The sequence below is a fragment of the Pseudomonas sp. EA_5y_Pfl2_R50 genome (assembly GCF_963970475.1).
Classification (GTDB): domain Bacteria; phylum Pseudomonadota; class Gammaproteobacteria; order Pseudomonadales; family Pseudomonadaceae; genus Aquipseudomonas.
Window position 1 is genome coordinate 287052 of the sequence record NZ_CAXAPT010000004.1, and the last position, 115343, is coordinate 402394.

Genomic DNA, 115343 nt, shown 5'->3' on the forward strand with positions numbered 1-115343 from the left:
CGGCCTCGGTTTGCTGATCTTCTTCAGTACCGGTTCGGTGCCGGACAACCTGACGATCTACAACCCCTACACCTTCATCAACGACTACATCGCCATGGTCATGGGCATGCTGGTCTGCGCGGCGGCGGGGGCAATCATTTTGCCGCCGAACAGTCGCTGGTTGTGGAAGCGTCTGGAGCAGGATCTGCGTGCGCAAGTGGTCTACGCCATCAGCGGCAAACTCAAAGGCCTGGCCTCTGGTTTCGAAAGCCGCACCCGCGATTTGCTGCACCAGGCTTATGGCCTCGCTGCCGGCCAGCCACAGGTGCAAAAGAACCTGCTGCGCTGGATGTTCGTGGTGTTGGAAGTCGGCCACGCGATCATCGAATTGCGCAAGGAACAGGCGATTTTGCCGGTGCACCCGGCCTATGCCGAATCGCAGCCGTGGCGCCAGTCGATCCGCGTGATGGGCCGCGCGCTGATGCGCCTGTTCTTGCAGCCGAACACCAGCAATCTTGAACGCGCACTGGTCGCGGTCGATCACGCGATCAGTCGCGTTGCCGCCACCGACGAGCCGTTCGCGCCGCACTTCGATACTTCAGCGTTGCGCCGGGTGAAAAGCTACCTGCACTTCATCCGCACCTCGTTGCTCGACCCGCAATCACCGCTCGCCGTCTACGCCATTGCCAAGCCCGAAGGACTTGCCCATGCCTCGTGAAATCGCCTTCCACGGCGTGTACATGCCGACCATGACCCTGATGTTTTTCATCGCTGCGGCGCTGGCCTGGGCGGTGGACCGGTTCTTGTCGGGTTTCGATCTGTATCGCTTTTTCTGGCACCCGGCACTGCTGCGTCTGAGCCTGTTTACCTGTCTGTTCGGCGCCATGGCGCTGACTGTCTACCGTTGAGAACGTCCCGATGAAAAAGTTTTTCAGCCTGCTCGCGACCCTGCTGGTGCTGGCCCTGGCGCTGTGGATCGGCCGCACCTTGTGGGAGCACTACATGAACACGCCGTGGACCCGCGATGGCCGGGTTCGCGCCGACATCATCAATGTCGCCGCTGACGTCACCGGCGAAGTGATCGACGTGCCAGTGCGTGACAACCAATTGGTGAGGAAGGGCGATCTGCTGATGCAGATCGATCCTGAGCACTACCGCATCGCGGTCAAGCAGGCGCAGTCGCTGGTCGCTTCGCGCAAGTCGACCTGGGAGATGCGCAAGGTCAACGCCCATCGCCGCGCCGACCTCGACAACCTGGTGATCTCCAAGGAAAACCGCGACGACGCCAGCAACATCGCCGACGCTGCCCTGGCCGATTACCAGCACGCGCAGGCGCAACTGGAAGCTGCCGAACTCAACCTCAAACGCACCGAAGTGCGCGCGGCGGTCGATGGTTACGTGACCAACCTGAACGTGCATCGCGGTGACTATGCGCGCATCGGCGAGGCAAAAATGGCCGTGGTCGACATGAACTCGTTCTGGGTCTACGGCTTCTTCGAAGAGACCAAGCTGCCCCACGTGAAAGTCGGCGACAAGGCCGACATGCAACTGATGAGCGGCGAAGTCTTGAAGGGCCATGTGGAAAGCATCTCGCGCGGCATTTACGACCGCGACAACCCGCAAAGCCGCGAGCTGATTGCCGATGTGAACCCGACCTTCAACTGGGTACGGCTGGCGCAACGGGTGCCGGTGCGCATTCATATTGATGAAGTGCCGGAAGGTGTTCTGCTGGCGGCGGGGATTACCTGCACGGTGGTGGTGAATCAGGGCGCTGTGGATAACTGATCGTCGGTAGACCCAGGCTCGCCTGCGATGAGGTCGACTCGGTGTCAGAGTTGCCCGCGCAACCCGAACCGCTTCATCAATGCCGACTCCAGCAAACCTTTGGGCAGCAGTGCCGCCAATAACGGTAATGCACGGCTGCCATTACCAATACGAACCAACCGTGGCGGTTTGCTCTGCTGCACAGCCTTCAACAGCTCAGCGGCAAATTCAATGGCTGGCGTCGGTTTGTCCTGCGAAGCCTTGGCCCGAGCGCGAATACCTTCACGCAGCGCAAACCACGGCGATTGTTCATTGATCAACTGCTCGGCTTCGTGCCCGGCGTTCCTGGCGAAGCTCGACTGGATGGCACCGGGCTGCACTTCCATTACGCGGATGCCGAACGGTGCCAGTTCCATGCGCAGCGCGTCGCTGAGCGCATGCACCGCCGCTTTTGATGCGCAATAAGCGCCGGCAAATGGTGTCACCAGCACGCCGGACACACTGCCGATATTCACCACCAGACCTTTACCCCGGCGCAGCACCGGGAACAGTGCGCGAGTGACGCCGACAATCGAGAACACATTGGTCTCGAACTGGCGCTGCATGCCCGCCACGCCGCCGTCGAGCAGCGGGCCCATGGCGCCATAACCGGCGTTGTTGATCAATACATCGAGCCCGCCGTGCTGTTGGTTGATGCGCTCGGCAAGTTGTTCCAGGGCGGCGCCGTCATTGACGTCCAGTTGCACCGCAGTAAATCCGGCACTCGCCAGCGCCGCAACATCTTCAGCCTTGCGCGCACTGGCCCAGACCTGGTACCCGGCAGCCTTGAAGGCATCGGCGAGGGCGCGGCCAATGCCGCTGGAGCAACCGGTAATCAACGCAACGGGCATGACGCATTCCTTGTGCAAAAAATGGAGGGGGAGAGGATCAGTCGGAGAAACTGCCCTGCAAGCGCTCGGCGCGAAACTCGAGGGTTTGCGGGCGATAACCGGGACGCAGTGGCGGCATTGGCAAACAGTCTTCCCAGTTGCCGCCGGCCTGCAATTCGCCGGGACCGCGATAGCGTGGCGCGCTGTATTGATTGTCGGCCAGATTGACCGTATCGCCCGGCGCATACGCGGCAATGCGCCAACGCAGCTCGGTCAATGGCACGTTATTGCCGTTGTTCATTTTCAGTTGCAACGGGCGATCTGCCGGGCATTGCTCCGGCGCGTAGGTGATGCGCAATTCCAGGCGCGCCAATTGCTTGACCTCGCGGTTGTCCAGCCACACCACCCACATCGCCACCAGACCCAGACCTACAGCGGCGGCGAGAGACACCGGCAGGGCCTTGGCCGGATAGCGCAACAACAGGATCAGCCAGGTGAGAACCAGCAAGACGCCGATGAACATGTTTGAACGCTCCATGAATGCCTGCTGACCATCCTACCCAAGGCTTGCGGGAATGGACATTCGCCTGGCAAAGCATTGCACCGTTGGTCGGAACTGTAGTTTCCGACAGTAGGCGTGTTCGCCCCCTCGCTGCTGTGATGCCAGAGACAAAGGATGTCGGTGCGGTGCGAGGCAATGTCATGGGAATGTACAGCAAGACGCCAAGACTGTCGGTGGTCGACCCGCGCGGTCTGGTCTGTCGTGCGGTGGGGTAGAAACCACCAGCCGGCTCATGGGGCCGATGTCAGTGGCGTTCAACAGCCCTGTCGAGGACCCGAAAGTGCTTGCCGCCAGGCCTGTAGCGGCGGATGGCAGGCACCGGCGCACGGTGAGCTGGAAGCCACGGAGGATGAGTTCGGGCGGCCGCGCCGGGGGGCGAGATTCGGCTAGACGAAAAAAAGCCCCCGCCCAACCCGCTGCGGATAGGGGACGCAACGGGCTGGACGGGGGGCTTGTTACTGCAGATCGATCACTGCGCGATGGTTTTCACCGACACGCCGCGTTCGATCGGGGTGGAGCGGCCGTAGATATCTTCGAAGCGTTCGATATCGTCTTCACCCAGGTACGAGCCCGACTGCACTTCGATGATTTCCAGCGGAATCTTGCCCGGGTTGCGCAGGCGATGCACCGAGGCAATCGGAATGTAGGTCGACTGGTTTTCGCAGAGCAGGAACACGTTGTCATCGCAGGTCACTTCGGCGGTGCCGCTGACCACGATCCAGTGTTCGGCGCGGTGGTGGTGCATCTGGAGCGACAGGCACGCGCCCGGTTTCACCGAGATGTGCTTGACCTGGAAACGCCCGCCCATGTCCACCGAGTCATACGAACCCCACGGACGGTAGACTTCGCAGTGGTTCTGGGTTTCGCTGCGGCCCTGCTCGTTGAGCGTGTTGACCATCTGCTTGACGCCCTGGACCGAGTCCTTGTGCGCAATCATCATGGCGTCTTTGGTTTCGACCACCACGATATTTTCCAGACCGATCACCGACACCAGTTTGCCGTTGCCGTGGATCATGCAGTTCTTGCTGTCCTGGATGACCACATCGCCTTTGCTGACGTTGCCGTTGGCGTCTTTCTCGTTGACTTCCCACAGCGACGACCAGCAGCCGACATCGCTCCAGCCAGCGGTCAGTGGCACGACGCAGGCGCGCTGGGTTTTTTCCATCACGGAGTAGTCGATGGAGTTGTCCGGGCAGCAGGCGAAGGTGGCTTCGTCGAAGGTCACGGTGTCGTTGTCCTGCTCGCTGCGTTCAAGGGTCAGCAGGCAAGTGTCGTAGATGTCCGGGTCGTGTTTTTTCAGCTCTTCGAGGAAGCGGCTGGCGCGGAACAGGAACATGCCGCTGTTCCAGTAGTAACCGCCGGACTCAACGTACTCGGTGGCACGTTTGACGTCCGGTTTTTCAACGAAGTGCGAGACGCGGCTGACGCCTTCGGGCAGCAGCGAATCGCCAGTGGATTTGATGTAGCCGTAACCGGTTTCCGGTTTGGTCGCCGGTACGCCGAACAACACCATTTCGCCGTTTTCAGCCGCGACGGTGGCGAGGGCGAGGGCGCGTTGCAGGGCTTTCTGGTCTTCGAGAACGTGGTCGGCTGGCAGCACCAGCATCAGTTCGTCACGACCTTCATTGACCAGCATCATCGCGGTCAGCGCCACCGCCGGCGCGGTGTTGCGGCCGAACGGTTCCATGAGGATGCGCTGGCATTCCAGATTGCGATTGGCCAACTGCTCATTGACGATGAAACGGTGATCCTTGTTGCAGACCACGATCGGGGTGTCCATGCCTTCGAACACCAAGCGTTCGAGGGTTTGCTGGAACAGGGTGTGTTCGCCGGTCAGGGCGAGGAATTGCTTAGGGAACTGCTTGCGCGAAAGCGGCCAAAGACGTGAACCGCTACCACCTGACAAGATCACCGGAATCATATTGTTTACTCCATAAAATGCAGTTGAGAGCTGCAAGCGGCAAGTGGCGAGTTAGAAACACGTCACTTGCAGCTTGAGGCTTGTAGCTGATAGCTCGAGCGATTAGCGAGTCGATACCGGGCGTTTTACCCAGACTGGCGACAGGCTGCTGCCGCTGCCGGTGACGTACAGCACCGCAGCTTCACCGCGCTCCAGGGCGACCGGCTTCACGTCGCCGACTTTCTTGTCACCTTCGAACAGCGCCAGGCTGACTTTCACCGGGTTGATTTCACGTTCGCCACGGCCCTTGGCGGCCACGGTTTTGACCACTTCAGTCTTGCCGTCGGCAGTCTTCAGGGCCAGCGGCTTGTCGCTGAGGTTCTGCACGCGCACCAGGGATTTCTGCTTGTTCTTGAACGGCGGTTCTTCGATCAGTTGCGGCGCACCTGAGGCGTTGTTGACCAGGGTGTAGTAGTGGTCACCGGCAAGTTTGACCGGCAGAGTCTGGCTGCCGACCTTGGCGCTGTAATCACCGCCGGGCATGAAGCTGAAGTCGCTGCTGGCCAGTGGCGCAACGTCGCTCAGGTTGGTGCTGCCGACAGTTGCGCTGACTTCAGCGTTGCTGGCGTTGTAGACACGCACGAAGGTCGAGCCTTTCGGTGCGGTCGGGCCGTACAGCGCGGCGTCGCCACCGGCGAAGGCAGGGACGGAAAGCACGCTGAGGCCAGCAACCAGTGCGAAGCTTTTAGCGAGACGACGAGGAGTAGTAGTGAAAGTCATGGTGTACCTCTCTTTCAGTTTTGCGCCCGATCGGGCGTCTCGGATTGAGTGTTGATGGCTACGTTTTGTTGGCGAGCACCGGCTTGTTTGAGCTCTGCGACCCACTGCGGGTCGGCGTCGCCGATTTCGTTGTTCACAGGCAGATAACGTTCAGGAAACTCCCAGATCAGCACCTGTGGCGGGCTGTTCTTGAAGTCATCGCTTTTCAGGTAGCTGAGCATCGGCAGGATCGGGCCATGACCGTCTTCGGCGTAGCTCACCACGTCGCTGTGCAGCGCTTGTTTCAGCGCACCGACGAAGTTCCAGTTGGGGTTGGCGCTGTAGCTGGTGCCGACCAGTGCCACCGGCACTTCATGGCTGGCGAACAGCGCGTCGTCACCGGCAGGCTGCTCGCCGGCCGCGACGGTGTTGCGCTTTTGCAGCGGCTCTTGCGCCGGCATCAGGTTTTCGAACAGTGGATCGAGCGGCAGGAACAGGCGTAGATCGCCCTTGTGCGTGACCTTCTCGGCTGGGGTGGTGATGAAGCGTTGCGGCTCGCCGCTGAGCGGGAACTTGTCGGCGATGGTTTTCGCCAGCGTATTCGCCGCAATCTCGGCGCCTTCCGGCGTCCAGTGGGTGTCGGTGCGCAGGAACACTTGCTGACCGCTCTGCTTGGCCTGTTGCAGTGGCTTGAGCAGGTCAGGGGCGAGGATCTTGTCGGCCGCCACGCGATGATGGAAATCCTGATAAAGGTTTTCGTGAATGCTCGCCGGTTTCACTTCACCCAGATGCTCCGGGTACAGACGAACCTTGGCCGGCACGATGGCCATCACCAGTTTCACGCCTTTGTCTTTCAGGGTCTGGCGCACGCCTTCGACCAGTGCGTAGTTGCCTTGCAGGTTCAGCTCTTCGTTGACGATCGGGTTGAATTCCTCATCGCTGTACAGCCACTGATCGCGACCGAGCACCACACCCGGACGACCTTCGTTGAACAGTTTGAAATCCAGCGCGGCCCAGAGGTTGGTGCCCAGGCGCTTGATCGGAAATTCATCGTCGTAGTGAGTTTCCACCGCTTTGGTCCAGCGGCCATTGAGCACCGTCGCATCGGCATTGGTGCTGAAGCCGAAGAAGCTGCGAACCGACCACAGACCGAGGACCAACAACGTCAGCAGAAACAGGGCGATGTAGAAGATGCGTAATGAGCGGGTCATGTCAGATCCCTCAGAACTGGAAGTAAAGGAACGGCGAGAAGCTTTGCGCCGAGAGTTTGAGAATCGAGGCGATGAACAGCAGCAGGATCAGGCCGCGCATCACGTAGCGGGACCAGTCCGCGCTCCAGTAGGCCGGTTGCACCTGGGCGTCGACGCCAACGGTGTAGCCAGGCTCGTGGATGCTCGCCGGGTTTTCGCCGGGGGCGGCTTTGATCATGCCCGGGGTCGCCGTCGCAGGGCCGTTGGCCTCGACGTTGACTTCAGGTTTGCTCTTGGCCGGCGGCTGGTTGGTGTACAGATCACGCAGGCCGAAGAACGCCAGCGTCACGTAGGCAACAACGAGTGTCGCGACTTGCAGACCAGTGAGGCTGGCCTGGTTGAGTTCCGAAAGCGACCAGTCGCCGAAGCTGAACATTGCGCCGTACATGCGTCCGGCAACGTGCAGGTTCTCAGCGCGGAAGATCACCCAGCCCATGACCACCAGCAGGAAGGTCAGCGCCCAGCGGATCGGGTTGAGGCTGCGCGGCGAGGTGTTCAGGCCCAGCGCTTTTTCAATCGCCAGCCACATGCCGTGCCAGGCACCCCAGACGATGTACGTGATGTTCGCGCCGTGCCACAGCCCCCCCAGGAGCATGGTCAGGAACAGGTTGCGATAGGTCATCAGCGTGCCTTTACGGTTACCGCCGAGAGTGATGTACAGATAGTCACGCAGCCAGGTCGACAGGCTGATGTGCCAGCGGCGCCAGAACTCGGTGATCGACTGGCTGATGTACGGCTGCTTGAAGTTTTCCATGAAACGGAAGCCCATCATCAAGCCCAGACCGATGGCCATGTCGCTGTAACCGGAGAAGTCGAAATACAGCTGCGCGGTGTAGGCGAGCGCGCCGAGCCAGGCGTCACCCGTGGTCGGGTTTTGCAGGGCGAAGCAATGGTCGGCCACCACGGCGAGGGTGTCGGCGATGAAGACCTTCTTGATGAAACCCTGCATGAACCGCGTGCAGCCCTCGGAGAATTTATCGAGGGTGTGCGTGCGATTGTTGAACTGATCGGCGAGGTCGCGGAAACGCAAAACCGGGCCGGCAATCAGGTGCGGGAAGATCGCCACGAACGCGGCGAAGTCGATCAGGTTGCGCGTGGCCGGGGTGTCGCCGCGATACACGTCGATGATGTAGCTGATCGACTCGAAGATGTAGAACGAGATACCAATCGGCAGCAGCACGTGGGTGAGGATGAACGGCTCAAGTCCGACCGAGGTCATCATCGCGTTGATGCTGTCGACGCCGAAGTTGGCGTACTTGAAGTAGCCGAGGATGCACAGGTCGACTGCGACACCGAGCAACAGCCAGCGCTGCGCCGGTTTGGTTCGCACACCGGCGGCACCGACTTTGAGGCCGATCCAGTAGTTCCACAGTGTGACGGCGGCGAACAGCGCGAGGAAGTCCACACGCCACCAGGCGTAGAACACGTAGCTGGCGATCAGCAGCAGTAGGTTGCGATAGCGTTGCCCGCTCAAGTAGTACAAGCCGAGAAAGATCGGCAAGAACAGAAACAGGAACACGTTGGATGAAAATACCATCCCGATCTCTCCATGTTTGAACCAACAGTCAAGGGCCAAAGCCCCCCCAAACCCCCCCGTGTAGTGGAGGGGTGAAACGGTGTTTCTGTCAGGGTTGTGCAGGACCTTGAAATCTTCCCTCACCCCCCGCCCTCTCCCGGAGGGAGAGGGAGCCTGATCTCCATGGTTTTCAGAAATGGAGATCGACCCGGTATTTCATTTCGGCGTAACTCGCACAGCCCCCTCGGTCAGTTCCCTCTCCCTCGGGGAGAGGGTCAGGGTGAGGGGCTTTTAGCCCTTTTCATGGGACGGGTCGTAGACCTTGGTCAGGTCGCCACCCAGGCGAAAGGTCTTGAACGGCTGCATGCCGTGCTTCTTCTCGATGACATCCGGCGCACAGGTGTAGAGCGTGCAGAACGGTTCGAGCCAGGCGAATTTCATGTCCTTTTTGAGGTCGGTCATGTCCTGCTCTTTGCCGTTCTTCTTCTCGAATTCATCCGGGTCTTTCACGCCCGACAGCACCCGCTCACCCAGACGCTTCAGCGCGCTGTTGTTTTCCTGACGCAGATCGACACCGTTGACCTGGGCGAAACTGGCGATCATCGCCAGCGGCGGCAGGGCGTAGTTGTGATAGGCGAGGGCGCGTTGCTGACGCTTGAGTTCGTTCGGCAGGAAGCCGTCGGCATCGACCTGGTTGACGCCAACCTTGTATTCCTTCACTGCCCAGTCAAACAGGTCGCGACGGTTGGTTGCGACCGACGTCGCCATCACCGACCAGGCGGCCCAGTAGGAGTGGTTGTTGGTTTTCTCCAGCGGCAGGTTGTCCCAGTCGCTGACGACCTGATCCGCCATTTTGCTGAACCAGGCTTCGATCAACTGCGCTTGCTGCTGATGCTGGGCCAGCGGATGCGAGTCGGAGAATTTCAGGCGAATGTACGAAGAGGCCATGCTGCCCAGCGCCCATTTGCGCATCGACTTGCCGGTGTGGTTGAAGTCTTTCGACATCAACGCATCGGCCTTGGCCCAGGCGGTCAGCCAGTTCAACGTGCAGTCGAGCTGTTCCGGGCGACCGTCGCGCATGAACTGCATCACCCGTTTGGCGGTGCCGCGCTCCAGCGTGGTGATGTCCTTGGTGGTGTCGCGAAAGGCTTTTTCCGACTTGACGTTCAGCGTCGCGCGGGCTTTGTCCGAACCTTCGTATTTGCTGCGAAATTGCAGCGGCCCGGTATACGGCGTCGGCGTTGCATCGCAGCCTTCGCTTTTGTCACCGGTCTTGAATTTTTCCACAGGCGCAAAATAGCCTTGGGGCGGACGCAGTGGTGCGGCGGCCTGCGCGGTGCCGGCGAAGATCGCCAGCCCGAGCAGCGTCGGAGCCAATAAAGATTTCAATTTCGGATTTCGCATAGCAGACCTCATTGCCCGACCTGAGCGGTTTGTTGCCCAGTGCCCGGGAATACGTTGCGTTTGCAGATTTTCGCTTCGACTTTCTGTGGCGCGGTGCCCGCTTCCGGGCCCTGGACCTCGACCGCCAGCAGGTTTTGCGAGGCCCAGTCTTCGTCCGTGCGCAACTCAAAGGCGAAACGACCGTCGGTTTCGGAGGTTTCCGGTTTCTCGATCTTGATGTCCTCGTGGCGCCCGTTCATGTACCAGAGGGTGGCTTGCAGGGTTTTCACCGAGGTGTCGGCGAAGCGGATGTCGACCTGATGGTTGCGGTTCTGCAGGTTCAGGTTCTTGCTGTTGACCAGCAGTTCTTGCTTGCTGCCCGGCTTGAGCGTGGTGCTCGCGGACATTTGCGCGTCTTTGCCTTCGCAGCCGTTGTCGAGCAGGGCCATCATCTGGCGATAGATGGTTTCCTGATCGAGGCGGTAGAGCGGCGAGAATTCCCAGATGAGAATCTTCGGCGGAGTTTTCTGAAACTCGTCGCTACCGAGGTACTGCAACATCGAACCTTCCAGACCACCGCCGGGGAACGCGACGTTGAGGATGTCGGCGCCGATGGCTTCTTCGAGGAAGCCGGCGAAGTTGTAGTTCTTGCCGCTATGCGAAGTACCGACGAGGGTGATTTGCGGATTGCCGGAATCGCCGAACAGATCGCCATCGCCCGCTTCGCCTTTCGGTTCGGTGGTGAACTGATCCATGTACTGAATCGCATAACTGGTGCCGCACAGTTGCCCGGCCATGTTGTGCAGGGTGCCGGTCTTGCCCATGCGCCCGGAGCGCTTGGTCTCGAATTCACGCTTGGGAATGTCGGCGAAGGCCGGGATCTGCTTGACCTTCTCGGCTACGATCTTCGCCGTGCGCTGTGCGCCGTATGGCGTCCAGTGCTGGTCGCCACGGAAGTAGAAATCGTGGGCGGGCAGGGTGTCCGGCAACGATTCGTTGGTCAGCGGCGACAGATCCGGCACCACGTAACCCATCTTGGCGAAACGGCCGAGCATGGTCTTGTAGTTGCCCAGCGCTTTCTCGTAGTCGAACGCGGCTTTTTCCTGCGGGTTGAGCTTGTTGCGGTTCACCAGGCCACGGGTCGGCTGGTAGACGATCACCAGTTCGACGCCTTTGGCCTTGAACGCATCGTGCAGCTGTTGCAGGCGTTTGTAGCCGGCCGGGGTGGTGTTGAACTCGGTGCGCAAATCTTCCTGAGTCCGGAACAACCAGTCGCCCTGCGCCTGCACCAGGGTGGTGAAGTTCTGTTGATAGCGCGTGGTGTAGTTCTTCGCGTCATGGGCCGCCGGGCACAGGTTGCAGCACGGCTCGGCGCTGAACTTCGGTGGCGTTACAGCGGCGCCTTCGTCGGCGCGGGCGCCGTTGCTGGCCGCGAGAATGCCCACGGTCAGGGCCGACAGGCTGAGTAATCTGATCAAGTGTGGGTGCATAAAATTATCCTCAGTCCTGCATTTCGGTCTGGCGTTCGACAGGGTCGATCAGCACGGCTTTCTGCTGGCGCACCAGCAGGTCGAGAATTTCATCCTGGCGCTCGCCAAGGATGCCGTTGAAGCTGATGCCGCTGGATTTGGTCGGCGCCAGCATCGACACGCGATACAGCTCGACGCTCAAAGGCGAGTCGATGGACAGCGGGCCGCTGCCGTTGGCCGCCAGTTCACCGCCGACGACAATCAGCGACACCTGTGCATCGAACGGGTCGAGCTTGATGTCACGGTCGGTGTCGGTGAGGTCCTTGATGTGGCCGTACACGCCGGTCAAACCGTTGGCCATGGCGACGTTTTCGTAGAGGCGGATGTTCACGCTGTTACGAATGCGGATGCCGTGGCGCTTGTTGCTGATGACCCTGTTGCCCCACAGCAGGTTGTCGGCGGACTCGTAGAGGGTGATGCCGTCGGTGTGGTTCTTGTAGATCTCGTTGTAGGCAATGATGTTGTTGACGCTGTTGCGGTCGATCACCAGGCCCGAGAGTTTGTTGTCGTAGCTTTTGTTGTTGAAGATGAAGCTGTCGTTGACCTCACGGGAAATAATGATCCCGTGCTTCTTCTTCGTGCCGTGGACGGTGTTCTCGGCAATGATCAGGCCGTGGGAACGGTCGTGCGGGTCGATGCCGTAGACGATGTTGTCTTTGTAGGTGTTGCCCTTGACCACGAAGTCGCGGGTCTCGTAGCAGTAGAAGCCGTACCACATGTCGGAGAACTCGGAGCCGACGATCCAGCCGGTCGGTTCAGGACGTTTGAGCACCTTGGCCATGTTCGGCGTGTACTGGGAAATACTCACGCCGTAGGACTTGCTGTTGGCGTAGCCGAAACTGGCCATTTTGCTGTTGACGATGTAGGTCTCGGTGCCACCCCAGGCGAGCAGGAATGGACGGAATTCCTTCGGCGAACGGAAGGTTGCCGGGCCGTTTTCCTTCTCGCGCCAGCCAGTGATTCTGGTGTCACGCACGAACAGCTGACCGTCGTTGACGAGGAACGAGCCGGCCTCTTGCGACAGGCGCAATTCCTGGGTCTGGCCGTCGATTTCGAGGATGCCTTTACGGCCAACCACAATCGGCAGCTTCGCCAGGTAAACGCCCGGCGAGGTCTCGCTGAAGTACTGCTTGGGCAGTTTCTTCGCCAGATCCTTGAGGTTCATGTAGCCGTCGTCGACGAAGATCGCCTGCGGGATGCCGTGCTGACGCACCACCCATTCGGCCATCTTGTTGTCGCCGCCGATGAAGTCCTTCAGCGCGTCTTCCTGCATCATCCGGCGCACGCTGATCTTGCCCGGTTTGCTGCGGACGATCTTCGCCGCAGCGGCCTCGGCGGTGAAGCCGGACAGGTCAGGCAATTTCGGCTTGGCCAGTTCCAGCGCCTCGGTCGGCGCGCTGCTGACGGTGTAGGTCTTGGCCTGTTGCAGCTCTTTGGCGGTGGCCACCGGTTTGCCCTGTTGAGGCACAGCCGGTTCCACGGTGGCGAAGGCGCCAGCGGAGGCCAGCAGCATGGCGCCGGCCAACAGGCTGAGCGAGCCTTTCCTTGCATGGTGCATGTCGGGCACTCCCTTGGCGGTTTGCATCAGAAGCGCCAGATCACGTCGATGAACGCGCGGTGCATGTACGAATCAACCTGCTTGCCATAGGCATCGCCCGGTTTGAACACACCGCCACGCAAGCGCACGAGGGCTGAAGGCTCGTCGATCGACTGGCTCAGCGCCGCCGGCAACAGGCCCTGCTTGAAGTACTTGGTGACGACCAGGTCCATCTCCTGACCCAGGTCCTTGTTGCCGTCTTCAAGCGGCAGCGAGGTGCTGGAGATCGCGCCGGTGACGTCGTCGGTGTTGTTTTCCACGGCATTGATACCGTTGCTGCCAACGGGCTTGTTGCCGTCGACGCGCCAGAACTTGTGATAGATCAGGCTGGCGTCGTACTCGTCGTTGACCATCCAGGAACCGAACAGGGTCGCGGTCTGCATGTTGTTCATTTCGCCACGGAAGGCTTCGCCGAAACGGTGAACCCGCGAGCGCGTACCGGTGTAGTTGGAGCGGTTGCTCTCCAGACCGTTCTGCTCGTAATCGGCGCTGGCGCGGGCATAGGCAGCGCCGACTTGCCATTGCGGATCGAGGCGCAGACGCACACCGATGTCGGTGGCCCAGCCGTTGACGTCATCGCTGCGCTTGGCTTGCGCCGGGCGCGAACCATCGGCGTTCAAAGCGTTGACCGTGTCGCGGTCGCCGCTCATGCCGGTGATGCTGCCCCAGTAGTTGACGGTGTTGGTGTTGCGCCAGTTGTAGGCGTCGCTGTCGGCGGTGAGGCCGAGCCAGCTGATGTCGCCGTTCTCGGTTTTATCCAGCGAATCGCGCGCTACACCCGGTTCGGCGTAATCAAGCTTGCCGTCATCGTGGGTGTGGTGACCGCGAATGCCGACCCACTGCCCCGGCGTCCACTGATATGCGGCGTCGGCGTAGGCGTGCAGGCGATCCTTGTCTTTCGGTGCCAGCTCTTTCAAGTCGGTGCGGTATTCGCTGAAGCGTTCGGCGACACCGGCATTGGCGCGCAGCAGGGTGGTGTCGAAGGTCCAGTTCAGCGCTTCGATGTTGGTGTCGCGCCATTGGCCGTCGTCATTGCGCAGACGCTGGCGACCGAACTTGAGCATCTCGCCCGGGTATGGCGTGAGGCCGCTGTAGCCGACCCAGAATTCGCGCATCGCCAGGTAGTTTTTCTTGGTTTTGCGATCACCGTTGTCGGTGGCTTGTTCACCGTCGGATTGTTGCAGGGTGTCGGTTTCGATGATGTCGGTCGACGTCACGGCCTGACCCATGGCGTAGGCGCTCCACGCACCGCTTTCGCCGTAGATCCACGGACGCAGGTCGAGGCCGACGCCGTTGACGTCGCCGCCGCTGGCAGTGCCGAGGTCGCGGTCGTCTTCGGACTGGCCGGTGACTTTCACTTCCAGGCCAAAGTTCTTGGTTTCAGTCATCGCGGCCAGTGTCGGGCAAGACCAGATCAGCGCGAAGGTGAGGCCAATACCGGCCTTCACGAATGGATTCAACTTCATAATTTTTCCTCGCCGTCTTCTTCTTGCAGGGCGTGCAGTTGCAGCGTGTTCGGGTTCAGAGCGCCACGGCTGGCTTGCTCTTGTTGCAGCAGACGTTGGGCTTGGGCCAGACGCTCGGGCGGCAATTGCGCGGCGAGGGTGGTCGCCAGCTCATCGGCTTGCGGAGTGTTTTGCGCCTTGGCCAATTGGCTGAACACGTAGGCGTTGACCGGGTCGGGCTTGGTGCCCTTGCCTTGGGAGAACAGCTGGGCGATGGCGAAGTCGGCGCTGTTCTGGCCGTTACGCGCAGCGGTCAGCAAGTGGTCGAGAGCCTTCTGCGGGTAGACCTTGCCGAGGTAGCCACGGCGATAGATCTGCCCGAGGTAGTAGTCGGCGGCGACTTCACGGCCAACGGCTTTCTGGAAATGTTCTTCGGCGACTTTGGCGTCAGCCGGAACCATTTTGCCTTCGTAGTAGAGCTTGCCCAGCAACAGCTCGGCGCGCGGCTGGTCGGCGGCACGGCCATTGTCGAGGTACTTCATCATCTGATCGACGTCGCCCAGTTCCGGGTAGTCGTACAGCAATTGTGCGAGGGTCACCCACGACGCCGGATAGCCCGGAGCGATCGGTTCAAGCAGCGATTGCGCGGTTTTTTCGTCGGTCTTGCCCAGGGTCGAATCGGCGAGCACACGGGCCACGGAATCGACGCGCTGCGCGGTGACGGTGCCACGGCTGTAACCGGCCTGCATCTGCTTGATCAGCTCGGCTTGTTGCTCAGGCTGCGCGCGTTTCTGGTAAACCGTGGCCAGTTCGACGTAGCAAATGTCCGTGGTATTGATCGCGGCTTTGCAGATTTTTTCCACGTCATCCAGGTGCTGGTCGTAGGTGCCTTGGGTGCGATACAGCAGCACCTGCGCCAGACCTGCTTCCGGGTAGCCGGATTTGCGCCACTGATCGATCTGCTGCTGGGCGTTGATGTTGGGGAAGCTGTGCGGGTATTGCAGGTACAGCATCGCCAGCGGGATCAACGTGTTGCCTTCGCCATTGGCGGCGGCTTTTTTCAGCAGGGTTTCGGCTTCGTGGTGCTCGGCTTCGGTGGAGCCCGGCTTGGCCACCAGCAAGCGTCCGAGACGTGCCTGCGCGCGCGACGAAACACTGGCCGCCGCACGGTAAGTCGCCTCAGCCTGTTTCATTTGCGCCGGGTCGCGACTGTCGACCTGGATATCGGCCAGGCCGACTTGTGCCTCGCTGTAACCCAGATCGGCGAGCTGCTGATAGTTCTGCGCCGCAGTGGCGGTGTCGCCGCGCTTGAGCGCTTCGTTGGCCAGACGCTGATCGGGCAGGCCGGCGCAACCGGCGAGACTGACTGCCAAAGCCAGCGAGCACACCATCAAACCCATGTGGGAGCGAGCCTGCTCGCGAAGCAGTCGACTCGGTACACCAGACAAACCGTGCTGACCCTTTCGCGAGCAGGCTCGCTCCCACAGGGTCGGCGGAGTGTTGAAGATAGGAGTAGTCACAGGCGTGTCCTCGACTTAAAGACCGGCAGCCATGGCTTTGTCGATCAGCCAGTTCAGGTTCGGGCCACGGTCGCTGTTCACTTCCACCGGGCGGCCGGCGAGGTTGCTGTCGAGTGGCTCGTCAGGCTGGATCTGCACGCGGATGTCGGAGGACAGGTCGGCGCTTTTCAGGCTGGTGCTGCTGACGATCTTGCCGGTGCGGGTCTTGTCTTCGCCGGCGATCTGGAAGCTCACCGGTGTGCCCGGACGCACGTCGCCGAACTGGCGATAGGAGAAGCGCGCATCAACGGTGGCCTGGGTGTTGCGCGGCACCAGTTGGAAGATCACGTCGCCCTTGCTCGCGTATTGACCGTCAGCGACCAGTTGCTGGGCCACGGTGCAATCGCACGGCGAGGTCAGGGTGCCGGTCATTTGCTTGCCGAACAGTTCTTCAACCTTGGCCGGCGACAATTGATCCTCTTCCAGATGACCCTTGAGCACGTCGAGCATGCTGGTGCTGAAGGTTGCCAGCGGTGCGCCTTTGGCCGCGACACCATCGGACTTGATCAGACTCTGCACGGTGCCGTCACGCGGCATGGTGATGTTCATCCCTGGCACGCTGACCAGACCGGCCTGGGCGTGGCTGACGAAGTACATGCCGTACACCGATTTGAAAATGAAACCCGCTGCCACCAGGCCAACCGCGAAAATGCCGGCGCTGAACGTGATGGCTTTCAGACGCCCGAACGGGGTCATGCCGGAGCCGCCATCCTTGACCTTGCGCGCCTTGGTGAAGTTGTCGCGCTGCAGGGTCGCCAGTACTTCGCCGATGCTGACGATGTCGCCAGCCAGGTGCGAAGTGATCAGGTGGCGCAGGGTGGAAATGTCTTGCGGTTCGAGGTTCTGGAACTGGCAGCCGGCGCGACCGGTCTGGCGGTCGAAGGAACGCACCTGCAATTCAACGTCCATCGCCAGACCGAGGTTGTCGATGACGAATTGCAGACGTGCCTTGTACACCTGGCCAATGGTCAGTGGCATTTGCCCGGCGTTGAACGCCAGACCACCGGCCGACAGGTCCAGGACCCGCGCTTCGAGCGGCGTCCGGTCAGGGCCGAAGAAACGCAGTTTGGCCGGGATTTTCACGCGGGCGTGTTGGCGCTGGGCTTCGGATTCATGCACTACGTTGGCGTTGACGGCGGTATTCATGGGGGCGATTTCCTTGTTAATTCAATAGGGGCAGGTCAGACCATCATCAGCAGCACGGCGACAAAAATGCTGCCGGCGGAGAAGGTCATGGTCCGAGACGACCAGGTGTTGAACCAACGTTGAAAGCTGGCGAGATCACGGGTCAGGGAAGTGGGCTGGCGCGTCCAGGATTGCTGGTCGAGGCGGAAGAACACGTAGATCTTCACCAGCGCGCCGACGATCTGGTTGTAATAAAGAATCGCTGGATAAGCCGGGCCGATCCGGTGACCGGAGCACGACAGCAGCAGGGTCAGAATCAGGCGGGTGATGCCGATCCACAGCAGGTAGACCAGGATGAACGCGGTGCCGTATTTGAAGCTGGCGATGATCGCCACGGTCAGGCCGAGCAGCGAAGTCCACATCGATACACGCTGGTCGAACAGCACCACCGAGGTGAAGGCACCGAGGCGTTTCACACCCAGGCCCAGCGCTCGCGAGTTCTGACGCAGGTTGTTGCCATACCAGCGGAACATCAGCTTGCGGCTGGCCTTGATGAAGCTCTTTTCCGGCGGGTGTTCAACGGTGTTGATCGCTGCGTCAGGCACGTAAAAGGTGTCGTAACCCAGGCGCATCAGGCTGAACCAGCTCGACTTGTCGTCGCCGGTCAAAAACTTGAAGCGGCCCAGACGCCAGTGTTGCAGCGAGTCGCTTTCAACGTCGGCGATGAATTCCGGGTTGGTGACCACGGTGGCGCGGAACACCGACATGCGCCCGGTCATGGTCAGCACGCGCTTGGACAGGGCCATCGAGCACATGTTGATGTGGCGCTGGGCGAAACGCAGCTTGTGCCATTCGCTCATGATGTAGCCGCCGCGCACTTCGCAGAATTCGTTGGTGGTCAGGCCGCCGACGTTGCCGAACAACTGGAACCACGGCACGGTCTTGCGCACGGTGCCTTCGCCGAGCACGGTGTCACCATCGATCACGGCGACTACGGCGCGGTCGTCCGGCAGGTGGCGGGAGATTGCGCGGAAACCATAGGCCAGGCCATCGCGCTTGCCGGTGCCGGGAATGCGCACGAAGTCGAGCTTGACCCGGTCTGGCGGATTCATCCGCGCCCACAGCGCTTTCACCAGCAGCTCATCGGACATTTCCACGATGGAGCAGACCACGGTGGTCGGCAGTTCGCAGTCGATGGCTTCGCGGATCACCGAGCTGTAGACCTGCGCTGTGGTCAGCGCGTCGATACGGAAACTGGTGACCATCAGAAACACATGCGACGGGTCCGCCGCTTTTCCCAGCTTGCGCACTTTGCGGCGCAGGTGAGGGTAAACGATGTAGAGAAAAATCATGCCGCGCACAAAGTGCGTTGCACCCATCGAGTAGCGCCAGATACCCACGGCGCCAATCAGGAAAATGAAGTCCTTCGACTCGGAGTCGAATGTGGACGTGGGCAGCATCAAGGCCAGGCCCATCAGCAGACTGAGATAAAAAAGCCAGCCGGCTGATTGCAGAAAAAAATGTTTGAGCTTGGTCATCGACGTCATCCAAGGTAAGAGAGGCTTCGAGCTGCAAGCCTCAAGCTGCAAGTGAAACGCTTTTGCTTGCAGCTCGAGGCTTGTCGCTTGGCGCTGCTTTACCAGCAGATACCTTCGGTGCGAGTACCGGCGTCGGTGGCTTTGGCCATGAAGCCGACCAGGTCGATGACCTGCTTGCCGTGCGGCGCTTGCTGGGCCAGCGAGCGGAACTTCTCGTCGCGGTTGCCGAGGATGATCACGTCGGAGTTGTCGATGACCGAATCGAAGTCCGCGTTGAGCAGAGACGACACGTGGGGGATCTTCGACTCGATGTAGTCCTTGTTCGCGCCGTGAACACGGGCGTACTCGACGTTGCTGTCGTAGATGCTCAGGTCGTAACCCTTGCCGATCAGCATTTCCGCCAGTTCCACCAGCGGGCTTTCGCGCAGGTCGTCGGTGCCGGCCTTGAAGCTCAGGCCGAGCAGGGCGACTTTGCGTTTGTCGTGGCTTTCAACGATGTCGAAGGCGTTTTGCACTTGCGATTCGTTGCTGCGCATCAGCGAGTTGAGCAGCGGCGCTTCGACGTCCAGGGAACCGGCGCGGTAGGTCAGGGCGCGCACGTCCTTCGGCAGGCACGAACCGCCGAAGGCGAAGCCCGGGCGCATGTAGTACTGGGACAGGTTGAGGGTCTTGTCCTGGCAGACCACTTCCATCACTTCACGGCCATCGACGCCGACCGCTTTGGCGATGTTGCCGATTTCGTTGGCGAAGGTCACTTTGGTCGCGTGCCAGACGTTGCAGGTGTACTTGATCATCTCGGCAACGGCGATGTCCTTGCGGATGATCGGTGCGTCGAGTTCTTCGTACAGCGATTGCAGAACGTCGCCCGAAGCCTTGTCGAACTCGCCGATGACGGTCATCGGTGGCAGGTCGTAGTCGGCGATGGCGGTGGATTCGCGCAGGAACTCAGGGTTGACCGCAACGCCGAAGTCGACACCGGCCTTCTTGCCCGAGCAGTCTTCGAGGATCGGGATCACCACGTTGGCGACGGTGCCCGGCAGCACGGTGCTGCGCACGACGATGGTGTGACGGGTGGTTTTTTCACGCAGAACAAAGCCGATCTCGCGGCACACCGCTTCGATGTAATTCAGTTCGAGGTCGCCGTTCTTCTTGCTCGGCGTGCCAACGCAGATCATCGACAGGTCGGTGTCGCGAATCGCCTCGGCGAAGTTGGTCGTGCCACGCAGGCGACCGGTCTGGATACCCTGTTGCAGAAGTTCACCCAGGCCCGGTTCAACAATCGGCGACTTGCCGGCGTTGATCATGTCGATCTTGTCTTTGGCAACATCGACGCCAACTACGTCATGGCCCCGTGCAGACAGGCAACCGGCACATACTGCGCCAACGTAACCCAAACCAAATATGCTGATGCGCATCGCAATTACCTCTGTATATATCAGGCCTTAGAGGCCGGAGTTAATGGTGTTCAGCGTTCATTAGTGCACTCGAAAGTGCGGCATACAGGCGCCACAATGCCGTGTGCAGGCATAATAAGTTTCGAGTGTCTAAATAAGTGCACTCAAGATGTGCGCAACCAGGCCTTGTAGTTATGACGTGCCCTGTTATGCAGCCGAACCTCTTGATAGAAGACTCTTGTGCAATCGTATTACGCGCCCGATGTCAGGAGGAAAGTCCTGAAAATCAAGCGGTTGGGTGCTCAGGCGAGCACGTTTATAAGGGCGCGGCCATGGCCTTTGTAGGGGATATAAATGGTGCGTATCTCCTGTCCTTCATCTGTTTTGAGACTAGTTAGTCATCTAGGCAAGTTGCTGTGACAACTTGGTTACATGGCTATCTGCTCTGCGTAAGTTATCTCGTACAAAGTCGGCGAGAATCGTTACCGGTGGTATGAGCTATGCATTTGGACGAAGTTCCTGTCCGCTCATCGCGAAATCTGAAATTTCTTGAAATATTGTCCTAGATGGCACTAGTCTCAATTTGATAGCACTTTCGTTTTCGACCTTTATTAACAGGCGAAAAATCACGTTAGATAGTTTTGTGCCACTACGCTGAAAAAAATCAGGTGCCACTACTGAAAAAAATGATCAGTGTCGAGTGAAACTAATCTTAGAAAAGACAGGGCGTATTTTTTGGCGCCATAAAAATGGCGAAAGCGGGCGGGGGATTTTTGACATCGTGCGAGCTGCACGACTCTTTATAGAAAGAGTCGTGCATTAGGCATGCTTTATTCCGGGGCGTGGTCGCGCAAGAACACCAGATTGTCGGGTTTCGACTGTTCCACACTGTAGCGATAACCCTGCACATCGAACTGCTTGAGCAGGGCCGGATCGTTGATCTTTTCCTGGATCACGAAACGGCTCATCAGGCCTCGGGCCTTTTTCGCGTAGAAGCTGATGATCTTGTACTGGCCGTTCTTCTGGTCCTTGAACTCGGTGTTGATGATTCGTGCGTTCAATGCCGTGCGTTTGACCGCCGAGAAGTACTCGTTGGAGGCCAGGTTGAGCAGCACGTCGTCGCCCTGATCGGCCAGGGCCTCGTTGAGCCATTCGCTGATGCGCGTGCCCCAGAAGGCGTATAGATCCTTGCCACGGGCATTGGCCAGTTTGGTGCCCATTTCCAGGCGGTACGGCTGCATCAGGTCCAGCGGACGCAGCAAGCCATACAGGCCGGAGAGCATGCGCAGGTGTTTTTGCGCGTAGTCGAAATCGGCTTCGCTGAAGGATTGCGCGTCGAGACCGGTGTAGACGTCACCTTTAAAGGCGAGCAGCGCCTGCTTGGCGTTCTCCGGGGTGAACGCGGGCGTCCAGCTGCCGAAGCGCGCGGCGTTGAGGCCGCCGATCTTGTCGGAAACGTGCATCAGCTCGCTGATCTGCGCCGGACTCAGCTCGCGCAGTTGCTGGATCAGTTCCTGGGAATGGTCAAGGTACTGCGGCTGGGTGAAGCACTGGGTCGCCGGCGGTGTTTCGTAATCGAGGGTCTTGGCGGGGGAAATCACCATCAGCATGAAGTCGTCTCCTTTAATCGTGGGGGCGATTCTAGGGGGTTGTCCGAGTTGACTCCAGCTATCAACTCCATAGGTGATCGACGGCAGAGCACATGGCCCGCTCCCACAGGGGATAGGTGTTGATGCGGGGAATGGGGCAGGATCAGCTATAGTGCCGCGCGGGTTTTGTTACGGAGACATCCCTTTGCGCATTGTTCTTTTATTCACCGCGTGGCTGTTGAGCTTCGGTGCCGTGGCGGCGCCGGGTGATGCGGCAACGCTGGATCGCAGCACCTGGCCTGAGCAGCTCAGCAGCCCGACCCTGTTTGACGTGGCGTCAAGGGCGGAAATCCTCATGTTCGCCCGCGGCCTGCTCGGCACCGAGTCCATGGACGAGGCGGCTCTGGCCCGGCGTCTGGGCCTGCGCACGGTCAATATCGACGCGGTCAACAGCCTGCGCCAGCGCCTCTGGCAGCGTCTGTTGGCCAACTATAACCATGCTCAGCAAAGCTGCGATCAGGATGCGTCGTTCTGCTTTCTTGTCGAAGACCTGCCGACGTTGCGTGAGCAAGCCGCCAAGTTTGTGGTCAGTGACGACAGCTATTACACCCGGTGGGCCGAACCAAGCCGCATCTTCCATTTGCAGTATCTGGATGAGCTGATGCGCAAGGCTGCGCTTTCGCCGCAGACCAGCAACGAATTCGATCGTTTTGGCGACTACGAGCGCAACGGCGACGAGATGCATGACCGGCTGTTTCTGCTGACCTTCGACAGCGCCGCCAACCTGCAGCCGGATAACACTGGCTGGCTTGCCGATTACCTGCGCAAGGCAAATTTGAGTGGCACGTTCTTCGTGCTGGGCAAGGATATCCAGGCGCGTCTGAGCGATGGCTCCGTGAGCAGCCTGCAGGCAGGGTTCTCGAAACAGTGCGTTGGCGTGCAGGGTTGGGAGTTCCGTTCCCACAGCCACTGGCAGGACTGGCAGGATTCGGTGCGCCGCAGCGCTGACCTGGTGAAGAACAAACTGCCGGAAAACTACGTTCCCTTGTTCCGCCCACCGGAGGGCCAGCGCCGCAGTGACGCACAAGGCTTCTTCAACAGCCAAGGCTTGCAAGTGGCGTTGTGGGACATCGATGCCCAGGACGGCGCAGGCAAACTCAAGGGCGTCCAAAGTGCGCAGCGAGTACTGACCCTGATGCTGTTGTGGCGTCATGGCGTGATCAATTTCAACATGAAACAGGACGCGGTGAAGACCTCGTTGCCGTGGCTGATCACGCAAACTGCACAAAGCGGTATCGGTTGGGAAGACTGTCAGGACGCGTTTCGCTAGAAACGGCAAAAGCCCGGAAACATTGGGCTTGGGGTGATTTTTCAGAGAATTTGCAGCAGGTGGACTTCCGACTCTAACGGTGTCGAGGGAGTCCGCCAAGGGCTTTTCGTCACTTTGCAAAATAAACTTAAAAAAACCGTCAAAGTACTTTTTTATGTCATCGGTTTTGGAGTATTACGAAGACAGACCGCCGAAACCTGCAACACAGGTGGCGTCTTCCAAGACCCGTTTGTTTTGCAGTCACTTGAATCTCCGCAGGTGAGATTTCGGCAGTCACTTCGAGGCGCAGCACCGCTCAGGTATTGCGTCTACTGGCTCTGACAAAGGTGACCGAGTATGGATGATCACGGACGTAGCCCTTCTTCCAACCAGCCAATCCTTTATGTACTCGATACCAACGTATTGATTCACGATCCAAACGCCCTGCTGAATTTCGAAGAACACCACGTCGCCATCCCGATGACGGTGCTTGAAGAACTGGACAAGCTCAAGAGCGGGCATCACAGCGTTGCGGCCGAATGCCGTCAGGCTATCCGCCTGATCGACAAGACCTTGGGCGATGCCTCTCCCGAAGATGTCGAGCTGGGCGTGCCGATCCAGCGCGGCAAGGGCGGGCCAAAAGGCTTGCTGTCAATTCTGATGAGCAAGCAGGCCGAATCGAACCTGATTCTGCCCGAGCACCTGAACGACAACAAAATCATCAACCAACTGATCGACCTGCACACCCGCGACCCGAAAAAACCGGTGGTGCTGGTCACCAAAGACATCAACATGCGCCTCAAGGCGCGCGCTTGCGGCATCGATGCCGAGGATTACAGCACCGACCAACTGGTCGATGACGTGTCCTTGCTGCCCAACGGCTATCACAACATGACCGGCTCCTTCTGGGACCGCGTGAGCAAGGTCGACACCCGTCAGGACCACGGTCGCACCTGGCATCAGGTGCAACTGATCGACAATTTGCCGGCCGTTCACATCAACGAATTCATCATTGACGAACAGGGCTTCGTCGGCTGGATCAAGGAGATCGACGAGGCCAAGCTGCTGATCCTTGACCTGCATCAGGAGCCGCTGTTGCACCAGGAGGCGTGGGGGCTGAAACCGCGCGACATCTATCAGAGCCTGGCGCTGTACGCGCTGCTGGACCCGGACATCCATCTGGTCAACCTGTCGGGTGCGGCAGGCTCCGGTAAAACCATTCTGGCGCTGGCCGCTGCCATCGAGCAGACCATGGTCAGCAAACGTTACCGTCGCATTATTGCCACCCGCAGCGTGCAGGGTCTGGATCAGGAAATCGGCTTCCTGCCCGGCACCGAAGCGGAAAAAATGGAGCCTTGGCTGGGCGCCATCACCGACAACCTCGAAGCCTTGCACATGGATGACGAAAACACCCATGGCAGCGTCGATTACATCCTCAGCAAAGTGCCATTGCAGTTCAAATCGCTCAACTATATTCGCGGTCGCAGCTTCCAGCAGAGCCTGATCCTGATCGACGAATGCCAGAACCTCACGCCGCACCAGATGAAAACCATCATCACCCGGGCCGGCGCCGGTTCGAAAGTGGTGTGCCTGGGCAACCTCGCACAGATCGATACCCCTTACCTGTCCGCGACCAGCTCCGGGCTGACGTACCTGACCGAACGCTTCAAGGATTTCCCCAACGGTGTGCACATCACCCTGCAAGGGGTGCCTCGCTCGATTCTGGCTGAATACGCAGAGTCTCACCTCTAGAGGAGCAGCTCCAAGCCGCAAGCTGCAAGTGATCCGAGTGAACTTCACTTGCCGCTTGAAGCTTGCGGCTTTCGGCTGTTTAAATGCGAGCTTTCCTGACGCCGGCCTACCGCGCTTTAACTTGCCGCTTGTAGCTTGCCGCTCGCAGCTGCCTCAAGGAGGCCCTCGTGCTGACTCATCTCGATTCCCAAGGTCGCGCCAACATGGTCGACGTCACCGAAAAAGCCGTGACGTTCCGTGAAGCGACGGCTCAAGCGCTGGTGCGCATGCTCCCTGAAACCCTGCAGATGATCGTCAGCGGCGGCCATCCCAAGGGTGACGTGTTTGCCGTGGCGCGCATTGCCGGCATCCAGGCGGCGAAAAAAACCAGCGATCTGATTCCCTTGTGCCACCCGCTGATGCTTACCGGCGTCAAGGTCGAACTCAGTGCCGATAGCGACGACACCGTGCGTATCGTCGCTCGCTGCAAATTGTCCGGGCAGACCGGCGTCGAGATGGAAGCGCTGACCGCCGCCAGCGTCGCCGCCCTGACCATCTACGACATGTGCAAAGCCGTTGATCGCGGCATGACCATCGAAAGCGTGCGTCTGCTGGAGAAGGTCGGCGGCAAGAGCGGGCACTTTCAGGCGGAGCAGCCATGAACCTGACCGTGAAGTTTTTTGCCCGCTACCGTGAAGCGCTGGGTGTGGACTCGGTAAGGGTTGAAGGCGACTTCGCCACCGTTGATGACGTGCGCGCTTTGCTGGCAAAACGCGACGGTGCTGAAGTCCTGAGCGAGCAGAACCTGATGTGTGCGCGCAACGAAGACCTTTGCCAACTTGACGAGCCGGTGGTCGATGGCGATGAAGTGGCGTTTTTCCCTACCGTGACCGGAGGCTGAGCCATGGCGATTCGCGTGCAGGCCACGCCGTTCGATCCGGGCGCTGAAGTCAACGCGATGCACGCGGCCAATGTCGGCGTCGGTGCGGTGGTGAGTTTTGTCGGCTACGTGCGTGACTTCAACGACGGACTGGATGTGGCGGGGATGTTCCTTGAGCACTATCCGGGCATGACCGAAAAAGCCCTCGGCAAGATCGCCATCGAAGCAGAGCAGCGCTGGCCACTGTTGAAGCTGGAAGTGCTGCACCGTATCGGCGCCCTCGAACCGGGCGAACCCATTGTGTTTGTCGGCGCCGCCAGCGCCCATCGCCAGGCCGCATTCGATGCCTGCGCCTTCGTCATGGACTATCTGAAAACCCGCGCGCCGTTCTGGAAGAAGGAAAACACCAGCGACGGGCCGCGTTGGGTAGAAGGGCGGGACAGTGATCATGCGGCTGCGGATCGCTGGAAACAGTAAGTCCATCAGTGCCCTTCGGTAAGCCTTCGCGAGCAAGCCCGCTCCCACACTGGATCTGTGTCGTTCACACATCCAGTGTGGGAGCGGGCTTGCTCGCGAAGGGGCCATTGGCAACACAAAAATCCTCGCAGCCCTCACTTTTCTCCAATTGACGATTTGTACGTTCGAGTCCAGTATGGATTTACAAGTACAAAAAATGCTTCAATCTTGCCGCTCAGAGCCACCCGCTAGCAGCTGCTCTTCTTCATCTTGCCAAACCAACAACAACCCGCGAGAGAACGAACATGAAGAAACTCCCCCTCATCACCGGTCTGGCCTTCAGCCTGTTGGCGTGCGCCAGCGTGTTTGCCGCCGAGAAAGCCCTGCGCATCGGTATCGAGGCTGCTTATCCACCCTTCGCCTCGAAAACCGACAAGGGCGAGATCGTTGGTTTCGACTACGACATCGGCAACGCCTTGTGTGCGCAGATGAAGGTCAAGTGCGTGTGGGTCGAGGGCGAGTTTGACGGTCTGATTCCTTCGCTGAAAGTGAAGAAGATCGACATGGCGCTGTCGTCGATGACCATCAACGAAGATCGCAAGAAGTCGGTGGATTTCACCCACAAGTATTACTTCACGTCGTCGCGCCTGGTGATGAAGGACGGCGCGACCGTCGATGACCAGTACGCCAGCCTCAAGGGCAAGAATGTCGGTGTGCAGCGCGCAACCACCACTGACCGTTTTGCCACCGAGGTGTTTGAACCCAAGGGCATCAACGTCAAGCGCTACAGCAACAACGAAGAGATCTACATGGACCTGGCGGCGGGGCGCCTCGATGCGATCTTTGCCGACACCATTCCGTTGAATGACTTTCTGTCGATGCCGCGCGGCAAGGGTTATGCGTTTGTCGGGCCTGAGCTGAAAGACCCGAAATACGTCGGTGAGGGTGCGGGGATTGCGGTACGCAAGGGCAATACCGAACTGGTCAGCCAGTTGAATGGCGCCATTGATGGCATTCGCGCGAGTGGCGAGTACCAGAAGATTTCCGAGAAGTATTTCAAGTCCGATATCTACGGCGACTAATAGTCCGTCATCGCTAGCAGGCTAGCTCCCACAAGGGATTTGTGAACACCACAGATCCAATTGTGGGAGCCCGCCTGCTGGCGGTGGGGCCAGATCAATCACCGCCAATCTCAGCCCTTCATTTCCTTCAAGTGCTTGTACACCGTCGCCCGCCCCATGTTCAGCACACTGGCCACATAGTTCGAGGCGCTCTTGCCCTTGAACGCACCCTCGGCGTGCAGCGCCAGCACCAACTCGCGTTTGTGATCGCGGGTCAGCACACTCAGGCTCAGTTGCCGCTCGCGCAGCCAGGCGTGGAGGAAGGTATTGATGCGTTCCTGCCAGTCATCGCGAAACAGTGAGTCTGGCTGCGGAATCAGTTTGCTCGGCGACAGGAACAGATCCAGTGCAGCCTTGGCATTCTCGAACAGCGAAATATTCAGGTTGATGCACAGCACCGCCAGCGGCAGGCCTTCGCTGTCCCGCAGGACGCTGCTCAGGCTGCGAATCTTCTGACCGTCCCAGTTGAGCTTTTCGTATGGGCCGATATTCCTGTCGCTGACATCGTCGCTGAGCATGTCTTCCAGCGACGAGTCGTCACCGATCTCGCGTTTGGACAGGTTGTTGGCGATGTAATCGACCTTCTGAGTACGCAGATCGTGCAGCACCACTTCGGCGTGGGGAAAGAACAGCGTAGCGATGGCATCGGCGATGGCGCGGAAGTTATCCAGGGCCGGGTCGAATTCAGGGGCGGTCATGACAGTGGAACTCCAGGCAGCGTCAACGCCTCCGTGATCAGGAGGCGCTGCGAGTGTGCCGCAATCCGTTGGGCGCGTCATCCGGATGGACGATCAGGCGAGGCGTGCAGGGGAGAGCATGGCGCTGTCCAGACCGAACTGCTGCAAGTGTTCGGGCAGTGGCTGGCCGCGCACCAGTGCTGCACTGGCCTGGCCCATGGCTGGCGACGTCTGGATGCCGTAGCCACCCTGCGCGGCGACCCAGAACAGTCCTGGCACCTGCGCATCGAAGCCGCTGAGCAAATCACCGTCGGCGACAAAACTGCGCAGACCGGCCCAGGTGCGGGTCGGACGGCGGATAGTCAGCGTGGTGGCTTCTTCGATCTGGTAGATGCCCATGGCGATGTCGAGTTCTTCCGGCTGCACGTCGTGGGGTTCGACCGGATCGGCGTTGGCCGGCGAGCCGAGGAACATGCCGGCGTCGGGCTTCATGTAGAACGATTCGTCGAGGCTGACCAGCATAGGCCAGTGATGAATGTCGACCCCTTCGGGGCCGGCGAAGATAAAGGCGGCGCGGCGTTTCGGTTGCAGGCCCAGCGGTTTGGCGCCAGCCAGTGCGCCGACCTTGTCAGCCCAGGCGCCAGCGGCGTTGATGATCACTGGCGCGCTGAAGGTCTGGCCGTTGGTCTGGACCTGCCAGAGGCCCTCGGTGTCTCGGCTCAGGCCGAGCACTTCGCAGTCGGTGTGGACTTCGCCATTGTTGCGACGGATGCCACGCAAATACCCTTGATGCAAGGCATCGGTATCGATGTCGCTGGCGCTCGGGTCGTAGATTGCGCCGTGGACTTTTTCCCGGCGCAGGATTGGCAGCCGCGCGCAGGCTTCGTCGGCGCTGAGCCGTTGCATGGCCGGCACGGTGGCTTTGGCGCTGAGGTATTGGTTGTTCAGTTCGGCTTCGTCACCGCTGAAGTCCACGGTCATTTCGCCGCGTGGGGTCAGCAGCGGGTGTTCGCAGAAACCGGCCGGCGGGTTATCAAAAAACGCTCGGCTGGCCTGGGTCAGCGCGCGCACTTGTGGCGTGCCGTAGGCGGCGGTGAACAGCGCCGCAGAACGCCCGGTGGAGTGATAGGCCGGATGGGATTCGCGTTCGAGCACGATCACTTTGCCGTGGGGCGACAGCCAGAAACCGGTGGAAGCGCCGGCAATCCCGCCGCCGATGATGATGAAATCTGCCTGGCTCATGAAGGTCTCCAGTGATGATGCAATATCAAGGCGTTCGCTCCCACAGGGGATTTTTGGTGTCAGTGGGTCAGGTGATAAATCGCATTGGCCAGGGCAATGTCTTCCAGACCCAGGCCGATAGAGCGGAAGAACACGTGACGGTCGTAATCCGGTCGCTGCACTTTTTCGCTGAGCAGATCAGCAAGGTCGCCGATGATCGAATCCTTGCTCCAGCCATGCCGTTCGCCGGCGATCAACATCTCACCGGCCGAGCCGGGCGTGGTCAGACGATAGTCGCAGAACACCTGCATGTCGTTGAGGCTCTGCGGCGGCACTTCGTGGGCGCGTGGGGCGTTGGTGCTGATCGAGGTGATCAGCGCCGGTTTGCTCAACGCGGCTGGATCAATCACCGGCCCGGCTGACGAGGTGCAAAGCATGATCACGTCAGCCTCGGTGAGGGCGGCTTCACGGGTGTCAGCAATCTTCAGCTCGGGCGTAATGGCTTTCAACAGTGCCCGGGTTTGAATGTCGGCGGACAGGCTGGGCGAATACAGGCTGATGCTCTGCCAGTCACGCAGCGACTTCACGTAATGCAAGTGCGCCTGGGCAACCTTGCCGCTGCCGATGATCGCCAGTCGCTGGGCATTCGCGGGAGCGAGGGCGTCGACCGCCACGGCGGTGGTTGCGGCAGTGCGCGCGGTGGTCAGTTCGCCGGCATCGCACAGCAATAGCGGCTGACCGGTTTTCATCGACATCAGCAGCGTCCACGCCGTCACCAGCGGGCCTTGTTCGCCAACAATGTACGGCGAAGTCTTGACCCCGTAGACGCCATCCTCGGCCAGCACCCCCAGATAGTTGATGAAGTCACCGGCGCCCTGTGGAAATTCCACCCACTGCTGCGGCGGTTGCACGGCATTACCCGCCGCGAGGTCGCGAAACAGCTTGCGCAAGATCTGCGGCACATCGAGGCGGGCCAACAGCTCACGGGCCTGGGCTTGGTCGATCATGTAGGGGGTGCTGGACATGTCAGGCTCCGGAGACGAAAACTAAACTTGTTTGTCCATTATGGACTTTTAGTTTTGTCGGGCAAGCGTCTGTTGGAATCCGCGCGAAAAAAAAGCGCAGTCCGTTGCCGGCTGCGCTTTTCTGGTTGGCGTCGCTTACTGCGGACGTTTGCGCTCAACCGCACGCAACAGGTGCGTCGGTGGCGTTTCGCAACTGATCTTGCGACCGAGCTTCTCTTCGATGGACGGCAACTGATAGGAGTCGTCCTCGCCGGCGAAGCTGATCGACACGCCATCGGCGCCAGCACGACCGGTACGGCCGATGCGGTGTACGTAATCGTCCGGGACTTCCGGCAGGGTGAAGTTGATCACGTGGCTGATGCCGTCGATATGAATGCCGCGACCGGCAACATCGGTAGCCACCAACACGCGAATCTTGCCTTCGCGGAAACCTTCGAGGGTCTTGATGCGCTTGTGCTGCGGCACATCGCCGGACAGTTGCGCGGCATTGATGCCGTCGCGCACCAAGCGTTCTTCGATGCGGCGCACTTCGTCCTTGCGATTGGCAAACACGATCACCCGTTCCCAGCCGTTATCGTTGACCAGGTTGTAGAGCAGTTTGTATTTGTCGGCACCGGCCACCGCATAGATGTGCTGTTCGACGTTTTCGTTGGCGACGTTGGTGACCTCGATTTCAACGATGGCCGGGTCAGTGGTCCACTGCTTGGCGAGGTTCATCACGTCTTCGGTGAAGGTCGCGGAGAACAGCAGGGTCTGGCGCTCGGACTTCGGCGGGGTCTGACGGATGATCTGGCGCACTTGCGGGATGAAACCCATGTCGAGCATGCGGTCGGCTTCGTCCAGCACCATCACTTCGACCATGTCCAGATGCACGTCGCCGCGCTGGTTGAAGTCGAGCAGACGGCCCGGGGTCGCCACGAGAATGTCGCAGTGGCGCGCTTCGAGGTGCTTGAGTTGTTTGTCGAAGTCCATGCCGCCGACAAACGTCATGACGTTGAGGCCGGTGTACTTGGTCAGGTCGGCCGCGTCCTTGGCGATCTGCACCACCAGCTCGCGGGTTGGGGCGATGATCAGCGCCCGGGGTTCACCCATGTAGCGTTCTTTCGGCGGCGGCGTTTGCAGCAGTTGGGTGATGATCGAGATCAGGAACGCGGCAGTCTTGCCGGTGCCGGTTTGTGCGCGGCCAATGGCGTCTTTGCCGGCGAGGGTGAAACCCAGCACCTGTGCCTGGATTGGCGTGCAATACGGGAAACCCAGATCCTGGATGGCGTGCATCAGTTCCGCAGACAACTTGAAATCGTGAAAGCGGGTTTTGCCTTCCTGAGGCTCGACGACGAAATCTTCGAGTTTCCACGGGATGACCGGAGCCTTGGGCTTCGGTTCACGACGCGGTTTCGAAGGTTTCGGCGCCTCATTGCGAACCGGCTCGGCGGCGATGGGTGCGGCAGGTGCCGGTTTTGGCTGCGGTGTCGGTGCGGCTATGGGAGCGGGGCGGTCGGCCTGAGGAGCATCGTTGCGATGACCGGGGGCGTGCGACGGCGCACTGGGAACTGGCGCGAGCTGCTCAGCCTCGCTTTTACCGAACATTTTCTTGAGTGCTTTGAGCACGGTCATCTCATCAATTGATTAAGGAATGTACGCCGGCCAGTGTAATGCAAGAAACGGGCGCGGCGTAGTAGGAGGGATCAATGGGGGCTTGCGAGGCGATGGTTTACCGCAGGCGTTCGCTCAGCCAGACACCAATGTCGCGAATTTCCTCGGGTAACACTTCGTGTTCCATTGGGTATTCCTGCCATGTCACGGTGACACCATGCTTCACCAAATGCTCATAGGCGCTGCGTCCCATCGAGTTCTGCACCACGCCATCGAACTGGCCGTGCAGGCATAGCGCGGGGATTCGCTGCTGACTGGCTGACAGCTCCATCTCGTCACTGAATGTCGGCGCATATGTCGACAGCGCCAACACGCCACCCAGAGGCCCCTGCCATTTCACAAATGCGGTGTGCAATACCACCGCGCCGCCTTGGGAAAATCCGGCGAGGAAAATTCGCGAGGCGTCTATTCCGCTGCTGCGCTCGTTTTCGATCAATTCGATGATGCGATCCGCTGACGCTTCCAACTGGTCACGGTCAATCGCCCGCGCCGGGCTCATGGCTTTGATGTCGTACCAGCTCGGCATGGCATATCCGCCATTTATCGTCACTGGCAGGGTGGGCGCCTGTGGCAGCACGAAGCGCGTGCTCAGCAAGCTCTCCTGCAACGCCTCGGCCACCGGCAGGAAGTCGTAGCGGTCGGCGCCGAGGCCGTGCAGCCAGATCACGCAGGCGTCTGCGGGCTTAACAGGCTGAAGAATCAAGGGCTCGGTCATGTCTGCTCCAAATATGTGCGGGCGCTCTCAATGAGTGCGTGATTCGAGTGCGCGCCCGGTTGATCCGTTAAGAAGATGTCGCAAGGTTACAAGTTTTGCTATTGACCTGTCGCCAAATCCAATCGGCGAGCGGTGTGGTACGGGCTTTGCTTTGGAAGGTTCTGTACCAAGCGTCCCACGCGTTGCGGTAACACTATCAGTGTACGAGCCGCGACGGGATTGCAAAGAATCCGGTGATGGATGTTCGCCAATGGCCGCTACGGGCTCAGCGAACGTGAAAGGGCTACAGCCCGTTCGGCCGATTGGTGAGAAGTGAGTTGTCCATGATGTGGATTTTCTCCTACTAGACTCATAGCGAAGGTCTTACGTCGGTTGACCCCAAAAAAAGCCAACACGGGTCAACAACGCCTCAAAAGGGTGCGACTGGACTCAAGCTCCGACACAACAAGAGCAAAACTGGAGGTTTGAATGAAGATGTTGAAATCCACGCTGGCGATCGTAACTGCAGCAACAGTACTCGGCGTCAGCGGGTTCGCTCAGGCGGGTGCAACCCTGGATGCCGTGCAGAAAAAAGGTTTCGTGCAATGTGGCGTGAGCGACGGGCTGCCGGGCTTCTCGGTACCGGACGCGACCGGCAAGATTCTCGGGATCGACGCTGACTTCTGCCGTGCTGTGGCCGCTGCCGTATTCGGCGACGCGACCAAGGTCAAGTTCAGCCAGTTGAACGCCAAGGAGCGCTTCACCGCGCTGCAATCCGGCGAAATCGACATCCTGTCGCGCAACACCACCATGACCAGTTCGCGTGACGCGGGCATGGGCCTGAAATTCCCGGGCTTCATCACCTATTACGACGGCATCGGCTTCCTGGTTAACAACAAGCTAGGCGTGAAAAGTGCCAAAGAGCTGGACGGTGCAACCATCTGCATCCAGGCCGGTACCACCACCGAGCTGAACGTTTCCGATTACTTCCGTGGCAACGGTCTGAAGTACACCCCGATCACTTTCGATACCTCCGATGAAAGCGCCAAGTCGCTGGAATCCGGTCGTTGCGACGTGCTGACCTCCGACAAGTCCCAACTGTTCGCCCAGCGCAGCAAGCTGGCTTCGCCGAAGGACTACGTGGTACTGCCGGAAACCATTTCCAAAGAACCACTGGGCCCGGTCGTGCGTAACGGCGACGACGAGTGGCTGGCCATCGTCCGCTGGGTTGGCTACGCGATGCTCAACGCTGAAGAGGCCGGCATCACTTCGAAGAACGTCGAAGCTGAAGCCAAGTCGACCAAGAACCCGGATGTCGCCCGTATGCTCGGCGCTGACGGCGAGTACGGCAAAGACCTGAAACTGCCGAAGGACTGGGTTGTGCAGATCGTCAAACAAGTCGGCAACTACGGCGAAATCTTCGAGAAAAACCTCGGCAAGAACACTCCGCTGGAAATCGACCGTGGCCTGAACGCCCTGTGGAACAACGGCGGCATTCAGTACGCACCACCAGTGCGCTAATGGTTCTATCACCCGGCGGGCCAACCGCCGGGTGATGTTCTTGTTCCATTTTTTCCGGGGCACTTCATGCAAAATTCAATCGGCGCACCAAAGCAGAGGCTCAGCCTCAGCGATCCACGAGTGCGTGCGTGGCTATTCCAGATCATCACCGTTGTGGCGGTGGTCTCGCTGGGCTGGTACTTGTTCGACAACACGCAAACCAACCTTGAGCACCGGGGCATTACCTCCGGTTTCGGCTTTCTGGAGCGCAGTGCCGGGTTCGGCATCGCTCAACACCTGATCGACTACACCGAAGCGGACAGCTATGCCCGCGTCTTTGTCATCGGTCTGCTCAACACCTTGTTGGTGACAGTGATCGGCGTGGTTCTGGCGACGATTCTCGGGTTCATCATCGGCGTGGCGCGGCTGTCGCAGAACTGGATCATCAGCAAACTGGCGACGGTGTATGTGGAAGTGTTCCGCAACATTCCGCCGCTGCTGCAAATCCTGTTCTGGTACTTCGCGGTGTTCCTGACCATGCCGGGGCCGCGCAACAGCCATAACTTCGGCGACTCCTTCTTCGTCAGCAGCCGTGGCCTGAACATGCCGGCCGCGTTGGCCGCCGACGGTTTCTGGGCGTTCGTGATCAGCATCGTGGTGGCCATCGTCGGCATCGTGCTGATGTGCCGCTGGGCCAACAAACGCTTTGAAGAAACCGGCGTGCCGTTCCACAAATTCTGGGTAGGGCTGGCGATTGTGCTGGTGATCCCGACCTTGTGCGCACTTGTCTTCGGCGCTCCGCTGCATTGGGAAATGCCCGAGCTCAAAGGCTTCAACTTTGTCGGTGGCTGGGTGCTGATTCCGGAACTGCTTGCCCTGACCCTGGCCCTGACCGTGTACACCGCGGCGTTTATCGCCGAGATCGTGCGTTCGGGGATCAAGTCGGTCAGCCACGGCCAGACCGAAGCGGCCCGTTCCCTGGGCCTGCGCAACGGCCCGACCCTGCGCAAGGTGATCATTCCGCAAGCCCTGCGCGTGATCATTCCGCCGCTGACCAGCCAATACCTCAATCTGGCGAAAAACTCTTCGCTGGCCGCCGGTATCGGTTACCCGGAAATGGTTTCGCTGTTCGCCGGTACCGTGCTCAACCAGACCGGTCAGGCCATCGAAGTCATTGCCATCACCATGAGCGTGTACCTGGCGATCAGTATCAGCATTTCCCTGCTGATGAACTGGTACAACAAGCGCATTGCGCTGATCGAGCGGTGAGGAAACGCGCATGACATCCCATACTTTCAAACCTGATATGCCCCCACCGAACAGCAGCATCGGCGTGGTGGCGTGGATGCGCGCGAACATGTTTTCCAGCTGGCTCAACACCCTGCTGACCCTGTTTGCGTTCTACCTGATTTACCTGGTCGTGCCTCCGATCATCAGTTGGGCGATCCTCGATGCCAACTGGGTCGGCACCACCCGCGCCGACTGCACCAAGGACGGCGCCTGCTGGGTGTTCATCCAGCAGCGTTTTGGCCAGTTCATGTACGGTTACTACCCGACGGACCTGCGCTGGCGCGTCGATCTGACCGTGTGGCTGGCGGTCATCGGCGTGGCGCCTCTGTTCATCTCGCGCTTCCCGCGTAAAGCGGTGTACGGGCTGGGCTTCCTGGTGCTGTACCCGATCATTGCCTTCATTCTGCTGCACGGCGGTTTCGGCCTGACCAATGTGGCGACCAGCCAGTGGGGCGGCCTGATGCTGACCCTGGTGATCGCTACCGTCGGTATCGCCGGCGCTCTGCCGCTGGGGATTGTGCTGGCGCTGGGTCGTCGTTCGAACATGCCGGCGATTCGTGTGGTCTGCGTGACTTTCATCGAGTTCTGGCGCGGCGTGCCGTTGATCACGGTGCTGTTCATGTCCTCGGTGATGCTGCCGCTGTTCCTGCCGGAAGGCATGAACTTCGACAAGCTGCTGCGGGCGCTGATCGGCGTGATCCTGTTCCAGTCGGCGTATGTGGCCGAAGTGGTGCGCGGCGGTCTGCAGGCGATCCCCAAAGGTCAGTACGAAGCGGCCGCAGCGATGGGCCTCGGTTACTGGCGTTCGATGGGCCTGGTGATTCTGCCGCAAGCCCTGAAGCTGGTGATCCCCGGCATCGTCAATACCTTCATTGCGCTGTTCAAGGACACCAGTCTGGTGATCATCATCGGCCTCTTTGACCTGCTCAACAGCGTCAAGCAAGCCGCTGCCGATCCGAAGTGGCTGGGCATGGCCACCGAAGGCTACGTGTTCGCCGCCCTGGTGTTCTGGATTTTCTGTTTTGGTATGTCGCGCTATTCCATGCATCTGGAACGCAAGCTCGACACTGGCCACAAGCGTTAGGAGTTCTCTGTAAATGAGCGAAGCAAACAAAAAGCCAGTGGGCCCGGAAGGCATTATTCAGATGCAGGGCGTCAACAAGTGGTACGGCCAGTTCCACGTGCTGAAAGACATCAACCTCAACGTCAAACAGGGCGAGCGTATCGTCCTGTGCGGTCCGTCGGGTTCGGGTAAATCGACGACGATTCGTTGCCTCAATCGCCTGGAGGAACACCAGCAGGGCCGCATCGTCGTCGACGGTGTGGAGCTGACCAACGACCTCAAGCAGATCGAAGCGATCCGCCGCGAAGTCGGCATGGTGTTTCAGCACTTCAACCTGTTCCCGCACCTGACCATTCTGCAGAACTGCACCCTGGCACCAATGTGGGTACGCAAGATGCCCAAGCGCAAGGCCGAGGAAATTGCCATGCATTATCTGGAGCGCGTGCGCATTCCAGAGCAGGCGCACAAGTATCCGGGGCAACTGTCCGGCGGTCAGCAACAGCGTGTGGCGATTGCCCGCGCCCTGTGCATGAAACCGAAAATCATGCTGTTTGACGAACCGACTTCGGCACTCGACCCGGAGATGGTGAAGGAAGTGCTCGACACCATGATCGGTCTCGCTGAAGACGGCATGACCATGCTCTGCGTAACCCACGAAATGGGCTTTGCCCGCACCGTGGCCAACCGCGTGATCTTCATGGACAAAGGCGAAATCGTTGAACAGGCAGCGCCGAACGACTTCTTCGATAATCCGCAGAATGATCGGACCAAGTTGTTCCTGAGTCAGATTTTGCATTGATTGCTACATGGCATTGAAATAAACCCGGATTGATTTCCGGGTTTATTTTGTCTGGATTCAGGAGGTCAGCGCGGGCTCCTGTTCAGGGTGGCGATCCAGCAGCCGCATCAGCGTGAGCAGCGGTTGAGGTGGAGCAAGCTCGCCCCGCTCATAGCGTGAAAAAGCATTGTGCCCACCACCCGACAACCATCTCACAGCGTTCCTGTGTGTGAGATGGAGCTTAAGTCGGATGCGCTTCATCTCGGCGCCAATAAGCCGAAGTGAGTCTTCGAGCAATCGGTCGCCGGCATCCACGTAACGTTCGGCGCTGTGGGTGTCCTTGTCAAAAACGATCTCACCGCAAACCCTGCACTCCCAATCAATCGAAAATCCCGTTCCATGTTTCTCCTATTGACCCTGGGTGGTTGCCGTCCTACATGGGTCTGACTAACATGTCAGAAAATTCATCCTATGATTGGATGAGAGGGCGAATCCTGTGTCTGAAATTTTTCCACTGATTAAGCGGTCCCTGGTCGATCAGGCTCTGGATCAACTCCGCCAGCGCATCAACAGCGGTGCCTGGAAAGTCGGCGAGCGCTTGCCGACCGAGCCTGAGTTGTGTGCCGAGTTGGGCATCAGCCGCAATACCGTGCGCGAAGCCATGCGCGTGCTGGCGTTTTCGGGGTTGATCGAGATCCGCCAGGGCGACGGCAGTTATTTGCGTGCGGTGGTTGACCCGATGGACACGCTCAAGGCGCTGTCCCGTTGCTCGCTGGATCAGGCCCGGGAAACCCGGCACATCCTTGAGGTCGAGGCCATCGGCCTGGCAGCGTTACGCCGTACCGACGAGGATCTCGTCGCGTTACGTGAAGCGCTCGGCACCAGCGGCAGCCATTATCACGGCGACCTCGACACCTATATCAGCTGCGATCTGGTGTTCCATCGCCGTCTGGTCGACGCCGCGCACAACCCGACCCTCAGCGAGCTCTATCGCTATTTTTCCAGCATCGTCGGCGCGCAATTGCGCCAGACCCTGAACATCGTCCCGCGCCGTCAGGAAGTGTTCGACCTGCACATCGAACTGCTCGATGCGGTCGAGCAACGCGACCCGGAGCGGGCCAAAGCCATATCGAGACAGTTGATCAATGAACCCTGAAACCGAAAAGTCCATGTCCCGCAGTGAGTTATCCACCGCCCCCAAACGCACGACAGAACTTGAAGAGTTGCTGATCGACGCCGAAGCCGATGACGAACAGGTGCAGCAAAGCCATCCGCTGGTAAAACGACCCTGGCTGTTGTTGTCAGGCCTGATTCTGGTAGCGCTGAACCTGCGTCCGGCGCTGTCGAGCATGGCGCCGTTGCTCAGCGACGTATCGAAAAGCCTTGGCTTGTCGGCCGCTCAGGCGGGGTTGCTGACTACATTGCCGGTGTTGTGCCTCGGTCTGTTCGCGCCGCTGGCACCGATTCTGGCGCGCCGCTTCGGTGCCGAGCGGGTGGTCTTGGGGATATTGCTGACACTGGCGGGCGGCATCATCCTGCGCAGTAATTTCGGCGAGATTGGCCTGTTTGCCGGCAGCGTGCTGGGGGGCGCGAGCATCGGTATCGTCGGCGTTTTGCTGCCCGGCATCGTCAAACGCGACTTCGCCAAACATGCCGGGACCATGACGGGCGTCTACACCATGGCGCTGTGTCTGGGCGCAGCGATGGCGGCGGGTTCCAGCGTGCCGTTGAGCGAGTATTTCGGCGACAGCTGGGCGATGGGCCTGGGCTTCTGGGTGATTCCGGCGCTGGCGGCGGCGGTGTTCTGGCTGCCGCAAGTCGGGCAAAAACACGGCGCGCATAACGTCGCCTATCGCGTGCGCGGTCTGTTACGTGACCCGTTGGCCTGGCAGGTGACCTTGTACATGGGCCTGCAATCGTCACTGGCGTACATCGTGTTCGGCTGGTTGCCGTCGATCCTGATTGGTCGTGGGCTGACGCCAACTCAGGCCGGTCTGGTGCTGTCCGGCTCGGTGATCATTCAACTGGCCAGCTCTCTGGCTGCACCGTGGCTGGCGACCCGTGGCAAGGATCAGCGGCTGGCGATTGTGGTGGTCATGGCGCTGACCCTTGGCGGCCTGTTCGGTTGCCTGTATGCGCCGATCGAAGGCCTGTGGGGGTGGGCGATTCTGCTGGGACTGGGGCAGGGCGGTACGTTCAGCCTGGCGCTGACCCTGATCGTGCTGCGTTCGCGGGATTCGCACGTGGCGGCGAACCTGTCGAGCATGTCCCAGGGCTTCGGTTACACCCTCGCGTCCATGGGGCCGTTCGCGGTGGGTGTGGTGCACGACTGGACCGGCGGCTGGAATGCCGTAGGCTGGATCTTCGCCATTATTGGCACCGGCGCGATCATTGCCGGCCTCGGTGCCGGGCGCGCACTCTACGTCCAAGTACAAAGCGAAAGGATCTGAATGCACTGATTTTAAATGTGGGTGACTGGTATTCGTTGTGCGAATGCCGATAGTGTTTCCCCGCATTGCAGATTATCGTGCTGGCACTCTGTACCTATTTTGGAGTTTGCCCATGAGCGAAGCCCACGCCGCGTTGATCACCCGCTTCTACCAGGCCTTTCAGCGCCTGGATGCCGAGGCCATGGCGGCCTGCTACACCGATGACGTGGTGTTCAGCGATCCAGCCTTCGGCGAATTGCGCGGGCGCGATGCCGGCGACATGTGGCGGATGCTCACCACCCGGGCCAAAGACTTTTCACTGACCTTCGACCACGTCCGCGCCGACGAGCGCAGCGGCGGCGCACATTGGGTCGCGACTTACCTGTTCAGCCAGACCGGCAACGTCGTGGTCAATGATATCCAGGCGCGCTTCGTGTTCCGTGATGGCAAGATCTGCGAGCACCACGATCATTTCGATCTGTGGCGCTGGTCGCGTCAGGCCCTCGGTTTCAAAGGCCTGCTGCTGGGCTGGACGCCACTGGTGCGCAACGCCGTGCGGGCGCAGGCGTTGAAGGGACTGAAGGCATTTCAGGCCGGTCGCTGATAAGATCGCCGTTTGTTTCCTGCACGTCCTGATCCCGAATTGACCAGCCTCAGCGAAAAAACTGTCGATGTCGCCGAACCGGTGAGCAAATCCTGGTTCGTCTATCTCGTTCGCGCGGCCAACGGTTCGTTGTACTGCGGGATCAGTGACGATCCCGTGCGCCGTTTCGCCAAGCATCAAAGCGGTAAAGGCGCGCGGTTCTTCCTCTCCAGCCCGGCAATGGCGCTGGTCTATACCGAACTGTGCCGCGACAAGAGCGATGCGCTGCGCCAGGAACGGCTGATCAAAAAACTCAAGAAGAGCGCCAAGGAATGTCTGGTGGCGTCTTATCAATCTGACTGATGGGTTCCCATCAGGCAGATCTGTAGGCTGCTAAGCAAATGCACGCTAAGCTGCTGGCTCACTATCTGAGCGGCGGAGCCGAGCATGTCCGAGTTGATTCTGCACCATTACCCGACCTCCCCATTTGCCGAGAAGGCCCGCCTGCTGCTGGGTTTCAAAGGCCTGTCGTGGCGCTCGGTGCACATTTCGCCGGTGATGCCCAAGCCTGACCTGACGGCCCTGACCGGTGGCTACCGGAAAACCCCGGTGCTGCAGATCGGCGCGGATATTTATTGCGACACCGCCTTGATCGCTCGTCGTCTGGAGCAGGAAAAAGCGTTGCCGGCGTTCTTTCCGGAAGGCCTGGAAATGATCACCGCGAGTTTTGCGACGTGGGTGGATTCGGTGGTGTTTCAGCACGCCGTGAGCCTGGTCTTCCAGCCGGAATCGGTGGCGGTGCGTTTCGGCAAGTTGCCGCCGGAAGCGATCAAGGCGTTTCTCGCCGACCGTGCCGGGTTGTTCAGTGGGGGGAGCGCGACCCGCTTGTCGGCCGAGCAGGCCAAGCACCAGTGGCCGACGATCATGGCGCGTCTGGAGCAGCAGTTGCAGCGCGAGCAGGGCGACTTCCTGTTTGGGGAACCGTCGATTGCCGACTTCGCGCTGGCGCATCCGCTGTGGTTCCTCAAGGCCACTCACGTTACGGCGCCGCTGGTGGACGAGTATCCGGCGGTTTCAGCGTGGCTGAGTCGAGTGCTGGGCTTTGGTCATGGTGCGGCGAGCGAGATGACCTCGGAAGAGGCGCTTGAGGTTGCGCGCAACGCGACACCGGCGGCGTTGCCGGATGAGCCGTTCATTGACCCGAATGGCTTCAAGGCCGGGCAGCACGTGGCGATCTCGGCAACGGATTACGGGGTTGATCCGGTGGTGGGTGAGTTGGTGTTTGCCGGCAGCGAAGAGTTGATCATTCGTCGCGAAGACGAGCGCGGCGGCGTGGTGCATGTGCATTTCCCGCGCTTTGGGTTCCGCATCGAAGCCCGCTGAAATTTCAAGACGGCTACGAACCCTGTGGGAGCGAGCAGGCTCGCTCCCACAATGACTACTTCAGGGCTGCGAGGATCTCGTCCGGGTCAAACCCGCGAATCAACGTGCCATTCACGTCGATCAGCGGAATCCCGCGTCCACCCAGTGCCTCATAGGCCTTGCGTGCCTCGGCATCCTTCTCGATGTCGAACTCCTTGAACGCAATTCCCTTGCTGTCGAGAAAACGCTTGGTCTGCTTGCAGTAGCCGCACCAGTCGGTGGCGTAGAGCACGACGTTGGCCTGTGCCCGCGTCTGCTCCGAGACCATTTGCGACGGGTTGAACAGCCGCTCGACCTTGCCCCAGTTCTGATAGACCACCACGACGAGCAGTACCAGCAGAACCTTCTTCAGCACATTGCCGAGCATCAGTTGCGACGCTTCAACTGATCCGTGAGCGACGTTGGCAGACCCTTGATCACCAGGGTGCCAGCCTCTTCGTCGTACTCGATCTTCGAGCCCAGCAGGTGCGCCTCGAAGCTGATCGACAGGCCTTCGGCACGGCCGGTGAAACGCCGGAATTGATTGAGGGTGCGCTTGTCCGCCGGAATCTCTGGCGACAGGCCGTAGTCCTTGTTGCGGATGTGGTCGTAGAAGGCTTTCGGGCGTTCTTCGTCGATCAGCTCCGACAACTCTTCCAGGCCCATCGGTTCGCCGAGTTTGGCCTGGCTGTTGGCGTAATCGACCAGCGTTTTGGTTTTCTCGCGGGCGGAATCTTCCGGCAGGTCTTCACTTTCGACGAAGTCGCTGAAGGCCTTGAGCAGGGTGCGGGTCTCGCCCGGGCCGTCGACGCCTTCCTGGCAGCCGATGAAGTCGCGGAAGTATTCCGAGACCTTTTTGCCGTTCTTGCCTTTGATGAACGAAATGTACTGCTTGGACTGCTTGTTGTTCTGCCACTCGGAGACGTTGATCCGCGCCGCGAGGTGCAACTGGCCGAGGTCGAGGTGGCGCGACGGGGTCACGTCCAGCTCATCGGTCACCGCCACGCCTTCACTGTGATGCAGCAGGGCGATGGCGAGGTAGTCGGTCATGCCTTGCTGGTAGTGGGCGAACAGCACGTGGCCACCCACCGACAGGTTCGATTCTTCCATCAGTTTCTGCAGATGCTCGACCGCGATCCTGCTGAACGCTGCGAAGTCCTTGCCGCCCTCCATGTATTCCTTCAGCCAGCCGCTGAACGGGAACGCGCCGGATTCCGGATGGAACAGACCCCAGGCTTTGCCCTGTTTGGCGTTATAGCTTTCGTTGAGGTCGGCGAGCATGTTCTCGATGGCTGCAGACTCAGACAGTTCCGTGTCGCGGGCGTGCAGAACTGCGGGTGTGCCGTCGGGTTTTTTGTCGATCAGGTGGACGATGCAATGACGGATCGGCATGGGCTTCTCGGCTGGTGGATGGGAGGAGGGCGGGCTCCCCCGAAAAAGCGCTAAGTGTACCGCAACCATTGGTTTTGGCGCGGGTTGTAGGGCAAAAGCGGGGCGCACGACCGGGCTTATGCGGTTTTTTACTGGTTTAGTGCAATAAACCTGACCAAATGGGTAGCTAGAGGCGGATATTTCCCCGTCTCTGTGCTAGTTTTGCCCGGTCTTACGCGAAGTCACTGCGTTAAGCGTGCATTCAGCATTTGTCAGGTCGAACCAAACCCTGATTTCGGCATCTATAACCCGACTCGTCGTGGTTATCGCCGAGGGTGCCAGATCCAGAAGATCGGGCTCGATGGCTGACACTGCACTCTGCAATCCATATGAATTTGATAGGGAAGGAACACTACATGGCTCTTACTAAAGACCAACTGATCGCCGACATCGCTGAAGCTATCGACGCGCCGAAAACCACCGCGCGTAACGCTCTGGACCAACTGGGCCAGATCGTTGCTGATCAGCTGGAAAACGGCGGCGAAATCACCTTGCCAGGTATCGGCAAGCTGAAAGTGACCGAGCGTCCTGCCCGCACCGGCCGTAACCCTTCGACTGGCGCTGCCATCGAAATCCCTGCAAAGAAAGTGATCAAGCTGGTTGTGGCAAAAGGCCTGACCGACGCTGTGAACAAGTAAGACGCAGCGATAAAAAAACCGTGCACCGGAGTGATCCGGGCACGGTTTTTTTGTGCCCGCTTTTTACAGGCACCAAAAATCAAATGTGGGAGCGGGCTTGCTCGCGAAAGCGGTTTATCAGTCGACATTGACGTTGACTGAAACACTGCCTTCGCGAGCAAGCCCGCTCCCGCGCGTAAGTCAGTGTTAGCGAACCCAGCGCTCGCGACGCCAGATCTGCTGCTCCGACTTGGTCTGGAAAGTCCACGCCACGAAACGGCTTTGCTTCTGACCTTGCGACATTTCCACGACCTGGCTTTCCAGCACACCCGCTTTTTTCAGCGCGGTTTCGATGGCGGGCAGGTTCGAGGCTTTCGACACCAGGGTGCTGAACCACAACACTTTGTGCTGGAAATTCGCGCTCTCGGCGATCAGTTGTGTCACGAATCGCGCTTCACCGCCTTCGCACCACAGTTCCGCCGACTGGCCGCCGAAGTTCAGTACCGGCAGCTTGCGTTTCGGGTCGGCCTTGCCCAGTGCGCGCCATTTGCGCTCGCTGCCTTTGGTCGCCTCTTCCATCGAAGCGTGGAACGGCGGGTTGCACATGGTCAGGTCAAAGCGTTCGCCAGGCTCCAGCAAGCCGATCAGGATGTGTTTGCGGTTTTCCTGCTGGCGCAGCTGGATGACCTTGTTCAGGTCATTGGACTGAACGATGGCCCGGGCGGCAGCCACGGCCGTCGGATCGATTTCCGAACCGAGGAAGTGCCAGCGGTATTCGCTGTTGCCGATCAGCGGATAAACGCAGTTGGCGCCCATGCCGATGTCCAGCACATTGACAATCGCGCCACGCGGGACCTTGCCATCGTTCATGCTGGCCAGCAGGTCGGCGAGGAAGTGCACATAATCGGCTCGGCCAGGAACCGGCGGGCAGAGGTAATCTGCCGGAATGTCCCAATGCTGAATGCCGTAGAACGCCTTGAGCAGCGCCCGGTTGAATACGCGCACCGCGTCCGGACTGGCGAAGTCGATGCTTTCCTTGCCATACGGATTGGTGATCACGAACTTCGCCAGTTCTGGCGTGGTCTTGATCAGCGCCGGGAAGTCATAACGACCCTGATGGCGATTGCGCGGATGCAGGCTGGCCTTTTCACGCGGTGCAACGGCTTTGGCCGGGTTCGCGGGCACAGGCTTTTTGCGCGCAGGTTTGGGTGTGCGGGGGGCGTTCATGGGCGTGGTCGATTCGGGTATGGCTGAAAGTGGCGGGTATTGTCCCACATCCAGCCGCTGCGAACTCAATATCAGCATCACCACCGATTTCTGTGGGAGCGAGCTTGCTCGCGAAAGCGTCCTCTCAGTCAACATCACTTTCGCCTGACACGGCCTCTTCGCGAGCAAGCTCGCTCCCACAGGGATTTGCAGGGATGAAAGAAAGCAGGCAATAAAAAAGGCGCGTCACCCAATCGGGTGGCGCGCCTTTTTAATGCAATTTGCCGTTACAGGCTGGCAATCCGCGCATGCTGCTCGGCCAGTTTGCCCAGGGCTTGCTCAGCCTCGGCCAGTTTGGCGCGTTCTTTTTCGATGACTTCGGCCGGGGCCTTGTCAACGAAACCGGCGTTCGACAGTTTGCCGCCAACGCGCTGGACTTCACCCTGCAGACGCAGGATTTCTTTATCCAGACGCGCCAGCTCGGCGCCCTTGTCGATCAGACCGGCCATTGGCACCAGCACTTCCATCTCGCCAACCAGCGCGGTAGCGGACAACGGTGCTTCTTCGCCAGCCTGCAGAACGGTGATCGATTCCAGGCGCGCGAGCTTCTTCAGCAGCGCTTCGTTCTCGGTCAGACGGCGCTGGTCTTCAGCGCTGACGTTCTTCAGGTAGATCGGCAGCGGTTTGCCCGGGCCGATGTTCATTTCGCCACGAATGTTGCGCGTGCCGAGCATCAGTTCCTTGAGCCATTCGATGTCATCTTCGGCGGCCGGGTCAATGCGTTCTTCGTTGGCCACTGGCCACGCTTGCAGCATGATCGTCTTGCCCTGAATACCGGCCAGCGGCGCGATGCGCTGCCAGATTTCTTCAGTGATGAACGGCATGAACGGGTGGGCCAGACGCAGTGCCACTTCCAGCACGCGAACCAATGTGCGACGGGTGCCGCGCTGACGTTCAACCGGCGCATTTTCGTCCCACAGCACTGGCTTGGACAATTCCAGGTACCAGTCGCAATACTGGTTCCAGATGAACTCGTACAGCGCCTGAGCGGCGAGGTCGAAACGGAACTGATCCAGTTGCCGGGTCACTTCGGCTTCGGTGCGTTGCAGCTGCGAGATGATCCAGCGATCCGCCAGCGACAGCTCATAGGCTTCACCGTTCTGGCCGCAGTCTTCGCCCTTGTCCAGAACATAACGCGCAGCGTTCCAGATCTTGTTGCAGAAGTTGCGATAGCCTTCGACGCGGCCCATGTCGAACTTGATATCGCGACCGGTCGAGGCCAGCGAGCAGAAAGTGAAGCGCAGGGCGTCGGTGCCATAGCTGGCGATACCGTCGGCGAATTCGTCGCGGGTCTGCTTCTCGATCTTTTTCGCCAGTTTCGGTTGCATCATGCCGGAGGTGCGCTTGCGTACCAGTTCTTCCAGTTCGATACCGTCGATGATGTCCAGCGGATCAAGGACGTTGCCCTTGGACTTGGACATCTTCTGGCCCTGGCCATCACGCACCAGACCGTGCACGTAAACGGTCTTGAACGGAACCTGCGGGGTGCCATCCTCGTTCTTGATCAGGTGCATGGTCAGCATGATCATCCGGGCAACCCAGAAGAAAATGATGTCGAAGCCCGTCACCAGTACGTCGGTGGAGTGGAATTTTTTCAGGAACTCGGTCTTTTCAGGCCAGCCCAGGGTGGAGAACGTCCACAGGCCGGAACTGAACCAGGTGTCGAGTACGTCGTTGTCCTGCTGGAGCGCAACGTCCGGGCCGAGGTTGTGCTTGGCACGCACTTCGGCTTCGTCGCGACCGACGTAGACTTTGCCCGACTCGTCGTACCAGGCCGGAATGCGGTGGCCCCACCACAGCTGACGGCTGATGCACCAGTCCTGGATGTCGCGCATCCACGAGAAGTACATGTTTTCGTACTGCTTGGGCACGAACTGGATGCGACCGTCTTCGACGGCGGCAATCGCTGGCTCGGCCAAAGGCTTGGTCGACACGTACCACTGGTCGGTCAGCCACGGTTCGATCACGGTGCCGGAGCGGTCGCCTTTCGGCACTTTCAGGTTGTGATCGTCGACGCTGACCAGCAGGCCGGCGGCGTCGAATGCTGCGACGATCTGCTTGCGCGCTTCGAAACGCTCGAGACCGGCGTATTCGGCCGGGATCTTGCCGTTGATGCTGTCGTTCAGCGTACCGTCGAGGTTGAACACCTGAGCGGCCGGCAGCACGTTGGCGTTCTTGTCGAAGATGTTCAGCAGCGGCAGGTTGTGGCGTTTGCCGACTTCGTAGTCGTTGAAATCGTGGGCCGGGGTGATTTTCACGCAACCGGTGCCGAATTCAGGATCGCAGTAATCGTCGGCGATGATCGGGATGCGGCGGCCAACCAGTGGCAGCTCGACAAACTTGCCGATCAGGGCTTTGTAGCGCTCGTCGTTCGGGTTAACCGCGACGGCGGAGTCGCCGAGCATGGTTTCCGGACGGGTGGTCGCGACGATCAGGAAGTCGTTGCCTTCAGCGGTTTTCGCGCCGTCAGCCAGCGGGTATTTCAGGTTCCACAGGAAACCTTTCTCGTCGTGGTTTTCCACTTCGAGGTCGGAAATCGCCGTGTGCAGTTTGGTGTCCCAGTTGACCAGGCGCTTGCCGCGGTAGATCAGGCCGTCTTCGTGCAGGCGCACAAAGGCCTCTTTAACCGCTTCCGAAAGGCCGTCGTCCATGGTGAAGCGCTCGCGGCTCCAGTCGACGGACGAGCCGAGGCGGCGGATCTGACGGCTGATGTTGCCGCCGGACTGATCCTTCCACTCCCAGACTTTCTCGAGGAATTTCTCACGGCCCAGGTCATGGCGATTCTGGCCCTGAGCTTCGAGTTGACGCTCCACCAGCATCTGCGTGGCGATACCGGCGTGGTCGGTGCCTGGCTGCCACAGGGTGTTGCGACCCTGCATGCGGCGGAACCGGATCAGCGCGTCCATGATCGCGTTGTTGAAGCCGTGACCCATGTGCAGGCTGCCGGTGACGTTCGGCGGCGGGATCATGATGGTGTAGGAGTCGCCCGCGCCTTGCGGGGCGAAGTAGTTCTCGGACTCCCAGGTGTTGTACCAGGAAGTTTCAATGGCGTGCGGCTGGTAGGTCTTATCCATGCGCGGCGGGACCCTATTGGCATTTATTCAGGAAAAGCCGGGAAGTATAGCCGTGGGGACAGCCACAAGCCACAAGCTGCAAGAGGCGCGCGGCGGATTTGCTTTGGCTTTGGCTTGCAGCTTAAAGCTTGCCGCTTGCAGCTGCGGCGAGCAGCCGCTCCATCCGCGCATCGAGACGGCGTTTGATTTCGGTTTCGATGTGCGGGGCGAAGTCGTCGATCACGTCTTGCATGATCAATTGCGCGGCGGCGCGCAGTTCGCTGTCGAGGTGGAGCAGGGCGTCGGGGCCGGTATCCACAGCTGCGGCGGGCTGTGCCGCGGGAACTGGCGCTGGCGCGGGTCGGGGTTCGACGGTAGGCGGTTCATTGCCGACAGAATCGAACAACATCGGAATCTGTTCCTGTTCGCCATCCTCGACCGTGTCGGTCAGCAGGGGGGGTTGCAGGTTGTCGTCGCCGAGCAACTGGCGGATCGATTCGAGATCGTCCAGCAGGTGGGTTGGCTTATGCTGCGGTTTCGGAGTGTCCATGGGCGTACTCAGAGTCGCTGTAAACGGTGATCTTGCAGAGGATAGCCCTGTTCGCGGTAGAAACGGAAACTCTCCCGTGCCGCCGCGCGAATCGTCGGATCTTCCACCACCACTTCCGCCACGCGGGCGAATTTACCGGCGAAGGCCGGCACTTTCAGGTCGAGATTGACCAGCAAATCCTGATGCTCACCGCAGTCATCCCCCAATCCCAGTACGATCAAGCCGTCCGGTTCGCTGTCAGCCGGGCCATGGGGCACGAACGTTTCGCCCTTGAACGCCCAGAGGCGTGCGTCGAGGTCGTCACGCTGAGCGGCATCGCGGCAATTCAGGTAGATGCGGTGGCCCATGCGCCAGGCTTTTTCGGTGAGCTTGCAGGCGAAGTCCAGGCGCGCCGATGGGTCGGCGCTGGGCAGGATATAGAAGTCGACTTTGGTCATTGCGGTTCCAGAGTTGCCAGCGGCGTCAGCGGAAAGTGACGCCGCCGCAAGTCATTGGTTTCAGGCTTTGGCGCGATCCAGCAGGTACTGGGTCAGCAGGGGGACCGGACGGCCAGTGGCGCCCTTGTCCTTGCCACCGCTGGTCCACGCGGTGCCGGCGATGTCCAGGTGCGCCCAATTGAGGTTCTTGGTGAAGCGCGACAGGAAGCACGCGGCAGTGATGGTGCCGGCCTTCGGCCCGCCAATGTTGGCGATGTCGGCGAACGGGCTGTCCAGTTGCTCCTGGTATTCGTCGAACAACGGCAGTTGCCAGGCGCGGTCGTCAGCGGCCTTGCCGGCGCTGAGCAGTTGGTCGATCAGTTCGTCGTTGTTGCCCAGCAGGCCCGAAGTGTGAGCGCCGAGAGCAACCACGCAAGCGCCGGTCAGGGTGGCGATGTCGATCACCGCTTGTGGCTTGAAGCGCTCGGAGTAGGTCAGCGCGTCGCACAGCACCAAGCGGCCTTCGGCGTCGGTGTTGAGGATTTCCACGGTCTGGCCGCTCATGGTGGTGACGATGTCGCCTGGACGGGTCGCGTTGCCACTCGGCATGTTTTCCGCGCAAGCAAGGATGCACACCAGGTTGATCGGCAGTTTCAGCTCGAGCACCGCGCGCAGGGTGCCGAACACGGAGGCCGCGCCGCCCATGTCGTACTTCATTTCGTCCATGCCGGCGCCCGGTTTCAGGCTGATGCCGCCAGTGTCGAAGGTGATGCCTTTACCGACCAGCGCGTAAGGCTTCTCGGATTTCTTGCCGCCGTTATATTGCATGACGATCAGGCGCGGCGGTTGCTCGCTGCCTTGACCGACGGCATAGAACGAACCCATGCCGAGGGATTTGATCTTCTTCTCGTCGAGGACTTCGACTTTCAGATCCTTGAACTCCTTGCCCAGGTTCTTCGCTTGTTCGCCGAGGAAAGTCGGGTGGCAGATGTTTGGCGGCAGGTTGCCCAGATCGCGGGTGAACGCCATGCCATTGGCAATCGCAGTGGCGTGATTCACCGCGCGCTGCACTTCGGCCTGGGCAGCCTTGATGGTCACCAAGGTGATTTTCTTCAGTGCGCGCGGTTCAGCTTTCTGGCTCTTGAACTGGTCGAAAGTGTATTGACCGTCCACCAGGGTTTCCGCCAGCAGACGTGTTTTGCCGTAGCTGTCGCGGTTTTTTACAATAATTTCATCCAGCGCCAGTACGGCATCGCTGCCGCCCAGACCCTTGAGGGTGTTGAGGATGCCGGCAACGATTTTGCGGAACGGACGGTCACCCAGTTCCTCATCCTTGCCCACGCCGACCAGCAGCACGCGCTCGGCTTTGAGGTTTGGCAGGCTGTGCAGCAGCAGGCTTTGACCGACTTTGCCGGCCAGATCGCCACGCTTGAGTACGGCGCTGATCGCGCCGCCGCTCAGTTCGTCGACCTGTCTGGCGGCGACGCCGAGTTTGCGGCCTTCACCGACGGCAACCACCAGGGTGGCGGTTTTCAACGTTTCTGCGCTAACGCTTTTTACAACCAGTTCCATGTCCGGGTCCCTGAATGAATGGTCAACACGCAGGCGTTCGACGGTGGCCGCAGTCGCCTGCTTATAGATAGAAGAGGCGCAGGCCAAAGCCTGCGATAAGGGCCGCAGTTTGAACCTCGCTCCCCGCGCCTGACAACCCTCGGTTGTACGATCTTCAACGGATTGCGCGCGTGGATGAGTGTGCGCAGTGACAGGCGCCCCCAATCACAGGATAATGCCGCATCTTTTTTCGACGGCTCTGCATTGCGGGTCGGTCGTTGTGATTGCTTGTTTGGCCGCCTTAGCCTGACAACCCTGGAGTGTCTGGTTTGATCGTCTTCCGTTATCTGTCCCGCGAAGTCCTGTTGACCCTCAGCGCCGTGAGTGCCGTGCTGCTGGTCATCATCATGAGCGGTCGCTTCATCAAATACCTCGCTCAGGCCGCTGCCGGCCAGCTCGATCCGGGCTCGCTGTTCCTGATCATGGGCTACCGCCTGCCGGGCTTCCTGCAACTGATTCTGCCGCTGGGCCTGTTCCTCGGGATTCTGCTGGCCTACGGTCGCCTGTACCTCGAAAGCGAAATGACCGTGCTCTCGGCCACTGGCATGAGCCAGCAAAAACTGTTTCGCATGACCCTGTTCCCGGCAACGCTGGTGGCGCTGGTCGTGGCATGGCTGAGCCTGGGGCTGGCCCCGCAAGGCGCCAACCAGTTCCAGTTGCTGCTGAACAAACAGGACGCCCTCACCGAATTCGACACCCTCGAGCCGGGTCGCTTCCAGGCCCTGCGTGACGGCACCCGGGTGACCTACACCGAAACCCTGAGCGACGACCGCGTCAACCTGGGCAGCGTGTTCATCTCGCAGAAAAACCTCGGTGCCGACCAGAAGGATCGCGGGATTTCCGTACTGGTGGCCGAAGGCGGTCGTCAGGAGGCGCGTGCGGATGGCACCCGCTACCTGATTCTCGACAACGGCTATCGCTATGACGGCAGTCCGGGTCAGGCCGATTATCGGGCGATCCATTACGAAACCTATGGCGTGCAATTGCCCAAGCCGGAAGTCAGCGAAGAAGTCACCGACCGTGACGCGATGCCGACTTCGAAGCTGCTGGGCAGCGACGACATCCGTTCCCGTACCGAACTGCAATGGCGCCTGTCCCTGCCGCTGCTGGTGTTTATCGTGACCCTGATGGCGGTGCCGCTGTCGCGTGTCAATCCGCGTCAAGGGCGTTTCCTCAAGTTGCTGCCGGCGATTCTTCTTTATATGGCTTACCTGACCATTCTGATTGCCGCCCGCGGCGCCCTTGAAAAAGGCAAGATCCCGCCGGCCCTCGGCCTGTGGTGGGTGCATGTGATCTTCCTTGTCATCGGTTTCGGCCTGCTCTATTGGGAGCCGCTGCGCCTGAAGATGGCCAGCCGTCGTGCTCATGCGCTGGAGGTGGCCCGTGGTTAAACTCGACCGCTACATCGGCAGCAGCGTGTTCATGGCGATCCTCGCCGTGCTGGCGATCATTCTGGGTCTGGCGACGTTGTTCGCCTTCATCGATGAAATGGGTGATGTCAGCGACACCTACACCCTGGTCGATGTCCTCAGCTTCGTATTGCTCACCGCGCCGCGCCGCCTCTATGAAATGCTGCCGATGGCGGCCTTGATCGGCTGCCTCATCGGCCTCGGCAGTCTGGCCAGCAGCAGTGAGCTGACGGTCATGCGCGCCGCCGGTGTTTCCATCGGCCGTATTGTCTGGGCCGTCATGAAGCCCATGCTGGTGCTGATGCTGGCCGGTGTGCTGATCGGCGAATACGTCGCTCCGGCCACTGAAAGGATGGCTCAGGCCAATCGTTCCCTGGCCCAGGGCAGCGGCGACGCGCAGAGCGCCAAGCACGGTATGTGGCATCGTCAGGGTGACGAGTTCATCCACATCAACGCCGTGCAACCGAACGGTCTTTTGTATGGCGTGACCCGTTATCATTTCGACAAGGAACGCCACCTGCTGAGTTCTAGCTTCGCCAAAAAGGCCGAGTTCGATGGCAATCACTGGCAGCTCACCGACGTGGCGACCACTGTGTTCCATGAGCGCAGCACCGAAGTGGTGAACACGCCGACCGAACGCTGGGATGTATCGCTCAGCCCGCAATTGCTCAGCACGGTAGTCATGGCGCCGGAATCGCTGTCGATCAGCGGTCTGTGGGGCTACATCCACTATCTGTCCGAGCAGGGCCTGAGCAACGGTCGCTATTGGCTGGCCTTTTGGGTCAAGGTGTTGCAGCCGCTGGTGACTGCCGCCCTGGTACTGATGGCAATCTCCTTTATCTTCGGCCCGCTGCGTTCGGTGACCCTCGGTCAGCGTGTGTTCACCGGTGTGCTGGTGGGCTTCACCTTCCGCATCGTCCAGGATTTGCTCGGCCCGTCGAGCCTGGTGTTCGGTTTCTCCCCACTGTTTGCGGTGCTGGTGCCGGCCGGCGTTTGTGCGCTGGCGGGCGTCTGGCTGTTGCGAAGAGCCGGTTGATGCGCGCACTTTTGCCAGTGCCTTGAAACTCGAAAACGCCCCGGTCGACAAACCGGGGCGTTTTTGCATGCAAACCGGGTGGCCGGCGAGCGTGACGCTTGCGTCGTGTATCAGGTACAATTCCCGGCTATTTTTCGGCGGGCCATGCCTGCAGCCTTTTTGAGTGTTGATCCGTGAGTGATTTGAGTCATATCCGCAATTTCTCCATCATCGCCCACATTGACCATGGCAAGTCGACGCTGGCTGACCGTTTCATCCAGATGTGCGGCGGCCTGGCCGAGCGTGAAATGGAAGCCCAGGTACTGGATTCCATGGACCTGGAGCGTGAACGCGGGATCACCATCAAGGCCCATAGCGTCACCCTCTATTACACGGCCAAAGACGGCATCAAATACCAGCTGAACTTCATTGACACCCCGGGTCACGTTGACTTCACCTACGAAGTCAGCCGTTCCCTGGCCGCGTGTGAAGGTGCCTTGCTGGTGGTTGACGCCGGTCAGGGTGTCGAGGCCCAGTCCGTCGCCAACTGCTATACCGCCATCGAGCAGGGCCTTGAGGTCATGCCGGTATTGAACAAGATCGACCTGCCACAGGCTGATCCGGATCGCGTCAAGGACGAGATCGAGAAGATCATCGGCATTGATGCCACTGACGCCGTCACCTGCAGCGCCAAAACCGGCCTGGGTGTCGACGAAGTGCTCGAGCGTCTGGTGCACACCATTCCTGCGCCGACCGGCAATATCGAAGATCCGCTGCAAGCGTTGATCATCGACTCCTGGTTCGACAACTACTTGGGCGTTGTTTCCCTGGTGCGCGTGCGTCATGGTCGCGTGAAGAAGGGTGACAAGATCCTCGTCAAGTCCACCGGCAAAATTCACCTGGTCGACAGCGTTGGCGTGTTCAACCCGAAACACACCGCCACGACAGACCTGAAAGCCGGCGAAGTGGGCTTCATCATCGCCAGCATCAAGGACATTCACGGTGCACCGGTCGGTGACACCCTGACGCTGGCCTCGACCCCGGACGTGGAAGTGCTGCCCGGCTTCAAACGTATCCAGCCGCAGGTTTACGCGGGTCTGTTCCCGGTCAGCTCCGACGACTTCGAGGATTTCCGCGAAGCGCTGCAGAAGCTCACCCTGAACGACTCGTCGCTGCAGTACACCCCGGAAAGCTCCGACGCCCTGGGCTTTGGCTTCCGTTGCGGCTTCCTCGGCATGCTGCACATGGAAATCATCCAGGAGCGCCTCGAGCGCGAATACAACCTGGACCTGATCACCACTGCACCCACCGTAATTTTTGAGCTGCTGCTGAAAACCGGTGAAACGATTTACGTCGACAACCCATCCAAGCTTCCGGATGTGTCGTCCATTGAAGACATGCGCGAGCCGATCGTGCGGGCCAATATCCTGGTACCGCAGGAACACTTGGGCAACGTCATCACCCTGTGCATCGAGAAGCGCGGCGTTCAAGTCGACATGCTGTTCCTCGGCAATCAGGTGCAGGTCACTTACGACCTGCCGATGAACGAAGTGGTTCTCGACTTCTTCGACCGTCTGAAGTCCACCAGTCGCGGCTATGCTTCGCTGGATTACCATTTCGACCGCTACCAATCGGCTAATCTGGTGAAACTGGACGTGCTGATCAACGGCGACAAGGTCGATGCCCTCGCATTGATCGTGCACCGTGACAACTCGCACTACAAAGGTCGCCAGTTGACCGAGAAGATGAAAGAACTGATTCCTCGCCAGATGTTCGACGTAGCGATTCAGGCCGCCATCGGTGGTCAGATCGTTGCACGCACAACCGTCAAGGCACTCAGAAAGAACGTATTGGCCAAATGCTACGGTGGTGACGTAAGCCGTAAGAAGAAACTGCTCGAGAAGCAAAAGGCCGGTAAGAAACGCATGAAGCAGGTCGGCAACGTGGAAATTCCACAAGAAGCCTTCCTTGCAGTGCTCAGGTTGGATAGTTAGGTCCTATGTCACTAAATTTCCCGCTGTTGCTGGTCATCGCCGTGTTCGTCTGCGGCCTGTTGGCGTTGCTTGATCTGTTGATCCTGGCACCGCGTCGGCGTGCTGCCATTGCCTCTTATCAAGGCAGCGTCAGCCAGCCTGATGTGGTGGTCGTTGAAAAACTGAACAAAGAGCCGCTGCTGGTCGAGTACGGCAAGTCGTTCTTCCCGGTGTTGTTCATCGTGCTGGTGCTGCGTTCGTTCCTGGTGGAACCGTTCCAGATCCCGTCCGGTTCGATGAAGCCAACCCTGGACGTCGGCGACTTCATTCTGGTGAACAAGTTTTCTTACGGTATCCGCCTGCCGGTGCTGGACAAGAAAATCATCGAAGTCGGTGATCCACAGCGCGGCGATGTCATGGTGTTCCGTTATCCGAGCGACCCGAACGTCAACTACATCAAGCGTGTAGTCGGCCTGCCGGGCGACACGGTGCGTTACACCGCTGACAAGCGTCTGCTCGTCAATGGCGAATCGATTGCCGAGCAAATGATCGGCTCCGAGCCGGGAACGCTGGGCAGCGCAGAGCTGTACAAAGAGAAGCTGGGCGCCGCCGAGCACCTGATCCGCAAGGAAATGAGCCGCTACCGCGCGACCCCGGATCACACGTGGACAGTGCCGGCCGGGCACTACTTCATGATGGGCGACAACCGCGACAATTCGAACGACAGTCGCTACTGGGATGATCCGAACATTCCCAAGGATCTGCTGGGCATGGTTCCCGACCAGAATATCGTCGGCAAGGCCTTCGCGGTCTGGATGAGCTGGCCGGAGCCGAAACTCAGTCACCTGCCGAATTTCTCGCGGGTTGGCCTGATCAAGTAATCACACACGGCGCTGTTGACCACAGCGCCGAATGCATTTCTGGAGCCGGCACAATCGGCTTCGCAATCGCCAGGATTTAATTTTTGAACACAGCGTTAATTGTCCCAGGCCTGCGCCGCATCCCGGCGATGGCAGTGGAATCCAGCCACGAACTCAGCGTGGGTAAACCGTGAGCGTTTCTCTAAGCCGTCTCGAGCGCCAGCTCGGTTACACTTTCAAGGACCAGGAGCTGATGCTGCTGGCCCTGACGCACCGCAGTTTTGCCGGGCGCAACAACGAACGCCTGGAATTCCTCGGTGATGCCATCCTCAATTTCGTCGCTGGCGAGGCGCTGTTTGATCGCTTCCCGCTGGCCCGCGAAGGCCAGTTGTCGCGTTTGCGCGCACGCCTGGTAAAAGGTGAGACCCTGGCCGTACTGGCCCGCGGTTTCGACCTTGGCGATTACCTGCGACTGGGTTCCGGTGAGTTGAAAAGCGGCGGCTTCCGTCGTGAATCAATCCTGGCCGACGCCCTTGAAGCGCTGATCGGCGCGATCTACCTTGATGCCGGTATGGACGTGGCGCGCGAGCGTGTGCTGGCCTGGCTGGCCGGCGAGTTCGAAGGCCTGACGCTGGTCGACACCAACAAGGACCCGAAAACCCGCCTGCAGGAACACCTGCAATCGCGCGGTTGCGAACTGCCACGCTACGAAGTGGTGGATATCCAGGGTGAGCCGCACTGCCGAACCTTCTTCGTCGAATGCGAAGTGGTCTTACTGAATGAGAAAAGCCGGGGTCAGGGTGTGAGCCGTCGTATTGCCGAACAGGTAGCGGCCGCCGCAGCACTGATTGCCCTGGGCGTGGAGAATGGCAATGACTGATACAAACGCAACTCGCTGTGGCTACGTTGCCATCGTCGGCCGTCCCAACGTCGGTAAGTCGACGCTGCTCAACCACATCCTCGGCCAGAAGCTCGCGATCACTTCGCGCAAGCCGCAGACCACTCGCCACAACATGCTCGGGATCAAGACCGAGGGCGACGTGCAGGCGATCTACGTCGACACCCCCGGCATGCACAAGGGTGGCGAAAAGGCCCTGAACCGTTACATGAACAAAACTGCTTCGGCGGCGTTGAAAGACGTCGACGTGGTGATTTTCGTGGTTGACCGCACCAAGTGGACCGACGAAGACCAGATGGTTCTGGAGCGTGTGCAGTACGTGACCGGCCCGCTGATCGTTGCGCTCAACAAGACTGACCGCATCGAAGACAAGGCCGAGCTGATGCCGCACCTGAGCTGGTTGCAGGAGCAGTTGCCGAACGCACAGATCATCCCGATTTCCGCGCAGCACGGGCACAACCTCGAAGCACTGGAAAAGGTCATCGCTGATCATCTGCCGGAGAACGATCACTTCTTCCCGGAAGACCAGATCACCGACCGCAGCAGCCGCTTCCTCGCCGCCGAACTGGTGCGTGAGAAAATCATGCGCCAGATGGGCGCCGAGCTGCCGTACCAGATCACCGTCGAAATCGAAGAGTTCAAGCAGCAGGGCAAGACCCTGCATATCCATGCCTTGATCCTCGTAGAGCGCGACGGCCAGAAGAAGATCATCATTGGCGACAAGGGCGAGCGCATCAAGCGCATTGGCACCGAAGCGCGCAAGGACATGGAGCTGCTGTTTGACTCCAAGATCATGCTCAACCTGTGGGTCAAGGTGAAGGGCGGCTGGTCCGACGACGAGCGTGCACTGCGTTCGCTGGGTTACGGCGACCTGTAAAATTCCGGTGTTCTGATACACCAGAGAACCCTGTGGGAGCGGGCTTGCTCGCGAAGGCGGTGTAACATTCAGCATTGATGTTGACTGTCACTGCGCCTTCGCGAGCCAGCCCGCTCCCACATTTGTTTTCGGGTTGTGTGTAAACCTGCGTTTCTTCATCGAGAACTCAATGTCGCAAAACCCGCCTCCCGCTCAACCCGCCTACGTCCTGCACAGTCGCGCCTACCGCGAAACCAGTGCCTTGGTGGATTTCCTCACGCCGCAAGGTCGGCTGCGGGCGGTGTTGCGCAGTGCGCGGGGCAAGGCCGGGACGCTCGCGCGGCCATTTGTGGCGCTGGAAGTGGAGTTTCGCGGCAAGGGTGAGCTGAAGAATGTCGGGCGCATGGAGAGTTCGGGTACTTCGGCGTGGCTCAACGGCGAAGCGCTGTTCAGTGGTCTCTACCTGAATGAACTGCTGATTCGTCTGTTGCCTGCCGAAGACCCGCACCCGGGGGTATTCGATCATTACGCCGCGACCCTGCTGGCATTGGCGGAAGGCCGACCGCTTGAACCCTTGCTGCGCTCATTCGAATGGCGCTTGCTTGATGACCTCGGTTACGGGTTTTCCCTCAACACTGATATTCACGGCGAGGCCATCGCGACGGACGGCCTCTATCGTCTGCAAGTGGATGCGGGTCTTGAGCGGGTGTTCCTGTTGCAACCCGGCTTGTTCAACGGCGTCGAACTACTGGCCATGGCCGACGCCGACTGGACCGCTCCCGGTGCTTTGTCCGCCGCCAAGCGTCTGATGCGTCAGGCTCTGGCCGTTCACTTGGGTGGTCGCCCCCTCGTCAGCCGCGAGCTATTTCGTAAGCCCTGATATGCTGTGCGCCGAATCTCTCAATTCAGGAGCGCATCCGTGACCACCAGCAATCGCATTCTTCTCGGCGTGAACATCGACCATGTCGCTACCCTGCGTCAGGCCCGTGGTACGCGCTACCCGGACCCGGTCAAGGCTGCACTGGATGCGGAAGAGGCGGGCGCCGATGGCATCACCGTGCACCTGCGTGAAGACCGTCGGCACATTCAGGAGCGCGATGTGTTGCTGCTCAAGGACGTGCTGCAAACCCGCATGAACTTTGAAATGGGCGTCACCGAAGAAATGATGGTGTTCGCCGAACGCATCCGCCCGGCACACATTTGCCTGGTACCGGAAACCCGTCAGGAACTGACCACTGAAGGTGGTCTGGACGTCGCCGGGCAGGAGGAACGCCTCAAGGCTGCGGTTGAGCGTCTGTCGAAAATCGGCAGCGAAGTGTCGCTGTTCATCGATGCTGACGAGCGGCAAATTGCAGCGTCGAAGCGCGTCGGTGCGCCGGCCATCGAATTGCACACCGGGCGTTATGCCGATGCCCAAACCCCGACCGAAGTCGCCGAAGAGCTCAAGCGTGTCGCGGATGGCGTGGCGTTTGGTTTGGCCCAAGGCTTGATCGTCAACGCGGGTCACGGCTTGCATTACCACAACGTTGAAGCGGTCGCGGCCATCAAGGGTATCAACGAACTGAACATCGGCCATGCGCTGGTGGCGCATGCGTTATTCGTTGGCTTCAAGTCCGCAGTCTCGGAAATGAAAGCGCTGATCCTGGCTGCGGCGTTGAAGGGCTGAAGGTCGACGCATAACCAAATGTGGGAGCGTGCTTGCTCGCGAAGGGCGGAGTGTCAGTCGAAATATTCCTGACTGATACACCGCCTTCGCGAGCAAGCCCGCTCCCACATGGGGTCTACGATGGTCAGTCAGAGCGGGGCAGGCTCTTGCGCCGGCTTTGATTTGTCGATGCCGGGCACATGCAGATTGCCCTCGGCCACCTGATCGCCTTCAAGCTGCGGCTGGGTCACCCAGGTCAGAATGTCGTAGTAGCGACGGATGTTCGCCACGAAATGCACTGGCTCGCCGCCCCGGGCGTAGCCGTAGCGGGTCTTGCTGTACCACTGCTTCTGCGACAGGCGCGGCAGAATCTTTTTCACATCCAGCCATTTGTCCGGGTTCAGCCCTTCCTTGGCCGTCAGTTTGCGCGCGTCATCCAGATGACCGCTGCCGACGTTATAGGCTGCCAGGGCAAACCAGGTGCGATCCGGCTCCTTGATCGAATCGTCGAGCTGTTCCTTCATATACGCCAGGTACTTGGCGCCACCCATGATGCTCTGCTTTGGATCGAGGCGATTGGACACGCCCATCGCCTGCGCCGTGTTCTGCGTGAGCATCATCAGGCCGCGCACGCCGGTTTTCGAGGTGACGGTCGGTTGCCACAGCGATTCCTGATAACCGATGGCCGCGAGCAGGCGCCAGTCGACTTTCTCTTTCTTCGCGTAATTCTTGAAGTGCTGCTCGTACTTCGGCAGGCGCTGCTGCAAGTGCTGGGCGAAGGTGGTGGCGCCCATGTAGCCGAGGACATCGACGTGGCCGTAGTAGCGATCCTTCAAGCGCTGCAGGGTGCCGTTCTTCTGAACCTTGTCCAGATAGTCATTGATCTCGTTGAGCAGACTGTTGTCTTCGCCCGGACCCACGGCCCAGCTCTGGCTGCGTGCGTCGCCCAGGTCGAAGGCCACGCGAATATTGGTGAAGTACACCTGGTTCATCGCCACTTCGTTGGAATCGACCAGCGTCAGGTCGATCTGGCCTTCATCGACCATGCGCAGCAAATCGACCACTTCAACCGCGTCGGATTCTTCGTACTCGATGCCGGGATATTTCTGTTTCAGCCCGGCCAGTTGCTCGGCGTGAGTGCTGCCCTTGAGCACCATGATCTTCTTGCCGACCAGGTCACCGGGGTCGGTCGGCCGCGACTGGCCGTTGCGATAGATGATCTGCGGGGTGACTTCGAGGTAGGAATGCGAGAACCGCACCTGCTTCTTGCGCTGCTCGCTGCTGACCAGACCGGCGGCGGCCAGTACCGGGCCGTTCGGTTTGCCGATCTGATTGAACAGGTCGTCGAGGTTGTCGGCGGTTTCGATCTTCAGTTCAACACCCAAATCGTCGGCGAAACGCTTCACCAGCTCGTATTCAAAGCCGGTTTCACCGCTGCGATCCTGGAAGTAGGTGGCGGGGCTGTTACGGGTAATCACCCGCAGCACACCATCCTCCTTTACGCGCTCGAGTGTGTTGGGTTTATCAACACAGCCACTGAGCACCAGGAAGAGTCCGGTTGCGATCAGCCATTTGGCGTACCGCGGACGCAAAGCCGTTGGGAAAAACATCTGCGCAGTATACGCAAACGGCCACGAGCGCCATATCTCGACAGCGTAGGACTAGTCTGCTAAAGATCACAAAACCGAGCGAAACCCCACAGGAACGGGGCTGTGCGGCTTTTTGTTACAGTAAAAATAAGACGTCGCCACAGCCGTGATTTACCTGACTCGGGAGGCAGAAACACAGATTGGTATCCGAGTGCAACCGTGCGTAGCGTTTCGGGTGATGTTGAGGGCGGTTTAGGCTAGAATGCACGGCCTCAAAGCACACCCCTTCCCGAGGCTGTCCCGAAGATGTTGATCCTGCGCGGCGCTCCTGCCCTTTCTGCCTTTCGCCACAGCAAACTCCTTGAGCAACTGAGCCAGAAGGTTCCAGCTGTCAGTGGCCTGTATGCTGAATTCGCTCACTTCGCCGAAGTCACCGGCGTCCTGACCGGCGACGAACAGCAGGTGCTTGCGCGCCTTCTGAAGTACGGTCCAAGCGTTCCGGTACAAGAGCCGACCGGTCGTCTGTTTCTGGTGTTGCCGCGTTTCGGCACCATCTCGCCATGGTCGAGCAAGGCCAGCGACATCGCCCGCAACTGCGGCCTGAGCAAGATCCAGCGTCTGGAGCGCGGTATCGCCTTCTACGTTGCCGGTCAGTTCAGCGAAGCCGAAGCGCAGCAGATCGCCGACGTCTTGCATGACCGCATGACCCAGATCGTGCTGGCCAACCTTGAGCAGGCCGCCGGTCTGTTCAGCCACGCCGAACCGAAACCGCTCACTGCCATCGACATCCTCGGTGGCGGTCGCGCCGCGCTGGAAAAGGCCAACACCGAGCTGGGCCTGGCCTTGGCTGAAGACGAAATCGACTACCTGGTCAACGCCTTCAACGGTTTGAAGCGCAACCCGCACGACATCGAATTGATGATGTTCGCCCAGGCCAACTCCGAGCACTGCCGTCACAAGATCTTCAACGCCAGTTGGGATATCGACGGCCAGAGCCAGGAAAAAAGCCTGTTCGGCATGATCAAGAACACCTATCAGATGCACAGCGAAGGCGTGCTGTCCGCTTACAAGGACAACGCTTCGGTGATCGTCGGCAACGTCGCCGGTCGCTTCTTCCCGAACCCGGAAACCCGCCAGTACGGCGCGGTGCAGGAGCCGGTGCACATTCTGATGAAGGTTGAAACCCACAACCACCCGACTGCAATTGCCCCGTTCCCGGGCGCCTCCACCGGTTCTGGCGGCGAAATCCGTGACGAAGGTGCAACCGGCCGTGGCGCCAAGCCAAAGGCTGGCCTGACCGGCTTCACCGTGTCGAACCTGCAGATCCCGGGCTTCGAACAGCCGTGGGAAGTGCCATATGGCAAGCCTGAGCGCATCGTCACCGCGCTGGACATCATGATCGAAGGCCCGCTCGGCGGCGCGGCGTTCAACAACGAATTCGGTCGTCCGGCCCTGACCGGCTACTTCCGTACCTTCGAACAATCGATCACCACCCCGCACGGTGACGAGGTTCGTGGTTACCACAAGCCGATCATGCTGGCAGGCGGCATGGGCAACATCCGCGAAGAACACGTCAAGAAGGGCGAGATCGTCGTCGGCTCCAAGCTGATCGTGCTCGGCGGCCCGGCGATGTTGATCGGTCTGGGCGGCGGCGCGGCTTCGTCGATGGCCACCGGCACCAGCTCGGCGGATCTGGATTTTGCTTCCGTTCAGCGTGAAAACCCTGAAATGGAGCGTCGTTGCCAGGAAGTCATCGACCGTTGCTGGCAGTTGGGTGACAAGAACCCGATCAGCTTCATCCACGACGTCGGCGCGGGCGGTCTGTCCAACGCCTTCCCGGAACTGGTCAACGACGGCGACCGCGGTGGCCGTTTCGAACTGCGCAACATTCCAAACGACGAGCCGGGCATGGCCCCGCACGAAATCTGGTCCAACGAATCCCAGGAACGTTACGTACTGGCCGTCGGCCCGGATGATTTCGAGCGCTTCCAGGCAATCTGCGAACGCGAGCGTTGCCCGTTTGCCGTTGTCGGTGAAGCCACTGCTGAACCGCAACTGACCGTGACCGACAGCCACTTCGGCAACAACCCGGTGGACATGCCACTGGAAGTGTTGCTGGGCAAAGCCCCGCGCATGCACCGTTCGGTGGTTCGTGAAGCCGAGCTGGGCGATGACTTCGATCCGTCGAACCTCGACATCACCGAATCCATCGAGCGCGTTCTGCATCACCCGGCCGTGGCCAGCAAAAGCTTCCTGATCACCATCGGCGACCGCACCATCACCGGCCTTGTCGCCCGTGACCAAATGGTTGGCCCATGGCAGGTTCCGGTGGCCGACGTTGCTGTCACCGCGACCAGCTTCGATGTTTACACCGGTGAAGCGATGGCGATGGGCGAGCGCACTCCGCTGGCTCTGCTGGACGCCCCGGCGTCGGGCCGCATGGCCATCGGCGAAACCCTGACCAACATCGCCGCCTCGCGCATCAACAAGATCTCCGACATCAAACTGTCGGCGAACTGGATGTCTGCTGCCGGCCACCCGGGCGAAGACGCGCGTCTGTACGACACCGTGAAAGCGGTCGGTATGGAACTGTGCCCTGAGCTGGGCATCACCATTCCGGTGGGCAAGGACTCGATGTCCATGGCCACCCGCTGGAACGACAACGGCGAAGAAAAAACCGTGACCTCGCCGATGTCGCTGATCGTGACCGGTTTCGCGCCAGTGGCTGACATCCGTCAGACCCTGACCCCGGAACTGCGCATGGACAAGGGCACCACTGATCTGATCCTGGTCGACCTCGGTCGCGGTCAGAACCGCATGGGGGCTTCGATCCTTGCCCAGGTCCACGGCAAACTCGGCAAACACGCACCGGACGTCGATGACGCCGAAGACCTGAAAGCCTTCTTCGCGGTGATCCAGGGCCTCAACGCCGACGGCCACCTGCTGGCTTACCACGACCGTTCCGACGGTGGTCTGCTGACTTCCGTGGTGGAAATGGCCTTCGCCGGTCACTGCGGTCTGAGCCTGAACCTGGACAGCGTGGCAGAGTCCTCGGCAGAAATCGCCGCGATCCTGTTCAACGAAGAACTGGGTGCCGTCATCCAGGTTCGTCAGGACGCCACGCCAGACATCCTCGCGCAATTCAGTGCGGCCGGTCTGGGCGACTGCGTGTCGGTGATCGGTCAGCCGATCAACAATGGTCAGATCAACATCACCTTCAACGGTGACACCGTGTTCGAAGGTCAGCGTCGTCTGCTGCAACGTCAGTGGGCCGAGACCAGCTACCAGATCCAGAGTCTGCGTGATAACGCCGACTGCGCCGAGCAAGAATTCGACGTGTTGCTGGAAGAAGACAACCCGGGCCTGAGCGTCAAGCTGAGCTACGACGTCAACCAGGACATCGCCGCGCCTTACATCAAGAAAGGCATCCGCCCACAGGTTGCCGTGCTGCGTGAGCAGGGCGTCAATGGTCAGGTGGAAATGGCGGCTGCGTTCGACCGCGCCGGTTTCAACGCAATTGACGTGCACATGAGTGACATTCTCGCTGGCCGTGTCGACCTGAACGAGTTCAAAGGTCTGGTGGCGTGCGGTGGTTTCTCCTACGGCGACGTGCTCGGCGCCGGTGAAGGCTGGGCCAAGTCGGCACTGTTCAACAGCCGTGCCCGCGATGCGTTCCAAGGCTTCTTCGAACGTAACGACAGCTTCACCCTCGGCGTGTGCAACGGTTGCCAGATGATGTCCAACCTGCACGAACTGATCCCGGGCAGCGAGTTCTGGCCGCACTTCGTGCGTAACCGTTCCGAGCAGTTCGAAGCGCGCGTGGCGATGGTGCAGATCCAGGAATCGAACTCGATCTTCCTGCAGGGCATGGCCGGTTCGCGCATGCCTATCGCCATCGCTCACGGTGAAGGTCACGCCGAGTTCTCCAGTGAAGAGGCATTGCTGGAAGCCGATCTGTCCGGTTGCGTGGCGATGCGTTTCGTCGACAACCATGGCAAGGTCACCGAGCGTTATCCGGCCAACCCGAACGGTTCGCCGCGCGGGATCACCGGCCTTACCAGCCGCGACGGTCGCGTGACGATCATGATGCCGCACCCGGAGCGTGTGTTCCGCGCCGTGCAGAACTCGTGGCGTTCGGAAGACTGGACCGAGGACGCTCCTTGGATGCGCATGTTCCGTAACGCGCGCGTCTGGGTTAACTGATCGTCGTGTACAAGCTGGCGTTTTTTGTTCCTGACAGCCATGTCGAGGTGGTCAAAGGGGCTGTGTTCGCTGCCGGTGGTGGGCGGATCGGTGACTATGACCACTGTGCCTGGCAGGTGCTTGGGTCTGGCCAGTTTCGACCTTTGGACGGGAGTCAGCCGTTTATTGGCGAGGCGGGGCAGGTCGAGCGGGTTGAGGAATGGAAGGTTGAGCTGGTGGTGGCGGATGAGTTGATCGTTGCTGTTGTGGCGGCTTTGAAGCTTAGTCATCCCTACGAGACACCGGCTTATGAGGTGTGGCGGCTGGAAGATTTCTGATCTTTCTGGCTGCTGAAACAGGAAACCCGCAGATGAGTGATTGTCTGCGGGTTTTTTGTTGCCCCCGATTTGCTTTTCTGTAGGAGTGAGCCTGCTCGCGAAGAGGGCCGTCGCGACTCCGAAGATTCAAACCTTCGCACTAACCTCGCTGCGATTGACCAGGCTTTCTAATGCCCCACTCAAACTCGCCGCCTTGTCGCCCACCAGCAAATGCCAGACCCCGCCATCCAGCTGGCTGACGCCATGGCATCCCAGGTCTTTCAACTGCGCTTGCGACAACGCTTCGCCATCCGCCAGTTGCAGACGAATCCGGGTCATTGCAATGCAATCCAGGCGCAAGACATTGTCGCCACCGCCCAACGCATTCAGCCATTGCTGCGCTTCAGAACCAGCAACCACGACGGCTTTCGGCTCATCAGCAACAACAGCCGTTTCAACCAGAACTGCACGTCCGAGAGTCGGCATCGCCAGACGAATCTCATCCGCAATGCTATCCGCCATCGGTCCCACAACAACTTGCAAACTCCCACCCTTGCCCGGACGCACCACCGCCATCGCACCCAGCGCTTTCAGCTCGGCATCGGATGCCTTGTTGCGATCAACCATTTCTAGTCGCAAGCGCGTGGTGCAAGCGCCGACGGTGAGCAAATTCTGGGCACCACCCAATGCCTTGATGTAAGCACTGGCGCGCTCGTTCTCGGTCAACACGGCTTTTTCACTGACCGCCACATCCTCACGCCCCGGCGTTTTCAGGTTGAAGCGGCGAATGCAGAAGTCGAAGACGAAGTAGTAGATGACCGCGTAAGCCAGCCCCACCGGAACCACCAACCAACCATTGGTCGAGCGGCCCCAGCCCAGCACCATGTCGATAAAACCGCCGGAGAAGGTGAAGCCGAGGTGAATGTTCAGCGCATTGGTGATCGCCATCGACAACCCGGTCAGCAGCGCATGCAGCAGAAACAGCAGCGGCGCTAAAAACATGAAGGCGAACTCGATGGGTTCGGTCACCCCGGTCAAAAACGAAGTCAAAGCCATCGACAGGAAAATCCCGCCCATCACCTTGCGGCGTTCCGGCAGTGCGTTGCGGTACATCGCCAAACACGCTGCCGGCAGGCCGAAGATCATCATCGGGAACATGCCGGTCATGAACTGGCCGCCCTTCGGATCGCCGGCGAAGTAGCGCGTCAGGTCACCGGTCACCAGCGCCCCCGTGGCTGGATCGGTGAAGTTGCCGAACACGAACCACGCCATGTTGTTGAGGATATGGTGCAGGCCGGTGACGATCAGCAGGCGGTTGAACACGCCAAACACGAACGCGCCGATGCTGCCGCTTTCCATCATCAAGGCGCCGAAGGCGTTGATGCCGTGCTGGATCGGCGGCCAGATGTAGCCGAACACCACGCCCAGACCGACCGCGGCAAAACCGGTGACAATCGGCACAAATCGCCGACCGCCAAAGAACGCCAGATACTCCGGCAATTTGATGTCCTTGAAGCGGTTGTACAGCGCGCCGGCCATCAAGCCGCTGACGATACCGGCGAGCATGCCCATGTTGATGGTTGAATCGAGCACCTTGAGCGTCGAGATCATCACCAGATAACCGATCACCCCGGCGAGACCGGCGGTGCCGTTGTTGTCCTTGGCGAAACCGACGGCGATGCCGATGGCGAAGATCATCGCCAGGTTGGCGAAGATCACCTGGCCGGCATCGTGAATGATCGCGATGTTGAGCAGGTCGGTGTCACCCAGACGCAGCAGCAGGCCGGCAATCGGCAGGATCGCGATCGGCAGCATCAGCGCGCGGCCGAGGCGTTGCAGGCCTTCGATGAAGAGTTGGTACATGGTGGTTCTCCCGGCTCTTTATAGAGAGCTTGTTGTTAGGGCAGCGGCCAATGCTGGTGGCAGGCGTGACGGACGGCGGCGGCGCTGCTCAGCTTGAGCAGGTCGCGGCTCAGGCGCTGGCATTCGGTCTCGTGCACCTGGCGCACGCGATCCTTGATTTCACCGATCTGCACCGGGCTGACCGACAGCTCGGTGACGCCCAGACCGATCAGCACCGGCGTCGCCAGCGGATCGGAGGCGAGGGCGCCGCACACGCCAACCCAGCGTTTGTGCACCGCCGCGCCTGCGCAGGTCATGGCGATCAGGCGCAGCAGCGCCGGGTGCATCGCGTCGACGCGGGCGGCCAGGCCTGCGTGGTCGCGATCCATCGCCAAGGTGTACTGCGACAAATCGTTGGTGCCAATGGAAAGGAAGTCGGCGTGTTCGGCCAGTTGCTCGGCTTGCAGTGCGGCGGCGGGGACTTCGATCATTACGCCGATTTCCGGGCGCTGGGTCATGTTCATCTCCCGGCACAAGGCGTCGACGCGTTGGCGAATCTGCAGCAGTTCGTCCACTTCGGTGACCATCGGCAGCAGGATGCGGCAACGCCGCAACGGACTGACTTGCAGCAGTGCGCGCAATTGCTGATCGAGGATTTCCGGGCGCGCCTGAGCCAGTCGAATGCCGCGCAGGCCGAGCACCGGATTGGCCTCGATGGGCAGCGGCAGGTAGTCGAGTTGCTTGTCGCCGCCGACGTCGATGGTGCGGATGATCACCGACTTGTCGCCCATCGCATCGATCACCGCTTGATAGGCACTGCGTTGCTCCTCGACGTCCGGAGCGGTGTGACGATCAACGAACAGGAATTCAGTGCGCAGCAGGCCGACGCCATCGGCACCGTTGGCAAAGGCATCGGCTGCTTCAGCACTGGAGGCGACATTGGCGACGACTTCGATGTGCACGCCATTGCGGGTTTCGGCAGGCAGGTGAGCCTTGGCTTGCTGTGCGTCGCGGCGTTGCTGACGGTCGATTTGCGCCTGCTGAACTTCAGCCAGACGTTCAGCATTTGGCGTCAGTTCCAGGCGACCACTGTCAGCATCGAGCACGACCGCTTGACCTTGCGGCTGATCAAGCAGCGCTGCGCCGAGTGCCACCAGGCACGGCAGACCTTTGCCGCGCGCCAGAATCGCGACGTGCGATGTCGCGCCACCCTCGGCCATGCACAACCCGGCAACACCTTGAGCGCTGAGTTGCAGCAGATCCGAGGGCGTCAGCTCATGGGCGGCAACGATGGCGCCGGCAGGCACGTCGTGATGCCAGGCTTCGCCGAGCAAGGCACGCAACACACGTTGTTTGAGGTCGCGAAGATCATTGGCGCGCTCAGCCAGCAGCGCGCTGCCGATGTGTTGCAGGACTTCGCACTGCACATCGATCGACCGGCTCCAGGCGTGAGTTGCCGCAGTGCCTTGTTCGATGGATTGCTGTGCTGCGTCAAGCAGGGCGGGATCTTCGAGCAGTGCCAAATGCGCGGCGAAGATTGTTTCTTCATCGGCGTTCTTGTGCTTTTTCGCTTGGGCGAGGGTGCCGTCGATTTCGTTGCGCACCTGAGTCAGCGCCGCGTCGAGAACCTGCTGTTGTTGCGAGGGATCGTGATTGCCCGCATCCGCCGGCAGACTGATCGCATTCAAGTGAAACAGCGGCCCGCCGACCAGTCCCGGCGCAGCGCACACACCGTGTAACACACCTGCTTCAGCGGGGCGTTTAGCCGCCGCCGCACTGGCCGGTGCTGCTGCGTGATGATCCTCGGGCAGGGCAGTCGCCAATGCCGTGAGCAATGCTTGCAGCGCCGCTTCAGCGTCCGGGCCCTGACAGCTGACCTGCACCTCATCCTGCTCGCCAACCGCCAGTCCCATCAAACCGATCAGGCTGTTGCACGGTGCCGATTTACCGGCGAAGTGCAGTTGCGACTGGCTGTTGAAACCCTGTGCAGTCTGCCGGACCAAAGCGGCTGGGCGTGCGTGCAATCCTCCGCGATGGGCGACCAGCACATGCCCGTGAACCTCTGGCCCGTCGACCTCGGCAACATTCGCTGGCGAACCGTTGCGCGCCACAATGTGCAGCAACGGCTCGCCGACCTTCACCGTTTTGAGGGTGATCGGTCGTACCTGAAAATCCTCGCTGTTGGTCAGAATCAACAGGCTGACCAGGCTTTTGCATTGCTGGCCGACCTGGTCCAGGTCATAGCGCAACAACGGCTGCCCCTTGGTCACGCGGCCACCTTCCTTGACCAGCATCGAGAAACCTTCACCGTTCAACTCGACAGTGTCGAGGCCCAGATGCAGGAGGATCTCCGCGCCATTGTCGGCCCGCACGGTGAGCGCGTGGCCGGTGCGCGCAACGTGAATGATCACGCCAGCGCAGGGCGAGTACAGCGTGTCGTTGAGCGGGTCGATAGCGATGCCGTCACCCATCGCGCCGCTGGCGAACACCGCGTCCGGGACTTTGGCGAGCGTGAGCACCGGGCCGCTGAGCGGGGCGCTGAGGGTCAGCTCTTTATTGTTGTTGTGCATGGCTCGGTCTCATCAGGTCTGCAGTCATTCGGGCTTAGTGCGTGCGGGTAACTTTGCTCAGGTGGCGCGGCTGATCAGGGTCCATGCCGCGGGCCACGGCCAAACCGGCGGCCATCACGTAGAAGCTCTGAATCGCCAGAATCGGATCAAGGGCCGGGTGTTCGGCGCGAGTCAGGGTCAGGTCGCGTTCGCTGACATCGTCCGGCGCGGCCAGCAGCACGCGGGCGCCGCGTTGACGCATTTCGGCTGCCAGACTCAGCAGGCCAGCCTGCTCGGCGCCGCGTGGGGCGAAGACCAGCAGCGGATAGTGTTCGTCGATGAGCGCCATCGGGCCGTGACGGACTTCGGCGCTGCTGAAGGCTTCGGCCTGAATCGCCGAGGTTTCCTTGAATTTCAGTGCCGCTTCCTGGGCGATGGCGAAGCCGGCACCACGGCCGATGACCATCAAACGCTCGCAATCGCGCAGCGCTTCGATGGCCACGCTCCAGTCCTGTTGCGCCGCTTCGCGCAGGCCTTCCGGCAGGGCATTGCCGGCCTCGAGCAATTCGCTGTCCTCTTTCCAGTGCGCGACCAAACGGGCGCTGGCGCTGAGGGTGGCGATAAAACTCTTGGTCGCGGCGACGCTGCTTTCAGTCCCGGCGAGCAGTGGCACGCTGAACTCACACGCCGCTTCCAGTGGCGAATCGGCGGCGTTGACCATCGACACGCTCAACGCGCCACGCTTGCGCAGCAGACGCAGGCTGTTGACCAGATCGGGGCTCTGGCCCGATTGCGAAAACGCGAAGGCGACCTGACCGCTGACCTTCAGCGGCGCCTGCTGCATGGTCACCACCGACATCGGCAACGACGCCACCGGCACCCCCAGTTGCTGCATGGTCAGGTAGGCGAAGTAGCTCGCCGCGTGGTCGGAGCTGCCACGGGCGACGGTCATCGCCACTTGCGGCGGCTGACGGCGCAGGCGTCCGGCGATCTCGATCATCGGCGGGTCGAGCTGTTGCAGTTGGGCTTGCACGGCATCGAAGGAGGACAGCGCCTCCTCAAGCATTTTTGAAGTCAATGTCTTCTCCTTCGACCATGACGGCGGTCAGTGTGAGTGAGCGATCCAGCCGCACGCAGTCGGCCCAGGCCCCGGGTGCAAGGCGCCCGCGTTCAGTGATGCCGAGGTAGTCGGCGGGAAATTGCGACAGACGCTGCGAAGCCTCGGCGATCGGCAAACCGATCTTCACCAGGTTGCGCAGGGCCTGATCCATGGTCAGCGTGCTGCCCGCCAACGTGCCGTCGGGCAGACGCACGCCGCCCAGGCATTTGGTCACGGTGTGGCTGCCCAGCTTGTATTCGCCGTCAGGCATGCCGGCGGCGGCGGTCGAGTCGGTGACGCAATACAGGCATGGGATCGAGCGCAGGGCGACGCGAATGGCGCCGGGATGCACGTGCAGCAAATCCGGAATCAGCTCGGCGAATTTGGCGTGGGCCAGTGCCGCGCCGACGATGCCCGGCTCGCGGTGGTGCAGCGGGCTCATGGCGTTGTAGAGGTGCGTGAAACTGGTCGCGCCGGCGTCAAGTGCGGCGACGCCTTCCTCGTAACTGCCGAGGGTATGGCCGATCTGCATGCGGATGCCACGGCTGCTCAGCTCGCGAATCAACGCATCATGACCGGCGATTTCCGGGGCGATGGTGATCACCCGGATCGGCGCCAGTGCCAGATACTCTTCGACCTCAGCCATCAACGCGGTGTGGGCAAAGTTCGGTTGTGCACCGAGTTTTCCCGGGTTGATGTACGGGCCTTCGAGGTGTACGCCGAGGACCCTCGCGGCACCTTTCGGACGCTGTTCGCAGAATTCTCCGACCTCCTTCAACACGCTGGAGATCTCGGCACTCGGCGCGGTCATGGTGGTAGCCAGCAGCGAAGTGGTGCCGAAACGCACATGGGTTTTGCTGATGGTTTCGAAGGCGCTGGCGCCTTCCATGATGTCTTTGCCGCCACCGCCGTGAACGTGCAGATCAATGAAGCCGGGCAGCAGATACGGCAGGTCATTGCTCGCCGGATCGCAAGGCAGGCCTTCGATGGACACCACTTTGCCGTGTTCGTGGATCAGCCGGCCGCGAATCCAGCCGTCAGCGGTGAGGATGTTGTCTTCGGACATTTTGATTCTCGCTTTTGGCTGCGCTTATCGACGCAGCTCTGCAACAAAGTCGTAGTAGTCGTTGCGGCAATAGGTGTCGGTGACTTCGATAGGGGTGTTGTCTTCGAGGTAGCCGACCCGGGTCATCAGCAGCATCGCGGTGCCGGGGGCGATGCCAACCAGCGCGGCGAACTCGTCCGAGGCGTTGATCGCCTGGATGTGCTGCAAGGCGCGGACGATCGGTTTGCCGATGCCATCGAGGTATTCGTAGAGCGAATCGCCGACCTGCTGCGGCTTGGGCATGATCGAGGCGGGCAGGGTGCTCATTTCGATGGCCATGACCGTGTCATCGGCTTTGCGCAGACGTTTCATGCGCGCGACCTTGTCGTTCGGCGACAGGCCTAGGCGGATCAGTTCTTCGTGGGTCGGCAGGGTGATTTCGCGTTCCAGCCATTGCGAGCTGGGCACGAAGCCTTTCAAGCGCAGCATCTCGCTGAATCCCGACAGGCGCGACAGCGGTTGTTCCAGGCGTGGAGTAATGAAGGTGCCGGAGCCTTGCAGGCGACGGATCAAACCTTGATCGAGAAGGACTTCCAAGGCCTTGCGTGCAGTGACCCGGGAAATGCCCAGTAACTCGCTGAGATTGCGCTCCGAAGGCATCGCCTGCTCGGACTTCCACTGTCCGGCATGGATGGCGGCCTCTAGGTTGCGCGCCAGTTGCAGGTACAACGGTGTCGGTTGAGTGTCGTCGGGGCGTAAGGCCTGGAGGTCATTCATGTCAGTCGTTTCCGGCACCGATGTAGGATTGTTTTAAGTCGGTTGTCGGGCGAAAACTAATACCACTTGCATACCATGTCAACGCAGGGAAAATGTCTGCAGCCCATGTGGATCGCGGCTCTGCGGGGTGGTGGTCTGAAGTGGTATTAGCGGGTGCTGCAGAAACGCAAAAGATCGCAGCCTGCGGCAGCGCCTACATCGGGAAGTGGTATCACCTCTGTAGGCGCTGCGGCAGGCTGCGATCTTTTGATTTATTTTTTTGCGGGTGACCAGCGGTCGATGATTAAGGGCGAATTTCGATCATCGTGCCATCCTGCACCATGTTCCACACTTCGCGCATATCAACGTTACGCATGGCGATGCAACCGTCGGTCCAGTCCAGGGTGTGGAACAGGTTTTCCGGGTTGTCTGCCGAGTCCGGCGTGCCGTGGATCATGATCATCCCGCCAGGCTCGACGCCTTCGCGACGGGCGCGGGCCGAATCAGTGATGTTCGGGTAGGAGATGTGCATCGACAGGTTGAATTTATCGCTGGTCTTGCGCCAGTCGATCCAATAGAAACCTTCCGGTGTGCGTTTGTCGCCTTCAATCAGTTTCGGACCTTTTTTCGCGCCCTTGCCCAAGGAAATGCGATAGGTCCTGACGGGTTTGCCGTCGGCGATCAATTGCAGTTGATGGGCCGATTTAAGCACCAGGACTTTCTCGATGAACGGGGTGTTCGACGGCGTCACGGTGGTCACGAATGACGCTTGGGAGACGGTAACGAACGACAGGCAGAACAGGGCAAGCAACCAGCGCATTGAAACGATTCCCCAGGAGTGACGCAGATATTTTATTTATGGATATTTTAGGTGATGGCAGGCTGAACGAGCGGGGGAATCGATTCCGAACGAACCGGAAACGTCTCAACACGCCGATCAGCGAAGAAGCATTCTAAGGTACGCCCCACCGTGCGGAAAGCCAGCTCGTCCCACGGAATGTCGGCTTCATCGAATAGTTGCACTTCGAGGCTCTCGGGGCCGGCGGCGAAGTCCAGATCCACCAGCTCGGCACGGAAGAACACATGCACCTGGCTGATGTGCGGCACGTCGATCAGCGTGTAGATGCTCAGGTTGCGCACCCGGGCGCAGGCCTCTTCGGCCGTTTCGCGCATGGCGGCCTGCTCGATGGTTTCGCCGTTCTCCATGAAGCCGGCGGGTAACGTCCAGTAACCCAGGCGTGGCTCGATGGCGCGACGGCACAACAACACCTTCGTGCCCCAGGTCGGCACGCAGCCGGCGACGATATTGGGGTTCTGATAGTGAATGGTCTGACAGCTCTCACAGACAAATCGCAGCCGCGAATCGCCGTCGGGAATGCGCTGGGTGACCGGGTTACCGCAGTGGCTGCAAAATTTCATGCTGGGTTTCCTGAATGCTGCGCCTATCTTGGCGTGCAGCGGTGCTGGTCGGCAAGTTGTCGTTTCGCGACACGGCGGGTTTCGGGGGCTTGGGCGCACGCAATGATTGGTGCATGATGCAGGGTAAGGCACAGATCGAGAACACTCATGCTGGATGAGCTACTGCATCGGGTAAGCAACCACACACCGCGCACGCTGGAGACCGACAAACGTTTCCCCGAGGCCGCTGTTCTGGTGCCGATCACCCGCAGCGACGAGCCGGAATTGCTGCTGACCCTGCGCGCCAGCGGGCTGTCGACCCACGGTGGCGAAGTGGCCTTTCCTGGCGGTCGCCGCGATCCGGAAGACCCGGACCTGATTTTCACAGCCCTGCGCGAAGCAGAGGAAGAAATCGGCCTGCCGCCCGGGCTGGTCGAAGTCATCGGCCCGCTTAGCCCACTGATTTCCCTGCATGGCATCAAGGTCACGCCTTATGTCGGTGTGATCCCCGATTTTGTCGAATATCAGGCCAATGATGCCGAAATCGCTGCAGTCTTCAGCGTTCCGCTGGAGTTCTTCCGCGAAGACCCCCGCGAGCACACCCATCGCATCGACTATCAAGGTCGCAGCTGGTACGTGCCGAGCTATCGATTTGGCGAATACAAGATCTGGGGCCTGACGGCGATCATGATCGTCGAGTTGATCAACCTGCTCTATGACGCCAGGATCAGCCTGCACCAACCGCCAAAAAGTTTTATCAACACCTGAGCCATCGTTCGAATGGCCGTGACCGTGAGCCCTGAGGGAAACAAGATGAAATACCGCTTGGGCGACGCCCGTGTCGAGACCCATCCACAGAGCTGGGTCGCCCCCAATGCCGTGCTGGTGGGCAAGGTCAAACTGGAAGAGGGCGCCAACGTCTGGTTCAACGCTGTGCTGCGCGGCGACAATGAATTGATCCTGATCGGCAAGAACAGCAATGTGCAGGACGGCACGGTGATGCACACCGACATGGGCTTCCCGCTGACCATCGGCACCGGTGTGACCATTGGTCATAATGCCATGCTCCATGGCTGCACTGTCGGCGACTACAGCCTGATCGGCATTAACGCGGTGATTCTCAACGGCGCGAAGATCGGCAAGAACTGCATCATCGGCGCCAATTCGCTGATCGGCGAAGGCAAGGAAATCCCCGATGGTTCGTTGGTGATGGGCTCGCCGGGCAAAGTTGTGCGCGAGCTGACCGAGCCGCAGAAGAAGATGCTTGAGGCCAGCGCCGCCCACTATGTGCATAACTCGCAGCGTTATGCGCGCGATCTGGTTGAGCAAGAAGAATGACGACCCCCGAAAGACCTGTCCCCTCACCGTGCGTGAATATTTGTGCACTGGATGAGGCTGACATCTGTACGGGCTGCCAGCGCACGGTTGAAGAGATCACGCGCTGGGGTCGCATGACCAACGACGAGCGCCGGGTGGTGCTGGGTTTGTGCCATGAGCGGGCGAAGGCCAGTGGGTTGGTGTGGATGATCCCCGGGAAATCTGGCGCCTGACCGACCGCTTTCGCGAGCAGGCTCGCTCCCACCTTTGAAAGGCATTCCCCTGTGGGAGCAAGCCCGCTGGCGAAGAGGTCGGTACGGTCATCGTATCTATTGGCGCACAACCAGAGCTCAAGTAACCTGTGCGCCAATCTGACAGGTCGCCCCCATGATTTTCCTCATCGCCTACATCAGCAGCGTTGTGCTGATCAACTTCGCCTTCTCCACCGCGCCACACCTGGACATTATCTGGTCGGCCTGGGGCGGTCTGGTGTTCGTGCTGCGTGACATGGTGCAAACCCGTTTCGGCCACGGCGCGCTCGTGGCGATGCTGGTGGCGCTGGTGCTGTCCTACGTCACTTCCGATCCGTCCATCGCGTTGGCCAGTGCCACGGCGTTCGCGGTGTCGGAAATCATCGACTGGCTGGTGTTCAGCATCACCAAGCGGCAATTGCGCGACCGCTTGTGGATCAGTTCGGCGCTGAGTATTCCCATCGACACCTTCATCTTCTTCGGCATGATCGACCTGCTGACGCCGCCGGTGATCATCACTGCGCTGCTCTCGAAATTCGCCGGCGTCACTGCCGTCTGGCTGATCATGGCCTGGCGCGAGCGCAAACAGGCTGTCGCCGGCTGAAGCCAAAGTCTGCGGTTCATGTAAAATGCCGCGCTTTCTCCCCATGGAAAGCGCGTCTGGCGTTGCTTTCCTCGATGATCCGCTTCTTTGAGGACCTGAGATGACCCGTATCGGAACTCCATTGTCGCCAACCGCGACCCGCGTATTGCTGTGTGGCTGTGGTGAGTTGGGCAAGGAAGTGGTGATCGAACTGCAACGCCTGGGCGTTGAAGTGATCGCCGTTGACCGCTACGCCAATGCGCCGGCGATGCAAGTTGCCCATCGCAGCCACGTGATCAACATGCTCGACGGCGCGGCCCTGCGTGCCGTGATCGAAGCCGAGAAACCGCACTTCATCGTGCCGGAAATCGAAGCCATCGCCACCGCCACCCTGGTTGAGCTGGAAGCCGAAGGCTTCACCGTGATCCCGACCGCGCGCGCTGCGCAACTGACCATGAACCGCGAAGGCATCCGGCGTCTGGCCGCTGAAGAGCTGGACCTGCCAACCTCGCCATACCACTTTGCCGATACCTTCGAGGACTACAGCAAAGCCGTTGAGGACCTGGGTTTCCCTTGCGTCGTCAAACCGGTGATGAGTTCGTCAGGTAAGGGCCAGAGCCTGCTGCGCAGCGCCGATGACGTGCAGAAAGCCTGGGATTATGCGCAAGAGGGCGGTCGCGCCGGCAAAGGTCGCGTGATCATCGAAGGCTTTATCGATTTCGACTACGAAATCACCCTGCTGACCGTGCGCCACATCGGCGGCACCACCTTCTGCGCACCGGTCGGTCACCGTCAGGAGAAGGGTGACTATCAGGAATCGTGGCAGCCGCAGGCCATGAGTCCGATTGCCCTGGCTGAGTCCGAGCGCGTTGCCAAAGCCGTGACTGAAGCGCTGGGCGGTCGTGGACTGTTTGGCGTCGAGCTGTTCATCAAAGGTGATCAAGTGTGGTTCAGCGAAGTCTCGCCGCGCCCGCATGATACCGGTTTGGTCACGCTGATTTCCCAGGATCTGTCGCAGTTCGCCCTGCATGCACGCGCCATTCTGGGCCTGCCGGTGCCGCTGATCCGTCAGTTCGGGCCATCGGCTTCGGCGGTGATTCTGGTGGAAGGGCAGTCGACGCAGACTGCATTCGCCAACCTCGGCGCTGCGTTGAGCGAGCCAGATACCGCGTTGCGTCTGTTTGGCAAGCCGGAAGTGAATGGTCAGCGTCGCATGGGCGTGGCGCTGGCGCGGGATGAGTCAATCGAAGCGGCTCGTGCCAAGGCCACCCGCGCTGCTCAGGCGGTTGTGGTCGAGCTCTAAACCGCGTCGTGGCATTCGCGAGCAAGCCCGCTCCCACAGGACTACGTATTCCAATGTGGGAGCGGGCTTGCTCGCGAAGCTTTTGATCCTCTGTCAGGCCACCCGATTCAGATCGTTATCCCGCGTCTCTTTCAGACACAGTACCGCAATAAAACTCAGCACCGCCGCCCCCGACACATACCCGCCGACATAGCTCAAACCACCCATCGCCACCAGTTTCTGCGCAAAGAACGGCGCCGCCGAGGCTCCGACAATGCCGCCCAGGTTGTACGCCGCTGAAGCACCGGTGTAACGCACATGGGTTGGAAACAGCTCAGGTAACAGCGCCCCCATCGGCGCAAACGTCACGCCCATCAAGAACAGTTCGATGCACAGGAACAGCGCCACGCCCCAGGTCGAACCCTGAGTCAGCAGTGGCTCCATCAGAAACCCGGAAAGTATTGCCAGTACGCCACCGATGATCAGCACCGGTTTACGCCCGTATCGGTCGCTCGCCCAGGCCGACAAGGGTGTGGCGGCGGCCATGAACAGCACGGCAAAACACAGCAACCCGAGGAAAGTCTCGCGGCTATAGCCGAGTGTGGAAACTCCGTAGCTCAGGGAAAAGACTGTCGAGATATAGAACAGCGCATAGCAAACCACCATCGCCGCTGCGCCCAGCAAGGTGGGCGCCCAGTACTGGCTGAACAGCTCGACCAGCGGGATTTTCACCCGTTCGTGGCGGGCGATGGCGTTGGCGAACACTGGCGTTTCGTGGAGTTTGAGCCGAACGTAAAGACCCACCATCACCAGTGCTGCACTGAGCAGAAACGGAATCCGCCAGCCCCAGCTGCGAAATTGCTCGTCGGTGAGCGTCATGGCCAAGGTCAGAAACAAGCCGTTGGCGGCAAGAAAACCAATCGAAGGGCCGAGTTGCGGGAACATGCCAAACCACGCGCGTTTGCCTTTCGGCGCGTTTTCCGTGGCGAGCAGGGCGGCACCTCCCCACTCGCCGCCCAGTCCCAGCCCTTGGCCGAAGCGCAGCACACACAGCAGAATCGGCGCCCATGCGCCGATGGTGGCGTAACCTGGCAGCACGCCGATCAGCGTCGTGCACACGCCCATCAGCAGCAGCGAAGCCACTAGCGTCGACTTGCGCCCGATGCGGTCACCGAAATGGCCGAACAGTGCCGAGCCCAGCGGACGGGCGAGGAAGGCAATGCCGAAGGTGAGAAACGCCGAGAGCATCTGCGCGGTGCCGGAGGTCTGCGGAAAGAACACCGGCCCGATCACCAGCGCGGCAGCGGTGGCGTAAACATAGAAATCGTAGAACTCGATGGCGGTGCCGATAAAACTCGCCGTGGCGACGCGGGTGGCCGAGTTGGTCGGTTGCGCAGGCGTGGTGTCGCTGTAAGTGGTACTGGTCGTCATGCGGTGATCCCTGACAGTCATGAGCTCCGTTGGAGCGAATTATTATGGTCGAACACCCAGGGATGTGGGATGGGGCGCGGTCGCTGTTTCAGGTAGGAACAGTCGCCGGTGTGCAGCGGAAATGGCCGAAACCGGTCTGGTGCGGGGTAAGCACACGGTTTGGCAGCGCTTGGGTAAGCGATTCGATTATAGGAAGGAGGCTAATAATCAAACAAGAACAAAAGGTCTTCTATCGGGCAGGCACCAGAGCCGGCACCGAAGAGGTATGCCAGATCAGCACCCTGCTCACCCGGTTCTCCTCGGTCTCGAGAATCTCCAGGCGATAGCGGCCAATTTTCAGGCACACCGCACTTTCCGGAATGGTTTCCAGCGCCTCGGTGACCAGACCGTTGAGGGTCTTTGGCCCATCGCTCGGCAAATGCCAGCCCAGGCATTTGTTCAATTCGCGGATCGACGCGGCACCGTCAATCACCATGCGGCCATCGGCCTGCGGATGAATGTGCGGGTTATCGAGGCTGTGTTCGCTTTCGAATTCGCCGACGATTTCTTCGAGAATGTCTTCCAGCGTCACGATACCGAGCACTTCGCCGTACTCGTCGACCACCATGCCCAGGCGTCGCTGTTGTTTATGGAAGTTCAGCAACTGCAGTTGCAGCGGCGTGCTTTCCGGCACGAAGTACGGCTCATAACTCGCCGCCAGCAGCGCGTCGAGAGTCAGGTCGCCATTGTTCAGCAGATGACGGATCTGCCGGGTGTTGAGCACTGCTTCTACCTGATTGATGTCGCTATGGAACACCGGCAGGCGTGTGCGCTTGGTATGGCGCAACTGTTCGATGATGGTCTCGATTGACTCGTCGAGGTTGATGCCGTCGACTTCACTGCGCGGCACCAGAATGTCGTTGACGGTGATGTTGTCCAGCGCATGGATGCCAGAAACCGGGTGGACTCGGACCGAGTGCTCGGGATCGTCGTAACGGTCGGCAAGCGAGTCATCTTCGCTTGGTTTTACGACCTGGGCCTTGCGCACGAACGGGGTCATCAGCAAACCGCTGATGCGGCTGAACAGCCAGGCAAACGGATAAGCGATCTTCAGCGGCACCGCCAGCAAGGAATTACCGAAGCTCAGCACGGCATCGGGGTAGCGCTGGGCGAGGGCGCGCGGAAAGTAATCGGCGAACACCAGCAGGATTGCCCCGACGCCGAGGCATGCAGCCCAAGGTCCGTTTTCTTCGCAGAGGAAAATCGCCAGCAATGTCGCGATGATCACCGCGAGTGCCCGGCACAGGGTGTTGCAGAGGATCAGGCTGTCGAGCGGGAAACTCAGTTTCGCCAGCGGTTTATCGCTGGCGCGCGAAGCGGTGTGTTGCGCGAGCAGGTACTGCTGCGCGATTTCGACGGCGGTGAACAGCCCGGACCATAAAATCAGCAGGACAAATACCGCGAGCATCGGCCCTAGGGGCAAACCGTCCATTTATGCCGCCCGTCAGATGTGCAGGATGTATTCACGAACCAGCTTGCTGCCGAAATACGCCAACATCAGCAGGCAGAAACCGGCGAGGGTCCAGCGAATCGCCTTGTGACCGCGCCAGCCAAGGCGATTGCGGCCCCACAGCAGCACGCTGAACACGATCCAGGCCAGGCACGCCAGCAGGGTCTTGTGCACCAGATGCTGGGCGAACAGGTTCTCGACGAACAGCCAGCCGGAAATCAGCGACAGCGACAGCAGCGTCCAGCCGGCCCAGAGGAAACCGAACAGCAGGCTTTCCATGGTTTGCAGCGGCGGGAAGTTCTTGATCAGTCCGGACGGATGCTTGTGCTTGAGCTGGTGATCTTGCACCAGTAGCAGCAAGGCCTGGAACACCGCGATGGTGAACATGCCGTAGGCGAGGATCGACAGCAGGATGTGCGCGAGGATGCCCGGCTCTTCGTCGATGATCTGCACCGTGCCGGTCGGCGCGAACTGCGCCAGCAACACGGTGATCGCGCCGAGCGGGAACAGCAGCACCAGCAGGTTTTCCACCGGGATGCGCGAACAGGCGAGCAAGGTCAGGGCAATGACTGCCGCCGCGATCAGGCTCGAGGCGCTGAAGAAATCCAGGCCCAAACCGATCGGGGTCAGCAGATGCGTGAGCAGGCTGGCGCCATGGGCGACCACGGCGAGGGCGCCGAGGCTGACCAGCAGGCGCTTGTTCGCCTTGGCGCCGGTGGCCAGGCGGGTGCTCTGATAAAGGGTCGCAGCGGCATATAGAAGGGCGGCGGCGAGGGTGGTCAATAAACTGGGTGACAAGGGGAGCATAAATCCTGTTAGGCAAGCCCGAAAGGGGCTGAGTTTGGCATAGAACCGCCATGGCACGAAAGACTCCGGAAGCTGACAGCGAGGTGTCCGCCAGCCGCAGTCTTCGCTATAATCCGCGACCTGCCCACGCCGCAGGCTCGCCGAGCACATGTTGATTCCGGTCTGGGCCGCCATTATCCCGGTCTACACAGGGCCTGAAAGGATCGCGCAATGTTTGAAAACTTAACCGACCGTCTCTCGCAGACGCTGCGCCATGTCACCGGCAAGGCGAAGCTGACCGAAGACAATATCAAAGACACCCTGCGCGAAGTGCGCATGGCGTTGCTCGAAGCCGACGTCGCCCTGCCGGTGGTGAAGGACTTCGTCAATTCGGTCAAGGAGCGCGCTGTCGGCACCGAGGTGTCGCGCAGTCTGACGCCGGGCCAGGCGTTCGTGAAGATCGTCCAGGCTGAACTCGAAAGCCTGATGGGCGCGGCCAACGAAGATTTGAACCTGAGCGCCGTGCCACCAGCCGTTATTCTGATGGCCGGTTTGCAAGGTGCAGGTAAAACCACCACCGCTGGCAAACTGGCGCGCTTCCTTAAAGAGCGCAAGAAAAAGTCGGTCATGGTCGTGTCGGCGGACGTTTACCGCCCGGCCGCTATCAAGCAGCTGGAAACCCTGGCCAACGACATCGGCGTGACGTTCTTCCCGTCGGACCTGAGCCAGAAGCCGGTCGACATCGCCAGCGCGGCTATTAAAGAAGCAAAACTGAAATTCATCGACGTGGTCATCGTCGACACCGCCGGTCGTCTGCACATCGACGAAGAGATGATGGGCGAGATCAAGGCGCTGCACGCCGCGATCAATCCGGTCGAAACCCTGTTCGTGGTCGATGCCATGACCGGCCAGGACGCCGCCAACACGGCCAAGGCTTTCGGAGATGCGCTGCCGTTGACCGGTGTGATCCTGACCAAGGTCGACGGCGACGCCCGTGGCGGTGCCGCCCTGTCGGTGCGTGCCATCACCGGCAAGCCGATCAAGTTCATCGGTATGGGCGAGAAGAGCGAAGCGCTCGATCCGTTCCACCCTGAGCGTATCGCCTCGCGCATCCTTGGCATGGGCGACGTGCTCAGCCTGATCGAGCAGGCCGAAGCCACGCTCGACAAGGACAAGGCCGACAAACTGGCCAAGAAGCTGAAGAAAGGCAAGGGCTTCGACCTCGAAGACTTCCGCGATCAACTGCAACAGATGAAGAACATGGGCGGCCTTGGCGGGCTCATGGACAAACTGCCGAGCATCGGCGGCGTCAACCTGTCGCAAATGGGCAACGCCCAGAATGCCGCAGAGAAACAGTTCAAGCAGATGGAAGCCATCATCAACTCCATGACCCCGGCCGAGCGCCGCGACCCTGAGCTGATCAGCGGTTCGCGCAAGCGCCGTATCGCCATGGGTTCCGGCACTCAGGTGCAGGACATCGGTCGCTTGATCAAGCAGCACAAGCAGATGCAGAAGATGATGAAGAAATTCACCGCCAAAGGCGGAATGGCGAAGATGATGCGCGGCATGGGCGGAATGTTGCCCGGCGGCGGCATGCCGAAGATGTAAGGTGCCCCGTCTCACCCATTCTGCTCATGGCGAGTGCAACGGGTGAGACAGGACACCAAGAACTTCGCCGGTCGTCGCACCGGCGTAGACCCTGCAAGGACGCAGGATCAACAGCAAACCCGCACTCGGCGGGAGCTGACTGGCCGTTTTCATCGACGGCTCTATATGCAGATCTGCACGGCATGCCATAGGCGCCGGAAAAAGTCATTTGCAAAAGTCCGGATATTCCTTAGAATATGCGGCCTTTCGGGCACCCATGCCCGCTGTGCATTTAGATTTGCAGCACCGACTACAGGAACGATGTTCACATGCTAACAATCCGTCTTGCCCTTGGCGGCTCCAAAAAGCGCCCGTTTTACCACCTGACCGTAACCGACTCGCGTAACCCGCGTGACGGCTCCCACAAAGAACAGGTTGGTTTCTTCAACCCTGTTGCCCGTGGTCAGGAAGTTCGTCTGTCCGTGAACCAAGAGCGCGTAGCCTACTGGCTGAGCGTTGGTGCACAGCCTTCTGAGCGTGTTGCTCAGTTGCTGAAGGAATCTGCAAAGGCTGCGGCCTGAGCAATATGAACGCGACGCCTGCTGTTGCCGATGATTTGATCGTTATTGGCAAAATTTATTCTGTTCATGGCGTTCGCGGCGAAGTGAAGGTTTATTCCTTTACTGATCCGACTGAAAACCTGTTGCAGTACAAAACCTGGACGCTCAAGCGTGAAGGCAATGTCAAACAGGTAGAGCTGGTCAGTGGACGCGGGAGCGACAAGTTCCTGGTCGCAAAGCTCAAGGGTCTTGATGATCGTGAAGAAGCTCGTCTTCTGGCCGGTTACGAGATCTGCGTGCCGCGCAATCTGTTCGCTGAATTGACCGAAGGCGAGTACTACTGGTACCAGCTGGAAGGTCTGAAGGTCATCGATACACTTGGGCAATTGCTCGGGAAAATCGATCATCTTCTGGAAACCGGCGCCAATGATGTAATGGTAGTCAAGCCTTGCGCTGGCAGCCTGGATGATCGCGAACGCCTGTTGCCCTATACGGAGCAGTGCGTGTTGGCCGTCGACCTGGCAGCGGGCGAGATGAAGGTGGATTGGGACGCGGACTTCTAAGCGTGGCTAACTTGCGCGTAGAAGTGATCAGTTTGTTTCCCGAGATGTTTTCCGCCATTGGCGACTACGGCATCACCAGTCGTGCGGTCAAACAGGGGCTCTTGCAGTTGACCTGTTGGAATCCGCGAGATTACACGACGGATCGGCATCACACTGTGGACGATCGCCCGTTTGGCGGTGGTCCGGGCATGGTGATGAAGATCAAGCCCCTGGAAGATGCTCTGGTTCAGGCCAAGGCAGCAGCCGGGGAGGCGGCGAAGGTGATTTACCTGTCCCCCCAAGGCCGTCAACTGACTCAGTCGGCGGTACGCGAGCTGGCACAATCGGATGCATTGATCCTGATTGCCGGCCGTTATGAAGGCATTGACGAGCGCTTTATTGAGGCTCATGTCGATGAAGAGTGGTCGATTGGCGACTATGTACTGTCTGGCGGCGAGCTGCCGGCGATGGTCCTGATCGATGCGGTTACACGACTGCTGCCTGGAGCTTTAGGGCATGCGGATTCCGCTGAGGAAGATTCCTTTACGGATGGTCTGCTGGATTGCCCGCACTACACCCGACCTGAGGTGTATGCGGATCAGCGTGTTCCCGACGTGTTGCTGAGTGGCAATCACGCGCATATCCGGCGTTGGCGTTTACAGCAGTCCCTTGGCAGGACCTTTGAACGACGCGCCGATCTTCTGGAAAGCCGCTCGCTTTCTGGAGAAGAGAAGAAGCTGCTCGAGGAATACATCCGCGAGCGGGACGATAGTTAACAACGTATCGATGGTAGATCGAACGATTTACCTTAGGAGCACAGCATGACCAACAAAATCATCCTTGCACTCGAAGCAGAGCAGATGACCAAAGAAATCCCTACCTTCGCCCCAGGCGACACTATTGTCGTGCAGGTGAAAGTGAAGGAAGGCGATCGTTCCCGTCTGCAAGCGTTCGAAGGCGTTGTAATCGCCAAGCGTAACCGCGGCGTGAACAGTGCGTTCACCGTTCGTAAAATCTCCAACGGTGTTGGCGTAGAACGTACTTTCCAGACCTACTCCCCGCAGATCGACAGCATGGCTGTTAAACGTCGCGGTGATGTACGTAAAGCCAAGCTGTACTACCTGCGCGACCTGTCGGGTAAAGCAGCTCGCATCAAGGAAAAACTGGCTTAAGTCCAGCTTCCGATGCAGAAAAAAGCAGCCTACGGGCTGCTTTTTTGTTGCCTGCGATTTATCCACAGCACTTTTTTTAGGCCAGACCATGACTACCCGTGACCAGGAAATTGAACGCCGCACCGAACTCTCGGTGACCCGCGTAACCAAAGCCGTCTTCCCGCCGACCACCAATCATCACAACACCCTGTTCGGTGGCACCGCACTGGCGTGGATGGACGAGGTGTCATTCATCACCGCCACGCGTTTCTGCCGCTTGCCACTGGTGACCGTGTCCACCGACCGTATCGACTTCAACCACGCGATCCCCGCGGGCTCCATCGTTGAGCTGGTCGGCAAGGTGATCAAGGTCGGTAACACCAGCCTCAAGGTCGAAGTGGAAGTGTTTGTCGAAAGCATGAGCTGTGACGGCCGCGAGAAGGCGATTCATGGGCAGTTCAGCTTTGTTGCGATCGATGATGACAAGCGGCCGGTGCCGGTGTTGCCTGGTTTTGCTGTCTGAGCCGAATGCGAGTCGAGCCCTTCGCGAGCAAGCCCGCTCCCACATGGGGTCGCGGTCTCATGTGGGAGCGGGCTTGCTCGCGAAGGCGTCGGGTCAGGCGACGCTGCTCTCAGGCTGAATCAACGCCAACAACGTCCACCCCGCCCCTGGTTTCACGGCGGTCTCCGGCGTCACAACGTGCACCCAGCCGCTGTCATCGCGCATGAACAGCAACGTGGCGCGATTCCCATGCAGCGCCCGGTAATCCTCCCAGCCGAACCCGTCGGTCAGCGTCGTGCTGTACAACTCGGCGCCCTGGCCCATCTGGCTGGCCAGTTTCGCGTAAGTGAGCGCCTCGCTGCCCAACTGATTGCCGCGATGTTCCAGGCTCGCCCGGTGCTTGTCGCTACGTCGGCTTTCATGACCGCTGGCCAACCCGAACAAGCGCTGATGGCCAAAGTCATGTCGAAAGCGCATGGCTGCCAAGGTATTGAGTTCCCCTGACGGCGACAGCGCCAACAAATGTCCCAGCCCGACCAGATCCAGGTGTGCATCGGCATGTTGCGAAGCCGGGTTACCGAAGTACGTCGGCAAGCCTTCCATGCGCGCCGCACGAATGTTCTCCCAGCTCGAGTCCGTCAGCAGCACGCGGCTGCCCAATTGCTGCAGCGACTTGCCCAGCTCCCGTGCCGGGCCGTTGGCGCCGACGATCAGGAAACCGCTTGGCGCAGGCTCGGCAACCTTCAACAGTCGTGCCAGCGGTCGAGCCGTAGCGCTTTGCAGTACGACGGTGCCGATGATCACGGCAAAGGTCAGCGGCACTAGCAGCAGCGCGCCTTGATGCCCGGCCTCATGCAGGCGAATCGCGAAAATTGCCGATACTGCCGCCGCGACAATCCCCCTTGGGGCAATCCAGCACAGCAACGCACGCTCACGCCAGCTCAGGCTCGAGCCAGCCGTGCTGAGCAACACGTTCAGCGGTCGGGCGACCAACTGAATCACCAGCAGCAGAATCAGCACCAGCGGGCCCAGCCCGAGCAGGGCATACACATCCAGTCGCGCCGCCAGCAAAATGAACAATCCGGAAATCAGCAGCACGCTGAGGTTTTCCTTGAAGTGCAGGATGTGCCGCACGTCCACGCCCTTCATGTTCGCCAGCCACATGCCCATCAGCGTTACCGCCAGCAGGCCGGACTCGTGCATGACCTCGTTGGAGGCAATGAAAATCCCCAGTACCGCCGCCAGCGAGGCGAGGTTGTGCAGGTATTCCGGCAACCATTGCCGACGAATAATCGTCCCCAACACCCAGCCGCCAACAATCCCGAACACCGCGCCGCACAGAATCACCCCGCCGAAGGTAAGCAGACTCTGCTTGAGCCCATGGCCCTCGGCATTGGCGATGATGAAGCTGTACACCACAACGGCGAGCAGGGCGCCGATCGGGTCGATGACGATACCTTCCCAGCGCAGGATGTTGGCAATCGAGGCTTTCGGCCTTACTACGCGCAGCATCGGCACGATCACCGTCGGGCCGGTGACCAGTGTCAGGCTGCCGAAGAGGATGGCCAGCATCCAGTCGAAGCCGAGCAGGAAGTGCGTGGCCACCGCGATGACAATCCAGGTCGAGATCGCGCCAATGGTCACCAAACGATGGACGACGCTGCCGATCTCTTTCCATTCCGACAGGTGCAGGGTCAGGCTGCCTTCGAACAGAATCAGTGCAACCGCCAGCGATACCAGCGGCATCAGCAGCGGGCCGAACATTTCCTGCGGATCGAGCCAGCCAAGCACCGGGCCGACCAGAATGCCGGTCAACAACAGAAACAGAATCGCCGGCAACTTCAAGCGCCAGGCCAGCCATTGACAGCCCAGCGCCGCCGCACCAATCCCGCCAAATGCCAACAGAATTTGCTGTTCGTTCATTGAAGCTCCCTGTTCCTTGAATTAGCGGGCTATGAAAGACTAGCGCCCATTCCTACAGTTCACTCTACATTTACGCGTCGGCCTCAAGGTCGCGTGTCCTGAGCGCCCATGCCTGCCATCGACCATCCCTTGATTGACCAATTCCTTGACGCCTTGTGGCTGGAAAAAGGCCTGTCCGACAACACCCGTGGCGCCTATCGCAGCGATCTGGCGCTGTTCAACGGCTGGTTGCAGGAGAAAAACCTGCAGATGATCAATGCCGGGCGCGAACTGATCCTCGATCACTTGGCCTGGCGACTGGAGCAGAACTACAAGCCGCGCTCGACCGCCAGATTTCTCTCCGGTGTACGTGGCTTTTATCGTTATCTGCTGCGGGAAAAGCTGATCAGCGTCGACCCGACGTTGCGTGTCGATATGCCGCAGCTAGGTAGGCCATTGCCCAAATCCCTGTCGGAAGCCGACGTCGAAGCATTGCTCAAGGCACCGGATCTGAGCGAAGCCATCGGTCAGCGTGACCGCGCCATGCTCGAAGTGCTGTACGCCTGCGGCTTGCGGGTGACCGAGCTGGTGAGTCTGACGCTGGAGCAGGTCAACTTGCGTCAGGGCGTATTAAGGGTGATGGGCAAGGGCAGCAAGGAACGGCTGGTACCGATGGGCGAGGAGGCGATTGTCTGGGTTGAGCGCTACATGCGCGATGGCCGCAGCGAGCTGCTCGGCGGCCGGCCCAGCGATGTGCTGTTCCCCAGCCAGCGCGGCGAACAGATGACGCGGCAGACGTTCTGGCACCGTATCAAGCATTGGGCCAAGGTCGCCGGGATCGGCAAGTCGCTGTCGCCACACACCTTGCGTCACGCGTTCGCCACGCACCTGCTCAATCACGGTGCCGATCTGCGGGTGGTGCAAATGCTGCTCGGCCATAGCGACCTGTCCACGACGCAGATCTACACCCACGTCGCCCGCGCCCGATTGCAGGACCTGCACGCCAAACACCACCCCAGAGGCTAATGAAAAAACTGTGGGAGCGGACTTGCTGGCGAAGAGGGCGCGTCAGTCAGTGTTCATTTTGCTGACCCTCCGCTTTCGCGAGCAGGCTCGCTCCCACAAGGATCTGTGCAGTCCAGAAAGTGTGGCGACAGGCGCATTCGGCCACCGTGGCCTTATGTGTTAGGCTTTGCCGGTTTGCACGATGGACGGTTATGACCCGGTGTTCCGCACGGGCGTTCTGATCGCTCCAGTTGTCCGCCTTCAGGAGTTCTCATGCGTCTGATCCAGATTTTCGCCGCCGCAGCCATTGCGTTGGTCAGCACCTTTGCCGTCGCCGATGACGCGGCTGATAAAGCTATTCGTAAAAGCCTGGAAAACCTCCAGCTCGAAGTTCCGGTCGAGAGCATTTCCGCCAGCCCGTTGCCGGGCATGTACGAAGTCAAGCTCAAGGGCAGCCGCGTGCTCTACGCCAGCGCCGACGGCCAGTACATTGTTCAGGGCTATCTGTTCCAGCTCAAGGACGGCAAACCGGTCAACCTGACCGAGAAGACCGAACGCCTGGGCGTGTCCAAACTGATCAACGCCATTCCAGTGGCCGAAACCGTGGTCTACCCGGCCGTGGGCGAGACAAAATCGCACATCACCGTCTTCACCGACACCACTTGCCCGTACTGCCACAAGCTGCACGCCGAAGTGCCCGAGCTGAACAAGCGCGGCATCGAAGTGCGTTATGTCGCGTTCCCGCGCCAGGGCCTCGGCTCCCCGGGTGACGAGCAACTGCAGGCCGTGTGGTGCTCGAAAGACAAAAAAGCCGCCATGGACAAAATGGTCGATGGCAAGGAAATCAAGGCCGCCAAGTGCGCCAACCCGGTTTCCAAACAGTTCGCCCTCGGTCAGTCGATTGGTGTGAACGGTACACCGGCCATCGTTTTGGCCGACGGACAAGTCATTCCGGGCTACCAGCCTGCGCCACAAGTCGCCAAACTGGCGCTGGGCGCGAAGTAATTCGCATCGTCACGGTCAGCCTTTGACGATCATGGCCTGGCAGCATCATCGCCGGGCCATTAATAGAGAGCCGCGAGCACGCGGTTGTTTTCCGGCCGACCCTGAGTCGGCCGTTTCATGGGGAGTTCACAGTGAATCCGGTCAAAGTAGGCATCTGTGGGTTAGGGACCGTCGGTGGCGGTACCTTCAACGTACTTCAGCGCAACGCCGAGGAAATTGCTCGTCGTGCCGGGCGTGGGATTGAAGTGGCACAAATTGCCATGCGCACGCCAAAGCCTCAGTTCCAGACGACCGGTATTGCGATTACCAACGATGTCTTCGAAGTGGCCACGAACCCTGAGATCGACATCGTCATAGAGCTGATGGGCGGCTACACCGTTGCCCGCGAGCTGGTACTCAAGGCCATCGAGAATGGCAAGCATGTGGTCACCGCGAACAAGGCTCTGATTGCCGTTCACGGTAATGAAATTTTCGCCAAGGCACGCGAGAAAGGCGTGATCGTGGCGTTCGAAGCGGCCGTGGCCGGTGGCATTCCGGTGATCAAGGCGATCCGTGAAGGCCTGTCCGCCAACCGCATCAACTGGGTCGCCGGTATCATCAACGGCACCGGCAACTTCATCCTCACCGAAATGCGCGAGAAGGGTCGCACCTTCGAAGACGTGCTGGCCGAAGCGCAGGCGCTGGGTTACGCCGAAGCCGATCCGACCTTCGACGTTGAGGGCATCGACGCGGCGCACAAGCTGACGATTCTGGCGTCCATCGCGTTCGGCATTCCGCTGCAATTCGACAAGGCCTACACCGAAGGCATCACCAGGCTGACCACCGCCGACGTCAATTACGCCGAAGCGCTGGGCTACCGCATCAAGCACCTCGGCGTGGCGCGCAGCACTGCCGCCGGCATCGAGTTGCGCGTACACCCGACGCTGATCCCGGCTGATCGCCTGATCGCCAACGTCAACGGCGTGATGAACGCGGTGATGGTCAACGGTGACGCTGCCGGTTCGACGCTGTTCTACGGCGCTGGCGCTGGCATGGAGCCAACGGCTTCGTCGGTCATCGCCGATCTGGTCGACGTGGTTCGCGCCATGACCTCCGATCCGGAAAATCGTGTACCGCATCTGGCCTTCCAGCCGGATTCGCTGTCGGCCCATCCGATCCTGCCGATCGAAGACTGCGAAAGCGCTTACTACCTGCGCATTCAGGCCAAGGACCATCCGGGCGTTCTCGCTCAGGTGGCGAGCATCCTCTCGGAGCGCGGCATCAACATCGAGTCGATCATGCAGAAGGAAGTCGAGGAACACGACGGTCTGGTGCCGATGATCCTGCTGACCCACCGTGTGGTCGAGCGGCGTATCAACGATGCGATTACTGCACTCGAAGCGCTGGCCGGCGTGAACGGTCCGGTTGTACGTATCCGGGTCGAGCACCTGAACTAAACAGAATCAGCTGCAGGCTTCGAGCTTCAAGCTGCAAGTAAAAGCAGAGCCGCTTTTCACTTGTAGCTTGCAGCTTGCGGCTTGAAGCTCAAACCGAAGGTTTGCCCATATGCGTTATATCAGTACCCGCGGCCAGGCACCGGCCCTGAATTTTGAAGACGTCCTGCTGGCTGGTCTTGCCACCGACGGCGGTCTGTACGTCCCGGAAAACCTGCCGCGCTTCACTCAGGAAGAAATCGCTTCCTGGGCCGGCCTGCCGTATCACGAACTGGCCTTCCGGGTGATGCGCCCGTTCGTCACCGGCAGCATCCCGGACGCCGATTTCAAAAAAATCCTTGAAGAAACCTACGGTGTCTTTGCCCACAGCGCCGTCGCGCCGTTGCGGCAACTGAACGGCAACGAATGGATCATGGAGCTGTTCCACGGCCCGACCCTGGCGTTCAAGGACTTCGCCCTGCAACTGCTCGGTCGCCTGCTTGACTACGTGCTGGAAAAGCGCGGCGAGCGCGTGGTGATCGTCGGTGCTACTTCAGGTGATACCGGCTCGGCGGCCATTGAAGGCTGCAAGCACTGCGAAAACGTCGACATCTTCATCCTGCACCCGCACAACCGTGTGTCCGAAGTGCAGCGTCGCCAGATGACCACGATTTTCGGCGAGAACATCCACAACATCGCCATCGAAGGCAACTTCGATGACTGCCAGGAAATGGTCAAGGCGAGCTTCGCCGACCAGGGTTTCCTCAAAGGCACGCGTCTGGTCGCGGTGAACTCGATCAACTGGGCGCGGATCATGGCCCAGATCGTCTACTACTTCCACGCAGCCCTGCAGTTGGGCGGTCCGGCGCGTTCGGTGTCGTTCTCGGTGCCGACCGGCAACTTCGGCGACATCTTCGCCGGTTACCTGGCACGCAATATGGGCCTGCCGATCAACCAGTTGATCGTCGCCACCAACCGCAACGACATCCTGCACCGCTTCATGAGCGGCAACCAGTACGTCAAGGAAACCCTGCACGCCACGCTGTCGCCGTCGATGGACATCATGGTCTCGTCGAACTTCGAACGCCTGCTGTTCGACCTGCACGGTCGCAACGGTGCTGCCATTGCCGGACTGATGGACTCGTTCAAGCAGGGCGGCGGTTTCAGCGTCGAGCAAGAGCGCTGGACCGAAGCACGCAAGCTGTTTGATTCCTTGGCTGTCGACGATGCACAGACCTGCGAAACCATCGCCGAAATCTATGAGCAGACCGGTGAAGTGCTCGACCCGCACACCGCTATCGGCGTCAAGGCAGCGCGCGAGTGCCGTCGTAGCCTGGACATCCCGATGGTGATTCTGGGCACCGCTCACCCGGTGAAATTCCCCGATGCGGTGGAGAAAGCTGGTGTAGGAAAAGCGCTCGAACTACCTGCACATCTTTCTGATTTGTTTGAGCGAAACGAGCGCTGCACTGTTCTGCCAAACGAGCTGAAAGCCGTGCAAGCCTTTGTCAGCCAGCATGGCAACCGCGGCAAACCGCTTTAAACCGGAAAAAGCTGTCACATTTTGAAGCCCGTCTCCTGACGGGCTTTTTTGTTTCTGCTGCCACACTGATCGGGTTTTCGCCCATGAAAGGACGGGTGAGTCGATCACGAGGGAAGTGGCAATGCTGTTTGAGAGAGGATGGAAACACGCCCTGTGCGGGGTTTTACTGCTAGGCCTGTTGAGCGGCTGGCGCATTGTCGCAGCGGCACATCTGGCGCTGGATGAAGGGCGGGTGCTCAGCGTGCACCCGATTGAACTGAACGAACGCGAACGCCAATGGATTCGCGACAACCCCCAGGTCATCGTCGCTTCGGTGCAATATCCGTTGTATCTGTTCCAGGATGAGCACGGTCACTGGAACGGCCTGAACGACGACTTGCTGAAGCACATCAGCGCCATGACCGGATTGCAGTTTGTTTATCTGGAGTCATTTTCCACTGACCAGATGCTCGATAGCCTGGAAAATGGCATGGCTGACATGAGCACAACCCTGGCGATGAACGATGAGCGCAAGGAGGCCCTCGACTTCAGTCTTGCATTCGGGGGCGCCGGCTGGGTGTTTGTCGGGCGTGCGAGCGAGCCGCCGTTGCAGTCACTGGAGCAGTTGGCAAACCGGGTTCTGGTGTTGCCGGCCAGGCATGCGCTGGAGGGCAGTATCCGGCGTGATTACCCTTTGATTTCCATTCGCTCGGTGAAGACCTACGCGGAAGCCCGGGCGCTGGTGGAAAGTGGTGAGGCCTATGCGACCATCGAGAATGAAATCGGCTCCCAGCTCTATCCGCCGGGACGCCTGCATGTCGGCGAACTCCTTGAGGGCAAATGGGAGGCCGATCATCTGGCGGTCCGCAAGGGGCAGCCTGAGTTGCTCGATATCCTCAACAAGGCGCTGGAAGCGTTCCCGCCCGCCGAGTTGCGCGCCATTCGCCAGAAATGGCTGGGCGGCATCGGCCCGCAACCGCCTTCGAAGCAACGGCAGGGCTGGACTCGCCTGATTTATTTGGGCGTGTTTGCCGGCTGCGTGTTCGGTGCGTTGTCGCTGCTATGGAATCGTCGGTTGAAAATCGTGATCAAACAGCGGCGGGACGTGCAGGTTGATCTGAACGATCAACTGGTGTTTCAGCGTGCGCTGATCGATGCGATGCCCGATCCGGTGTTTGTCCGAGATCTGGAGGGGCGCCTGATCCTTTGCAACAAAAGCTATGAAGAGGCTTTGTCGGTGCGCTTCGATCAGGTGCAGGGCCGACGCCTGATTGATGTCGATGCTTTTCCGCGGGGCACTGCGATTCTGCTCCACGAAGAATTCATGGCCCAACTGAGCGCACGCACCACGCGCTTCAGCAAACGTCACCTGCAATTCAAGTGCGGGCACCGCGAGATTTACCAGTGGACGGTGCCTTTTTACAGCGCCGAAGGCGAGTTGCGCGGCCTGCTCGGTGGGTGGACCGACATCACGCCAGGCAAGGAAACGGTGGGAGGTCTGGACGCACGAGCGAAGTAGGGAAAATTCCTATACATCGCGCTGCCTTTTCCGATGGGAGGCTGAAGGAGGCTGCCCTAGAGTGATCCGCTATTGCGGCAGTGTCCGCACATGCCGTTTTCGAGGTTGCCATGCGCTTGCTCAAAATCCTGATTCTTGAACCCGATCCTTACCAACTGATGGCTTTGCACCAGATGCTCAACGCGGTCGGAATCTATGACGTTTTGACCGCCTCATCACTGGAGTCGGCAAAACGTTCGCTGGCCTTGGGGGCTGCGATTGATATTGCGATCTGCGATCCACAAATGAAGGGCGGCGAGGGAATGGCGCTCATCCGCCATCTGGCGGGCAGGCAAGAGGCCCGCGCCATCATTCTCCTGGGGCGGGTCGCCAAGGCGCTGCTGAGCGATCTTGAAAGCATCCTGCAGGTGCATGGGATCAAACTGCTGGGGCAACTTCACACGCCGGTGTCAGCCGTATTGATGAGGGGGTTGCTGGATACTTACCTGCAAACGACAAGGCGGTCGGCGAACGTGTGAGGGGCATGGTTATGTTTCTGTCATCTTCGGCGGGCATGCTCTGACAGACCGGTAAAGCCTCAGGGACGAGCCTGGTTTCAGAACTTTCTTCTCGGGCCGGTGGTCATTTATTGTGAACACGCCCCAGGCACAATGTTTTCGGACTATTGAGTGGAGATCGAGATGGAAAGTATCAGTCTATTGCTCGGTGAGGCTCTGAGCCCGTATCAGGTTTCGTTGTCTCCAAGCGGTGCCCATGGCGAATGCCTGGTGACCTTGAAGAACCGCCTCGGTGCCATCGTGGTGGAGCGCCAATTCAATCAGGCGCAGTTGACCGATAAACGTCTGCTGACCGATGTGGTCGATGGCTTGCACCGCGACGTTCTGATCGCCGAAGGGCGGATTGAGCCCTGTGTGATCGCGGCATTGCGCAACGCGGCGCTGGACAAGCGTGCGCAGCTGTAAAGATGAAATTTATTTTGTGGGAACCTTCCTGCATCTCTGTCAGTCAGACCCCGTAACAGCAAGATCAAGCATTGTGCTCCGGTGCTTGTCGCTTGCTGCTACGGGTCTTTGATACAGGCCACGTTTAACCCCGAGTCGTCTCCCCACTTCTCGGGGTTTCTTTTGCCCGGCGTTTGTCTATTGCGCAGCCTGATGTTCAAAAAACAGGCGAGCGTGCTCCAGATAGTCCTCGCGTCTGTCGGGGTCCAGCCACGCGGCGTAGAGTTCATTCAGATGATCGTGGGGCAGGGTCCGCAGCAGATGGTTGATCTCGGTGATGGCCTGACGTCCTTGGGTGGTGTCGGAACATGCCACGTAACCTGACAGATATTTCCCGTTTCCCTGTATCGGGTAAAACTCCAGCTCATCTTCATTGATCTGTGCCTGTTTCGCCTGATAGCGAATCTCCGGCCAATAACCCAGCACCACCTGCAACCGGCCCAGTCGCTGCATCGACAGCAGGTTGCTCAGCGCATCGTTACCGTAATGCGCCGTCAGGGCACCGCCGGGTGCCTGAAGCAACACGGTATCGATGAGTTCGCCATAGCTGCGTTCGGCAACCACGCCGACTTTCCGGTCAGTCGCGGCCAGCAACGCCGACAGATTCACTTCGCCGTTGACCACATAGGGTTCGAGCACTGCGCGATCCTGTTGGCGCACCACCAGACCGTTGCTCACCGCACGAATCGCCGGGATCGAATACGCGACCCACTGCGCGCGCTCTTTATTCCACAGCAGGGCAGGGTCACAGGCGAAGGGATTTTCGTGAAGCATTTGCAAGCCGCGGGCGCGATTGACCCGCATCAGCCTGTGTTCGTATTGCGGCATGCCGGCGATGAGCTGAGGCATCAGTTGATCGATCACGCCCTGGCCTTTTTTCGGGCCTTCGAAAATGGTCAGCGGTGGCAGGTCGCGCAATAACCAGACCAATGTCGGTTTTGCCTGCGCAGTGTTCGCCGCCGTCAGCAGAACCAACAGGCCGAACAGCCGCCACCTCCACCCGTGGTGAGCGCGGTTGGCGTGCGATGTCTGCCGGCGCTTCAGCTTAAATGGCTCCGTCTTTGCGCAACCGGGCGATCTGTTGCTCGTCGTAGCCAAGATCGTTGAGTACCTGCGCATTGTGTTCACCCAACTGCGGTCCGACCCATTCGGAAGAGCCCGGTGTCTCAGAGAGTTTCGGCACGATGCCCGGCATCTTGAAGTCTTTGCCGTCCGGTAGCTTGGCGTGCAGGAACATTTCCCGGGCCAGGTATTGCGGATCGCTGAACATGTCCTCGGCACTGAAGATCCTGCTGGCCGGGACGTCGGCCTGATTGAGCCGTTCGAGTACTGATTGCAGTGGCAGCGAATTGACCCAGCGATCAATCACGCCATACAACTCGTCGCGACGAAGATCGCGCCCGTCGTTGCTCGCCAGTGTCGGATCATGGGCCAGGTCGTCGCGACCGATGATCAGCATGAAACGCTTGAAGATCGCGTCGCCGTTGGCGCCGATCTGCACATGCTTGCCGTCGGCGCTGGTGTGGATCGACGACGGTGTGATGCCGGGCATGATATTGCCGCTGCGCTCGCGGATGAAGCCGAACACATCGAACTCCGGCACCATGCTTTCCATCATTGCGAAAATCGCTTCGTACAACGCCACATCGACCACTTGACCCGTGCCGCCGTTGACCTCGCGATGACGCAGCGCCATCAGTGCGCCGATCACGCCCCACAGCGCAGCAATCGAGTCGCCGATGGAAATTCCGGTGCGCACTGGCGGGCGGTCTTCGAAACCGGTGATGTAGCGCAAGCCGCCCATGGATTCGCCGACCGCGCCGAAACCTGGCTGGTCTTTCATCGGCCCGGTCTGGCCGAAACCGGACAGGCGCACCATCACCAGTTTCGGATTGAGCGCGTGCAGGGTTTCCCAGCTCAGACCGAGTTTTTCCAGCACGCCGGGGCGGAAGTTCTCAATGAGGATGTCGGCTTCGCTGAGAAGTCTTTTCAGGATCGCCAGCCCGTCAGGGTGCTTGAGGTTCAGCGTCAGCGACTTCTTGTTGCGCGCTTGGACGAACCACCACAACGAAGTGCCTTCGTACAACTTGCGCCATTTGCGCAACGGGTCGCCGCCGTCGGGCGATTCGACCTTGATCACTTCGGCGCCGAACTCGCCGCAAATACGCGAGGCAAACGGCCCGGCAATCAACGTACCCAATTCAATGACTTTCACACCCGAGAGCGGTTTGTTGGCGAACGGCATACTGAATCCTGTAGGACAAGGCTGTGCAGATACAGCGTTTTAACATAGCCGGCTGTCAGACGCCGCAGCTTGATCGCCATCAATTCGATGATTGACTACCGCATCGGTTAGACTTGCCGACTTTCCTCGTATCAAGAAGCCCGTTCATGGCCCAGCCGTCCACGACCTACAAGTTTGAACTGAACCTCACTGATCTTGATCGCAGCGTCTACGAGAGCGTCAAGCAGACCATCGCCCGTCACCCCTCGGAAACTGAAGAGCGCATGACCGTGCGCCTGCTGGCCTACGCACTTTGGTACAACGAGCAGTTGTCGTTTGGTCGTGGTCTGTCAGACGTGGATGAACCTGCGCTGTGGGAAAAAAGCCTGGATGACCGTGTCCTGCACTGGATCGAAGTCGGCCAGCCAGACGCCGATCGCCTGACCTGGTGCTCGCGCCGCACCGAGCGCACCAGCCTGCTCGCTTACGGCAGCCTGCGCGTCTGGGAAACCAAAGTGATCCCGGCGATCAAGAACCTGAAAAACGTCAACATCGCAGCGGTTCCGCAAGAAGTGCTGGAAACCCTGGCCAAGGACATGCCCCGCGTCATCAAGTGGGACGTGATGATCAGCGAAGGGACGATCTTCGTCACCGACGACCGTGGTCAGCACGAAGTCCAGTTGCAATGGCTGCAAGGTGAGCGGGGCTGATCCTGCGTCACCACCGGAATAATCCCACGTAATCAAGAGAAGTCTTCGTCACCCCATGCGTATCGAACCTCGCCAACTGCCTGCCACTCTGCCTTTTCTCGGTGATCTGCCGCCGCTGTTGACCCGCTTGTACGCGGCGCGGGGCGTGCAGTCCGAAGCGGAGCTGGACAAGAGCCTGGCGCGGTTGATCCCCTTCCAGCAACTCAAGGGCATAGACGCAGCGGTAGACCTGCTGGTGACGGCGCTGGAGCAACGTCAGCGCATCCTCATCGTCGGCGACTTCGATGCGGACGGCGCAACGGCCAGTACGGTCGGCATGCTCGGTTTGCGTTTGCTCGGCGCGGCGCACGTCGATTATCTGGTGCCCAACCGCTTCGAATACGGCTACGGCCTGACCCCGGAAATCGTCGAGGTCGCGCTGACTCGCGAGCCGCATTTGCTGGTCACCGTCGACAACGGTATCTCCAGCGTCGAGGGCGTGGCGGCAGCAAAGAGGGCCGGGCTCAAGGTCTTGATCACCGACCACCACTTGCCCGGTGATGAGCTGCCGCTGGCCGATGCGCTGGTCAATCCGAACCAGCCGGGCTGCGAGTTCCCGAGCAAGGCACTGGCCGGCGTAGGGGTGATCTTTTACGTGTTGATGGCGCTGCGTGCGCGTTTGCGCAGCCTGGGCTGGTACGAAAACAAGCCACAGCCGAACATCGGCGAGTTGCTCGATCTGGTGGCGCTGGGCAGCGTTGCCGACGTGGTGCCGCTGGACGCCAACAACCGGATTCTGGTGCATCAGGGCCTCGAGCGGATTCGCGCCGGGCGTGCGCGGCCGGGGATCAAAGCGATCCTTGAAGTGGCCAAGCGCGACGCCGCACGTATTACCTCCACTGACCTCGGATTTATCGTCGGCCCGCGCCTGAACGCGGCGGGACGTCTGGACGACATGAGCCTGGGTATCGAATGCCTGCTCACCGCCGACGCCAATCTGGCGCGGGAAATGGCCGCGCAACTGGACGGCATGAACCAGGATCGCAAATCCATCGAGCAGGGCATGCAGCGTGAAGCGCTGGCACAGCTCAAGGACTTGCCAGTGGAATCGATGCCGTTTGGTCTGTGTCTGTTCGATCCGGAATGGCACCAGGGCGTTATCGGTATTCTCGCCTCGCGAATGAAAGAGCGTTATTTCCGTCCGACCATTGCCTTTGCCGATGCAGGCGATGGTTTGCTCAAGGGCTCCGGGCGTTCTGTACAAGGCTTTCACATTCGCGATGCCTTGAGTGTGGTCGCTGCGCAACATCCGAACCTGATCGCCAAGTACGGCGGCCACGCGATGGCCGCCGGTCTGACCTTGCCGCAGGAGAATTTTGCGCTGTTCGCCGAGGCATTCGACGCTGAAGTGCGTAGGCAACTTCGTGAGGAGGATCTGACCGGGCGCATGCTTTCGGACGGTACGCTGGCGGTTGAAGAGTTCCACCTCGAACTGGCCCGCGCCCTGCGCCACGCCGGGCCTTGGGGTCAGCACTTCCCGGAGCCGCTGTTCCACGGCGTGTTTCAGTTGGTCGAGCAGCGCGTGGTCGGTGAGCGACACCTGAAAGTCGTGTTGAAGAGTGAATGCGGCTCGGTGAAGCTGGATGGCATTGCCTTTGGGATTGACCGGGATATCTGGCCGAATCCGACCATTCAGTGGGTTGAACTGGCTTACAAGCTCGACGTTAACGAGTTTCGCGGCAACGAGACTGTGCAACTGATGATTGCTCATATCGAACCGCGCTGACCCCTTCGCGAGCAGGCTCGCTCCCACAGGTACGGTGTTGTCCTTGTGGGAGCGAGCCTGCTCGCGAAGGCGGACTTTCACACACAGAATCACTCTGAACCCTCCCGCATCCCCGGTTGTCGACTAGGCTCTAAGCACTGCTTGATTGGCCTTGTGACGTCTTGTCGAATTTTTTGCCCGCGGGGGCGGGTGCTGCACCTTTTCCTGTCACTCGTCGACTATTCAAACAGAACCCTGGAGCCTGCCCACTGATTTGAGAGGTGCCCCATGAGTCTGCTGCTTGAACCCTTCACCCTGCGCCAACTGACCCTGCCCAACCGCATCGCTGTCTCGCCGATGTGCCAGTACTCCAGCGTCGACGGCCTGGCCAACGACTGGCACCTGGTGCACCTCGGCAGCCGCGCGGTGGGCGGCGCGGGATTGGTATTCACCGAAGCCACGGCGGTCACCGCCGACGGGCGGATCACCGCCGAAGATTTGGGGTTATGGAACGACGAACAGATCGAACCGCTGCAACGCATTACCCGCTTCATCACGTCTCAGGGCGCGGTCGCCGGCATTCAACTGGCTCACGCCGGACGCAAGGCCAGCACTCATCGTCCCTGGATCGGCAAGCATGGCAGCGTCAAACCGGACGATGGCGGATGGACGCCGGTCGGGCCTTCGCCGATTGCGTTCGACCCGCAACACACCCAGCCGAAACAACTCGATGAAGGGCAGATTGCCGAGGTCATCCAGGCCTTTGTCGATGCCGCCAAACGCGCGCTGAAGGCGGGTTTCAGTGTGGTCGAGGTGCATGCGGCGCATGGTTATCTGCTGCACCAGTTCCTCTCGCCTCTGAGCAACCAGCGCCGCGATCAGTACGGTGGTTCGTTTGAAAATCGTATTCGTCTGGTGCTGCAAGTGACCGAAGCGGTGAGGGCGGTGTGGCCGCAGGAGTTACCAGTGTTTGTTCGGGTGTCGGCCACTGACTGGGTTGAGGACGGCTGGAACCCGGACGAAACCGTGGAGCTGGCGCGACGCCTGCACAGCCTTGGCGCAGATCTCATTGATGTGTCTTCGGGCGGAACCGCAGCCAACGCCGAGATTCCTGTGGGGCCGGGTTATCAGACGCGTTTCGCCGAGCGCGTGCGCAAGGAGTCAGGCATCGCCACCGGTACCGTAGGAATGATTACCGAGCCAGCGCAGGCCGAGCACATTCTTCGCACCTGTCAGGCCGACATCATCTTCCTCGCCCGCGAACTGCTGCGTGATCCGTATTGGCCGTTGCATGCCGATGATGATCTGGGTGGACGCAAAGCGGTGTGGCCGGCGCAGTATCAACGCGCTACCCATCGGGATCAGCCGATTCATGAGTCTGATTTGCGCGATTGAGTGGGGCACGAGAAAGCAAAAAACCCCGGTCAGTGATGGCCGGGGCTTTGTTTTGTCTGATGGTTTTTTGTTGAAATGCTGCCGTCATCGCTGGCAAGCCAGCGATGAGGCCCGTCCGGGCTCCTCAAATCATCAAGGATATTTGCGCTTGTCCGGTGCCGGCGGGAAGTACTGGTACAACCAGGTCTCGCTCAACGTGCGGTCATTGGTGCGAATGAACAAGCGCAGTTCCACCGGCTCAACGCTGTCATTGGTCGGGTACCAGTCGAACAGAATCCGGTAACCCTTGATGTCATCCAGCACCAGCACGCTGAAGTCCTGCACCTTGCCGTTCGAGCACGTCACCACGGGCTCGATGCCGGTGCCCTGCGGCAGACGATCCAGTCCGCCCCCGGTGAAGTCGACGGCAAACCGGCGCGCCCATACCGGCGGGTAATGCTCGCCGGGTGCCCAGCCTTCAGTGAAGCCGCCCATGCCCGAACGGGTCGCATGCACCCGCGCCAACGGCGTCCCCACCGGCGGCAATGCGCTCCAGTAGAGTTTGTAGCCATAGTTCAGCGAATCCCCGGCAGCCACCGGCTTTTTCGGTGTCCAGAATGCCACGATGTTATCGAGGGTTTCGCCGGTAGTCGGAATTTCCAGCAGATCGATGGAGCCTTCGCCCCACGCGGTGGTGGGTTCGACCCACAGGCTCGGGCGCTTGCTGTACCAGTCGACGGTGTCCTGATAGTTGGCGAACTCGTGGTCGGTCTGCACCAGGCCGAAACCTTTCGGGTCCTTGTCGGCGAAGGCGTTGAATTGCAGAGTCGCCGGATTGTTCAACGGACGGCAAATCCATTCCCCGTTGCCGCGCCACATGGCCAGGCGATCCGAGTCGTGAATTTGCGGGTGAATGGTGTCGCACATGCGGCGTTCGTGGGTGCCGCAACTGAACATGCTGGTCATTGGCGATATGCCCAGTTGTTCGATAGCCGTGCGCGCGTTGATGTGCGCGTCGATTTCCATTACCACGCGCTCCGCCTGGCAATCGATGTCGAAGCGATAGGCGCCGGTGGCGCTCGGCGAGTCGAGCAGGGCGTAGACCACAAAGCGCGTGGCGTTCTGATCCGGCGTCTCGAACCAGAATTTGGTGAAGTCAGGGAATTCTTCGCGTTTCTTGGCGTAGGTGTCGATCGCCAGGCCCCGCGCGGAGAGGCCGTATTGGCCAGTCGCGTCGACGGCGCGGAAATAGCTGGCGCCGAGGAACGACACCACATCATGGCGATCCAGTTCCGGCGCCTTGAACAGCTTGAAACCGGCAAAACCGAGGTCGCCCTTGAGCTGCTGGGTATCGACCGACGTGTTCTCGTAATTGAACAGCGTCGGGCGGAAGTGCACTTCGCGGGCGGTATGGGTCTTCGGGTCGACGCTGTACATGCGCACCGGCTGGCGGAAGCCCATGCCGACGTGGAAGAACTGCACGTCGAGCTGACCCTTGTTCTCCTTCCACAACGAGTGCTCGCCGTCATAGCGGATCGCGTTGAAATTTTGCGGCGTCATTGTCGCCAGCGTCGGCGGCAGCACCTGTTTGGTGTCCTGATAGGCATTGCCGGCAAGTTGCTTGGCCTGGCGTTTCAGCGCTTCGAAATCGAAGGCCTGTGCCTCGCCATCAGCGGCGCCGCCACTGGCAGCCCACGCTCGGGTGGCCAGCAGCCCGGTGGCCGAAAGACCGGTGTAAGCCGCAATGGCCATGGACGCTTTGAGCAAATTCCTGCGGTGCATAAATACAACCTGTCGTGTGCAATCCCGCGCCGTTCCTGGCACGTGCTGGATCAGAAATAACGGTTCGGACAAGCCCTCGGCCAAACGCAACGGACTATAAACAGATGCCCGCTAGCTTAAACCGTTCGCGGACAATGCAAAATTCGTTGATTCATTGCGACAGGGTGTCAATGAAACAAGACATGTCGGTTAAAAATCTGACAGGAACTTCTGATTTTCATGGCATATCTGCTTTTCTCGACTAATTACTCTAAAAACCGCTTTTCAGCGCCGATTAAATTTCTATTCTATGGGCATGTCCGGCGCGACTCATTTGGCCGGCAGGGCACAAGGCGCTGCTGTAAGGGGCAGGGCGATGTGGTGTTTAAGCAATTCTTTGCGGTATTAGAGAAGGACATCGTCCATGGCAAAAATACAAGGCATCACCGACATGTTGGGCATCTTTCCGTGCCTCGGCAGCGGCCGCAGAAGGCGTCGGCTGAGCTCGGAGGAGCTGAAGCTGGTGGAGCGTTATCGTGAGCTTTCGGAGAGTGACCGGATTGCGATGCGGTATCTGGTGGATGCGATGCGCAGTGTTTCGCGGTTTTAAGAGAAGATAAAAAGGGGCGGACTGAGAAGTCCGCCCCTTTTTTATGGAATCAGCTTCACGTTCCCAGTACGGGATACGGCCGCTGGCCGTGCATCAACTCCGGTACATCCCGCTACTTGACCCTCGCCTGCTGTTGCCAGTGCAGCCGCGGCACAGTGACGCCCGCCCAATGCATCGAACTCAGGCTCGGGTGGCTTTCCATTGGGCTTGAATGGGTTTCACGCAGCATCGGGATGACTTCATGGCTCAGCCATTGGCGCAGGTGACGGTTTTCCGGGACGAAGTGATGGGCGAGCAGGGCAAACAGGCCGGACTCGCTGACCATCGCGCAATCGATGATTTCGCTGTCCCGACGCAGGAGGACATGGCGACGCTGGTCGGGATCGAGTTTCAGAGTAAGGCGTTCGTTCAGCGTGGTCAGGCACTTTTTCGACTCCAATATTGAGAATAGAGCCGCCACTCAATTGCGTGCAGTCACGCCGTTTTGATATTTACTCCGGCTCCGACATCGGGTCGCTGATTTCGCCGCCGAGAGAAAGCCTATCGGCTAGCCACCTACGACGCCAAGTTGGCTCTATCGATACCTTCTGTAGGAAAGAGGACTTATCTCTGAAGGTCGTATCTGTAGGAAATGCCTGTTTTTGCATGGGGGCCAGCGAACCGGCCCCTAACCAGCGTTTTTGGACAAACACATGGTAAGTAGTACCTTTCTTGGCAACGATGATCGCGGGCATCCGTGCTTCGATAACCAGCGCACTGAGATAGGCGAGGCGACCTACCAGCTCAAATACCAGAAGGATTGGACTCAGGTCGGTCCACTTGCCCAAGCGGTAGCAACAAATGTATTCCCGAAATTGGATCAGGTTGGTTTTGTGGTGCCTATGCCTGCTTCGAATATTCGTCAGCGACAACCGGTAACCGAGATTGCCCAGGCGTTGGGACAAATTATCGGGCTGCCGGTTTTCTCGGATTTGCTTCGAAAAGCAGTCACGGGGAAGTCTCTCAAGGATTTGCATTCGAAAGCAGACAAGGTTGCTGCGATTGGAGACAGTTTCAGCGTCAATGATGAAATCACCACAAATGGGCGCTGGAATGTTTTGGTTGTAGATGATTTGTTTGATAGTGGGGCGTCCATGGACGCGGCCTGCGCTGTTTTGCGTAAATATCCGAAGGTAGGGAAAATTTACGTCGCAGCGCTAACTTGGAAGTGAACTCAATGACGACTGTATTTATTGCCGGCTCTATCAACATCAAGAACCTTGATCCGAAGGTTAAAGAGCGCATCAATAATATCGTAGCGTCAGATTTTGAGGTGGTGGTTGGGGATGCAGGGGGCGCCGATACCTCCATTCAGGAGTACCTGCTGAGTCTCGAACGATCCAGAACCACGGTGTTCTGCAGCGGTTCGACACCAAGGAACAACCTTGGGCATTGGCCCGCCAGAACAGTCGACTCCAAGCACTCCAAAGGGTCGAGAGCCTTCTTCACCGAGAAAGACGTCGTCATGGCCGAAGCAGCCGACTACGGCTTGATGATCTGGGATGCAAAGAGCACCGGTACGCTCAGTAACGTCATTGAACTGTTGTCGAGAAAGAAGAAGTCGCTTGTTTTCGTCAACAAGAAAAAGGAATTCAAAGTAGTCGGAGACGTCAGTCAGCTCGAAGAGTTGATTACTTTCATGTCAGATCATGCCAAGCAAAAAGCCAATGAAAAAATCAAACTGTTCGATCGTATTTCCTTGCTGAAACACGATCAGGCAGAGCTTTCTTTTTGATGGTTTTTCTCGGCTTTCCTGAACCCCGGCACCTTGTTCCCCAGCCGGGTTCTTACTGATGCCGGGGTGACGCCTTCGCGAGCAAGCCCGCTCCCACGGTTTGGAATGCGGTTCCCTGTGGGAGCGAGCCTGCTCGCGAAGCCTTTGCCTTTTAGTGCTTGAACATCACATGCCGAACCGTGGTGTAGTCCTCTAGCCCATACATGGACATGTCCTTGCCGTAACCGGACAATTTCTGACCGCCATGGGGCATTTCGCTGACGAGCATGAAGTGCGTGTTGACCCACGTGCAGCCGTACTGCAAACGTGCCGAAATGCGATGCGCGCGTCCGACATCCGCTGTCCATACAGAAGACGCGAGGCCGTAGTCCGAATCGTTGGCCCATTCCAGTGCCTGCGCTTCATCGGTGAATTTCGTCACCGAAACCACCGGCCCAAACACTTCGCGTCGAACGATTTCGTCGTCCTGTTGCGCATCGGCCAACACGGTCGGTTCGAAGAAGAATCCGTTGCCTTCAACAGCCTTGCCGCCCGTGATCAAACGGATATGCGGCTGCGCCACTGCACGCTCGACAAACCCGGCGACGCGGTCGCGATGTTGCGCAGTGATCAACGGCCCCAACTCGGTCGACGGATCATCCTGCAAGCCGTGTTTAATGCTCTTGACCGCTGCGCCGAGTTTTTCCACGAACGTGTCGTAGATGCCTTCTTGCGCATAAATCCGGCATGCGGCGGTGCAATCCTGGCCGGCGTTGTAGAAACCGAAGGTACGAATACCGTCAACCGCCGCATCGATATCGGCGTCGTCGAAAATGATCACCGGCGCCTTGCCGCCCAGTTCCATGTGCATGCGTTTGACGCTGTCGGCGGTGCTGGAAATGATGTTGGCGCCGGTGGCAATCGAACCGGTCAGCGAAACCATGCGCACTTTCGGATGAGTAACCAACGGACTGCCTACGGTAGGACCGCGACCAAACACCAGATTGAGTACGCCAGCCGGGAAGATTTCCGACGCCAGTTCGGCCAGACGCAACGCCGTCAGCGGGGTTTGTTCCGACGGCTTGAGCACCACGGTATTACCGGCGGCCAGCGCCGGAGCGATTTTCCAGGCGACCATCATCAGCGGGTAGTTCCACGGTGCGATGGAGGCGATCACGCCGACCGGGTCGCGGCGGATCATCGAGGTGTGGCCGGGCAGGTATTCGCCAGCCGCCGAGCCGCCCATGCAACGGCTGGCACCGGCGAAGAAACGGAACACGTCGGCAATCGCCGGAATCTCGTCGTTGAGTGCAGCGCTGTAAGGTTTGCCGCAGTTGTCGGATTCGAGTCTGGCCAACTCTTCGCCGTGGGCTTCGATGGCGTCGGCGAGTTTGAGCAGCAGCAGCGAGCGATCTTTCGGCGCGGTTTGCGACCAGTCGGCGAAGGCGTTGTCGGCTGCGCGCACGGCGGCATCGACCTGGGCTTCAGTGGCTTCGTTGATTTCTACCAGCACTTCGCCGAGCGAAGGATTGAGCACCGTTTGCGCCGGGCCTTCGCCGTTGACCAGTTGGCCGTTGATCAAGAGTTTGGTTTGCATGGGTTTGTCCTCTTCGAATCTATTATTTTTCTGCCGAAACCGATTTAAAACTGTGGGAGCGGGCTTGCTCGCGAAGGCGGTGTGTCAGCCGACATCAATGTTGAATGTAATGGCCTCTTCGCGAGCGAGCCCGCTCCCACAGGGGGACTTTTGGTGTCTGTTGGATATTTATTTGCCGCCGCTGCCGGCCACGCTCTCGCCCCCGCGCGTCAGGTAATACGCGCCAAGGATAGGCAGCATGGTCACCATCATCACCAGCATCGCGACGACGTTGGTCACCGGCACATCCCGTGGTCGGCTCAGTTGATTGAGCAGCCACAACGGCAACGTGCGCTCATGCCCGGCGGTGAACGTGGTGACGATGATTTCGTCGAACGACAGCGCAAAGGCCAGCATGCCACCGGCCAGCAACGCCGAGCCGAGGTTCGGCAGGATGATGTAGCGAAAGGTCTGCCAGCCATCGGCGCCGAGGTCCATCGAAGCCTCGATCAGACTGTGTGAAGTGCGGCGCAGGCGGGCGATGACGTTGTTGTAGACGATCACCACGCAGAAGGTCGCGTGACCGACGATGATGGTGAACATCCCCGGTTCGATTCCCAGCGTTTTGAACGTCGCCAGCAAGGCGATCCCGGTGATGATCCCCGGCAATGCAATCGGCAGGATCAGCATCAGCGAAATACCCTGTTTGCCGAAGAAATCCCGGCGGTACAACGCCGCCGAGGCCAGCGTTCCGAGCACCATCGCAATCAGCGTGGCAATGGCAGCAATCTGCAATGAAAGCTTGATCGCCTCCAGAACGTCAGGCCGTGAAAACGCCACGCTGAACCAGTGCAACGTGAAGCCCTTCGGTGGAAAGCTGAACGCGGCTTCCTCGGTGTTGAAGGCGTAAAGGAAGATGATCAGGATCGGGAAGTGCAGAAACACCAATCCGCCCCAGGCCGCGATTTTCAGGCCTTTGGAGGCATGCCCTTGTGATGAAGAGTCAGAGTGCATCGAAGGCCCCCAGTCGTTTGACGATGGACAGGTAAACCGCGATCAACACAATCGGCACCAACGTAAACGCTGCCGCCATCGGCATGTTGCCAATCGCCCCTTGCTGCGCGTACACCATGCTGCCGACGAAGTAGCCTGGCGGGCCGACCAGTTGCGGCACGATGAAGTCGCCCAGGGTCAGCGAGAACGTGAAGATCGAACCCGCCGCAATGCCCGGAATCGACAACGGCAAAATCACCTGCATAAACGTTTGACGCGGCTTGGCGCCAAGGTCGGCGGATGCCTGCAACAGCGACGGCGGCAGACGCTCCAGCGACGCCTGAATCGGCAGGATCATGAACGGCAGCCAGATATAAACGAACACCATGAACCGCCCCAGATGCGAGGTCGACAAAGTGCTTCCACCGACGCCGGGAATCCCCAGAATGAACTGCAATACCGGCTCCAGCCCCATATGTTGCACGAACCACTGCGCCACGCCGCCCTTGGCCAGCAGCAATGTCCACGCATACGCCTTGACGATGTAACTGGCCCACATCGGCATCATCACCGCGATGTAGAAAAACGCCTTGGTCTTGCCGGTGGTGTAGCGCGCCATGTAGTAGGCAATCGGGAACGCGACGATGGCGCTGGCAATCGATACGACGATGGCCATGCTCAGCGTGCGCAGGATGATGTCGAAGTTCGACGGCCGAAAAAGCGCGGCGAAATTCGCCAGGGTCAGGTCAGGGGTGACCGCCATGGTGAAGTCGTCGAAGGTGTAGAAACCCTGCCACAACAGCACCAGCAGCGAGCCTAGATAGATCGCGCCAAACCACAGCAGCGGCGGCACCAGCAGCATCGACAGATACAGGTTTGGCTTGCGGTAGAGCAGATTGGAAAACCTGCGCAAGGGCGGCAATGGCGTCATTGCGAGCGTGCTCATGTCACACCCCGCTGGCCAAGGTGTCGTGCAACGGAACCATCGCTTCCCGCGCCCAACGTGCGCTCAGACGCTGACCGGTGTGGTGTTGCGCGCTGCTGTCGATCCACTGATTGTTGGCGTGGCTGATGCTCAGGGTCTGGCCGTTTTCCAGCTTCAATTCATAGCGCGTGGCACTGCCCTGATACTGGATGTCGTGGAGCAAGCCGCTGACTTCGATCTCGTGACTGGCGAGTGGGCCTTCGGCAAACCGCACATGTTCGGGGCGGATCGAAAACGGCTGCGGATCACCACTGATTTCCCGGGCCAGATCGCCACGAATCACGTTCGAGGTGCCGACGAATTCAGCGACAAATGTGGTGGTCGGTTTCATGTACAGATTGCGCGGAGTGTCGACCTGTTCGATGCGACCCTTGTTGAACACCGCGACGCGATCAGACATCGACAGCGCTTCGGTTTGATCGTGGGTGACGAAAATAAAGGTGATGCCGAGCTGGCGTTGCAGCCTCTTCAGTTCGCTTTGCATTTGCTCGCGAAGCTTCAGGTCGAGCGCGCCCAACGGCTCATCGAGTAACAGCACGCGTGGTCGATTGACCAAGGCGCGGGCGAGGGCGACGCGCTGGCGCTGACCGCCGGACAACTGCACCGGTTTGCGTGCGCCGTAGCCGCCGAGGGCGACCATGTCCAAGGCTTCTTCGGCGCGGCTGTGCCGCTCGGTTTTGCCGACGCCTTTGACCTTCAGACCGTAAGCGACGTTGTCGAGAACGTTCATGTGCGGGAACAGCGCGTAATCCTGAAACACCGTGTTGACGTCGCGTTGATACGGCGGCAAACCGGCTGCTTCTGCGCCGTGGATGCGGATCGAACCGGTGCTCGGTTGTTCGAACCCGGCGATCAGGCGCAGGCATGTAGTTTTACCCGACCCGGAAGGGCCGAGCATGGAAAAGAACTCGCCGTCCTGGATATCGATGGAAACCCGGTCAACGGCCTTCACCTCGCCGAACTGCCGGGAAACGTTGGTGAACTGGACTGCAAGCGTCATGGTGCGATGCTCCAAAAAGGCGAAAGCCGTCGCAGCGGCCCTGCCTGGACTTCTGAAAAATCTGAAACGAATGCGATCTACCCGTGATGGCGATCAAATGTGGGGGCGGGCTTGCTCGCGAACGCGGTTTTTCATTCGACTTTGATGCTGACTGACCTGGCGCTTTCGCGAGCAAGCCCGCTCCCACAGGGAGAGCGGAGTCAACTCAAAGACTAGCGACCGCCCATGATCGCAATGTAGTCCTGCGTCCAGCGGCTATACGGCACAAATTTGCCGCCCTCAGCCTGCGGCGTTTTCCAGAAGGCGATCTTGTCGAACTGGTCGAAACCGTTGGTTTTGCAACCTTCAGCACCGAGCAATTCGCTCTCCTTGCACGCCGCCGGAACTGCCGGCAACGAACCGAACCACGCCGCCACATCGCCCTGGACTTTCGGTTTCAGCGACCAGTCCATCCACTTGTACGCGCAGTTCGGATGCTTGGCCTCGGCGTGCAACATGGTGGTGTCAGCCCAGCCCGTAGCGCCTTCTTTCGGAATGGTCGAAGCAATCGGCTGCTTCTCGTTCATCAGGCCGTTGACCTGATACGGCCAGGCGCTGGACGCGACCACACCTTCGTTTTTGAAGTCGCTCATCTGCACCGTGGTGTCGTGCCAGTAGCGGTGGATCAACGGCTGCTGCGCGCGCAGCAGATCGAGCACGGCTTTGTACTGATCTTCGGTCAGCTGGTACGGGTCTTTGATGCCCAATTCCGGTTTGGTCGACTTCAGATACAGCGCCGCATCGGCAATGTAGATCGGCCCGTCATAGGCCTGCACACGGCCCTTGTTCGGCTTGCCGTCGGGCAGGTCCTGAGCGGTGAACACCACGTTCCAACTGGTCGGCGCGGTCTTGAACACGTTGGTGTTGTACATCAAGACGTTCGGGCCCCACTGGTACGGGGTGCCGTAAGTCTGTTTGTTGACCACGTACCACGGCGCATCTTTCAGGCGCGGATCGAGGGTGTTCCAGTTCGCGATCAGCGCGGTGTTGATCGGTTGCACACGCTTGCCGACGATCAGCCGCAGCGAGGCATCGCCCGACGCGGTGACCAGGTCGTAACCGCCCTTGGCCATCAGGCTGACCATTTCGTCAGAGGTAGCGGCGGTCTTGACGTTGACCTTGCAGCCGGTTTCCTGCTCGAAACCGGTCACCCAATCGTAAGCCTTGTCGCTCTCGCCACGTTCGATGTAACCCGGCCACGCAACGATATCCAGCTGACCTTCGCCAGCGCCAACAGCCTTCAGTGGCTCGGCGGCTGAAAGGCTTGCGCTGGCCAGCAGGGCCGTGGTGATTGCACTGAGCAGTGCGGTCTTGTGCACGAACATGAGACACACCTCTTCGGTTTTCAGGTTTTTGTTAAGAGTAGTCGCAAGCTGCAAGCCCCAAGCTGCAAGGCACAGCGGATTTGCTTTTAACTTGCGGCTTGTCGCTCGCCGCTTAAAGCTCCCGGCTATGCCGGGCCATGATGTGCCTCACCACGCTGTAGTCCTGCAGCGAATCACTGGATAAGTCTTTGCCGTAGCCCGAACGTTTCAGGCCACCGTGGGGCATTTCGCTGACCAGCATGAAATGGCTGTTGATCCACGTGCAGCCGTATTGCAGACGCGCGGCGACCTGCATCGCTTTGTCCAGATTTTGCGTCCACACCGACGAGGCGAGGCCGTACTCGGAATCGTTGGCCCAGTCGACGGCCTGCGCGAGTTCATCGAAGCGAGTCACGGTGACTACCGGGCCGAACACTTCGCGTTGAACGATTTCATCGCTTTGTTTGCAACCGGCGAGCAGCGTCGGCTGATAGTAGAAACCGGCGCCGGAATGCACCGCAGCACCGGTCACGCGTTCGATGTGTGGCTGGCCGAGGGCACGCTCGACGAAACTGGCGACGCGGTCACGCTGGCGGGTGCTGATCAGCGGGCCGATCTCGTTGTCGGCGTCACGCTTGCCGGCGAAGCGCAGGGTGCTGACGGCGGCACCGAGTTCGGCGACCAATTGGTCGTGAATTCCGGCCTGCGCGTAGATGCGGCAGGCGGCGGTGCAATCCTGACCGGCGTTGTAGTAGCCGTAGGTGCGCACGCCTTCGACTACGGCTTGGATGTCGGCGTCGTTGCAGACGATCACCGGCGCTTTGCCGCCGAGTTCCAGGTGCGTGCGTTTCAGGGTTTTAGCAGCGGCCTGGAGGATTTTCTGCCCGGTGACGATATCGCCGGTCAGCGAGACCATGCGCACTTTCGCGTGGCCAACCAAATGGCTGCCGACGCCTTCGCCGCCACCGCAGATGATGTTGAGCACCCCGCGCGGCAGGATTTCAGCCAGCATCGGCGCCAGGGCGAGGATCGACAGCGGCGTGTGTTCGGACGGTTTGAACACCAGCGTGTTGCCGGCGGCGAGGGCCGGGGCGATTTTCCACGCGGCCATCATGATCGGGTAATTCCACGGCGCAATCGATGCGACCACGCCAATCGGATCGCGGCGCACCATGCTGGTGTAGCCCGGCAGGTATTCGCCGCTGAGCTGACCCGTCTGGCAGCGCACGGCGCCGGCGAAGAAGCGGAATACATCGACGGTCGCCGTCAAATCGTCCTGACGCGCCAGGTGCAACGGCTTGCCGCAGTTCAGCGATTCGAGACGGGCGAGGTGGTCGGCGTTTTTTTCGACGGCGCTGGCAATGTCCAGCAGCAGGTTGGAACGTTGCTGCGGCGTGGTGCGCGACCACTCGGCGAAGGCGCGATGGGCGGCGAGGATGGCGGCTTCAACCTGCTCGGTGCTGGCTTCGGCGATGTGGGTGAGGATTTCGCCGGTGGCCGGATTGATAATCGGCTCGACAAACCCTTCCCCGGCGACCAGTTCGCCGTCGATCAACAACGCGGTACACATCGGGGTCTGCGCGCCAGCCATTTTCCGCGATCTCTTTTCTTGTGTGGCCATTGATGCTCCCTTGAACCGGGAGCCGACCGTCTTATAGATGCAGCAAGACTAGTGCGCGGCTCCGAGGTCGACAAATTCTAAATACTGAAGGCTGCGTTCGATTAAATAGATGGCTTGCGTCCGCCATGGGGTTGCTCGCGGGCCACAGTGAGAAATGGATCGACCAGCGCCGGACGTGCGGTGCCACGACGCCAGGCCAGGCCGACGTCGAGGGTCTGGTTGAGGTCGGCGATGGGCCGTGCCTCGATGATGTCGCCTTCCAACGACCATGGGCGGTAAGTCATGTCCGGCTGGATCGACACGCCCAGACCGGCGGCGACCAGACTTCGCACAGCCTCGGTGGACGCGGTTCTCAGTGTGATTCTGGGTTGCAGCCCCGCGCCCCGCCACAGGCGTTGAGCGTTGCGATCCATTTCATCCACGTTCAGCTGAATCAGCGGCTCACGGGCGACATCGGCGAGGTTGATGCTGTCGTGTTCCAGCAAAGGATGCTGGGCTGGAAGCCACAGCCGATGCGGCGAGTGTGTCAGCACTTCAGTCTGCAACGCGTGGCGATCTTCCAGGTTGGAGAGGATCAAAACGCCGACATCGATCTCTCCGCTGACCAACAAATGCTCGATGTAGGGGCGTTCGTCTTCCATTACGCGAATTTCGACGTTGGGATAGGCGCGTTGAAATCGAGTGAGCAGATCCGCGAGGTAATAACCGGCGACCAGACTGGTCACGCCGACGATCAACTGCCCGGCAACCTGATCGGTGCTTTGCTGCAAGCTGCGCTTGGCGTTGTCCACGGTCGCGAGAATCAGGTGCGCCTGGCGTAGGAATTGATGACCTTGATGCGTAAGGGTCATGCCCTTGGCGTGACGGCTGAACAGGCTGACGCCGATTTCCTCTTCCAGTTGCTGGATCGCCAGAGTCAGCGTCGATTGGGAAATAAACGCGGTTTGCGCGGCGGCGGAAATCGAGCCGGTCTCGGCCACGGCGATGAAGTGACGAATCTGACGCAGGGTCATCATGAGAGGGGTAACCAGTGGGCGGTTTTTATCGATTGGCCTGAGTGTATATCTATTTTCACGAAGGCCCTGCGCGTACTGAGCAACATCTGGAAGCACACTCGCAGGCCGGTCACGGGCACTTTCGAACTAGGCTGGAGGCCTTATAGATCCGGATAACCCCTGTTTTGGAGGCGGAACATGAACACCCGTGGATTGCTCGATCAATTGCTCAAATCCGGTCAGGATCTGTTGCAGAACAAGGCTGGCGGAACGCAGAACAAACCGGCTGCTGGTGGCCTGGGCGGTCTGCTCGGCGGCGCTTCCGGCTCAGGCGGCCTCGGTAGCCTGTTGTCAGGCGCTGGCGGCGGTGCACTGGCTGCGGGCGCGATGGGCTTGCTGCTCGGCAACAAGAAAGTGCGCAAGGTTGGCGGCAAAGTCGCGATCTATGGCGGGCTCGCAGCACTCGGCGTGTTGGCCTACAAAGCCTACGGCAATTACAACGCCCAGAAAGGCAGCGCCCCACAACGCGAACCGCAAACCCTCGACCGCTTGCCACCGGCGCAAGCCGAGCAACATAGCCAGGCCATTCTCAAAGCTCTGGTCGCCGCTGCCAAAGCTGACGGCCACATCGATGACCGCGAACGCCAACTGATCGAAGGCGAGTTCACCAAGCTCGACAACGACCAGGAACTGCAGCACTGGCTGCACGCCGAACTCAACAAACCCCTCGACCCGACCGACGTCGCCCGCGCCGCGAGTACGCCTGAGATGGCGGCGGAGATGTATATCGCCAGCGTGATGTTGGTGGATGAGGAAAACTTTATGGAGAAGAGCTATCTGGATGAACTGGCGCGACAGTTGAAGCTGGAGCCGGGGTTGAAGGTTGAGTTGGAGAAGCAGGTGAGGGCAGTGGTGGTGTGATCGAAGCGCTTGCCATCCCCAGCGAAGTCAGGAGATCGCTTGCCGGGTATTTTCATTGCCCCCCTGCCTCGACTAGCTGAACAAAAGTCGAGGCTTTGGGGCAATGGCAGTTTCGATCAATTGCCGGGGTCTTGAGACTCCACTGAAGTCAATCCGTATATTTCACATGATTTGCCATCAGATTGGATCGACTAAATGTGTCGATGGCATCAATCCGTACCAGCAAATCTGCGACTTTTTCTTTAAATTCGTTGTCGGCCATGTCTATCCAGTAACGAGGCTTACGACCATTTTTTTTGTCGTGTGCAATTGAGACAGGATCAAGGTGACGAGAAGCTTCTAACATCGTTATGTCCGGTAGTGGCCGGCTGATGTCCATGTAGTTCTGCAGAAAGTCCCATAGCGCGCACGGTTGCTGAGTCGTGTTGTCGGGGGTGATCAGATCGTTGAAGTTAATCCCGGCACCGCTATAACGATGGGCGAGCGATAAACCGTTCATGGCTAAGCCCTGCCGATCTGGACTGGTGATGATGTAAGCATCAAATTCAGTGAACGGAGCTTCAAATTCGACGGCTTCGCTTTTATCGACAGTGTTCCTTTCATTGAAAATTCTGACCATGCCGGTGCGCCGGTTGAATTCCCACTTCGGACCAGGTGGAGGGCGGAACCAGATTGTCGGGAAACGGGTGATGACAATGTGTCCTGTCGCCCAGCAAATGAGCGGTAAACCTAATGCCCAAGAATAAAAATTTATAAATAGATGGATTGTGAAACCCCAGGCTGACTGATCCGACGCGGACATAACTGTCATGTGAGCCAGTATCAGAATGGGTATCAAGATTATGGTTGTCCACTTCCCCGCGCCCCTCAGAAATAACCAGAATTGCGAGCGAAAAGGCAGTTGCGCATGGCGAAACACTTCATGGTTATGCTTGATGTG

At 59.8% G+C, this 115343-nt stretch carries 104 protein-coding genes and 2 pseudogenes (2 of these 106 cut by a window edge); 54 read left to right on the forward strand and 52 right to left on the reverse strand.

Annotation, left to right across the window (positions count from 1 at the left end):
• The 3 genes in view from AACY19_RS09270 to AACY19_RS09280 are tightly spaced (at most 10 nt apart) and all read left to right on the forward strand, a layout consistent with a single transcriptional unit that may run on beyond the window.
• A protein-coding gene (locus AACY19_RS09270) for an FUSC family protein (RefSeq protein ID WP_339449955.1) crosses the window boundary here: on the forward strand, positions 1-697 show its 3' end. It extends 1496 nt beyond the left edge of the window; only the last 697 of its 2193 coding nucleotides appear in the window; its start codon lies off the left edge, out of view; it ends in the stop codon at positions 695-697.
• Entirely contained in the window at positions 687-887 is a 201-nt protein-coding gene (locus tag AACY19_RS09275; RefSeq protein ID WP_007914106.1) for a DUF1656 domain-containing protein, read from the forward strand. Before AACY19_RS09270 ends, AACY19_RS09275 begins: the two co-directional genes overlap by 11 nt.
• A gap of 10 nt (positions 888-897) precedes the next feature.
• Positions 898-1764 carry an HlyD family secretion protein gene (locus AACY19_RS09280; RefSeq protein ID WP_339449956.1) on the forward strand — a complete coding sequence of 289 codons (867 nt, stop codon included), beginning with the start codon at positions 898-900 and terminating at the stop codon, positions 1762-1764.
• Positions 1765-1808: 44 nt separating this feature from the next.
• Here AACY19_RS09280 and AACY19_RS09285 read toward each other — a convergent pair whose 3' ends face one another.
• From AACY19_RS09285 to yaaA, 15 genes are all read right to left on the reverse strand, one after another.
• On the reverse strand, positions 1809-2633 hold the full coding sequence (locus AACY19_RS09285) for an SDR family oxidoreductase (protein ID WP_339449957.1): 825 nt from the start codon (positions 2631-2633) through the stop codon (positions 1809-1811).
• 37 nt (positions 2634-2670) lie between these two features.
• A complete protein-coding gene (locus AACY19_RS09290) occupies positions 2671-3135 on the reverse strand; it encodes a multidrug transporter (protein WP_339450049.1) in 465 nt (154 codons plus the stop codon).
• Between the two features lie 508 nt (positions 3136-3643).
• Entirely contained in the window at positions 3644-5095 is a 1452-nt protein-coding gene (locus AACY19_RS09295; protein ID WP_339449958.1) for a mannose-1-phosphate guanylyltransferase/mannose-6-phosphate isomerase, read from the reverse strand.
• 102 nt (positions 5096-5197) lie between these two features.
• Entirely contained in the window at positions 5198-5854 is a 657-nt protein-coding gene (locus AACY19_RS09300; RefSeq protein WP_339449959.1) for an alginate O-acetyltransferase AlgF, read from the reverse strand.
• Between the two features lie 14 nt (positions 5855-5868).
• Positions 5869-7044, reverse strand: coding sequence for an alginate O-acetyltransferase (locus AACY19_RS09305; RefSeq protein ID WP_339449960.1), 1176 nt, complete (start codon positions 7042-7044; stop codon positions 5869-5871).
• Positions 7045-7054: 10 nt separating this feature from the next.
• Positions 7055-8620, reverse strand: coding sequence for an MBOAT family O-acyltransferase (locus AACY19_RS09310; RefSeq protein WP_339449961.1), 1566 nt, complete (start codon positions 8618-8620; stop codon positions 7055-7057).
• Between the two features lie 270 nt (positions 8621-8890).
• The gene (locus AACY19_RS09315) at positions 8891-10003 is read right to left on the reverse strand and encodes a mannuronate-specific alginate lyase (RefSeq protein ID WP_339449962.1); all 1113 of its coding nucleotides are present in this window, start codon (positions 10001-10003) and stop codon (positions 8891-8893) included.
• 8 nt (positions 10004-10011) lie between these two features.
• Positions 10012-11472: an alginate O-acetyltransferase gene (locus tag AACY19_RS09320; RefSeq protein ID WP_339449963.1), complete on the reverse strand. Its 1461-nt coding sequence runs from the start codon at positions 11470-11472 to the stop codon at positions 10012-10014.
• A 10-nt stretch (positions 11473-11482) separates the two neighbouring features.
• Positions 11483-13069, reverse strand: a complete 1587-nt coding sequence (gene algG, locus AACY19_RS09325; protein WP_339449964.1) for a mannuronan 5-epimerase AlgG — start codon at positions 13067-13069, stop codon at positions 11483-11485.
• Positions 13070-13095: 26 nt separating this feature from the next.
• Positions 13096-14574: an alginate export family protein gene (locus AACY19_RS09330; protein WP_339449965.1), complete on the reverse strand. Its 1479-nt coding sequence runs from the start codon at positions 14572-14574 to the stop codon at positions 13096-13098.
• Positions 14571-16073 carry an alginate biosynthesis TPR repeat lipoprotein AlgK gene (algK, locus tag AACY19_RS09335; RefSeq protein ID WP_339449966.1) on the reverse strand — a complete coding sequence of 501 codons (1503 nt, stop codon included), beginning with the start codon at positions 16071-16073 and terminating at the stop codon, positions 14571-14573. The genes AACY19_RS09330 and algK overlap by 4 nt, the downstream gene beginning before the upstream one ends.
• A gap of 15 nt (positions 16074-16088) precedes the next feature.
• Entirely contained in the window at positions 16089-17258 is a 1170-nt protein-coding gene (locus AACY19_RS09340; RefSeq protein ID WP_339449967.1) for an alginate biosynthesis protein Alg44, read from the reverse strand.
• Positions 17259-17293: 35 nt separating this feature from the next.
• Positions 17294-18775, reverse strand: coding sequence for a mannuronan synthase (gene alg8 / locus AACY19_RS09345; RefSeq protein ID WP_163004737.1), 1482 nt, complete (start codon positions 18773-18775; stop codon positions 17294-17296).
• Positions 18776-18873: 98 nt separating this feature from the next.
• A complete protein-coding gene (locus AACY19_RS09350) occupies positions 18874-20190 on the reverse strand; it encodes a nucleotide sugar dehydrogenase (protein WP_339449968.1) in 1317 nt (438 codons plus the stop codon).
• A gap of 809 nt (positions 20191-20999) precedes the next feature.
• Entirely contained in the window at positions 21000-21779 is a 780-nt protein-coding gene (gene yaaA / locus AACY19_RS09355; RefSeq protein WP_339449969.1) for a peroxide stress protein YaaA, read from the reverse strand.
• 184 nt (positions 21780-21963) lie between these two features.
• Between yaaA and AACY19_RS09360 the strand changes: the two genes are divergently transcribed.
• From AACY19_RS09360 to AACY19_RS09385, 6 genes are all read left to right on the forward strand, one after another.
• Positions 21964-23088 carry a polysaccharide deacetylase family protein gene (locus tag AACY19_RS09360; protein ID WP_339449970.1) on the forward strand — a complete coding sequence of 375 codons (1125 nt, stop codon included), beginning with the start codon at positions 21964-21966 and terminating at the stop codon, positions 23086-23088.
• 336 nt (positions 23089-23424) lie between these two features.
• On the forward strand, positions 23425-24819 hold the full coding sequence (locus AACY19_RS09365; protein WP_007914309.1) for a PhoH family protein: 1395 nt from the start codon (positions 23425-23427) through the stop codon (positions 24817-24819).
• Positions 24820-24986: 167 nt separating this feature from the next.
• The gene (moaC, locus tag AACY19_RS09370) at positions 24987-25460 is read left to right on the forward strand and encodes a cyclic pyranopterin monophosphate synthase MoaC (RefSeq protein WP_339449971.1); all 474 of its coding nucleotides are present in this window, start codon (positions 24987-24989) and stop codon (positions 25458-25460) included.
• On the forward strand, positions 25457-25699 hold the full coding sequence (moaD, locus tag AACY19_RS09375) for a molybdopterin converting factor subunit 1 (protein ID WP_339449972.1): 243 nt from the start codon (positions 25457-25459) through the stop codon (positions 25697-25699). The genes moaC and moaD overlap by 4 nt, the downstream gene beginning before the upstream one ends.
• A gap of 3 nt (positions 25700-25702) precedes the next feature.
• Positions 25703-26155, forward strand: coding sequence for a molybdopterin synthase catalytic subunit MoaE (gene moaE, locus AACY19_RS09380; RefSeq protein ID WP_339449973.1), 453 nt, complete (start codon positions 25703-25705; stop codon positions 26153-26155).
• Positions 26156-26439: 284 nt separating this feature from the next.
• Positions 26440-27216 (forward strand): ABC transporter substrate-binding protein, encoded by a 777-nt coding sequence (locus AACY19_RS09385; RefSeq protein ID WP_339449974.1) that lies wholly within the window; start codon positions 26440-26442, stop codon positions 27214-27216.
• Positions 27217-27326: 110 nt separating this feature from the next.
• On the opposite strand, the gene AACY19_RS09390 is transcribed toward AACY19_RS09385, so the two are convergent.
• From AACY19_RS09390 to AACY19_RS09410, 5 genes are all read right to left on the reverse strand, one after another.
• Positions 27327-27953: a helix-turn-helix transcriptional regulator gene (locus tag AACY19_RS09390; protein WP_339449975.1), complete on the reverse strand. Its 627-nt coding sequence runs from the start codon at positions 27951-27953 to the stop codon at positions 27327-27329.
• Positions 27954-28046: 93 nt separating this feature from the next.
• Complete coding sequence (locus tag AACY19_RS09395) at positions 28047-29174, reverse strand: NAD(P)/FAD-dependent oxidoreductase (protein WP_339449976.1); 1128 nt, start codon at positions 29172-29174, stop codon at positions 28047-28049.
• A 59-nt stretch (positions 29175-29233) separates the two neighbouring features.
• A complete protein-coding gene (locus AACY19_RS09400) occupies positions 29234-30178 on the reverse strand; it encodes an ornithine cyclodeaminase family protein (protein ID WP_339449977.1) in 945 nt (314 codons plus the stop codon).
• A gap of 135 nt (positions 30179-30313) precedes the next feature.
• Entirely contained in the window at positions 30314-31792 is a 1479-nt protein-coding gene (gene rhlB, locus AACY19_RS09405; RefSeq protein ID WP_339449978.1) for an ATP-dependent RNA helicase RhlB, read from the reverse strand.
• Between the two features lie 97 nt (positions 31793-31889).
• Positions 31890-32546 (reverse strand): alpha/beta hydrolase, encoded by a 657-nt coding sequence (locus AACY19_RS09410; protein ID WP_339449979.1) that lies wholly within the window; start codon positions 32544-32546, stop codon positions 31890-31892.
• Between the two features lie 468 nt (positions 32547-33014).
• On the opposite strand from AACY19_RS09410, the gene AACY19_RS09415 reads away from it, so the two are divergent.
• The 4 genes from AACY19_RS09415 (at position 33015) to AACY19_RS09430 (ending at position 37177) form a co-directional block, all read left to right on the forward strand.
• Positions 33015-34046, forward strand: coding sequence for an amino acid ABC transporter substrate-binding protein (locus AACY19_RS09415; RefSeq protein ID WP_339449980.1), 1032 nt, complete (start codon positions 33015-33017; stop codon positions 34044-34046).
• A gap of 66 nt (positions 34047-34112) precedes the next feature.
• Positions 34113-35294 carry an amino acid ABC transporter permease gene (locus AACY19_RS09420; RefSeq protein ID WP_339449981.1) on the forward strand — a complete coding sequence of 394 codons (1182 nt, stop codon included), beginning with the start codon at positions 34113-34115 and terminating at the stop codon, positions 35292-35294.
• 10 nt (positions 35295-35304) lie between these two features.
• Entirely contained in the window at positions 35305-36399 is a 1095-nt protein-coding gene (locus AACY19_RS09425; RefSeq protein ID WP_339449982.1) for an amino acid ABC transporter permease, read from the forward strand.
• A gap of 13 nt (positions 36400-36412) precedes the next feature.
• Positions 36413-37177, forward strand: a complete 765-nt coding sequence (locus AACY19_RS09430; RefSeq protein ID WP_339449983.1) for an amino acid ABC transporter ATP-binding protein — start codon at positions 36413-36415, stop codon at positions 37175-37177.
• An 84-nt stretch (positions 37178-37261) separates the two neighbouring features.
• Here AACY19_RS09430 and AACY19_RS09435 read toward each other — a convergent pair.
• A pseudogene (locus AACY19_RS09435) lies at positions 37262-37534 on the reverse strand (type II TA system antitoxin MqsA family protein); the annotation flags it as partial.
• A 118-nt stretch (positions 37535-37652) separates the two neighbouring features.
• Between AACY19_RS09435 and AACY19_RS09440 the strand changes: the two are divergent.
• From AACY19_RS09440 to AACY19_RS09460, 5 genes are all read left to right on the forward strand, one after another.
• A complete protein-coding gene (locus AACY19_RS09440) occupies positions 37653-38312 on the forward strand; it encodes a FadR/GntR family transcriptional regulator (RefSeq protein ID WP_339449984.1) in 660 nt (219 codons plus the stop codon).
• Positions 38302-39606 carry a CynX/NimT family MFS transporter gene (locus AACY19_RS09445; protein ID WP_339449985.1) on the forward strand — a complete coding sequence of 435 codons (1305 nt, stop codon included), beginning with the start codon at positions 38302-38304 and terminating at the stop codon, positions 39604-39606. The genes AACY19_RS09440 and AACY19_RS09445 overlap by 11 nt, the downstream gene beginning before the upstream one ends.
• A gap of 112 nt (positions 39607-39718) precedes the next feature.
• Positions 39719-40189, forward strand: coding sequence for a nuclear transport factor 2 family protein (locus AACY19_RS09450; RefSeq protein ID WP_339449986.1), 471 nt, complete (start codon positions 39719-39721; stop codon positions 40187-40189).
• Between the two features lie 39 nt (positions 40190-40228).
• A complete protein-coding gene (locus tag AACY19_RS09455) occupies positions 40229-40531 on the forward strand; it encodes a GIY-YIG nuclease family protein (RefSeq protein ID WP_339449987.1) in 303 nt (100 codons plus the stop codon).
• Between the two features lie 84 nt (positions 40532-40615).
• Positions 40616-41551 carry a glutathione S-transferase family protein gene (locus tag AACY19_RS09460; RefSeq protein ID WP_339449988.1) on the forward strand — a complete coding sequence of 312 codons (936 nt, stop codon included), beginning with the start codon at positions 40616-40618 and terminating at the stop codon, positions 41549-41551.
• Positions 41552-41606: 55 nt separating this feature from the next.
• Here AACY19_RS09460 and AACY19_RS09465 read toward each other — a convergent pair whose 3' ends face one another.
• Together AACY19_RS09465 and yejK are read right to left on the reverse strand one after the other, a co-directional pair.
• On the reverse strand, positions 41607-41957 hold the full coding sequence (locus tag AACY19_RS09465) for a glutaredoxin family protein (RefSeq protein ID WP_339449989.1): 351 nt from the start codon (positions 41955-41957) through the stop codon (positions 41607-41609).
• The gene (gene yejK, locus AACY19_RS09470) at positions 41957-42961 is read right to left on the reverse strand and encodes a nucleoid-associated protein YejK (RefSeq protein ID WP_339449990.1); all 1005 of its coding nucleotides are present in this window, start codon (positions 42959-42961) and stop codon (positions 41957-41959) included. The genes AACY19_RS09465 and yejK overlap by 1 nt, the downstream gene beginning before the upstream one ends.
• 395 nt (positions 42962-43356) lie before the next feature.
• Here yejK and AACY19_RS09475 point away from each other — a divergent pair, with 395 nt between their 5' ends.
• Positions 43357-43638, forward strand: a complete 282-nt coding sequence (locus AACY19_RS09475; protein ID WP_003221909.1) for an HU family DNA-binding protein — start codon at positions 43357-43359, stop codon at positions 43636-43638.
• Positions 43639-43824: 186 nt separating this feature from the next.
• Here the strand turns inward: AACY19_RS09475 and rlmF are convergent, their stop codons facing one another.
• The 5 genes from rlmF to AACY19_RS09505 form a co-directional block, all read right to left on the reverse strand.
• Positions 43825-44844 carry a 23S rRNA (adenine(1618)-N(6))-methyltransferase RlmF gene (gene rlmF / locus AACY19_RS09480; protein WP_339449991.1) on the reverse strand — a complete coding sequence of 340 codons (1020 nt, stop codon included), beginning with the start codon at positions 44842-44844 and terminating at the stop codon, positions 43825-43827.
• A 266-nt stretch (positions 44845-45110) separates the two neighbouring features.
• On the reverse strand, positions 45111-47957 hold the full coding sequence (locus AACY19_RS09490) for a valine--tRNA ligase (protein ID WP_339449992.1): 2847 nt from the start codon (positions 47955-47957) through the stop codon (positions 45111-45113).
• Positions 47958-48078: 121 nt separating this feature from the next.
• Positions 48079-48486: a DNA polymerase III subunit chi gene (locus AACY19_RS09495; RefSeq protein WP_339449993.1), complete on the reverse strand. Its 408-nt coding sequence runs from the start codon at positions 48484-48486 to the stop codon at positions 48079-48081.
• Positions 48487-48494: 8 nt separating this feature from the next.
• Positions 48495-48923 carry a DNA polymerase III subunit chi gene (locus AACY19_RS09500; protein ID WP_339449994.1) on the reverse strand — a complete coding sequence of 143 codons (429 nt, stop codon included), beginning with the start codon at positions 48921-48923 and terminating at the stop codon, positions 48495-48497.
• Between the two features lie 60 nt (positions 48924-48983).
• On the reverse strand, positions 48984-50474 hold the full coding sequence (locus AACY19_RS09505) for a leucyl aminopeptidase (protein ID WP_339449995.1): 1491 nt from the start codon (positions 50472-50474) through the stop codon (positions 48984-48986).
• A gap of 308 nt (positions 50475-50782) precedes the next feature.
• On the opposite strand from AACY19_RS09505, the gene lptF reads away from it, so the two are divergent.
• The 8 genes from lptF (at position 50783) to pdxJ (ending at position 59190) form a co-directional block, all read left to right on the forward strand.
• A complete protein-coding gene (lptF, locus tag AACY19_RS09510) occupies positions 50783-51904 on the forward strand; it encodes an LPS export ABC transporter permease LptF (protein ID WP_339449996.1) in 1122 nt (373 codons plus the stop codon).
• The gene (gene lptG, locus AACY19_RS09515; RefSeq protein WP_339449997.1) at positions 51897-52958 is read left to right on the forward strand and encodes an LPS export ABC transporter permease LptG; all 1062 of its coding nucleotides are present in this window, start codon (positions 51897-51899) and stop codon (positions 52956-52958) included. Before lptF ends, lptG begins: the two co-directional genes overlap by 8 nt.
• A gap of 173 nt (positions 52959-53131) precedes the next feature.
• Positions 53132-54931, forward strand: a complete 1800-nt coding sequence (lepA, locus tag AACY19_RS09520) for a translation elongation factor 4 (protein WP_339449998.1) — start codon at positions 53132-53134, stop codon at positions 54929-54931.
• A gap of 5 nt (positions 54932-54936) precedes the next feature.
• Positions 54937-55791 carry a signal peptidase I gene (gene lepB / locus AACY19_RS09525; RefSeq protein ID WP_339449999.1) on the forward strand — a complete coding sequence of 285 codons (855 nt, stop codon included), beginning with the start codon at positions 54937-54939 and terminating at the stop codon, positions 55789-55791.
• Between the two features lie 169 nt (positions 55792-55960).
• Complete coding sequence (gene rnc / locus AACY19_RS09530; protein ID WP_024011703.1) at positions 55961-56650, forward strand: ribonuclease III; 690 nt, start codon at positions 55961-55963, stop codon at positions 56648-56650.
• On the forward strand, positions 56643-57545 hold the full coding sequence (era, locus tag AACY19_RS09535) for a GTPase Era (RefSeq protein WP_016771562.1): 903 nt from the start codon (positions 56643-56645) through the stop codon (positions 57543-57545). Before rnc ends, era begins: the two co-directional genes overlap by 8 nt.
• A gap of 169 nt (positions 57546-57714) precedes the next feature.
• The gene (gene recO, locus AACY19_RS09540) at positions 57715-58404 is read left to right on the forward strand and encodes a DNA repair protein RecO (RefSeq protein ID WP_339450000.1); all 690 of its coding nucleotides are present in this window, start codon (positions 57715-57717) and stop codon (positions 58402-58404) included.
• 39 nt (positions 58405-58443) lie between these two features.
• Positions 58444-59190 (forward strand): pyridoxine 5'-phosphate synthase, encoded by a 747-nt coding sequence (pdxJ, locus tag AACY19_RS09545; protein ID WP_339450001.1) that lies wholly within the window; start codon positions 58444-58446, stop codon positions 59188-59190.
• Positions 59191-59318: 128 nt separating this feature from the next.
• Here the strand turns inward: pdxJ and mltF are convergent, their stop codons facing one another.
• On the reverse strand, positions 59319-60779 hold the full coding sequence (mltF, locus tag AACY19_RS09550; protein ID WP_339450002.1) for a membrane-bound lytic murein transglycosylase MltF: 1461 nt from the start codon (positions 60777-60779) through the stop codon (positions 59319-59321).
• Between the two features lie 285 nt (positions 60780-61064).
• Here mltF and purL point away from each other — a divergent pair, with 285 nt between their 5' ends.
• Both purL and AACY19_RS09560 read left to right on the forward strand, forming a co-directional pair.
• A complete protein-coding gene (gene purL, locus AACY19_RS09555; protein ID WP_339450003.1) occupies positions 61065-64961 on the forward strand; it encodes a phosphoribosylformylglycinamidine synthase in 3897 nt (1298 codons plus the stop codon).
• A 5-nt stretch (positions 64962-64966) separates the two neighbouring features.
• A complete protein-coding gene (locus tag AACY19_RS09560) occupies positions 64967-65278 on the forward strand; it encodes a Nif3-like dinuclear metal center hexameric protein (RefSeq protein ID WP_095050948.1) in 312 nt (103 codons plus the stop codon).
• Positions 65279-65404: 126 nt separating this feature from the next.
• Here AACY19_RS09560 and nagE read toward each other — a convergent pair whose 3' ends face one another.
• The 7 genes from nagE to AACY19_RS09595 form a co-directional block, all read right to left on the reverse strand.
• Positions 65405-67120, reverse strand: coding sequence for an N-acetylglucosamine-specific PTS transporter subunit IIBC (nagE, locus tag AACY19_RS09565; protein ID WP_339450004.1), 1716 nt, complete (start codon positions 67118-67120; stop codon positions 65405-65407).
• Positions 67121-67155: 35 nt separating this feature from the next.
• Positions 67156-69669, reverse strand: coding sequence for a phosphoenolpyruvate--protein phosphotransferase (gene ptsP, locus AACY19_RS09570; RefSeq protein ID WP_339450005.1), 2514 nt, complete (start codon positions 69667-69669; stop codon positions 67156-67158).
• 34 nt (positions 69670-69703) lie between these two features.
• The gene (locus AACY19_RS09575; protein WP_339450006.1) at positions 69704-70726 is read right to left on the reverse strand and encodes an SIS domain-containing protein; all 1023 of its coding nucleotides are present in this window, start codon (positions 70724-70726) and stop codon (positions 69704-69706) included.
• Positions 70707-71813, reverse strand: a complete 1107-nt coding sequence (gene nagA / locus AACY19_RS09580; RefSeq protein WP_339450007.1) for an N-acetylglucosamine-6-phosphate deacetylase — start codon at positions 71811-71813, stop codon at positions 70707-70709. Before nagA ends, AACY19_RS09575 begins: the two co-directional genes overlap by 20 nt.
• A gap of 24 nt (positions 71814-71837) precedes the next feature.
• Positions 71838-72569, reverse strand: a complete 732-nt coding sequence (locus AACY19_RS09585; protein ID WP_339450008.1) for a GntR family transcriptional regulator — start codon at positions 72567-72569, stop codon at positions 71838-71840.
• A 283-nt stretch (positions 72570-72852) separates the two neighbouring features.
• Positions 72853-73368, reverse strand: coding sequence for a L,D-transpeptidase family protein (locus AACY19_RS09590; RefSeq protein WP_339450009.1), 516 nt, complete (start codon positions 73366-73368; stop codon positions 72853-72855).
• A gap of 47 nt (positions 73369-73415) precedes the next feature.
• Positions 73416-73967, reverse strand: a complete 552-nt coding sequence (locus AACY19_RS09595) for an NUDIX hydrolase (RefSeq protein ID WP_339450010.1) — start codon at positions 73965-73967, stop codon at positions 73416-73418.
• 147 nt (positions 73968-74114) lie between these two features.
• Between AACY19_RS09595 and AACY19_RS09600 the strand changes: the two genes are divergently transcribed.
• From AACY19_RS09600 to purT, 5 genes are all read left to right on the forward strand, one after another.
• The gene (locus AACY19_RS09600; protein ID WP_339450011.1) at positions 74115-74714 is read left to right on the forward strand and encodes a CoA pyrophosphatase; all 600 of its coding nucleotides are present in this window, start codon (positions 74115-74117) and stop codon (positions 74712-74714) included.
• Between the two features lie 45 nt (positions 74715-74759).
• Positions 74760-75284, forward strand: a complete 525-nt coding sequence (locus AACY19_RS09605; protein ID WP_034154816.1) for a gamma carbonic anhydrase family protein — start codon at positions 74760-74762, stop codon at positions 75282-75284.
• Positions 75281-75496 carry a DUF1289 domain-containing protein gene (locus tag AACY19_RS09610; protein WP_339450012.1) on the forward strand — a complete coding sequence of 72 codons (216 nt, stop codon included), beginning with the start codon at positions 75281-75283 and terminating at the stop codon, positions 75494-75496. Before AACY19_RS09605 ends, AACY19_RS09610 begins: the two co-directional genes overlap by 4 nt.
• Before the next feature lie 154 nt (positions 75497-75650).
• Positions 75651-76118, forward strand: a complete 468-nt coding sequence (locus AACY19_RS09615; protein ID WP_339450013.1) for a preQ0 transporter — start codon at positions 75651-75653, stop codon at positions 76116-76118.
• A 100-nt stretch (positions 76119-76218) separates the two neighbouring features.
• Positions 76219-77400: a formate-dependent phosphoribosylglycinamide formyltransferase gene (gene purT / locus AACY19_RS09620; protein ID WP_102900595.1), complete on the forward strand. Its 1182-nt coding sequence runs from the start codon at positions 76219-76221 to the stop codon at positions 77398-77400.
• Between the two features lie 93 nt (positions 77401-77493).
• Here purT and AACY19_RS09625 read toward each other — a convergent pair whose 3' ends face one another.
• The 3 genes from AACY19_RS09625 to AACY19_RS09635 all read right to left on the reverse strand — a co-directional run bounded on the left by AACY19_RS09625 (position 77494) and on the right by AACY19_RS09635 (position 81106).
• Positions 77494-78810, reverse strand: coding sequence for an MFS transporter (locus AACY19_RS09625; RefSeq protein WP_339450014.1), 1317 nt, complete (start codon positions 78808-78810; stop codon positions 77494-77496).
• A gap of 229 nt (positions 78811-79039) precedes the next feature.
• A complete protein-coding gene (locus AACY19_RS09630) occupies positions 79040-80281 on the reverse strand; it encodes a transporter associated domain-containing protein (RefSeq protein ID WP_339450015.1) in 1242 nt (413 codons plus the stop codon).
• Positions 80282-80293: 12 nt separating this feature from the next.
• Positions 80294-81106, reverse strand: a complete 813-nt coding sequence (locus AACY19_RS09635) for a cytochrome C assembly family protein (RefSeq protein WP_339450016.1) — start codon at positions 81104-81106, stop codon at positions 80294-80296.
• 210 nt (positions 81107-81316) lie between these two features.
• On the opposite strand from AACY19_RS09635, the gene ffh reads away from it, so the two are divergent.
• From ffh to AACY19_RS09665, 6 genes are all read left to right on the forward strand, one after another.
• Positions 81317-82693, forward strand: a complete 1377-nt coding sequence (ffh, locus tag AACY19_RS09640) for a signal recognition particle protein (protein ID WP_123464947.1) — start codon at positions 81317-81319, stop codon at positions 82691-82693.
• A 308-nt stretch (positions 82694-83001) separates the two neighbouring features.
• Positions 83002-83253, forward strand: a complete 252-nt coding sequence (rpsP, locus tag AACY19_RS09645) for a 30S ribosomal protein S16 (protein ID WP_003198088.1) — start codon at positions 83002-83004, stop codon at positions 83251-83253.
• Positions 83254-83258: 5 nt separating this feature from the next.
• A complete protein-coding gene (gene rimM, locus AACY19_RS09650; protein WP_085688896.1) occupies positions 83259-83795 on the forward strand; it encodes a ribosome maturation factor RimM in 537 nt (178 codons plus the stop codon).
• Between the two features lie 2 nt (positions 83796-83797).
• A complete protein-coding gene (gene trmD, locus AACY19_RS09655) occupies positions 83798-84550 on the forward strand; it encodes a tRNA (guanosine(37)-N1)-methyltransferase TrmD (protein WP_008081628.1) in 753 nt (250 codons plus the stop codon).
• A 45-nt stretch (positions 84551-84595) separates the two neighbouring features.
• Positions 84596-84946, forward strand: a complete 351-nt coding sequence (gene rplS, locus AACY19_RS09660) for a 50S ribosomal protein L19 (protein WP_003175895.1) — start codon at positions 84596-84598, stop codon at positions 84944-84946.
• Positions 84947-85034: 88 nt separating this feature from the next.
• Positions 85035-85448, forward strand: a complete 414-nt coding sequence (locus tag AACY19_RS09665; protein WP_212549642.1) for an acyl-CoA thioesterase — start codon at positions 85035-85037, stop codon at positions 85446-85448.
• A gap of 93 nt (positions 85449-85541) precedes the next feature.
• On the opposite strand, the gene AACY19_RS09670 is transcribed toward AACY19_RS09665, so the two are convergent.
• Positions 85542-87350 (reverse strand): cation:proton antiporter, encoded by a 1809-nt coding sequence (locus AACY19_RS09670; protein WP_339450017.1) that lies wholly within the window; start codon positions 87348-87350, stop codon positions 85542-85544.
• 108 nt (positions 87351-87458) lie between these two features.
• On the opposite strand from AACY19_RS09670, the gene xerD reads away from it, so the two are divergent.
• The 7 genes from xerD to AACY19_RS09705 all read left to right on the forward strand — a co-directional run bounded on the left by xerD (position 87459) and on the right by AACY19_RS09705 (position 94754).
• Complete coding sequence (gene xerD / locus AACY19_RS09675; protein ID WP_339450018.1) at positions 87459-88355, forward strand: site-specific tyrosine recombinase XerD; 897 nt, start codon at positions 87459-87461, stop codon at positions 88353-88355.
• Between the two features lie 252 nt (positions 88356-88607).
• Positions 88608-89339, forward strand: coding sequence for a bifunctional protein-disulfide isomerase/oxidoreductase DsbC (gene dsbC, locus AACY19_RS09680; RefSeq protein WP_339450019.1), 732 nt, complete (start codon positions 88608-88610; stop codon positions 89337-89339).
• A 131-nt stretch (positions 89340-89470) separates the two neighbouring features.
• Positions 89471-90775 (forward strand): homoserine dehydrogenase, encoded by a 1305-nt coding sequence (locus AACY19_RS09685; RefSeq protein ID WP_339450020.1) that lies wholly within the window; start codon positions 89471-89473, stop codon positions 90773-90775.
• Between the two features lie 109 nt (positions 90776-90884).
• Positions 90885-92294: a threonine synthase gene (thrC, locus tag AACY19_RS09690; protein WP_339450021.1), complete on the forward strand. Its 1410-nt coding sequence runs from the start codon at positions 90885-90887 to the stop codon at positions 92292-92294.
• Between the two features lie 121 nt (positions 92295-92415).
• A complete protein-coding gene (locus AACY19_RS09695; RefSeq protein WP_339450022.1) occupies positions 92416-93792 on the forward strand; it encodes a transporter substrate-binding domain-containing protein in 1377 nt (458 codons plus the stop codon).
• Between the two features lie 110 nt (positions 93793-93902).
• Complete coding sequence (locus AACY19_RS09700; protein ID WP_339450023.1) at positions 93903-94310, forward strand: response regulator; 408 nt, start codon at positions 93903-93905, stop codon at positions 94308-94310.
• Between the two features lie 162 nt (positions 94311-94472).
• On the forward strand, positions 94473-94754 hold the full coding sequence (locus AACY19_RS09705; RefSeq protein ID WP_339450024.1) for a DUF3509 domain-containing protein: 282 nt from the start codon (positions 94473-94475) through the stop codon (positions 94752-94754).
• A 177-nt stretch (positions 94755-94931) separates the two neighbouring features.
• Here AACY19_RS09705 and AACY19_RS09710 read toward each other — a convergent pair whose 3' ends face one another.
• Together AACY19_RS09710 and AACY19_RS09715 are read right to left on the reverse strand one after the other, a co-directional pair.
• The gene (locus AACY19_RS09710; protein WP_339450025.1) at positions 94932-95912 is read right to left on the reverse strand and encodes a TIGR02285 family protein; all 981 of its coding nucleotides are present in this window, start codon (positions 95910-95912) and stop codon (positions 94932-94934) included.
• Positions 95839-97038, reverse strand: a complete 1200-nt coding sequence (locus tag AACY19_RS09715; RefSeq protein WP_339450026.1) for a CaiB/BaiF CoA transferase family protein — start codon at positions 97036-97038, stop codon at positions 95839-95841. Before AACY19_RS09715 ends, AACY19_RS09710 begins: the two co-directional genes overlap by 74 nt.
• Before the next feature lie 146 nt (positions 97039-97184).
• On the opposite strand from AACY19_RS09715, the gene AACY19_RS09720 reads away from it, so the two are divergent.
• The 3 genes from AACY19_RS09720 (at position 97185) to AACY19_RS09730 (ending at position 100866) form a co-directional block, all read left to right on the forward strand.
• Complete coding sequence (locus tag AACY19_RS09720) at positions 97185-97727, forward strand: YaeQ family protein (protein WP_007908961.1); 543 nt, start codon at positions 97185-97187, stop codon at positions 97725-97727.
• 55 nt (positions 97728-97782) lie between these two features.
• Complete coding sequence (gene recJ / locus AACY19_RS09725) at positions 97783-99492, forward strand: single-stranded-DNA-specific exonuclease RecJ (RefSeq protein WP_339450027.1); 1710 nt, start codon at positions 97783-97785, stop codon at positions 99490-99492.
• 267 nt (positions 99493-99759) lie between these two features.
• Positions 99760-100866, forward strand: coding sequence for an NADH:flavin oxidoreductase/NADH oxidase (locus tag AACY19_RS09730; RefSeq protein ID WP_339450028.1), 1107 nt, complete (start codon positions 99760-99762; stop codon positions 100864-100866).
• 132 nt (positions 100867-100998) lie between these two features.
• Here the strand turns inward: AACY19_RS09730 and AACY19_RS09735 are convergent, their stop codons facing one another.
• On the reverse strand, positions 100999-102627 hold the full coding sequence (locus AACY19_RS09735; RefSeq protein ID WP_339450029.1) for a glucan biosynthesis protein D: 1629 nt from the start codon (positions 102625-102627) through the stop codon (positions 100999-101001).
• 403 nt (positions 102628-103030) lie between these two features.
• Between AACY19_RS09735 and AACY19_RS09740 the strand changes: the two genes are divergently transcribed.
• The gene (locus tag AACY19_RS09740) at positions 103031-103216 is read left to right on the forward strand and encodes a hypothetical protein (protein WP_008081608.1); all 186 of its coding nucleotides are present in this window, start codon (positions 103031-103033) and stop codon (positions 103214-103216) included.
• Between the two features lie 112 nt (positions 103217-103328).
• Here the strand turns inward: AACY19_RS09740 and AACY19_RS09745 are convergent.
• A pseudogene (locus tag AACY19_RS09745) lies at positions 103329-103628 on the reverse strand (phage antirepressor protein); the annotation flags it as partial.
• Between the two features lie 280 nt (positions 103629-103908).
• Here AACY19_RS09745 and AACY19_RS09750 point away from each other — a divergent pair.
• Positions 103909-104427 (forward strand): ComF family protein, encoded by a 519-nt coding sequence (locus tag AACY19_RS09750; RefSeq protein ID WP_339450030.1) that lies wholly within the window; start codon positions 103909-103911, stop codon positions 104425-104427.
• A gap of 5 nt (positions 104428-104432) precedes the next feature.
• A complete protein-coding gene (locus AACY19_RS09755; protein ID WP_339450031.1) occupies positions 104433-104990 on the forward strand; it encodes a hypothetical protein in 558 nt (185 codons plus the stop codon).
• Between the two features lie 151 nt (positions 104991-105141).
• Here the strand turns inward: AACY19_RS09755 and AACY19_RS09760 are convergent, their stop codons facing one another.
• The 7 genes from AACY19_RS09760 to AACY19_RS09790 form a co-directional block, all read right to left on the reverse strand.
• Entirely contained in the window at positions 105142-106566 is a 1425-nt protein-coding gene (locus AACY19_RS09760; protein WP_339450032.1) for a gamma-aminobutyraldehyde dehydrogenase, read from the reverse strand.
• 168 nt (positions 106567-106734) lie between these two features.
• A complete protein-coding gene (locus AACY19_RS09765; RefSeq protein ID WP_339450033.1) occupies positions 106735-107559 on the reverse strand; it encodes an ABC transporter permease in 825 nt (274 codons plus the stop codon).
• Positions 107549-108484, reverse strand: coding sequence for an ABC transporter permease (locus tag AACY19_RS09770; protein ID WP_339450034.1), 936 nt, complete (start codon positions 108482-108484; stop codon positions 107549-107551). The genes AACY19_RS09765 and AACY19_RS09770 overlap by 11 nt, the downstream gene beginning before the upstream one ends.
• Position 108485: 1 nt before the next feature.
• Positions 108486-109523, reverse strand: coding sequence for an ABC transporter ATP-binding protein (locus AACY19_RS09775; RefSeq protein WP_339450035.1), 1038 nt, complete (start codon positions 109521-109523; stop codon positions 108486-108488).
• Positions 109524-109735: 212 nt separating this feature from the next.
• The gene (gene ydcS, locus AACY19_RS09780) at positions 109736-110887 is read right to left on the reverse strand and encodes a putative ABC transporter substrate-binding protein YdcS (RefSeq protein WP_339450036.1); all 1152 of its coding nucleotides are present in this window, start codon (positions 110885-110887) and stop codon (positions 109736-109738) included.
• A gap of 112 nt (positions 110888-110999) precedes the next feature.
• On the reverse strand, positions 111000-112487 hold the full coding sequence (locus AACY19_RS09785; RefSeq protein WP_339450037.1) for a gamma-aminobutyraldehyde dehydrogenase: 1488 nt from the start codon (positions 112485-112487) through the stop codon (positions 111000-111002).
• 101 nt (positions 112488-112588) lie between these two features.
• Positions 112589-113503, reverse strand: a complete 915-nt coding sequence (locus tag AACY19_RS09790) for a LysR family transcriptional regulator (RefSeq protein ID WP_339450038.1) — start codon at positions 113501-113503, stop codon at positions 112589-112591.
• 177 nt (positions 113504-113680) lie between these two features.
• On the opposite strand from AACY19_RS09790, the gene AACY19_RS09795 reads away from it, so the two are divergent.
• Positions 113681-114403, forward strand: coding sequence for a tellurite resistance TerB family protein (locus AACY19_RS09795; RefSeq protein WP_339450039.1), 723 nt, complete (start codon positions 113681-113683; stop codon positions 114401-114403).
• 148 nt (positions 114404-114551) lie between these two features.
• Here AACY19_RS09795 and AACY19_RS09800 read toward each other — a convergent pair whose 3' ends face one another.
• Positions 114552-115343 carry the 3' portion of a hypothetical protein gene (locus AACY19_RS09800; RefSeq protein ID WP_339450040.1) on the reverse strand. The gene runs 276 nt beyond the window's last position, so the window shows 792 of its 1068 coding nt (coding positions 277-1068); its start codon lies off the right edge, out of view; the stop codon is at positions 114552-114554.

Bases quoted from the DNA above. Each gene is read 5' to 3' on its own strand.
- AACY19_RS09275 (WP_007914106.1), top strand. From the start codon at position 687: ATGCCTCGTGAAATCGCCTTCCACGGCGTGTACATGCCGACCATGACC.
- AACY19_RS09280 (WP_339449956.1), top strand. From the start codon at position 898: ATGAAAAAGTTTTTCAGCCTGCTCGCGACCCTGCTGGTGCTGGCCCTG.
- AACY19_RS09285 (WP_339449957.1), bottom strand. From the start codon at position 2,633: ATGCCCGTTGCGTTGATTACCGGTTGCTCCAGCGGCATTGGCCGCGCC.
- AACY19_RS09290 (WP_339450049.1), bottom strand. From the start codon at position 3,135: ATGTTCATCGGCGTCTTGCTGGTTCTCACCTGGCTGATCCTGTTGTTG.
- AACY19_RS09295 (WP_339449958.1), bottom strand. From the start codon at position 5,095: ATGATTCCGGTGATCTTGTCAGGTGGTAGCGGTTCACGTCTTTGGCCG.
- AACY19_RS09300 (WP_339449959.1), bottom strand. From the start codon at position 5,854: ATGACTTTCACTACTACTCCTCGTCGTCTCGCTAAAAGCTTCGCACTG.
- AACY19_RS09305 (WP_339449960.1), bottom strand. From the start codon at position 7,044: ATGACCCGCTCATTACGCATCTTCTACATCGCCCTGTTTCTGCTGACG.
- AACY19_RS09310 (WP_339449961.1), bottom strand. From the start codon at position 8,620: ATGGTATTTTCATCCAACGTGTTCCTGTTTCTGTTCTTGCCGATCTTT.
- AACY19_RS09315 (WP_339449962.1), bottom strand. From the start codon at position 10,003: ATGCGAAATCCGAAATTGAAATCTTTATTGGCTCCGACGCTGCTCGGG.
- AACY19_RS09320 (WP_339449963.1), bottom strand. From the start codon at position 11,472: ATGCACCCACACTTGATCAGATTACTCAGCCTGTCGGCCCTGACCGTG.
- algG (WP_339449964.1), bottom strand. From the start codon at position 13,069: ATGCACCATGCAAGGAAAGGCTCGCTCAGCCTGTTGGCCGGCGCCATG.
- AACY19_RS09330 (WP_339449965.1), bottom strand. From the start codon at position 14,574: ATGAAGTTGAATCCATTCGTGAAGGCCGGTATTGGCCTCACCTTCGCG.
- AACY19_RS09340 (WP_339449967.1), bottom strand. From the start codon at position 17,258: ATGAATACCGCCGTCAACGCCAACGTAGTGCATGAATCCGAAGCCCAG.
- alg8 (WP_163004737.1), bottom strand. From the start codon at position 18,775: ATGACCAAGCTCAAACATTTTTTTCTGCAATCAGCCGGCTGGCTTTTT.
- AACY19_RS09350 (WP_339449968.1), bottom strand. From the start codon at position 20,190: ATGCGCATCAGCATATTTGGTTTGGGTTACGTTGGCGCAGTATGTGCC.
- yaaA (WP_339449969.1), bottom strand. From the start codon at position 21,779: ATGCTGATGGTGATTTCCCCCGCCAAGACCCTCGATTACGAAACACCG.
- AACY19_RS09365 (WP_007914309.1), top strand. From the start codon at position 23,425: ATGGATGATCACGGACGTAGCCCTTCTTCCAACCAGCCAATCCTTTAT.
- moaD (WP_339449972.1), top strand. From the start codon at position 25,457: ATGAACCTGACCGTGAAGTTTTTTGCCCGCTACCGTGAAGCGCTGGGT.
- moaE (WP_339449973.1), top strand. From the start codon at position 25,703: ATGGCGATTCGCGTGCAGGCCACGCCGTTCGATCCGGGCGCTGAAGTC.
- AACY19_RS09385 (WP_339449974.1), top strand. From the start codon at position 26,440: ATGAAGAAACTCCCCCTCATCACCGGTCTGGCCTTCAGCCTGTTGGCG.
- AACY19_RS09390 (WP_339449975.1), bottom strand. From the start codon at position 27,953: ATGACCGCCCCTGAATTCGACCCGGCCCTGGATAACTTCCGCGCCATC.
- AACY19_RS09395 (WP_339449976.1), bottom strand. From the start codon at position 29,174: ATGAGCCAGGCAGATTTCATCATCATCGGCGGCGGGATTGCCGGCGCT.
- AACY19_RS09400 (WP_339449977.1), bottom strand. From the start codon at position 30,178: ATGTCCAGCACCCCCTACATGATCGACCAAGCCCAGGCCCGTGAGCTG.
- rhlB (WP_339449978.1), bottom strand. From the start codon at position 31,792: ATGACCGTGCTCAAAGCACTCAAGAAAATGTTCGGTAAAAGCGAGGCT.
- AACY19_RS09410 (WP_339449979.1), bottom strand. From the start codon at position 32,546: ATGACCGAGCCCTTGATTCTTCAGCCTGTTAAGCCCGCAGACGCCTGC.
- AACY19_RS09415 (WP_339449980.1), top strand. From the start codon at position 33,015: ATGAAGATGTTGAAATCCACGCTGGCGATCGTAACTGCAGCAACAGTA.
- AACY19_RS09420 (WP_339449981.1), top strand. From the start codon at position 34,113: ATGCAAAATTCAATCGGCGCACCAAAGCAGAGGCTCAGCCTCAGCGAT.
- AACY19_RS09425 (WP_339449982.1), top strand. From the start codon at position 35,305: ATGACATCCCATACTTTCAAACCTGATATGCCCCCACCGAACAGCAGC.
- AACY19_RS09430 (WP_339449983.1), top strand. From the start codon at position 36,413: ATGAGCGAAGCAAACAAAAAGCCAGTGGGCCCGGAAGGCATTATTCAG.
- AACY19_RS09445 (WP_339449985.1), top strand. From the start codon at position 38,302: ATGAACCCTGAAACCGAAAAGTCCATGTCCCGCAGTGAGTTATCCACC.
- AACY19_RS09450 (WP_339449986.1), top strand. From the start codon at position 39,719: ATGAGCGAAGCCCACGCCGCGTTGATCACCCGCTTCTACCAGGCCTTT.
- AACY19_RS09460 (WP_339449988.1), top strand. From the start codon at position 40,616: ATGTCCGAGTTGATTCTGCACCATTACCCGACCTCCCCATTTGCCGAG.
- AACY19_RS09465 (WP_339449989.1), bottom strand. From the start codon at position 41,957: ATGCTCGGCAATGTGCTGAAGAAGGTTCTGCTGGTACTGCTCGTCGTG.
- yejK (WP_339449990.1), bottom strand. From the start codon at position 42,961: ATGCCGATCCGTCATTGCATCGTCCACCTGATCGACAAAAAACCCGAC.
- AACY19_RS09475 (WP_003221909.1), top strand. From the start codon at position 43,357: ATGGCTCTTACTAAAGACCAACTGATCGCCGACATCGCTGAAGCTATC.
- rlmF (WP_339449991.1), bottom strand. From the start codon at position 44,844: ATGAACGCCCCCCGCACACCCAAACCTGCGCGCAAAAAGCCTGTGCCC.
- AACY19_RS09490 (WP_339449992.1), bottom strand. From the start codon at position 47,957: ATGGATAAGACCTACCAGCCGCACGCCATTGAAACTTCCTGGTACAAC.
- AACY19_RS09495 (WP_339449993.1), bottom strand. From the start codon at position 48,486: ATGGACACTCCGAAACCGCAGCATAAGCCAACCCACCTGCTGGACGAT.
- AACY19_RS09500 (WP_339449994.1), bottom strand. From the start codon at position 48,923: ATGACCAAAGTCGACTTCTATATCCTGCCCAGCGCCGACCCATCGGCG.
- AACY19_RS09505 (WP_339449995.1), bottom strand. From the start codon at position 50,474: ATGGAACTGGTTGTAAAAAGCGTTAGCGCAGAAACGTTGAAAACCGCC.
- lepB (WP_339449999.1), top strand. From the start codon at position 54,937: ATGTCACTAAATTTCCCGCTGTTGCTGGTCATCGCCGTGTTCGTCTGC.
- era (WP_016771562.1), top strand. From the start codon at position 56,643: ATGACTGATACAAACGCAACTCGCTGTGGCTACGTTGCCATCGTCGGC.
- recO (WP_339450000.1), top strand. From the start codon at position 57,715: ATGTCGCAAAACCCGCCTCCCGCTCAACCCGCCTACGTCCTGCACAGT.
- mltF (WP_339450002.1), bottom strand. From the start codon at position 60,779: ATGTTTTTCCCAACGGCTTTGCGTCCGCGGTACGCCAAATGGCTGATC.
- purL (WP_339450003.1), top strand. From the start codon at position 61,065: ATGTTGATCCTGCGCGGCGCTCCTGCCCTTTCTGCCTTTCGCCACAGC.
- nagE (WP_339450004.1), bottom strand. From the start codon at position 67,120: ATGTACCAACTCTTCATCGAAGGCCTGCAACGCCTCGGCCGCGCGCTG.
- ptsP (WP_339450005.1), bottom strand. From the start codon at position 69,669: ATGCACAACAACAATAAAGAGCTGACCCTCAGCGCCCCGCTCAGCGGC.
- nagA (WP_339450007.1), bottom strand. From the start codon at position 71,813: ATGTCCGAAGACAACATCCTCACCGCTGACGGCTGGATTCGCGGCCGG.
- AACY19_RS09585 (WP_339450008.1), bottom strand. From the start codon at position 72,569: ATGAATGACCTCCAGGCCTTACGCCCCGACGACACTCAACCGACACCG.
- AACY19_RS09590 (WP_339450009.1), bottom strand. From the start codon at position 73,368: ATGCGCTGGTTGCTTGCCCTGTTCTGCCTGTCGTTCGTTACCGTCTCC.
- AACY19_RS09595 (WP_339450010.1), bottom strand. From the start codon at position 73,967: ATGAAATTTTGCAGCCACTGCGGTAACCCGGTCACCCAGCGCATTCCC.
- AACY19_RS09600 (WP_339450011.1), top strand. From the start codon at position 74,115: ATGCTGGATGAGCTACTGCATCGGGTAAGCAACCACACACCGCGCACG.
- AACY19_RS09605 (WP_034154816.1), top strand. From the start codon at position 74,760: ATGAAATACCGCTTGGGCGACGCCCGTGTCGAGACCCATCCACAGAGC.
- AACY19_RS09610 (WP_339450012.1), top strand. From the start codon at position 75,281: ATGACGACCCCCGAAAGACCTGTCCCCTCACCGTGCGTGAATATTTGT.
- AACY19_RS09615 (WP_339450013.1), top strand. From the start codon at position 75,651: ATGATTTTCCTCATCGCCTACATCAGCAGCGTTGTGCTGATCAACTTC.
- purT (WP_102900595.1), top strand. From the start codon at position 76,219: ATGACCCGTATCGGAACTCCATTGTCGCCAACCGCGACCCGCGTATTG.
- AACY19_RS09625 (WP_339450014.1), bottom strand. From the start codon at position 78,810: ATGACGACCAGTACCACTTACAGCGACACCACGCCTGCGCAACCGACC.
- AACY19_RS09630 (WP_339450015.1), bottom strand. From the start codon at position 80,281: ATGGACGGTTTGCCCCTAGGGCCGATGCTCGCGGTATTTGTCCTGCTG.
- AACY19_RS09635 (WP_339450016.1), bottom strand. From the start codon at position 81,106: ATGCTCCCCTTGTCACCCAGTTTATTGACCACCCTCGCCGCCGCCCTT.
- ffh (WP_123464947.1), top strand. From the start codon at position 81,317: ATGTTTGAAAACTTAACCGACCGTCTCTCGCAGACGCTGCGCCATGTC.
- rpsP (WP_003198088.1), top strand. From the start codon at position 83,002: ATGCTAACAATCCGTCTTGCCCTTGGCGGCTCCAAAAAGCGCCCGTTT.
- rimM (WP_085688896.1), top strand. From the start codon at position 83,259: ATGAACGCGACGCCTGCTGTTGCCGATGATTTGATCGTTATTGGCAAA.
- rplS (WP_003175895.1), top strand. From the start codon at position 84,596: ATGACCAACAAAATCATCCTTGCACTCGAAGCAGAGCAGATGACCAAA.
- AACY19_RS09665 (WP_212549642.1), top strand. From the start codon at position 85,035: ATGACTACCCGTGACCAGGAAATTGAACGCCGCACCGAACTCTCGGTG.
- AACY19_RS09670 (WP_339450017.1), bottom strand. From the start codon at position 87,350: ATGAACGAACAGCAAATTCTGTTGGCATTTGGCGGGATTGGTGCGGCG.
- xerD (WP_339450018.1), top strand. From the start codon at position 87,459: ATGCCTGCCATCGACCATCCCTTGATTGACCAATTCCTTGACGCCTTG.
- dsbC (WP_339450019.1), top strand. From the start codon at position 88,608: ATGCGTCTGATCCAGATTTTCGCCGCCGCAGCCATTGCGTTGGTCAGC.
- thrC (WP_339450021.1), top strand. From the start codon at position 90,885: ATGCGTTATATCAGTACCCGCGGCCAGGCACCGGCCCTGAATTTTGAA.
- AACY19_RS09695 (WP_339450022.1), top strand. From the start codon at position 92,416: ATGCTGTTTGAGAGAGGATGGAAACACGCCCTGTGCGGGGTTTTACTG.
- AACY19_RS09700 (WP_339450023.1), top strand. From the start codon at position 93,903: ATGCGCTTGCTCAAAATCCTGATTCTTGAACCCGATCCTTACCAACTG.
- AACY19_RS09705 (WP_339450024.1), top strand. From the start codon at position 94,473: ATGGAAAGTATCAGTCTATTGCTCGGTGAGGCTCTGAGCCCGTATCAG.
- AACY19_RS09710 (WP_339450025.1), bottom strand. From the start codon at position 95,912: ATGCGCAGGTACTCAACGATCTTGGCTACGACGAGCAACAGATCGCCC.
- AACY19_RS09715 (WP_339450026.1), bottom strand. From the start codon at position 97,038: ATGCCGTTCGCCAACAAACCGCTCTCGGGTGTGAAAGTCATTGAATTG.
- AACY19_RS09720 (WP_007908961.1), top strand. From the start codon at position 97,185: ATGGCCCAGCCGTCCACGACCTACAAGTTTGAACTGAACCTCACTGAT.
- recJ (WP_339450027.1), top strand. From the start codon at position 97,783: ATGCGTATCGAACCTCGCCAACTGCCTGCCACTCTGCCTTTTCTCGGT.
- AACY19_RS09730 (WP_339450028.1), top strand. From the start codon at position 99,760: ATGAGTCTGCTGCTTGAACCCTTCACCCTGCGCCAACTGACCCTGCCC.
- AACY19_RS09735 (WP_339450029.1), bottom strand. From the start codon at position 102,627: ATGCACCGCAGGAATTTGCTCAAAGCGTCCATGGCCATTGCGGCTTAC.
- AACY19_RS09740 (WP_008081608.1), top strand. From the start codon at position 103,031: ATGGCAAAAATACAAGGCATCACCGACATGTTGGGCATCTTTCCGTGC.
- AACY19_RS09750 (WP_339450030.1), top strand. From the start codon at position 103,909: ATGGTAAGTAGTACCTTTCTTGGCAACGATGATCGCGGGCATCCGTGC.
- AACY19_RS09755 (WP_339450031.1), top strand. From the start codon at position 104,433: ATGACGACTGTATTTATTGCCGGCTCTATCAACATCAAGAACCTTGAT.
- AACY19_RS09760 (WP_339450032.1), bottom strand. From the start codon at position 106,566: ATGCAAACCAAACTCTTGATCAACGGCCAACTGGTCAACGGCGAAGGC.
- AACY19_RS09765 (WP_339450033.1), bottom strand. From the start codon at position 107,559: ATGCACTCTGACTCTTCATCACAAGGGCATGCCTCCAAAGGCCTGAAA.
- AACY19_RS09770 (WP_339450034.1), bottom strand. From the start codon at position 108,484: ATGAGCACGCTCGCAATGACGCCATTGCCGCCCTTGCGCAGGTTTTCC.
- AACY19_RS09775 (WP_339450035.1), bottom strand. From the start codon at position 109,523: ATGACGCTTGCAGTCCAGTTCACCAACGTTTCCCGGCAGTTCGGCGAG.
- ydcS (WP_339450036.1), bottom strand. From the start codon at position 110,887: ATGTTCGTGCACAAGACCGCACTGCTCAGTGCAATCACCACGGCCCTG.
- AACY19_RS09785 (WP_339450037.1), bottom strand. From the start codon at position 112,487: ATGGCCACACAAGAAAAGAGATCGCGGAAAATGGCTGGCGCGCAGACC.
- AACY19_RS09790 (WP_339450038.1), bottom strand. From the start codon at position 113,503: ATGATGACCCTGCGTCAGATTCGTCACTTCATCGCCGTGGCCGAGACC.
- AACY19_RS09795 (WP_339450039.1), top strand. From the start codon at position 113,681: ATGAACACCCGTGGATTGCTCGATCAATTGCTCAAATCCGGTCAGGAT.